This is a genomic window from Sphingomonas sp. KR3-1 (genome assembly GCF_040049295.1).
In the GTDB taxonomy this organism is placed as follows: Bacteria; Pseudomonadota; Alphaproteobacteria; order Sphingomonadales; family Sphingomonadaceae; genus Sphingomonas.
Genome location: NZ_JBDZDQ010000003.1, coordinates 336881 through 448662 on the forward strand (window position 1 = coordinate 336881; position 111782 = coordinate 448662).

Consider the following 111782-nt stretch of genomic DNA (forward strand, 5'->3'; position numbering starts at 1 on the left):
CTGCCGGTCTATGCCCGCGACATCCTCCAGGTCGGTTCCTCGGGTCTCGGCCATCTGCGCGCCGCACCCGCAGTCGGTGCGGTGGCGACGGCGATCTTCTTCTCCTGGCGGCCGCTCAAGAGCGATGTCGGGGTGAAGATGCTGGTCGCGGTCGGCCTGTTCGGCCTGGCGACGATCGTCTTCGGCCTCTCCGCGCCGCTGCTGTTGCCGGTGCTGGGCCCGGCGGCGGTAGGGCACGACACCGCGCCTGCGGTGCTTATCGCGCTCGCCGCGCTGTTCGTGCTGGGCGCGGCCGACATGGTCTCGGTCTATGTCCGCCAGTCGCTGATCCAGCTTTACACCCCTGACGACATGCGCGGCCGCGTCGGCGCTGTCTCGACGCTGTTCGTCTCGGGGTCGAACGAGCTGGGCGAGGCCGAGTCGGGCTTCCTCGCCGCACTGATCGGTCCGGTTGCCGCGGTTGTCGGCGGCGGCATCGGCGCAGTGCTTGTCACGCTGGCATGGGCCAAGCTATTCCCGGAGCTAAGGCGGGCTCGTACCTTCGATCCTCCGGCCAATCTCGAAATTCCTCCCAAGGAGATGACGACATGAAGGCCAACACGATCCTCGAGACGATCGGCAACACGCCGCACGTCCGCGTCAGCAAGCTGTTCCCGGACGCCGAAGTGTGGATCAAGTCCGAGCGGACCAATCCCGGCGGCTCGATCAAGGACCGGATCGCGCTGTCGATGATCGAGGCGGCGGAGCGCGACGGCAGCCTGAAGCCGGGCGGCACGATCGTCGAGCCGACCAGCGGCAACACCGGCGTCGGCCTGGCGATGGTCGCGGCGGTGAAGGGCTACAAGCTCGTCCTCGTCATGCCTGAGAGCATGAGCGTCGAGCGCCGCCGGCTGATGCTGGCCTATGGCGCCACCTTCGACCTCACCCCGCGTGAAAAGGGCATGAAGGGCGCGATCGAGCGGGCGATGGAGATCGTCGAGACGACGCCCGGCGCCTGGATGCCGCAGCAGTTCGAAAATCCCGCCAATATCGACGTGCACGTGAAGACCACGGCGCAGGAGATCCTCAACGACTTCGCCGACACGCCGATCGACGTGGTCGTCACCGGCGTCGGTACCGGCGGGCACATCACCGGTGTTGCCGAGACGCTCAAGAAGGCCTGGCCGAACGTCAAGGTCTATGCCGTCGAGCCCGAGCTTTCGCCGGTCATCTCGGGCGGCCAGCCCGGTCCGCACCCGATCCAGGGCATTGGCGCCGGCTTCGTGCCGCGCAACCTCCACACCGACGCGATCGACGGGGTGATCAAGGTCGATGCCGGTGTCGCCAAGGACATGGCCCGCCGCTCGGCTCGCGAGGAAGGCATGCTCGTCGGCATTTCCTCGGGGGCGACTCTGGCGGCGATTCTGCAGAAGCTGCCCGACCTGCCGGACGGCGTCCGCGTCCTGGGGTTCAATTATGATACAGGTGAGCGCTATCTGAGCGTTCCGGACTTCCTGCCAGAGAGTTGAGTCCTCTGGAATTAACCCCGGATTAACGCTAGCCTCCGATTCGGAGATAGCGGTTTCCGGGGGGAATCCAGTGCGCAATGCAATGATCTTGGTGAGCGTTCTGCTCGCCGTTTATCTGGGGTGGCCGCTCGCTTTCGGGGGGAAGCAGCGCGGGCTGGAAACGCCGGCCGAGGCACGCGGTGTCTCGGCCGCCCCGGTGTCCCACCCGGTCCGGGTGGCTGCGGTCCACAAGGCCGCCACGCCGATCAAGCCCGAGAGCTGCTACAAGCGCTACCAGCGCGAAGTGAAGCTGTGCACCGGCGGGACCGCCGCGGCGTGCAAGCTCGGCGCCGCCGATCATTGGGACATGTGCGAAGTCACCGGATTCTGGCCGAACTGAGCCGCATACGGGCAGGCTGACCGGGCCAGGCGGCGTTTCGGCGCCGCAATGGTTCCAACGGCGCGACTTCTGCGTTATGGGCGGCGACCCCATGCCGACCCTCCCTTCCCTTCGCATCTCCGGAACAGCCGGACGCACCGCGCCGGTGCTCGCCATCCTGCTCGGCCTGACCGCGCTCGCCGCGATCGCCTTGCCGCTCTGGCTGGTGACCCACACACCGCGGGTGGTGGTCCACCACCAGCGTGCACCGGTGAAGGTGTCGCACCGCGTGGTGCCGCAGACCGAGCTGCCGCCGGTCGAGCCCGTCGAGCTGCAGACCGTCGACCCCGACGACGCCCGCGCCTTCAACGCCACCATCCCCTTCTCCACCCTGCCCAACCCTGCGGCGCGGCCGTTCAACATCTATGGCGACGCCGCGAGCCGCGCCCGTGCCGTCGATTGCCTGGCCGCCGCGGTCTATTACGAAGCGGGCGACGATGCGGTGGGGCAGCAAGCGGTCGCGCAGGTGATCATCAACCGTACCCGCCACCCGGCCTTCCCCAAGACGATCTGTGGCGTCGTGTTCCAGGGTTCCGAGCGCTCGACCGGCTGCCAGTTCACCTTCAGCTGCGATGGCGCGATCCTGCGCTATTCGCCCACCGCCGCCGCCTGGGAGCGCGCCCGCTATGTCGCCCGCGCCGCGCTGACCGGCACCGTCTACAAGCCTGTGGGCCACGCCACCCACTATCACACCGACTGGGTCGTTCCCTATTGGAGCGCCAGCCTCGAGAAGATCACCGAGGTCCACACGCACCTGTTCTTCCGCTGGGCGGGCTGGTGGGGCACGCCGCCGGCGTTCAACCGCACCTATGCCGGCGTCGAGCCCAATATCGCGCTGATGGCGCGGCTCTCGCCAGGCAATTTCCAGGGCGACCCGGCAATGGAAGCGCTGCTCCCCGGCGCGGTGGGCACCGACGGGGCGTTCATCGACCCCGCGACAATCCCGCAAAGCGCCGTCCCTGCCCCGATGGCGGCCGAGGGCGGCGACGCCAACAACTTCATGCTCACGCTGCCCAAGGGTATGAACCCCGACGCCTTCGCCGCGCTGGCGATCAAGACGTGCGGCGAGCGGCCCTATTGCAAGTTCATGGCCTGGGCCGACGGCAAGCAGACCCCGGCCCGGTTGCCGCTCTCCGCGGCGCAGGTCTCGACGCTGTCGTTCAGCTATCTGCGCGACGAGAGCCAGGGCTTTGCCAAGGCGCTGTGGAACTGCCAGCAATTCCGCCGGCCGAGCCCGGTGCAGTGCATGCGCGTCCAGATCCCCGCCGAGGCGGCCGCGCCCGCACCGGTGCCGACGCCGGGCGCGACTCCGCCGGCAGGCCCCGCCTCGCTCACCGGCGTGCGGCGCAAGGCCGATGCGGTGACCCCGGCCGCCGCGCCGGCCAATGTGCCCGCTTCGGGCAAGAGCCAGGTAAGCTTCAGCATGCCCGTGCCCAAGCCCTCGCCGACACCGCGGCCGACGGCTGATGCGGTGCGCTGAGGGGCGAAGTTCACAAGGTTCACGCCCAGGGCGGGTTTGATCCGGCAATCTCAAAGAGCGGTCTTCTGAACTCTGGGCTCAGGCTTTCGCCGGGGAACTTATGAGAACACCAATCCTGTTCCCCGGCGAAAGCCGGGGTCCAGGTTACAAGGGGCCTAGGTCGGTGAAGAGATCGCGCCAGCGCGGATTCACCTCCTCGATCAGATCCAGCTTCCAGGCACGCTTCCATTTCTTGCTCTGCAACTCGCGCAGGCGGGCTGCATCGAGACTCTCTAGGCTCGCCGGTGCGATGTTCCCACGCGCGCTTTAGCAGATCGCAATGTCCTACAAACGAGATTGGAACATAAATAGAACATTCCAACATTGCAAGGGCGCCGCAGCTGGGTAGCTGCGGCGCCCTTGCGCGGTTTTCGCTTTCCGTCCCTGGGCCCCCGGCTTTCGCCGGGGAACAGTTTGGGGGCTCTGGCTTACGCCGCGCGGAACAGCTCCGGATCGAGTGCCATCACCGCTTCGCTGCCGGCCTCGATCTTGCGGCGCAGGCCGCTGGCGTCGGGGAGGAAGCGTTCGGCATAGAAGCGGGCGGTGACCAGCTTCGCCTCGTAGAACTTGGCGTCGCCCGAGCCCTGGGCCAGCGCTTCGTTCGCCGCCTTGGCCATGCGCAGCCACATCAGGCCGAGCGCCACCGTGCCGGTGAGCTGCATGTACGGATAGGCGCCGGCGCCGACGTCGTTGGGGTTCTTGAAGCCATTCTGGGCCAGCCACATCGTCGCGCCCTGGAGATGGCCGAGCGCCTTCTCCAGCCCTTCGGCCAGCACGGCGAGCTTCTCGTCGCCCTTGGCGGCAGCGGCTTCCTCGGCGACCAGCTTGAAGAAGGCCTGGACCGCGCGGCCACCGTTCATCGCGAGCTTGCGGCCGACCAGATCCATCGCCTGGACGCCGTTGGTGCCCTCATAGATCATCGAGATGCGGGCATCGCGAACATACTGCTCCATGCCCCATTCGGCGATGTAGCCATGGCCGCCATAAACCTGCTGGCTGTCGGTCGCGACCTTGTAGCCGATATCGGTGCCGACGCCCTTGATGACGGGGGTGAGCAGCCCGACCAGATCGGCAGCGAGCTGGCGCTCCTCCTCGGTCGCGGCGGCGTGCTCGAGATCGACCTGGAGCGCCCCCCACAGGCACAGCGCGCGCATGCCCTCGGTCTGCGCCTTGGCTTCCATCAGCATGCGGCGCACGTCCGGGTGGACGAACAGCGTATCGGCCTTTTCGTTCGGCTCCTGCGGGCCGGTGAGCGCGCGGCCCTGGCGGCGGTCATGCGCGTACTGGACGGCGTTCTGCAGCGCGACTTCGCCTATGCCGAGGCCCTGGAGGCCGACGCCGAGACGCGCCGCGTTCATCATGATGAACATCGCGGCGAGGCCCTTCATTTCCTCGCCGACGAGCCAGCCCTTGGCGCCGTCATAGTTCATCACGCAGGTCGAGTTGGCGTGGATGCCCATCTTGTGCTCGATCGAGCCGCACGAGACGGCATTGCGCTCGCCCAGCGTATCGTCGTCATTGACCAGGAACTTGGGCACCACGAACAGCGAGATGCCCTTGCTGCTCTCCGGCGCGCCCGGGGTCTTGGCGAGGACGAGGTGGATGATGTTCTCGGTCAGGTCATGCTCGCCCGACGAGATGAAGATCTTGGTGCCGGTGATCAGGAACGAGCCGTCCGCCTGGGGCTCCGCCTTGGTCTTGATCAGGCCGAGATCGGTGCCGCACTGCGGCTCGGTGAGGTTCATCGTGCCGCCCCACTGGCCGGCGACCATCTTGGGGACGTACTTGGCCTGCTGCTCGGGCGAACCCTTGACCATCAGCGCGGCGATCGCGCCGTGGGTGAGGCCGGGATACATGGCAAAGGCCATGTTCGAGGAGATCATGAACTCCTGGAACGCGGTGGAGACGACATGCGGCATGCCCTGGCCGCCGACCGCTTCGGGGAAGCTCAGCGTGCCCCAGCCGCTCTCGACGAACTGGTTGTACGCTTCCTTGAAGCCGGCGGGCGTGGTGACGCTGCCATCGTCATGGCGCTTGCAGCCTTCCTGGTCGCCCGAATGGTTGATCGGGAACAGCACTTCGGCGACGAACTGGCCGCCCTGCTCGAGCACGGCGTCGACCGTGTCAGGCGTCGCATTCTCGAAGCCCGGCAGATTGGCGTAGCGATCGAGGCAGATCACCTGCTCGAGGATGAAGCGCGTGTCGCGCACCGGCGGAGTATATTGGGGCATTTCAGGTTCCTCGGGGACTAGTCGCTGCTCTTGAGCAGGTCGACGAATTGGTGGAGCTCGGCGATGTGCGCGTCGATATCGCGCTTCTGGTTCTCGAGCAGGGCGATGCGATCGAGGCAGCGCTCGAGCGTGACTTGCTTCTGGGTGCTGCGGCCATCGCCGACATCGTAGAGATCGATCATCTCCTTGATCTCGCCGAGGCTGAACCCGACGCGCTTGCCGCGCAGGATCCAGGCGAGCCGGGCGCGGTCGCGGTGCGAATAGATGCGCGAGGTGCCGCGGCGTTCGGGGGCGATCAGACCCTCGTCCTCGTAGAAGCGGAGCGCCCGGGGCGTGACCGAGAATTCGGCACACAGGTCCGAGATGGTGAAGGCATCGCGGTCCGGGCGCGGCTCGATCGGCGCGAGGGCTTCGAGCGGAAAGGCTGGTGCGTTCATGGGCATGGAAAATACCTTCCCTTTACGTGAACGTCAACTCACTCAAATGGCGGAAAGTCACAAAAGCCGTGACATTCACGCGCGCGGGGCCGTGGCTTTCCCTCCGGAGCGCGCAGCGGCGCCCGCCGCCGGGCGGTGGCGGTACGGTCTCGCATCCTTCTGGTCGCGTATTGGCATGACGCGAGTGTTTCAGACGAAATCCAACATTGGAAGCGGCTTTAGTTGGCGCCGCAGAGCCTCTTGCCGTTCGCGTCGCGCATCGCGGCCGCCTCGGCGGCCGACTCGCTGAGCCGGGTCACTTCCAGCCCCGCATAGGACGCCCGCCTTGCGCAGAACTTGTTGCAACCATCGGGCAGCGCGCCCGGGAAGGCGATCTTGTCGCCGTCATATTTGGCATCGAACGAGCAGCTGCCGTCCTCTCCGAACTCGATATGAAGCGAGGCCCCTACCCGGCTCGCGCGGCCCGTGCCCGAGCAGGTGATGCGGTCGCCATAATCGACGAAGGCACCGATCCGGTAGCCGAGCTGCTCGTCGGGAACGATGCAGATGCGATCGGTGTCGCGGGCGTAGAGGCCGGCGATGTCGGTATCCGCCGGGTTGCGGACGAGGCCGCGCTCGATCGCGGCCTTCTCCAGGTCCTGGGGCTTTTCGGCCTTGTTCGTGGGGGCGTTGCCGCTGGAGCAGGCGGCGAGGAGCAGCATCGCGGTGAACGCGATGCGGTTCCCCGGGGTTTCGGGTGAGCGCCCTGCTCTCATCCGCGGACCAGCTTTCCGCCTTCGATCACGCGGTAGAAACAGCTCGGCGCGCCGGTGTGGCAGGCCGGGCCGTGCGGCTCGACCTTGAGCCAGACGGCGTCCTGGTCGCAGTCGATCCGGGCTTCGAGGACCTTGAGGACATGGCCCGAAGTCTCGCCCTTCTTCCAGAGCCTGCCGCGGCTGCGCGACCAGAAAGTCGCCTCGCCGGTGTCGAGCGTCGCCTGGAGCGCCTCGGCGTTCATGTGCGCGAGCATCAGTACCTCGCCTTGCGGATCGGTGCAGACCGCGGTGATCAGGCCGGCGGCGTCGTATTTCGGGTCGAGCGTGAGGCCCGTTTCGCGATTGGTATCCACAAAGAGCGATGTAGCGCGCCATAAACCCATCGTCATCCCCGCGAAGGCGGGGATCCAGGGCAACTAAGCGATGTCTTGTTTGGCTCTGGATCCCCACCTCCGCGGGGATGACGATCAATAGCGGATGACGGCTTGCTCAATGACCCCGGATCGCCTTCACCAGCTCGTCCTTGTCCATCTCCGAGCGGCCCTCAATGCCGATCTCCTTGGCTTCGTCGTAGAGCTGGTTCTTCGAGCGGCTCTCGAGCGTGCCGCCTGGATGGTCGAGCGTGCCGGCGGCCTTGGCGTTGGCGATTCGCGCGGACTTCTCCTTCGAGTTCCCCTCGGCGCGGAGTTTCTCGTAAAGCGCTTCGTCCTTGATCTGCGGGCTGGGCATGGGAACGTCTCCTTTCGCCCTGAAAAACCACCGAAAAACCCTGTAAGTTCATTTCTTTGTGACAGACGGGCGACAAACCGGGACGGAGCGCCTATATGCCGGCCCGACAGTTCCAACCCCACCGAGGGCTGATGCTTACCACGAACCCGTTCGACGACGACAAGCTGCGCGAGGAGTGCGGCATTTTCGGTGTTTCCGGCATGGACGGGGCTGCGGCCGCCGTCGCGCTCGGGCTGCACGCGCTCCAGCACCGTGGCCAGGAGGCGGCGGGCATCACCAGTTTCGACGGCCACCAGTTTCACATCCACCGGGCGATGGGCCATGTCGCGGGCAATTTCGACCGCGACGAAGTGATCCGTGCGCTGCACGGCGACACCGCCTGCGGCCATGTCCGCTACTCGACCACCGGCGAGACGTCGCTGCGCAACGTGCAGCCGCTCTATGCCGAGCTCTCGAGCGGCGGCTTCGCGATCGCGCACAACGGCAACATCTCGAACGCGATGCGCCTGCGCCGCGACCTGATCCGCCGCGGCGCGATCTTCCAGTCGACCTCGGACACCGAGGTGATCATCCACCTCGTCGCCACCTCGCAGTTCCGAACGCTGATCGACCGGTTCATCGACGCGCTCAAGCAGGTCGAGGGCGCCTATTCGCTGATCGTGATGACGCCCGAGGGCATGATCGCCTGCCGCGATCCGCTGGGCATCCGGCCGCTGGTGATGGGCAAGCTCGACGACACGATCGTCTTCGCCTCCGAGACGGTGGCGCTCGACGTGGTCGGCGCCGACTATGTCCGCGACGTCGAGCCGGGCGAGCTGGTGATCGTCAAGGGCGGCGAGATCTCGTCGCACAAGCCGTTCGCAGCGGTCGGGCCGCGGCCGTGCATCTTCGAATATGTCTATTTCTCGCGCCCCGATTCGATCAGCGACAACCGCTCGGTCTATTCGGTGCGCAAGGCGATCGGCGCGCAGCTGGCGATCGAGGCGCCGGTGGACGCCGATCTGGTCGTCCCCGTCCCCGATTCGGGCGTGCCCGCGGCGATCGGCTATGCCCAGCAGAGCGGCATCCCGTTCGAGCTCGGCATCATCCGCTCGCACTATGTCGGCCGTACCTTCATCCAGCCGGGCGACAAGGTCCGCCATCTGGGCGTGAAGCTGAAGCACAACGCTAATCGCGACCTGATCAAGGGCAAGCGGATCATCCTGATCGACGATTCGATCGTGCGCGGCACCACCAGCCTGAAGATCGTGCAGATGATGCACGAGGCCGGCGCGGCGGAGGTCCATATGCGGATCGCCAGCCCGCCGACGCGGCACAGCTGCTTCTACGGCGTCGACACGCCCGAGCGCGCCAAGCTGCTTGCGGCGAAGATGGATGTGGGCGGGATGACCGAGTTCATCCATGCCGACAGCCTCGCGTTCGTCAGCATCGACGGGCTCTACAAGGCGCTCGGCGAGGCGCATCGCGCGGATATCCACCCGAAATATTGCGATGCCTGCTTCACCGGCGAATATCCGACGACGCTGACCGATCAGGACGAAGGCGGCCCGCCGACCGACCAGTTCGCGCTGCTCCACGAGCGCGTGGGCTGATTCCCGCATGACCGAGGGGGCACTTTCCGGGCGCACGGCGCTCGTCACCGGTGCGAGCCGGGGCATCGGCGCGGCAACGGCGATCGAACTGGCGAAGCAGGGCGCGCATGTGATCCTCACCGCACGCACCGCGGGCGGGCTCGAGGAGATCGAGGAGGCGATCTTCGCCTCGGGCGGATCGGCGACGATCGCGCCGCTCGACCTGACCGAGAATGACAGCATCGCCCGGCTCGCCGAGGCGATCGGCGGGCGTTGGAAGGCGCTGGACGTGCTGGTGCTCAACGCCGCGACGCTCGGCACGCTGAGCGCGGTGCCGGCGATCGACTTCGAGGAATATGCCAAGGTGCTGACGCTCAACGTCACTGCCCAGGCGGCGCTGCTCGCGGCGTTCGACCCGATGCTCAAGGCGGCCGAGGCGGCGCGGGTGATCGGCGTGACCTCCAGCGTGGGGCGCACGGCGCGCGCCTATTGGGGCGTCTACGGCTCGTCCAAGGCGGCGTTCGACAACCTGCTGCTCACCTATGGCGAGGAAGTCGCGCACATCAGCAAGGTGCGCGTGTGCATCCTCGACCCCGGCGCGACCCGCACCAAGATGCGCGCGCGCGCCTTTCCTGGCGAGGATCCAGCGAGCGTGAAGGCGCCCGAGGTCGTGGCCGAGCGGATCGCGGCGCTGGCGGTGTCGGGCTTCGAGGCCGGGCATTTCGAGCGGGTCGCGGGCTAACATCTGCTGTTCCCCGACGAAAGCGGGGCCAGGCGTCACAAGCGACACGGCGGAGAATCCGGGCCCCGGCTTTCGTCGGGGCACAGCTGGGTTGCTTTACTTCGCTGCCGCCTCGAACAGCCGGTTGAGGAACGCCGTGCGCGCCATCCCGTATGCGTCGTCCGAGGCCTTGCGCGCAGCTGCCGACACCGCGATCACCACCTTCGACTTCGGGTCCACCCGGATCGTCTGGCCGAAGATGCCCTGGGCGCCGAAGCGGCCCTCGGGATAGGTCCACCATTGATAGCCATAGCCACGCCCCGGCACGCCGATATCGGCATGCGCGGCGGTCGACTCGCGGTACCAGCCGGGCGGAACGACGCCCGTGCCGCCTTCGAGCACGAACTGGCCCATCCGGGCATAGTCGCGCAGGCTCACCGACAGGCAGCAGCCGCTGACTTCGTGCCCGGACGGATCGACCATCCAGAACGCATCCTGCTCCATGCCATAGGGCTTCCAGATCTTGTCGCTCAGATAGGTGGCGAGCGGCTGCTTCGTCGCGCGCATCACCAGCACGCCGATCAGGTTGGTCTCGCCGGTCTTGTAGACCCATTTGCTGCCCGGCGCGGTCTCACGCGGGAGCTTCTTCATGTAGAAGACGGTGGGATCCTCCCCCGCCGGCACCGGCTCGAGGAACATGCGGGCGACGTCGGACTTGGGATCGGTGTAATCCTCGTTCCACTTCACGCCCGAGGTCATGGTGAGCAGCTGGGCGATCGTCACGCCGTCATAGCCGCTGCCTACGAGCTCGGGGATGTATTTGGTCACCGGCTCGGAGACGGACTTGATATAGTCGTCCTTGATCGCGGCGCCGACCAGCGACGAAGTGAACGACTTGGCGACCGAGAAGCTGGTCCAGCGGCCCTGCTGCGAATAGCCGCGGGCATAGCGCTCGAGCACGATCTTGCCCTCCTTGAGCACGATCAGCCCAGCGATGTTCTGCGCGGCGATGAAGGCGTCGAGATCGGCGTCGGGAAAGGCGAGCGGCGTGCCGGCGGGAAGCGGACGGACCTTGGCCCCCGCCTTGACGATATGGCCGGGGAACAGCTTTTCCATGTGCGGGAAATTCTGGTCGCGCTGGGCCTGGCTCCAGAACAGCACTTCGGCGCCGACCTTGCGCAGCCCCGAATTGTCGCCGGCCTGCATCTCGACGTCGGGCGAGCTCACCGCCTGGGCGACCGCCCCCTGCCCTGCCAATGCCGCCAGCGCGAGCGCGCCCGCCGCGATCCAGCGCCTCATGTCCCCGCCTCCTTGACCAAGGTGAGCTGGACAACGTCGATCCCGCCGCCTCTGAACCCACCTTCGCAATACATCAGATAATAGCGCCACAAGTCGATGAACTTGCGGTCGAATTGCGCGGGAAGCGTGCCTGAGGCCACCGCCGCGTCGAACCGTTCGCGCCACAGGCGCAGCGTCTCGGCATAGTCGAGGCCGAAGCCGGTGCGATCCTGGGTGGCGAGCCCGCGCGCCGCGGCCAGCGTGGCGAAGCGGGACTCCGAGAGCAGCAGCCCCCCGGGGAAGACATAGGCCTGGATGAAATCGACGTTCGCGGCGTAGGCATCGAAGAACGCATCGTCGAAGGTGATGATCTGGAGCGCTGCGCGGCCGCCGGGCTTGAGCGCGCCGGCGATCGCGTCGAGATAGGCGGGCCAATAGGCCTCCCCCACCGCCTCGGCCATCTCGATGCTGGCGATGGCGTCATAGCGGCCCGCCACGTCGCGATAATCGGTGAGGGTGAAACGGGCGTTCTCGGGCACGCGCGTCTCGGCCCAGGCCTTTTGCTCGGTGGACAGCGTGATGCCGTGGACCTTGCGCCCCTCGGCCACCGCCAGCTCGGCGAAGCTTCCCCAGCCGCAGCCGATCTCGAGGATCTCGTCGCCGGGCTTCGTGTTCGTGCGCCGGAGGATCGCGGCGAGCTTGGCGTGCTGGGCCTGCTCCAGCGACTGGCCGGGCGCGGTGAACAGCGCGCTCGAATAGGTCATGCCCGGATCGAGCCAGAGCCGGTAGAAGTCGTTGCCCAGGTCGTAATGGAACTGGATGTTGCGCCGCGACCCGCCGCGATGATTGCGGTTGCGCCAATGGAGCAGGCGCTTGGCAAGGCGCGACAGGCCCGAGGCGCGCGCCTGGCGGGCGAGCGCGGCGCGGTTGAGCCCGAACAGCGCGAAGATCTGGACTGGATCGGGGCTCGCCCATTCGCCGAGAGCCCAGGCCTGGTACCAACCGATCGAGCCGCCGATCGCGAGCCGGAGCAAAGCGCGCCAGCTGCGCAGGTCGACGACTGCTGCAGGCCCTTCCGCGCGGCCGCCGAGCAGGCGGGCGGTGCCGTCGGGCAGGCCGAGCGACAGGCTGCCCTGGGCGATGCCCGCATCGATCCTGTCGAGCTGACGGCGGAAGAAGCGGGCGAGCGCGCGCGCGGACCAGCTGACGCGGCGCGGGGTTTCCGGAACAGACTGACTTAGCGGTGCATGCATTTCGGGCGCACAATGCACGCGCGGGCGCGCCGAGCAAGCCTAGCGTTCGACACGCTTCTTCTTGCGCTCGCCATTGAACAGATAGCGCAGCGCCGGGCTCAGCTTGATCAGCTTCCAGATGCCGTAGGAGCCGAAGAACGCGACTAGGCACAGCAGGATGAACTTGGGCCAGACCGGGATCGGCAGCAGGTCCAGCCACGGCGTGGCGAGCACGATCAGCGGCTCGTGGAACAGGTAGATCACGAAGGAGGCCGAGACGAGCGCCTTCACCCAGCGCCGCTCGCCGTCGATGAAGTGCGCCAGCGCGCCGAGCGACGCCTGGGTGAGGCAGATCGCGGCGACGCCGGTGAGCACCGGGCGCCAGAGGAACGGCACCAGCCGCTCGCCGAACACCACCGCGATGCTCGCCACCAGCCCGGTGAGGAACAGGATCCAGGAGAAGCGCGCGAAGCGGCGATCGAGGGCGGGAATCCGCTGGAGAACGGCACCCAGCGCGAACCAGGGCAGGTAATCGAGCGCGTAGCGGGCCGAGAGGAAATTGACCGCGAAATTGTCGAGGTAGCGATAGCGCTCGAGCTGAAGCGAACCCAGGCCAAGCAGGCCGAGCAGCAGACCGACGGCAATCGTGATCGGCACGAACCCGCGCACCAGCCCGGGTCTCTCGCCGCCGAGCTCGGCACGGGCGAGCGCGGGAAACAGCCAGACCAGCCCGGCGAGGCCCGCTGTGTAGTAGAGCAGCACCTGGACGAACCAGAGATGCTCGAACGGATTGCGCTCCGCCCATGTCATGATCTCCCACCAGCGGCCGAGCGGATCGGGGTGGCCGGCCTCGAGCAGCAGCAGGAAGTGCATTGCGGGCACCAGCAGCAGCGTGCCGGCCAGGAAGGGCGGGACGAGCCGGTGGAGGCGCGACGGGAGATAGGTGGCAACCGGGCGGCGCTGGAGCAGCATCGCCGCGAAATAGCCGGCGATCATGTAGAAGCCCGGCATGCGGAACAGGTGGAGATAGTCGGCGAGCTGGATGAAATCGCGCGAGCGCTCGTGGAAATTGGCGATCCACGGCCCCGGCCGCGCCGTGAGCGAGGCGTGGTACGGGATGCCGAACAGCAGGAACACCGCACGCAGCGCATCAAGATCGTGGCGGCGGGCGCGCTCGGTCGGGGTACGGAAGCTGTTCGGCGTGCGCTCGGCGGAGGTCATTGCGGATAGACGCTTCGGGCCGGCGCAAGTTCACGCACAAGGGCGCCGGCGGGAGCGCGGGTCAGCATTCGCCGCGGATACGGCACCGGTGGATCAATGCAAGCCGATAGCGATGCGGATCACAGCTTGTGCGGTTCCTTGTCGACCATCCAGGTCTGGCCCTTGGCGACGAGCTTCTGCAGGTCGGTGGCCTTGCCCTCGCTGGCGGCCTTGTTCTGCGCGACGACGGCGCTCTCGAAGGTGGGCGCGGGATCGTCATAGAGCACGCCCAGCGCCATCGGAAACGGGCCGAAAGGCATTTCTGCGAGCATGTGCGCGACGGCGCGATTGGTGACGTTGTGGACGATGACCCCTGCCCCCTGCCAGTCGCCATCGGTGACGTCGACGATCTTGAGCGTGAGCCGCTCGATGTCGAGCGTCAGCCCCTTGGTGCCGCCGGCGAAGAGCAAAGGCTGGCCATGCTCGGCCCAGAGCTGGTTCGCCGCGGCATTGGGCTTGGCGGTGAAGGGTTCGAAGACGTCGTCGTTGTAGACGATGCAGTTCTGGAAGATCTCGACGAACGCCGCGCCCTGGTGCGCATGCGCGGCCTTGAGTACGCTAGGCAGGTTCTTGTGGACGTCGATCGCGCGGGCGACGAAGCGTGCCCCTGCCCCCAGCGCGAAGGCGCAAGGCTTGGCGGGGTGGTCGACCGAGCCGAAGGGTGTGGAAGGGCTGCGCGTGCCTTCGCGGCTGGTCGGCGAATATTGTCCCTTGGTGAGGCCGTAGATCTCGTTGTTGAACAGCAGGAACTGGCAGTTCAGGTTGCGCCGTAGCAGGTGCATCGTGTGGTTGCCGCCGATCGACAGCGCATCGCCGTCGCCGGTGATGATCCACACGTCGAGCTCGGGATTGGCGAGCTTGACCCCCGTCGCCACCGCAGGCGCGCGGCCATGGATGGTGTGGAAGCCATAAGTCTCCATGTAATAGGGGAAGCGCGACGAGCAGCCGATGCCGCTGACGAACACCGTGTTCTCCGGCGTGGCGCCAATCTCGGGCATCGTGCGCTGCACCGCCTTGAGGATCGCATAGTCGCCGCAGCCCGGGCACCAGCGGACCTCCTGGTCGGTCTCCCAGTCCTTGGGGGTGCTTGGGCGGATGGTGGTGATCTCGTTCATCGGCTCATACCTTCTTCCCCTCTCCCACCGGGAGAGGGAGGGGCCCATCGCGTCAGCGATGGGAGGGTGAGGGTCGAAGAGTTGAGGTCGCCCTCGCCCTTCCGCGCCTTCGGCGCTCCCGCCCTCTCCCGATGGGAGAGGGAATTCATGGATTCACAGCCTCCGGGCTGGGCAGCTGGCTATTGCTCGGCGGAAGTTCCTGGTCGAAGTCGGCGCCGATATGCTCGGCGATCGCGGCTTCGATCTCGGCGATGCGGAAGGGCTGGCCCGAGACCTTGGTGAGCGACTTGGCATCGACGAGATACTGGTCGCGCAGCACCGTCTTGAGCTGGCCGGTATTCATTTCCGGCACGAGGATATGCTCGTAACTCCCTAGCAATGCTCCTAGATTCTTGGGGAGCGGCCAGATGTGGCGGATATGGACATGGCTGACGTCATGCCCCTTTGACCGCGCCCGGCGCACCGCCTGGGCGATCGGGCCATAGGTCGAGCCCCAGCCGGCCACGACGAGCTTGCCGCCCGCCTGACCCTGCTCGACCGCCTGGTCCGGAATGTCGATGCCGAGCACCTTGTCGCGGCGGATGTCGGTCATCGCCTGGTGGTTGGCGGGGGAATAATCGATGTTGCCGGTGCCCTGCGCCTTCTCGATCCCGCCAATACGATGCAGCAGGCCCGGCGTGCCCGGCTTGACCCAGGGGCGCTTGAGCTTGGCGTCCCGGGCATAGGGCAGGAATTTCTCGCCCTCGGGCGGTACCTCGGTATGGAACACCACCGGGAAGGGCGCGTAGCCCGACATGTCCGGCACCTTCCAGGGTTCGGCGGCATTGGCGATATAGCCGTCGGTCAGCAGCATCACCGGAGTCATGTACTGGGTGGCGATGCGCACCGCCTCGATTGCGACGTCGAAGCAGTCGGCGGCCGATCGCGCCGCGAGTACGGGCATCGGCGCGTCACCATTTCTGCCGTAGACTGCCTGATATAGATCCGATTGCTCAGTTTTCGTGGGAAGTCCGGTCGAGGGACCGCCGCGCTGCGAATTGACGATGACCAGCGGCAGCTCGGTCATGATCGCCAGGCCCATCGCCTCGCCCTTGAGCGCGATGCCGGGTCCCGAAGAGGAGGTTACGCCTAAGCTGCCGGCATAGGCGGCTCCTAGCGCCGAGGCGATCGCGGCGATTTCGTCCTCTGCCTGGAAGGTTGTGACGCCATATTCCTTGTAACGGGCGAGCGCGTGGAGGATCGCGGAGGCAGGCGTGATCGGATAGCCGCCGAAGAACATCGGCAGGTTGGCGAGCTGCGCGCCGGCGACGAGCCCCAGCGAGATCGACTCCGCGCCGGTGACGGTGCGGTAGAGCCCCGGCTCGGCGGGCGCGGCGGCGACCTGGCGCTGCGAGATGCCCATCGCGCCGAGCTCGGCGGTCTCGCCATAGGCATGGCCGGCGTTCAGCGCGGCGATATTGGCCTCGGCCAGCTCGGGCGCCTTGGCGAACTTGGCCTTGAGCCAGTCCACGAGAGGCTGACGGTCGCGGTCGAACATCCACAGCGCCAGGCCGAGCGTCCACATGTTCTTGCAGCGCAGCGCCTCCTTGTTGCCGAGGCCGAAGGGCTTCACCGCATCGAGGGTGAGCTGCGAGATGTTGAGCTTGAGCAGCTGCCACTTGGCGAGGCTGCCGTCCTCGAGCGGATTGGCGGCATATTTCGCCTTGTCGAGGTTGCGCTGGCCGAACTCGCCTTCGTCGGCGATGATCAGCCCGCCGGGCTTGAGCGCCTCGACATTGGTCTTGAGCGCCGCCGGGTTCATCGCGACGAGCACGTCGGGCTGGTCGCCCGCGGTGTCGATCTGGGCCGAGCCAAAATTGATCTGGAAGGCGGAGACGCCGAACAGCGTGCCCTGGGGCGCGCGGATCTCGGCGGGGAAATCGGGGAAGGTGGCGAGGTCGTTGCCGGCTAGCGCGGTCGACAAGGTGAACTGGCCGCCGGTGAGCTGCATGCCATCGCCGGAATCGCCGGCGAAGCGAACCACGATCGCCTCGGGTGCGGGATGCGCCGACGCCTCCTCGGGCGTGAGCGTATGCGCGGCAGTCGCCATTGCCGGTCTCCTGCTTCTTTATATCGTTGCGCAGATGTCTACGCCCCAATTTCAAACCTGCAAAGCCCGGCCCGCAACTGCCTGTCCCAGCGCGAGGATCGAGGCGACGTGGCGGTGCGACACTTCGAGCGCGTCCTCGCCGTATCCGCCACCCAGCGCGCTGGCGAAGGGGATGCCGCGTGACGTCATGACGCCGGAAATCCAGCGGTCGCGGGTGACCAGCCCATCATAGCTGAGGGCGAGGCGGCCCAGCCGGTCGCCGGCAAGCGGGTCGACGCCGGCCTGGTAGAGGACGAGATCGGGCGCGAATCCCTCGAGCAGCGGGAGCAAGCTGCGCTCCAGCGTTTCCATATACTCGTCGTCGCCGACCCCGTCGGCCAGCGGCACATCGAGCGTGGAGCGCGCCTTGCGGACCGGGAAGTTCTTCTCGGCATGGATCGAATAGGTGGCGATCTCGGGCCGGCCCGCAGTGAGCGAGGCGGTGCCGTCGCCCTGGTGGACGTCGCAATCGACGATCAGGACGCGGTGGCCCTCCTCGACCAGCCGGTTCGCGGCGATGGCGAGATCGTTGAACACGCAGAAGCCCGCGCCGGTATCGGCGAGCGCGTGGTGGCTGCCGCCGGCGGTGTTGGCCGCGAAGCCGTGCTCGAGCGCGAGCTTGGCGGCGAGGTACGTGCCGCCGGGCACGGCCTGGGACCGCCTCGCGACCTCGGGGGTGACCGGGAAGCCGATGCGGCGCTCCTTCTCGGGCGGAACCGACGCCGTGAGGACCTGCTCGACATAGTCGGGATCGTGCACCGCCTCGAGCCAGGCGCGGGGCATCGGCTCGGGCTGGTGCCAGGCGAAGAGATCGCCCTCTTCGCGCAGCAGGTCGCGGACCAGGCCGTTCTTGTTCCACTGATACTGGCTGCGAGCCGGCGCCGGGGCGACATAATCGGGGTGATGGACGAGATGGATCACGCGACGAACGTAGGTCGCCCTCCCCCTTCCGTCATCCCCGCCTGCGCGGGGATGACGAGGGTGGCTTGGCGGGCGATCCCGCGCTACGAGCGCGCCATGACCGATATCGCTTCCCTTCCCTATCGCCCCTGCGCGGGCGTGATGCTGCTCAATCGCGACGGCCAGGTGTTCGTCGGCCAGCGGCTCGATTCGGTGGTCGAGGCCTGGCAGATGCCGCAGGGCGGGATCGATCCCGGCGAGGACCCGCTCGACGCGGCGTGGCGCGAGCTGTGGGAAGAGACCGGCGTCGAGCGCGAGCATGCCGAGCTGATCGCCACCGCGCCCGACGAGCTGTTCTACGACCTGCCCGAGGATCTGGTCGGACGGATCTGGAAGGGCAAGTGGCGCGGCCAGCGCCAGCGCTGGTTCCTGTTCCGCTTCCTCGGCGAGGACAGCGACGTCAACATCGAGACCGCCGAGCCCGAATTCCGCGCCTGGCGCTGGGCGGAGCCAAAAGATCTCCCCGACATCATCGTGCCGTTCAAGCGGGAGCTCTATAAGGAACTGTTGACCGTCTTTGGACAACATCTCGTCTGATCCTGCCCTAGTTTCGCTCCCATAACGGCGATACGGACCCGTTCATGCGCGCCTTGCTCCTTGCCCTGCCGCTGTTCCTCGCCGCCGCTCCGGCCATGGCGGACGACGATGACGGTGCTGCCGCCGCGCTGGCGGCCGCGAACGTGCCGCCGGCGCTCAAGCTGATGCTCGAGGCAGCGATGGAATCGGGCAACGAGAACGACGTCGCCGTCATCGTCAAATATGCGCGCAGCGCCGCGCCGGACAGCGCCGACCAGCTGGTGAAGATCGCCGCCGACTGGCGCGACTCCCGCCTGAAAAAGGCGCAGGCCAAGATCCGCAGCGCCGACTTCTTCGACCTGGTGAAGGGCCATGCCGAGCTGGGCGGCTATGTCACCACCGGCAATACCGAGAATGTGGGCATCACCGCCGCGTTCGAGATCAAGCGCGAGGCGCTGGAATGGCGCCACAAGCTGCGGGCGCAGGCCGATTACCAGGAGAGCCTGGGGGTCACCACGCGCGAGCGCTACCTCGTCGCCTACGAGCCCAACTGGAAGTTCGACGACCGCGCCTATCTCTACGGCGCGGCGCAATATGAAAGCGACCGCTTCTCGGGCTTCACCGACCGCGTGTCGCTGTCTACCGGCATCGGCTACAGCGCGATCAAGTCGCCCGCGGTGAAGCTCGACCTCGAAGTCGGTCCTGCCTATCGCTACACCCACTTCATCGACGCGACCCAGCAGGGCAATGCCGCGGCGCGCGGCAGCATCGATTTCGGCTGGAAGGTCGCCAAGGGCATTTCGGTGACGCAGGTCGCCTCCGCCTATGTGCAGGACGCCAACAGCACGGTCTCGTCCAAGTCGGCGCTGCTCACCAAGCTGATCGGGCCGCTCTCGGCGCAATTCAGCTATTCGATGCAGTTCGAAAGCGCGCCGCCGCTCGGGCGCAAGACCACCGACACGACCAGCCGCGCCGCGCTCGTCGTCGATTTCTGACGCGCCATACCCAAATTGCATGAGCCTCACCCCTCGCCGGGGCTGACGGCAATAATATTTCGCGCTACGCCCGCGGGATGACCGAGCTTTCCAAGACAGAATGCGCGGCAGTGGAGAGGGCCGCGGCGGCGCCGATGCTGGCGCGGACCGAGGCGTGGACGGCGATCAACAGCGGCACCCGCAACCTGGCGGGCCTTGTGCGGATGGCCGATGCGCTGGCGGATGCCTTCTCCGTACTGCCCGGACACCTCGCGCTGGTCGAGCCCGAGGCGGCCGACAGCGTCACCGCGGCAGGCGAGGTGCTGCCGCTGGCGCATGGCCGCCATTTGCATCTCGCGGTGCGCCCCGATGCGCCGGTGCAGATCCTGCTGACCGGGCATATGGACACGGTCTACGGCGCCGATCACCCCTTCCAGGCGAACCATTGGCTGCCGGATGGCAACCTCAACGCGCCGGGCGCCGCCGACATGAAGGGCGGCCTGGCGCTGATGCTGGCCGCGCTCGAGGCCGTGGAGGCGAGCCCGCTCGCCGGGCAGCTCGGCTATGAGGTGCTGATCAATTCCGACGAGGAGACCGGATCCTTCTCCTCCGCCGGGCTGATCGCCGGGGCGGCGCAGGGCAAGGTCGCGGCGCTCACCTATGAGCCTGCCCTGCCCGACGGCACGCTGGCCGGCGCGCGCGGGGGCACGGGCAATTTCTCGATCATGGTGCACGGCAAGTCCGCCCATGCCGGGCGCAACCCGGACGAGGGGCGCAACGCGCTGGTGGCCGCGGCGGATCTGGCGATGCGGCTGAATGACGCCAAGGCCCCCGGCCTGGCGGTGAACCCGGCCAAGATCGACGGCGGCGGGCCGAACAATGTCGTGCCCGATCTCGCCATCCTACGCGTGAACTTCCGCCCCAAGGATGCCGAGGCGATCACCAGGGCGCGCATCGCGATCGACCAGGCGGTGGCGATCGTCGCGGTGAAGCATGACGTGCGCGTGCACGTGCATGGCAATTTCAACCGCCCGCCCAAGCCGTTGGACGCCGGTGCCGAGAAATTGTTCGAACTGGTGAAGCGGTCCGGCGCCGACCTCGGCATTCCCGTCTCTTGGAAATTCTCGGGCGGCGTGTGCGACGGCAACAACATCGCCGCTGCAGGCGTGCCCGTGGTCGATACGATGGGCGCGCGCGGCGGGCTGATCCACAGTCCGGAAGAGTTCCTGATCCCGGAGAGCCTCGCCGAACGCGCCGCGCTCTCCGCCGTCACCATGTTGCGTATCGCCGAGAAGGGGAAGTTATGAGTTTCGTGATCCGGGCTGCCCGCGACGAGGATCTGCAGGCGCTCTACGAGATGGCGAAGCTCACCGGGGGCGGCTTCACCAACCTCCAGCCCGAAAAGGACGTGCTGCGCGCCAAGCTCGCCCGCAGCCATGTCGCGTTCGAGCGCGCCGAGGGTGAGACCGGCGACGACGTGTTCGTGCTGGTGCTCGAGAATGCCGATACCGGCGAAGTGCGCGGCACCTGCCAGATCTTCACCGCGGTCGGCCAGCGCTGGCCCTTCTATTCCTATCGCCTCGCCACCGAGACCAAGCATAGCGAGGAACTCGGCCGCACCTTTCGCGCCGAGACGCTGAGCCTGGTCAACGACCTGGAGGGGGCGAGCGAAGTCGGCGGACTGTTCCTCCACCCCGGCGAGCGCGCCGGCGGGCTGGGGATGCTGCTCGCGCGCAGCCGCTATTTGTTCATCGCCCGCCACCGCGCGCGCTTCGCCGAGAAGATCCTCGCCGAGCTGCGCGGGGTGATCGACGAGGCGGGCGGATCGCCCTTCTGGGACGGCATCGCCGGCCGCTTCTTCGGGATGAACTTCCAGGAGGCGGACAGCTTCAATGCGGTGCATGGCAACCAGTTCATCGCCGACCTGATGCCCAAATACCCGGTCTACACCGCGATGCTCCAGGACAGCGCCCGCAGCGTGATCGGCCTGCCCCACCCCTCGGGCCGGGCCGCGATGCGGATGCTCGAGAATGAGGGATTCGCCTGGGAGCGCTACGTCGACATCTTCGATGGCGGCCCGACGATGACGGCGCGCACCGACCAGGTGAACACCGTGCGTGACGCCAAGGCTGCGCCGGTGGCGGCGGTGGAGGGCGGCGGCGAGCCGGCGCTGGTCGCGACGGGCACGCTCAAGGACTTCCGGGTGACGCAGGGCCGCGTGGCGGCGCGCGAGGGCGGCGTGGCGATCGATCCGCGCGCCGCCGAGCTGCTCGGCGTCGGCGTGGGAGATGAGGTGCTGCATGTGGGCCGGTAATATTCCTCCCCGAGCTTGTCTCGGGGAGGGGGACCGCCGCGCGCAGCGCGGTGGTGGAGGGGCCGTCGCATCCGCGACGGTCTCCCGCGCGGCGGAGGCGCCCCGCGCCTATGGCGCGGCCCCTCCACCACGCCCTTCGGGCGCGGTCCCCCTCCCCCAGCAAGCTGGGGAAGGAATTTGATGCTCCTCGAGATCAACTTCGACGGGATCATCGGCCCGAGCCACAATTATGCCGGGCTCAGCCCCGGCAACCTGGCGGCGACGCGCAACCGGGGCGAGACCTCCTATCCGCGCGCCGCGGCGCTGCAGGGCATCGCCAAGATGCGCGCCAACATGGCGCTGGGGCTGACCCAGGGCATCCTGCTGCCCCATGCGCGGCCCGATCACCGCTGGCTCGCCAGCCTGGGCACTCGCTTCGAGGACGCGCCGCCCCATAGCCAGGCGCAGGCGCTGTCGGCCTCGCCGATGTGGGCGGCCAATGCGGCGACCGTCTCGCCCGCGCCCGATACCGGCGATGGGAAGTGCCATCTCAGCGTCGCCAACCTGGTGACGATGCCGCATCGCAGCCACGAATGGCCCGAGACGCTGGCGCAGCTCCGCCTCGCCTTCGCGAACCCCGCCTTCACCGTGCACGGCCCGGTGCCGGCGCCGTTCGGCGACGAAGGCGCGGCCAATCACATGCGCCTCGCCGCCGAGCACGGCGCGCCCGGCGTCGAAGTCTTCGTCTACGGCATCTCGGGCGGGCCCTTCCCGGCCCGCCAGCATCCCGACGCCAGCGCGGCAGTAGCGCGGCGGCACCGGCTCGAGCGCGTGCTGTTCGTCCAGCAGTCCGAGGCGGCGATCGCGGCGGGCGCCTTCCACAACGACGTGGTCGCGGTGGCGAACGGGCGCGTGCTGTTCGCCCATGAGCACGCCTTTGCCGACAAGGCGCGCTTCCATGCCGATCTGCGCGCGATGCTGCCCGAGGTCGAGATCGTCGAGGTGCCCGCCGCGCAGGTGAGCCTGGCCGATGCGATCAAGTCCTATCTGTTCAACGCCCAGCTGGTCACGCTCCCGTCCGGCGAAATGGCGCTGGTGCTGCCCGGCGAGGCGCGCGAGACGCCGAGCGTGTGGAACTGGCTGCAGGCGCATGTCGCCGGCAATGGCCCGATCCGCCGGCTCGAGGTGGTCGATGTGCGGCAATCGATGGCGAATGGCGGCGGCCCTGCCTGCCTGCGGCTGCGCGTCGTCTGCGATCCCGGAAAGGTCGACCCGCGCTTCCTGCTCGATCCTGCGAAGGCGGACCGGATAGAGGCGGTGATCGCGGCGCACTGGCCCGAGGCGATCCCCTTCGATTCGATCGCCGACCCCGCGCTGGTCGGCCGGATCGAGGCGGCGCGGCGGGCATTGCTCGAAGCGCTGGACCTGTCGGATTTACTTACAGGTAACCATTTAATTTAACGCGAAACTACGCGTTTTCGCGCTTGGCACGGCGCGTGCTTAACCCTTGGCATGTTGCATCGTCTCGGCCGCCTCTTCGTGATCAAGACCAAGTTCGAGGCGTTCCTCGTGATCTACGGGCTCGCCTGCGGTGCGACCGAGCGGGGGGTGCATTATCTCGGCCAGTTCCCGGGCTGGGGCGGCTGGATGATGTTCGCCGTCTGCCCGGTCGCCGTGTTCATGGCCGGGGCCAAGATACTGGACAGCTTCGATGTTCCGGAATGAACGTCGGATTGCGTCTGTAACAGGCGGGGGCTACGCCGGACGTAATCTGGGGAGATCGTAAGCGCGTGCGTTTGTTTCGGGGCATATTTTCCTCTTTGGCGGCGCAAGCGCTGCTCGCGGCGATCGTGCCGGGCGGCCTGATGGTCTTCGTGATGCACGAGGGCCAGCAGGCCGAGCTCGCGCAACGCGACGGCGAACGGCTCGACGCCTTTGTGCAGACCGCTGCCGAGGCATCGCGTGCGGGGCGGCCGCTCGATCAGGTGACGCAGCTCTCCGGGCCGCTGGCCGGGCGCGTGCTGCTCGTCGACCCGCAGGGCCAGGCGATCTCGGGGCCGACCAGCTCGCTGGCGCCGCGGGCCGAGCGCCCGGTGGTGGTCGATGGCCGCACCGTGGCGAGCGCCCGGATCGTCCGCGCGCCCGAGCTCAGCGACCAGGACCGGCGGGTGCTCGCCACGCAATATATCGGCGTCGCCGCGATCGTGGTGGTGCTGTTCGTGCTGCTGCTGGTGATGGCCTATGTCTTCGCGCGGCGCTGGTCCAGGCCGCAGCTCCAGCTCTACCGGATGAGCCGCGACGTCGTGAACGGCGATCTCGACCTCCATTTCGATGAGGATGGCCCCGCGGAGGTCGTGGCGACGATGCGCAACCTGCGCCGCATCGCCAGCCAGTTCAGCCGGCTTGAGACGGCGCGCCGCACCTGGCTCGTCTCGATCTCGGGCGAGCTCAAGGGCCCGACCGAGAATATGGGCGAGCATTTCATCAAGCTGTGCGAGGTGCAGCCACCCCTCGCCCCCGAGCTGATCGGCGCGATCGAGGAGGATACGCGTCGGCTGATCCACATGGCCGAGGACCTGAATGCCGTGGCGCTCGCCGATCTCGGCCGCCTGCCGGTCACCTTCGCGCCGGTGGACCCGCGCGCGCTGATCCACAACGCCATCTATGCCGACAAGAAGCGCGCCGAGGCGCAGGGCGTGCGGCTCGAGACCAGCACGCTGCCCGAATATACCGTGATCGTGAAATGGGACGGCGCGCGAATCGAGCAGCTGTTCGGCGCGCTGATCGACAATTCGCTGCGCTACACGCCGAAGAACGGGCGGATCGTGCTCGGCCTGGAAAGCTCGCGCGACGCCTGGCGGCTGATCATCGACGACAATGCCCCGGGCGTGGACGTGATGCTCGCCCAGCGCCTGTTCGAGCCATTCTACCGCTCGTCGGACCGCGCCGACGAATCCGCCGCCTCCGGCCTGGGCCTGGCGACCGCACGCGCGATCGTGGAAGCGCATCATGGCCGGATCGAAGCGAGCCGCTCGCCGATCGGCGGCCTGCGCGTAACGGTGATTCTGCCGAGCAACCCGCCGACCGCCTGAGCGACGGCCCGCTGAACCCCAAAACATAAAAACCCCGCTAAGCCATTGGCCTAGCGGGGTTTTTAGTGGCGCGCCCGGAACGATTCGAACGTCCGACCCTCAGATTCGTAGTCTGATGCTCTATCCAGCTGAGCTACGGGCGCGCATTGGAGGGGTGCCTTTAGAAGCGGTTTTCAGATCGCGCAAGCCGTTGCGTGCAGTTTTCCACAGGCATAAGGCACATTCATGCGATTTATTCTGCTGCTCAGCCTCACCGCCCTCGCCGGCTGCACCCAACCGGCGGGGCGCTACCCCTCTCTGCTGCCTCGTCCCATCGAGCAGACCAGCCTCGCCGAGCCTGATCGGCCCGTGCCGGTCGCCGCGCCGGATGCGGCGCTCGACCAGCAGATCGCGGATATCCGCGCGAGCCTGGACGCCGGCACCAAGGCGTTCAACGCCGGGGCGCAGGATGCCGAGGCCAAGATCGCGGTCGCGCGCGGCCTGCCCCAGGGATCGGAGCGCTGGCTCGACGCGCAGGTGGCGATGGGGCAGCTCGCCGAGCTGCGCCGCCCGGCCGCGGCAGCGCTGGCCGATCTGGAGGCGCTGGCGACCCAGCGCGGCGTGAACGGCCTGCCGCCCTACCCTGCGCTCGATTCGGCCTCTGCCGATGCCGAGAAGGCGGCGACCGCACAGCAGGCCCGGATCGATTCGCTCGAGGCGGCGCTGGGCGACACCGGCAATTGAGCTAGTCGTTCGCCAGCTCGGGATGGAGCAGGCGGAGGACCGGGATCACCGAGGCATAGTCGTCGGTCCAGGGCTGGAAGCCCGGCCAGGTGCCGAGCTGCCGCCAGCCGCCACCGCGGGCGACCAGCCGGTTGAGCAGCACGGGATCGTGGCTGAGCGCGATCCATTCGGATGCCGATTCGGCCTCTGTCTCGACCTGCTCGACCTTGGTGCCGCCGCTGGGCGTCTCTTCCGCGACGAAATTGGGCCCCGGTTCATAGGATAGCCGCACAGCGTGCCAGCCGCCGTCGCGCGCTGCCGCGGAGACCACCGGGGCCAGCGCCATGAAGCGGTTCGAGATATGGACGAGGAGCAGGCCATTGCGCGCCAGCACCCGGCCATAGGTGGCAAAGGCCTCGCGCGTGAGCAGGTGCATCGGCACCGTGTCCGACGAAAACGCATCGAGCGCGAGCAGGTCGAGGCTGGCGCTGGCCGATTCGGTGAGGCGCACACGCGCATCGCCGATCGAGATGCGCGTCTGCGGGGCGCATTGGCGCAGGAAGGTGAACTTGCCCGAATCGCGGGCGAGCTGGACGATCGCCGGATCGATCTCGAAGAAGCGCCAGCTCTGGCCGGGCCTGGCGTAACAGGCCAGCGTGCCGGTACCGAGGCCGACCACACCGACGCGCGCCGCCGGGCCATAGAGGTCGGGCAGCGCCTGCATCGCCTGGCCGACGCCCGATCCGGGGACATAATAGGTGGTCGGCTCGGTCGAGCGCGCGCCCTTCAGCTGGACGCCGTGGAGCGTGGTGCCGTGCGCGAGCTGGCGCTCGTCGGGATAGTCGGTGACGGTGTAGACGCCGAAATAGCTGCGGGTGCGCGCATCGGTGAGCGAAAGCTGGATCGATCGATAGCCGCCGAACAGGATCAGGCCGCCGGCAAGCGCCGCGAGATAGGCCGGGCGGCGGCCGATCGCGACCAGCCCGAGCGCGGCGACCAGGACGAAGGCGATCTGCTCGTGCATCTCGCCGAAGACGCCGCCGGGATTGGCGATGCCGAGCCAGACCAGCACGGCGACGACTGCGATCAGCGCCACCGTCTTCGCCGGCCTGTGGCGATCCCACAGGTCGCCGATCAGCGGCACCAGGAAGATTTGCGGGCACAGCGCGCCGGCGGCGAAGACCAGCAGCGGATATTCATAAGTCCAGTCGAACAGGATCGGCGCGATCAGCCCGGCGAATACCCCGCCCAGCGCCCCGCCGACCGACATGGCGAGATAGAAGCCGGTGAGATGATCGGGCGCCGGGCGCAGCGCGTACATGCGCGCGTGCAGCGTCACCGCGACGGTGAACAGCAGCAGCAGCCCGATGATCGCGTTGATATAGGCGAGCTTCTGGTGGCCGGCGATCAGCGTCGCGCCGAACATCAGGATGATCACCGGCGCGAACTTGGTGAGGATCTCTGGCAGCACCGCATCATCACGAAAGGCGACCGAGAAGCTGAGCAAGTAGAGCCCGAGCGGCAGCACCCAGAGCATCGGCACCGCGACGATATCGGTGGTGAGGAAGGTGGTGGTCGCCAGCATCAATCCCGAGGGGACGAGCGCGAGCACGATCCAGTGGAGGATCCGGCCCCATTCGGGCGCAGGCGTGTGCGTTGCGACGTGCGGCTCGCCCTCGGCCTGGCGCGGCAGCCGCGCGGCGCAGCCCGCCACCAGGATCAGGACAAGGACATAGCCGACGGTCCACAGCCAGCTCTGCGCCTTGAGCGCCAGGCCGGGCTCGACCAGCAGCGGATAGGCGAGCAGCCCGCCGAAGCTGCCGATATTGGAGGCGGCGTAGAGCGCATAGGGATCGCGGCCATGGCTGGCGATGCTGTACCAGCGTTGGAGCAGGGGCGCCTGGGCCGAGATGGCGAAGAAGAGCGGGCCGATCGAGGCGATGAGCAGCCAGGGCACCCATAGCGCGGGCTGGGCATCGGCGGGCAGCTCCATCGCGATCACGCCGATCGGCAGCCAGAGCGCGGCGCCGACCAGCACCGCAAGATGGATCGTCGCCTGCATCCGCGGCGGCACGCGGCCGAGCCAGTGCGCATAGGCATATCCGCCGAGCAGCAGCGCCTGATAGACCAGCATCGCGCTGTTCCACACCGCCGGCGCACCGCCGAGCTGGGGCAGCGCCATGCGCGCGACCATCGGCTGGACGAGGAAGAGCAGGAAGGAGCCGGCAAGGATCGCGGCGACGAACAGCCAGCGCGGCGCGCGCGCCAGGGCCTGCTCGTCGGTGTCGTCGTCCATCAGCATCCTCCCCCGACCCCGCTTAGCCCGCGGGGCTTGCGCGCAGATGAACGGCCGAAGCGCCAGGCCGGGCGATCCGATAGGTGATGTGCGGGTTCAGCCATTCGGGCGCCATCGGGTGGATGAAATCCTGTTCCGGAACGCGCACCATGCCGAGGCGCTCCATCAGCCCCCAGCTGCGCGTGTTGCCAGGCACGGTCATCGCCGCGACCGTGGCGGCGTCGAGCCGGGCCCAGGCCCAGTCGAGGCTCGCCTGCGCCGCTTCGCGCGCATAGCCCTTGCCCCAATATCCCGGGGCGAACCGCCAGCCGATCTCGGTCTCGCCGAACAGCGGCGTCCCCTCGGGGCCGGGCTTGAGCCCGCAAAAGCCGAGGAACGCGCCGTCTTCCCGGCGCTCGACCGCCCAGAAGGCGTGGCCGATGCTGTCGATCAGGGCGTTCTGGCGTTCCATCGCAGCATCGGCAGCTTCCGGGGTGAGCGGCGGGCCGAGGAATTCCATCACCGCGGGATCCCGGCCCATCGCATGCCAGGCCGGGCGGTCGCGCTCCTGCCAGCGGCGGAGGATCAGGCGTTCGGTCTCGATCATTGCGGGCGCTCCAGCGCGTACACGATCATCGCGCCAAGCGGGGCGCCGGGCGGATGATCCTGATGGTGGAAATCGAGATCCGGCCGACGCGCCATGCCCAGCCGCTCCATCAGGCGCCAGCTCGGGACGTTGAGCTGCGTCGTCCAGGCGCCGATCGCAGGCGCGTCGAGGTTCGTCCAGGCCCAGGCGATGCTCGCTTCGGCCGCTTCGCGCGCATAGCCCTTGCCCCAATGCGCCTCGGCGACGCGCCAGCCGATCTCGTGCATGCCGGCGACCGGCACCTCGGCTGGGTAGTTCGAAGCGATGCGGATGCCGCAGGTGGCGACCAGCGCTCCGGAATCCTTGTGTTCGACCGCCCAGTAGCAATGCCCGTCGCGGGCCTGGTCGGCGAGGCGCCGTTCGAACATCGCATCGACGCGTGCAGGCGCATGGACGCCGCCCAGATAGCGCATCATCGCCTCGGTATTGAACCGCTCGAACGCCGGACGGTCCTCGCGCTGCCAGGGGCGCAGGCGCAGGCGGGCGGTCTCGATCATGCCGGGCGGTCGATCGCGTAGACGATCATCGCGCCGACGGGGTCTTCGGGGGCATAGTCGGGGTGGCGGAAATCGAGATCGGCGCGCCGCCGCATGCCGAGCCGCTCCATCAGGCCCCAGCTGCGCGTGTTGCCGATCACCGTCCAGGCGGCGATGCGCGGGCGATCGGTGTTGGCCCAGCCCCAGGCGAGGCTCGCCTCCGCCGCCTCGCGCGCGATGCCCTGCCCCCAGAATTTCTCGCCGATCCGCCAGCCGATCTCGAGCTCCTCGGGCACCGGCGTGTCCGGATGGCCGCCGATGCGGACGCCGCAGACCCCGGCGAGCTCGCCGGTCTCGCGCAATTCGACCGCCCACATGCAATGGCCGTAGCGCTCCTGCTGGGCGATCTGCTTGTCGAGGATCGCGTCATGCCTGGCCTGCGGCACAGGCCCGCCGAAATGCGCCATCATCGCCGGCGTGTTGACCAGCGCGTGGAAGGCCGGCTTGTCCGCCTCGCGCCAGGGGCGGAGGAGCAGACGTGGTGTTTCGATCATGTTCTTGCCCCTCTCCCCGGCTCTCTCCCCGATGGGAGAGGAAGATCAGCCCAACAGCTTCGCCGCCAGCGGCGCATGATAGGTCAGCACGCCCGAGCAGCCGGCGCGGCGGAAGGCCATCAGCGTCTCGAGCACCAGCGCGTCGCGGTCCCCTGCCCCTGCCGCGGCGGCGGCCTCGATCATCGCATATTCGCCGCTCACCTGGTACGCGAACACGGGCACCTGGAACTCGCTTTTCACGCGCAGGATGATGTCGAGATAGGGAAGCCCGGGCTTGACCATCACGCTGTCGGCGCCCTCGGCGATGTCGAGCGCGACTTCGCGCAGCGCTTCCTCGGCATTGGCCGGGTCCATCTGATAGGTCTTCTTGTCGCCCTTGAGCAGCCCGCGCGAGCCGACCGCGTCGCGAAACGGGCCATAGAAGCCCGAGGCGTACTTCGCGGCATAGGCCATGATCTGGACGTTGACGTGGCCGTTCGCCTCGAGCGCGCCGCGGATCGCGCCGACGCGGCCGTCCATCATGTCCGACGGGGCGACGATGTCCGATCCCGCCTCGGCCTGGAGCAGTGCCTGGTCGACCAGCACCGCGCTGGTCTCGTCGTTGAGGACATAGCCCTGGGCATCGACGACGCCGTCATGGCCGTGCGCGGTATAGGGGTCGAGCGCGACGTCGGTGAGGATGCCGATATCGGGCACCGCATCCTTGATCGCTCGAATCGCGCGGCACATCAGATTGTCGGGGTTGAGCGCCTCACGGCCATCCTCGGTGCGCAGTTCGCGCGGGGTGTTGGGGAACAGCGCCAGGCACGGGATTCCGAGGTCGCGGGCCTCGCGGGCGCGGGCGACGATGCCGTTCAGCCCCCAGCGCGACACGCCGGGAAGCGCGGCGATCGGCTCCTCCGCCTCGCCTTCGGTGACGAACAGCGGCCAGATCAGGTTGGCGGGGGTGAGGACGGTCTCGGCATGCATCCGGCGGCTCCACTCGGAGGCACGGGTGCGGCGGAGGCGGAGGGCGGGATACTGGCTCATGGAGGCGCTGATGCGCCCTCAGCAATTGGGTTGCAAGCGCCCCGCGGGTTCGCTGGTGGCCTGCGCCTCTTCCTCCACCTCGGTCGGCTCGGGCGGCACCGCCAGCACCTGCTTGCGCCAATTGCCGTGGCGATAATAGAGCGCCGCCAGCGCGAGCGAGCAGGCGGATCCGATCGGGAAGGCGATCCACAGCGCGTCCGGGCCGAACCAGCGCTGGCCGAGCACCGCGAAGCCGAAGCGGATCGGGAAGAGCGTGATCGCCAGGATGACCAGCGGCGGGATCGTCGCGCCATTGGCGCGGACGGTGGAGAACAGCACCATCGTCGCGCCGAACATCACGAAGGTCCAGCTGGCGAGCAGCTGGATGTGGCGGGCGATCGGGATGGCGGGCGAATCGCCGCCGACGAACAGCGCCATCACCGGGCGGTCGAACAGGATGATCGCGCCGATCACGACCAGGGTGATCGCGGTGTTGTAGGTCAGGCCGGCACGGGTGATCGCCCCCACCCGCTCCCATTTGCCCGCGCCGATATTCTGCGCGGCCATGCTCGAGACGGCGACGCCTATCGCCATCGCCGGCATCTGGATATAGGTCCACAGCTGCTGCGAGACGGCATAGGCCGCGGCGGTATCGACGCCGAGCCGGTTGACCAGGCCGATCATCGTCAGGCCCGCGGTCGACATCACCAGCATCTGCGCGCCCATCGGCAGCCCCTTGGCGACGATCGTGCGGACCAGCGCCTTTTCGGGGAGCAGGTAGCGCAGCTCCGGGCCGCGCAGGCGGATCGGCAGGTCGCGCCAATAGACATAGATCAGCAGGCCGAGCGACGAGGTGATGCCGGCGAGCAGGGTCGCGGTCGCCGAGCCGGCGATGCCCATGCGCGGGAACGGGCCGATGCCTTCGATCAGCAGCGGGTTGAAGCTTGAATCGATCGCGACGCTCAGCACCATGAACCAAAGCGGGGTGATCGAATCGCCGGTGCCGCGCAGGCTCATCTGGATGAGCACGCCGAGCATCGAGAATGGCAGCCCTAGGAAGATGACACGCAGATAGTCGCGCGCCATGTCCTGCGCCTCGCCCGGCGTGGCGAGGAGGCGGAGGATCTGCGGGGCGAACAGCCAACCGAGGATCGCGATCACCACCGCGCCGCCCATCACCAGCCCGATCGCCGAGCCGAAGGCGCGGCGTGCGGCCTCGACATCGTGGCGGCCCATCGACTGACCGATCAGGATCGTCGCGGCCATGCCGAAGCCGAACACCGCCGAGAACATCAGGAACATGATGATGTTGGCGTTGCTGGTCGCCGCCAGCGCCTGCTCACCCAGGAAGCGGCCGACCCAGATCGAGTTGATCGACCCGTTCAGCGACTGGAGGATGTTCGAGCCCAGCGTGGGCAGCGCGAAGAGCAGCAGGGTGCGGCTGATCGGGCCCTGGGTGAGATCGTGACGCGGTGCTGGCATGGTGGCTTAGACCCCTCCCCCTACGGGTTTGTTCCCCGTTTCAGAAACCGTCATCCCCGCGAAGGCGGGGATCCAGGGTCACAAGCGCAACGCCCTTGGCTCTGGATCCCCGCCTGTGCGGGGATGACGAACTAAATCAACCCAGCCGCGCCAGCGCCGCGCTCAACCGCTCGGCCTCGGCCGCCTTTTCGGCATGATCGGCACGGGCCTTCTCGACCGCTTCCGGCTTGGCCCGCTCGACGAAGCTCGGATTATTGAGCCGCCCCGCGAGGCCGTCACGCTCCTTCTCCGCCGCGGCGATCGCCTTGGCGAGACGGGTCTTCTCGGCATCGATATCGACCACGTCGCCGAGCGGCACCACGAAGGTCGCCTTGTCGACGACGATCTGGAGCGAGCCGCCGGCGGGGACTTCGCCCGAGGCCTGATCGACGCGCGCCAGGCGGGCGAGCGCCGCCTGTTGGCGCTCCAGGCGCGCGCTGGTTTCCGCCGAGGCGTCGCGGACGAAGATCGGCAGGCGCGCGCCCGGGGGCACGTTGAGCTCGGTGCGCGCGGCGCGGATCTCGCTGACCAGCCGGATCAGCCAGTCGATCTCCTGCGCGGCCGAGGGATCGAGCGCGCGGGCATCGGCCATCGGCCACTTGGCGACGATCAGTTCATGCTCGCGCGGGCCCATCTTCGACCACAGCTCTTCGGTGATGAAGGGCATGAACGGGTGGAGCATCACCAGGATCTGGTCGAGCGCCCAGCCGGCGACCGCGCGGGTTTCCGGGATGGAGTTGCCGCCCTGATCGGCATCCGCGACTTCCGCGGTTTGAAGCGTCGGCTTGATCAGCTCGAGATACCAGTCGCAGAAGCGGCTCCAGACGAACTGGTAGATCGTGTTCGCCGCCTCGTCGAAGCGCAGGTCGGCCAGCGCCAGGTCGAGCGCCTGCACGGTAGCGACCGTCTCGGCGATGATCCAGCGGTTGACCGCCAGCTCGGCCGCGGGCGGCTCGAGCGTGGTCGAGGCGCCGATGCCGTTCGACTGGGCGAAGCGCGCGGCGTTCCACAGCTTGGTCGCGAAGTTGCGATAGCCCTCGATCCGGCGCTCATCCATCTTGATGTCGCGGCCCTGGCTTTCCATCGCCGCCATGAAGAAGCGCAGCGCATCGGCGCCGTAGCTGTCGATCAGCCCGAGCGGATTGACGACATTGCCCTTCGACTTGGACATCTTCTGCCCGTCCGCGGCGCGGACCAGGCCGTGGAGGTACAGCGTCTTGAACGGCACCGCCTTCATGAACTGCAGGCCCTGCATCATCATCCGGGCATCCCAGAAGAACAGGATGTCGAAGCCCGAGATCAGCACGTCGTTGGGGTAGCGCCCGCCGAGCGTGGGATCCGGGTTCTCCGGCCAACCCATCGTCGCGAAGGGCCAGAGCGCCGAGGAGAACCAGGTGTCGAGGACGTCGGGATCACGCCATAGCGGCACCCAACCGACACGTGGATTGCGAGCAAAGGCCTCCATAGCCTCTGAAAAATTGTCAAAAAGCTCGATGCTGTCTTCGCGAAAACCATACCGCGCGGCTGCCTCTCGGCGAATTTCGGCCTCCTCTTCGGCAACGAAGGTCCAATTGCCTTCCAACCGACCGGATGCGTCATTGAACGCAAGCGATTCACCATCCCACGACGGCCCGAACCACGCCGGAATCCGATGCCCCCACCACAACTGCCGGCTCACGCACCAGGGCTGGATGTTCTCCATCCAGTTGAAATAGGTCTTTTCCCAGCTCTTCGGCACGATCTTGGTCGCGCCCGAGCGGACCGCCTCGATCGCCGGCTTGGCCAGCGTCGCCGCGTCGACATACCATTGATCGGTCAGCCAGGGCTCGATCACGTCGCCCGAGCGATCGCCGAACGGAGTCGCGATCGTGCGCGGCTCGGCGTCGTGCTCCTCGCCGTCCTTATCGACATGCGGGATCAGGAAGCCCTCTTCCTTCAGCCGCGCGACCACGAGCTTGCGCGCCTCGAACCGGTCGAGCCCGAGCAGTTCGGCGGGGATCAGCCCGTCGCTGGTCTGGGCGATGCGCGCCTTGGCGTCGAGCATGTTGAGCATGTCGCGCGCCTCAATCCCGGCGCGGCGGCCGACCTCGAAGTCGTTAAAGTCATGCCCCGGCGTGATCTTGACCGCACCCGAGCCGAGCTCGGGATCGGCATGCTCGTCGGTGACGATCGGGATCAGCCGCCCGGTGATCGGCAGCTTGACCATCTTGCCGACCAGATCGGTGTAGCGCGTGTCCTCGGCATTCACCGCTACGGCCATGTCGGCGAGCATCGTCTCGGGGCGCGTGGTGGCGACCTCGATGAAGCCCGAGCCGTCGGCGAGCGGGTATTTCAGGTGCCAGAAGCTGCCCTTGACCTCCTTGGTCTCGACCTCGAGGTCGCTGATCGCGGTGCCGAGGCCCGGATCCCAGTTCACCAGGCGCTTGTCGCGGTAGAGCATTCGGGAGCCGTCAGGCTTCACCGTGTTGTAGAGTTCGACGAACACCTTGAGCACGGCCTTGGAGAAGCCCTCGTCCATGGTGAAGCGCTCTTCGGACCAGTCCATCGAGCAGCCGAGGCGGCGGAGCTGCTGCGTGATCTCGCCGCCGCTCTCTTCCTTCCACTCCCAGACCTTCGCGACGAACTCCTCGCGCGTGAAGTCGATGCGCTTCTGCTGCCTGGCGTTGAGCTGGCGCTCGACGACCATCTGCGTCGCGATGCCCGCATGATCGGTGCCGACCACCCAGCGCGCGTCCTTGCCCTTCAGGCGGGCGTGGCGGACCAGGATGTCCTGCAGCGTGTTGTCGAGCGCATGGCCGATATGCAGGCTGCCCGTCACGTTGGGCGGCGGGTTGACCAGCGTCCAGGGATCGGCGCCGTCACGCGCGGGACGGAACAGGCCGTTGCTTTCCCAATGCTGGTACCAGCGGGATTCGAGTTCGGCGGGGTCGAAGGTCTTGGGGAGTTCGCTCATGATCGAGCGGCTTTAGCGGCGAGCCGGGGCCCGGGTCGATACAAAAGTCGCGGAGGGCGATGGTTGTTGATACAAATGCGTAACGACCTGTCTGGGGAGATAGAGACATGATGCGGCTGGAAATCACCGTGCTCGTTTGGGGTTGCGTGCTGGCGCTCGTACACATCTTCGCGGCGGCGCATGTGAAGACGCGGCAATATGGCACCAAGTGGAATGTCGGCGCGCGCGACGAGAGCCTGCCCCCTGCCCAGCCGATCGTCGGCCGCCTGGTGCGCGCGCAGGCGAACTTCTTCGAGACCTTCCCGCTGGCGATCGTCGCGGTGGTGGCGCTGTGCTTCACGGGCAAGCAGACGATATGGACCGAGCTGGGCGCGCTGCTCTGGCTCGGCGGGCGGATCGTCTATCTGCCGCTCTATGCCGCCGGCGTGCCGGTGGTGCGCACGCTGGTATTCCTGGTCAGCCTGACCGGCATCCTGATGATGCTGTGGCCGTCGCTGGCGGCGGGGCTCGGCGCCTCGCTGCTGCTCGGCTGAGCCGGGCCGTCACTCCGCGCGCGCGGAGTGACGGCGACGGGCTTACCTGGCCGGCTTGGTGTACTGGTCGAGCCAGCCCAGCACGGTGCCGTACCACTGCATCGAGTTCTTCGGCTTGAGCACCCAGTGGTTCTCGTCCGGGAACACCAGCAGCTTGGACGGGATGTCCTTGCGCTGGAGCGCGGTGAACGCCGCCAGGCCCTGGGTATAGGGGATGCGGAAGTCCTTCTCGCTGGTGATCACCAGCTGCGGGGTCTTCCAGGCGGTGACGTGGTTGACCGGGTTCCACTTCTCGAACGCGGCGGGGTCCTCGAAATAGGCCTTGCCGCCATGTTCCCACTCGTCGAACCACAGCTCCTCGGTCTCATAGGCCATGGCGCGCGCGTCGAACACGCCGTCATGCTGGACGATGCACTTGAACCGGTCCGGCCAGTTCCCCTCGATCCAGTTCATCATGTAGCCGCCGTACGAGGCGCCGAGCGCGCAGGCATTGTCGGCATCGAGGTACGAGAATTTGTCGGTCGCGGCCTTGAGGCCCTTTTGCAGGTCCTCGAGCGGCCAGCCGCCCCAATTGTTGCGGATCGCATCGGTGAAGGCCTGGCCGTAGCCGGTCGAGCCGTGGAAATCGACGGCGACCACCGCATAGCCGGCGCCGGCGAACACCGCAGGGTTCCAGCGCCAGGACCAGCTGTTGTTGCTCGATCCCTGCGGTCCGCCATGGACGATGAAGGCGATCGGCGCCTTCTGGCCCTCGGCCAGCCCGGCGGGCTTCACGGAATAGCCCCAGACGGTGTCGTTGTTGGCGCCGGTGAAGCTGAAGCGCTCGACCTTGGGCATCGGGATGCCGGCCAGCTTCTCGGCGTTCACCGCGGTGAGCTGCGTGTTGGTCTTGCCCTTCAGCGCATAGAAATCGTCCGGCGCGGTGAGGCTGTTCATCGAATAGACGATGCCGCCCTTGGTCGGCACCACCGCCGAGACGTTGCCGATCTGGGTGAGCCGCGCGACCTTGCCGGTCTTCGGGTCGACCGACCAGATCGGAGTTTCCTGCGTGTCCTCGGCCGTGACGTAGATGGTCTTCGAATCGGGCGACCAGGCGATCGAGCCGACCGAGCGGTCCCAGGCCTGGGTCAGCGCCTTCACTTCGCCGGTGGCGAGGTTGCGCAGCTGGAGGACCTGGCGGTCGGCCTCATAGGTGGCGCGCGCCATCGAGAAATAGGCGAGCCACTTGCCGTCGGGCGAGACGGTGGGGAGATTGTCCATCCCCTCGTTCGCCTTGGTCAGGTTCACCGGCGCCGAGGAGCCGTCCGCGGGCGCGGCGAAGATGTCGAGATTGGTCGATTTGGGCTCGATCCGACCCGCTTCGCGCAGCGCGAAATAGACGGTCTTGCTGTCCGCGCTCCACGAAAGCTCCTCGCCGCCGCCGAACGGCTTGGACGGCGCATCGCCGATCAGGCCGCCTTCGATCGGCGTGCCGTTGCCGGTCGCGCCCTGCGGGCCGAAGGGCAGCACGAAGAGCTGCGAGCGCTCGCCGTTCGACCAGGTGTCCCAGTGGCGGATGAAGAGCTGGTCATAGGTGCGGCCCACCCCGGCGTTCGGGTCCTTCTTGACCATCGCCGGCTCGAGGCTGGGCGCGCCGGGCTTGCGATCGGCCCAGACGAGCAGCTTGGTACCGTCGGGCGAGACCTTGAAGCCGCTGAACCCGCCCGGGATATGGGTGAGCTGGACGGGGGCGCCGCCGGTGACGGCGACGCTCCATACGGCATCGTCGCCGCCCTTGTCCGACTGGAACCACACGGTCTTGCCGTCGGCGGAGAATTGCGGGGCCGTCTCGTTGACGTCGGCTTCCGCGACCAGCTTCTCGGGCTTGGCGCCCTTCACGGTCAGGTCGAGGCGCCAGAGGTCGTAGCGGCCCTTGTTGGCGGCGAGGTCGGTCTCGCGCTGCTGCCAGACGAGCCAGTGCCCGCCGGGCGACACCGAGGGAGCGCCGACGCGCGACAGGGTGGCGACGTCCTGGATGGTGAGGTCACGCGCGAAGGCAGGCGCGGCGGCGGAAGCGAGCGCGACGCCCGCGAGCAGGATGTGCTTCATGGGGGTGACGATAGCACCAACTGCCCTCCCTGCAAGGGAGGGGTGGGAGTGGGTTGCGCGCGTCAGCGAGCCCGGCCAGCCGGCCAGTGAAACAGAACCGGCAGTGAAACAGAAAAGGCCGGGCATCGAGCCCGACCTTTTCTATTTCACCCCTAGCCCCTCCCTTGCAGGGAGGGGAATTTCGTTACTGCCGGCCGGTGATCCGCGAGATTTCCTTGGCGACCATGTCTTCGACCAGCCGCGGCAGGTTGGCGTCGAGCCACTCGCTCAGCATCGGCTTGAGCATCGCGCGGACCAGGCCCTCGATCGTGTCGGTGCCGTGCACTGCCTCGGGCGCCTCGGCCGGCTTGACCATGCGCGACAGCGCCTCGAGCGGGCCGCGGGTGGCCTGGGCGGCGCTGTCCGACACGATCGGCTCTGCCGGGGCTGCAGCCGTTGCAGGTGCAACGGCAGGCGCCTTTTTCGCGGCTTCGGGCGGCGTGGGGGAACCCATCGACATCGGGGTCGGCGTCTCCAGTCTGTCGTTGTCGTCGACCGGTTGGCTCAGTTCGAGAATCTCGTCGATCGCGGCGGACTTCTCCGCCACCGTGGTCGCCGTCCGTCCGCCACGACGCGCACGCGTCGCAACGGCAGCATCGCCTTCCTCGGCGATGATGCGCTTGATGGAGGAGAGAATCTCTTCCATCGACGGCTCGCTACTGATGTCCCCCATCAACCGGCTACTCCAAAAAGCCCCGGAGGCGCGTAATCAGGGCTTTTTACGGTTAATGTCAACAGGCCGCGTGGCATCGTTGCGCTGAAGCACCGGATCGAGCGCGGTCGTCGAGACGTCCGGCGTCTGGGCCGGGGTCTGGTTGGTGCGCGTGCCGACCGCCTGGGGCTCGGGGTCGCTGCCCCAGTCCGACCAGCGATTCTTCACCCGCTTGTAGTTCAGACCCGGGTCGTAGAGCGGCCCGCCATCAAGGTTAAGATCATTGGCCTCGGCCCGGCCCATCGCCGCGAGCAGCGAGAAGCCGGCGACATAGGCATCGCGCTCGGCGGTGACATAGTTGACCTGGCTGTTGAGCAGTTCCTGCTCGGCATTCAGGATGTCGAGGATCGTGCGGGTGCCGACGCTGTTCTCGGCGCGGACGCCCTCGAGGCTCAGCTTGTTGGCATCGACCGCGATGCGCGACGATTCGATCACGCGCAGCGCCGACTGGTAGCTCGCATAGGCCGAGCGGACCTGGGCGATCACGCCGCGCTCGGTGAGCGTGACGGTCTCGATCGCGGAGGCTTCGCGCGCCTGGGCCTGGCGCACCTGCGCTGCCGGGCGACCGCCCTGGAAGATCGGCAGATTCACCTGGGCGCCGAGCGTGGTCGAGACGCCGTCCGGGCTGAGACCGGTGACCGAGCGCGCCTGGCTCGAGAGCGAGCCGAGATAATTGTAATAGTTGGTGCCGACGCCGACGCTGACCTGCGGCATGCGCGATGCCTTGGCCGAGTTCACGTCGAAGCGCGTGGCATCGCGCTGCTTCTGCGCGGCCTCGAGGTTCGGATTGTTGGCGAGCGCGATCTGCTCGGCGTCCTGCACGTCGACCGGGATGCCCGGCAGCGCCGGTGGCTGGGCGAGCACGCCCGGCGGTGCGCCGATGATGCGGATGTAATTCTCGCGCGCGCCGATCAGATTCGCCTCGGCGGTGCGCAGCTGGCTCTGGGCGAGCGCGAGGCGCGCTTCCGACTGGGCGACGTCGGTGCGAGTCAGGTCGCCCACCTCGAACCGGTCGCGCGTCGCCTGGAGGTTGACCTCGAGCACATGTGCGTTCTGCTGGTTGAGGCGGACGATCGCCTCGAAGCGGAGCACGTCGACATAGGCAGTGACGGCATCGGTGAAGATGTCCGCCTCCGAGCCGCGCAGGCTGGCGAGGCCGGCATCGACGCGGGTCTCGGCGGCGCGCACCGAATTGCGCACCGCGCCGCCGGTATAGATCGGCACCGACAGGTTGAGGCCCACCGTGCCGGTGCGCGTCGGGCTAACCTGCGAAGAATCGCTGTCATACGGGCTCGTGCTGGCCGAGGCCGTGCCGTTCAGGCCGGGGCGGCCCGCCGCCTTGGCGATCGGCACATTCTCGTCATTGGCGCGCTGGTTGGCGCGCTGGCCCTGCAGCTCCGGATTGGTGTTGTAGGCGAGCACGAGCGCGTCGCGCAGCGTGGTGGTCGGCTGCGCGGTCTGGGCCGGCGCAGTCGTGCCGACCTCGACCTGCACCGGCGTTTGCGTGCCGGCGCGCGTGGTCGTGGTCTGCGCCATCGCGGGCGCAGCAAGGGCAACAAGACTGGCGCCCAGGAACAGAGAGGAAATTCGCATGAGCCTCATCTTCAGATCAGAATTGAAAGGTTCGTAGGCGCTCGAAACCAGGAAGTACTGCACACTCGATGTCGAGGAAATCGGTCAGGCCGAAGCCGCCCTCGGTGACGCGGCCCGCGGCAAGCCGGGTGACGCCGCGATCGAGGACGCCGGTCACCACGCGGGCGCCGGGGGCAAGCTGGGCGAGCAGCGCGGCGGGGAGTTCCTCCACGGCACCGTCGATGACCAGCAGGTCATAGGGCGCTTCCGTGGCATGGCCGGCGGCGAACGGCCCCTCGACCGGCTCGACATTGGCATAGGCGGCCAGCGCGGTGCGGGCGAGCGCGGCAAGCGCGACGTCCTCCTCGACGGCGACCACCGACTTGGCGAGACCGGCGAGCAGCGCGGCGGCATAGCCGCCCGTCGCGCCGATCAGCAGGACCTTGTCGGTCGGGCGGACCTCGGCGGCGGTGAGCAGCCGGCCGGTGGCCAGCGGCGAATTGTGGCGGCGGCCGCCGGCGAGCGGCAGCAGCGTGTCGCGATAGGCGATCTCGCGGTGCGCCTCGGGCAGGAAGTCCTCACGCGGCAGCGCGGCCATCGCCTCGACGATGCGAACATCGTTCACGGCGTTGGTGCGCAGCTGGCTGGCAACCATAGCGTGGCGCATCACCTCGAAACGGGTAGTCTCGGCGGGCGCGGAATCGACCGAAAGAGCCATCATCACTCCGGATATCTGGCACAACCGTGTTAGTTGCGCAATACACTGAATATGTAGGGCGGCTTGTATCGCCTTCGCAACCCCCCGCCAAGCTCATGCGGGCAGCTATTTTTGCACTGCAATGTTGACAGCGCGCGAACAGCTGCGCATTGCCGCCGCTCGCTCCGAGGCCCGATGGCGGAGTGGTGACGCAGAGGACTGCAAATCCTTGCACGCCGGTTCGATTCCGGCTCGGGCCTCCACAGCAAAAAGCAAAGGGCGCCAGCGAGTTCGTCTCGCCGGCGCCCTTGCCGTTTCGGATCAAAAAGATTTAGCGGCGATAGCAGTTGTTGCCGCCCCGCTCGACTTCGCGGCCGAGCAGCGCACCGGCGCCCGCGCCGATGATCGTGCCGGTGCCGCTGCGGCCGCGCCACGAGCTGCCGCGGCCGATCTCGCCGCCGAGCAGCGCGCCGACCACGCCGCCCACCACCGCGCCAGTCGTGCCCGAGCTGCAGCGGCGATAGTCGCCGCGATAGCCGCGATAGTCTTCCCGGTAATAGTCGCCGCGCGGGCCATCGTAGCGGCCGCCATAATAAGGCGCGGGGGGCGGCGGGCCGCGGAAATCGCGGTCGCCACGGTAATCGCGGTCGCCGCGATAATCCCGGTCACCGCGATAGTCGCGGTCGTGATGCCCAGTGTCCTGCGCATAGCCGCCGCCATAGCCGTAGCGATCCTGCGCCGCGGCCGGAGTCGCGGCGATGCCGCCAAGGGTCACGCTGGCAGCCAGCACGGCGCCGATCAGGGTCTTCTTCATTGCCATTTCTCGCTCTCTGGCGGCGGCACCTCGCCACCGTTGCACCCCTTCTAGGCGCCGGGCGATGCAGCGATGCTGAACGCCCTCGTTAGCTGACATTCATGTAAGCTACGGAATTCTACGTAAGAACAGCAGCTTGCTACCGGTTTCGCAGCAGGATGCCGGTCCCCGCCAAGCCTCCCGCAAGTCATTTCCGCCCGGGCCAAGGTGTGGCTTTCGAGCCACTTATCTACGGATTTGCACGGACTATCGGGGGCGTTTCGACCCGATACCGGAACAAAGCGCGACTCGTTACCGTTGAGTTTCCGACTATCGGGAGACGAGACATGTACGATTTCGGCATCCGACACGCGCTCATGGGCTACCGCGTTGCGTATCGTAGCGAGCAGACCAACTATTGCCCGGGCTGCGGCGGATCGCATTGGGTGGTCGGCCGGCTGACCGCCGAATGCGCCTTTTGCGCGACGGCGCTGCCGCTCGTCGCGGGCGGCGCGAGCGGAGGCGGCCTGATCCGCCAGGCCGGCGTGGCGCTAGCCGCCTGAACCCTATCGCGATGACGCGCGTTTCGCGGGGGGAATCCGCAGGAGCGCTTATGACCGATGTTTCCGTGACTTCCCCCGTGGAGCGCATCGCGCGCGTCATCGCCGCCGAGATGGTGAGCCCCAATGGCGAGGCGGCCGAAGGGCCGGACGAGCCGGTGAGCATCATCGTCGAGCGGATCTGGCGCGCCGAGATCGAGCGCGCCGTGGCGATCCTGCACACGCTGCGCGAGCCGACTCGCCAGATGGCAGAGGCCGGGCGCGCCGCGGGCGACGACCCTGCCGCGATCTGGAACGCGATGGTCCGCGCGGCGCTGGAAGACACGGTGGAGCGGCTGGCCGAGCCGGCCTGAGGGTTGCAGCCCCGCCGCGAGGCGCTATGCCGCCCGGCATGACCGCGCAACTCACGCTCTACAATTCGCTGACCCGCAGCCTGGAAGCCTTCCATCCGCTCGACCCTGCCAAGGGCGTGCGCGTCTATTCGTGCGGGCCGACGGTCTACAACTATGCCCATCTCGGCAATCTGCGCGCCTATGTCTTCACCGACACGCTGAGCCGGGTGCTGAGCTGGAAGGGCTATCCCCTCACCCACGTCATCAACATCACCGATGTCGGCCATCTGACCAGCGATGCCGATGCCGGCGACGACAAGATGGAAGCGGCGGCCAGGGCCCAGGCGAAGAGCATCTGGGATATCGCCGCGCATTATACCGCGGCGTTCAAGGCCAACATCGCCGATCTCAACATCCGCCAGCCCACACGCTGGTCGGTCGCGACCGATCACATCGCCGAGATGATCGACTTTGCCGAGAAGATCGCGCCCGAGCATTGCTACCAGCTCGAAAGCGGCCTCTATTTCGACGTGAAGAGCGTGCCCGACTATGGCCGCCTCGCCGGCAACCAGGACGATGCGGCCGAGGGGCGGATCGATCCGGTGGCGGGCAAGCGCCATCCGCAGGACTTCGCGATCTGGCGCAAGTCGCCCGAGGGCGAGCAGCGCCAGATGGAATGGGACAGCCCCTGGGGCAACGGCGCGCCGGGCTGGCACCTGGAATGCTCGGTGATGAGCATCAAATATCTGGGCGCACCGTTCGACATCCATACCGGCGGCATCGATCACCGCGAGATTCACCATCCCAACGAGATCGCGCAGAACCAGGCCTTTTGCGGCTGCGCGGACACGGGCTCGCATTTCTGGATGCACAACAACTTCCTGGTCGATCGCCAGGGCAAGATGAGCAAGTCCAAGGGCGGCTTCACCACGCTCCAGTCGCTGATCGACGCCGGGGTGCACCCCCTCGCCTATCGACTGCTCTGCCTCCAGGCCCAGTATCGCAGCGAGCTGGAATTCTCGGCGGAGAACCTCGCCGCGGCGCTGACCCGGCTCAAGCGGCTGGTGATGACGGTGAATGCGCTCAAGGCGAAGGCCGCGGGCGAAGGCGTGGCGCCGGTCGCCTGGATCAAGCGGCTCGACGAGGCGGTCTCCGACGATCTCAACACGCCGCGCGCGCTGCCGGTGCTCGACGAGCTGCTCGCGGAGAAGTCGCTGTCGCCCGCGGATCGGCTTGCGGGCCTGGCCGAGTTCGACGCGGTGCTGGGCCTGAAGCTGCTCGAGCTGCGGCGCGAGGACCTGCGCATGCGCCCCGTCGCGGCAACCACCACCGTCGAGGAGATCGAAGCCCGCCTGGTCGAGCGCAAGGAAGCGCGCGCGGCCAAGGACTTTGCCCGTTCGGACGCGATCCGCGACGAGCTCGCCGCGGCCGGCGTCGAAGTGATGGACGGCGATCCGCTCGGCTGGGACTGGAAGCCGCTGCTCGGCGGATAAATCGGAGACCTGCGCGCGTTGCACCTCCGCTGCGCTCGCCGGGACGGTGGGCGACAACGGAGTAGGATGCGTATGTTGAAGTCCCTTCCCCTCACCGCGCTGGCCGCGGCGCTTGCGCTCGGCGCGTGCAACCAGGCGCCCAAGACCACCGACAACGCGTCGGTCGATGTCGAGAATGCCGTCGCGCCCGACGATTCGACGCTCAACGACACGCCGGTGGTCGAGGATGCCGATGACGCGACTGCGGTGACCGTCGCCGCGGTGCCCAAGCCCGCGCCCGGCATCGCCGCCGCCGATGCCGCGCCGCTCCATGACGCCAGCACGATCGAGGACGAGATCCGCGACGGCAAGAACGTCCAGCGCATCCGCTATGGCGAGGGCTGGGCCTGGACGCGCGGCGGCAAGATCGTCCGCACCGCCGACCGCGACGGCAAGGACGTCTCCTATTTCCGCCCCGGCGATAGCAAGCCGTTCTTCGTGCAGAAGGGCGACCGCAGCTATGCCTTCCAGGGCGGCAAGCCCAGCCGTGAGTTCGATCATGACGGCAAGGCGAAGGCGCCGGACGCCGATCGCGCCCGTGAGGCCAGCGAGGCGGCCGACAAGGCGCATGAGCAGCACCAGCAGGCCGACCAGGCGCGCGACCATGCCCGCGACACTCCGCGCGGGGATCGCGCCGACCATCGCGGCCCGGGCATGAAGCCCTCCCCCACCCCGTCGCCGACCGCCACGCCCGACGATCATGGGCGAGATCGTGATCAGGGTCGCGATCGCCACTAGCATCCAGGCATTCGTCACCCCGGGCTTGACCCGGGGGTCCCGCTGCCTTTGGTCCAGATCGCGAATGGTGCCAGAAGCGGGACCCCGGCTCGAAGGCCGGGGTGACGGCAAAGGGTGCGGGTTCGGATTTGAAACCGACCCGTACGCACGCTAGCCTCCCGCCCATGAAGGCCGTCCTCCCTGCCCTCGCCCGCCCGCTGGTGGAGCCGCAGCTCCCGTCGGGGCTCGATGTCCACTGGTTCGCCAGCACCGACGAGGCGGTGGCGATGGCCGCCGACGCCGATATCGGCTGGCTCGACAGCAACAACCCGCGCGAATGGGCGCGGACCGTCGCGGCGGCGGGCAAGCTGCAATGGCTCTCGACCATCTACGCCGGGCTCGACGCGCTCGACACTGGGCTACTGCGCGAGCGCGGCACCCGGGTGACCAATGGCAGCGGCGTCAACGCCCATGCCGTCGCCGAATATGCAGTGATGGGCGCGCTGGTGGCGGCCAAGCGCTTCGACCAGGTCGTGCGCGCCGCGGATCGCCACCAATGGCCGACCGATTCGCCGGGCAAGCTCGAGCTGTTCGAAAGCAAGGCGCTCGTGATCGGCTATGGCACGATCGGGCGGCTGATCGGCGAGCGGCTGAAGGGCTTTGGCGTCGACGTGACCGGGGTCACGCGTTCGGGCGCCGAAGGCACGGTGGGCCCCGATGCCTGGCGCGCGCTGCTGCCGGAGACCGACTGGGTGTTCCTCGCCGCGCCCTCCACCGCCGAAAGCCATGCGATGATCGGCGCCGGGGAGCTGGCGGCGATGAAGCCGAGCGCCTGGATCGTCAATGTCGGCCGCGGCGACCTGATCGACCAGGAGGCGCTGATCGAGGCGTGCACGAAGCGGCGGATCGCCGGCGCCTTCCTCGACACTGTCACGCCCGAGCCGCTGCCGCCCGAGCATCCGCTGTGGACCACGCCCAATGTGATCCACTCGATGCACCTGTCCGGCCGCAGCCAGACGCGGATGTTCCTGCGCGCCGCTTCGCTGTTCGTCGAGAATGTGCAGGCGTTCGTGGAGGGGCGGCCGCTGCGCAACGAAGTCGATCTCGCGGCGGGATATTAGTCCGCCTTCCGGTCTTGCAATGTAGGATTTCGCATGGTTGCGTCGAAGCGCCGCGGCACGCCGCGGCCGCTCTTTGAACCGTAGGAAATATAGGACCGGTCCTTCCGCCCGCAGCGCAACAATGCTGCGAAGGTCACAGGCCTGCGCACTCCCCTGGGTGTAGCGGCTTTCGTGACTTTCCGCGTCGAGTCGAAGCCGCCGCTGTTGGACGGGCGCAGGCCGATAAAATCCGCTGTCGACGCGTACTTCATGAACATTGGCTGGAAATGGTTCTGCCGGAGCCTAAGTTTCCGCTTGCAGCCCGCCGTGCCTCGGCATTACTTAGTTTCATGCCTAACCAAATCGACGCCGCCTTCGCCGCGCTTGCCGATCCCACCCGCCGCGCGGTGGTCGAGCGGCTCGGCGACGGGCCGGCCAGCGTCAGCGCCCTCGCCGGCGGCTTCACCATGGCGATGCCGAGCTTCCTCCAGCATATCCGCCTGCTCGAAGGCGCCGGGCTGGTGCGCACCGAGAAGCAGGGCCGCGTGCGCACCTGCACGCTCGAGCCGCTGGCGCTCGCCGCGGTCGAGCAATGGATCGTCGAGCGGCGCCGCACGACCGAGGCGCGCTACGATCGCCTCGCCAAATTCCTCGACGCCCAGGACCAGGAGAGCGACCATGGCTGAAGCAGTCCACGACACGTTCGTCATCGAGCGCCGCTTCCGGCAGAGCCCGGCCAAGGTGTTCGCCGCCTTCTCGACCGAGGAAGGCAAGGCGCGCTGGTTCTCCGGGCCGAACGACCAATGGGATGCGACCGACCGCCATTTCGACTTCCGCATCGGCGGCGCAGAGCATCTCGAGGGGCGCTGGAAGAGCGGCATGGTGACCCGCTTCGACTGCACCTATCACGACATCGTGCCCGATGGCCGCATCGTCTACGCCTATCGCATGAAGATCGGTGGCAAGCCGATCTCGGTGAACCTCTGCTCGATCGAGCTGCTGCCGGACGGCGACGGCACTCGCCTGCTCCACACCGAGCACGGCATCTATCTCGACGGCTATGCGGACGACGGCGCGCGGCATCACGGGATCGGGCTGCAATATGACAAGCTGGCCGAGACCTTGCCCGATTGATTTACCCCGGCGGGGAAATTTTCGCTTGCTTGCTTTTACCCAGCGGGGGTAAGCCGCCCGCATCATGACGACACTGGCAGGCACCAAGATCCACCGTTTCCGCGAGGAACGCTCTCTCACCCGAGCCGCGTTCGGCGCTTGGTTCGACATCCCCGGCTCGACCGTGCAGGGCTGGGAGAAGGACGGCAAGCGCGCGAGCGCGAAGGTCGCGAGCCTGATCGCGGCGCATGGCATCGCCGATCATGGCGACTGGAACGTCACGGTACGCGACGCGGAGAATGACATGAGTGCGAGCTGGAGCCCTTCGAGCTGGACCGCGGCCGAGGCGCGGCAGCTGCCCAAATATCCCGATCAGGGTGCGCTCGACGCCGCGACCACCCAGCTCGCCTCCTATCCGCCGCTCGTCTTCGCCGGCGAGGCGCGCGAGCTGACCAGCGAGCTGGCCAAGGTCTCGCGCGGCGAGGCGTTCCTGCTCCAGGGCGGCGATTGCGCGGAGAGCTTCGCCGAGTTCCATCCGAACAACATCCGCGACACCTTCCGTGTGCTGCTCCAGATGGCGGTGGTGCTCACCTTCGCCTCGAAGCTGCCGACGGTGAAGCTCGGGCGGATGGCGGGCCAGTTCGCCAAGCCGCGCTCGGCCGATACCGAGACGATCGATGGCGTCGAGCTGCCCTCGTACCGCGGCGACAATGTCAACGACATCGCCTTCACGCCCGAGGCGCGGATCCCCGATCCGCAGCGCATGGTGCAGGGTTATTCGCAGTCGGCCGCGACGCTCAACCTGCTGCGCGCCTTCGCGCAGGGCGGCTATGCCAATCTCCACCAGGTCCACAAATGGACGCACGACTTCATGGGCCGCAGCCCCTGGGCGAAGAAATATGCCGATGTCGCCGACCGGATCGGCGAAGCGCTGGACTTCATGGCCGCCTGCGGCATCGATGCGGACAGCGTGCCGCAACTGAAGGCGACCAGCTTCTACACCAGCCACGAGGCGCTGCTGCTGCCCTTCGAGCAGGCGATGACCCGCCAGGATTCGCTGACCGGCGACTGGTACGACACCAGCGCGCACATGCTGTGGATCGGCGACCGCACGCGGTTCGAGGGCTCGGCGCATGTCGAGTTCCTGCGCGGCATCGGCAATCCGATCGGGATGAAGTGCGGCCCGACGCTGGAGCCCGACGCGCTGCTGCGCCTGCTCGACACGCTCAACCCGAGCCGCACGCCGGGCCGGATGACGCTGATCACCCGCTATGGCCATGACAAGATCGAGGCCGGGCTGCCCAAGCTCGTCCGCGCAGTGAAGCGCGAGGGGCATCCGGTGGTGTGGAGCTGCGATCCGATGCACGGCAACGTCATCAAGGCGGCCAATGGCTACAAGACCCGGCCGTTCGATCGCATCCTGGCCGAGGTGCGCGGCTTCTTCGCCGTCCACCGTGCCGAGGGCACGTTCGCCGGCGGCATCCATGCCGAGATGACCGGCCAGAATGTCACCGAATGCACCGGCGGCGCTATCGACATCACCGAGCAGGGACTGGCCGATCGCTACCACACGCATTGCGACCCGCGGCTCAATGCGGGGCAGAGCCTGGAGCTCGCTTTTCTGCTGGCCGAAATGCTCAACGAGGAAATGTCGGAACGCCGCAAGGCCGCCGCTTGATAAATTGTTGCGGAACCGATCCGTATTTTAGCGGATTTACATCGCTGTCAGCATCCACGAAGGGGCTTCGCTTTACGCGGAGTTAAGGTTGGCGACGGTGGAGGAACGCTTGCCGAAGGGGCTATTTGCGTCGGTGCGACCGGCGCTGTTCGTCTTTCTCGGTGCCTTCGCCGCCTGCGTGAGCTGGGCCCTGTGGTATCGCCACACCGGCCGAAATCCGCCCATTGGCATCGCTATCGGCGTGTCCGTCGGCGGGCTGATCCTTGCGGGTACCCGGCTATGGCCGCTGCCTGCGCTTGCGGTGTTTCTTTCCTATCTGCTGCTGGCGCCGCACTATCCGCTGGTCGGCAAGCTTGCCGGCGCCCTGGGCCTGGGGCTCGGGGCGCTGCTCACGGCCTCGATGATCAACCGTCGCGGCATCCGCCCGACCGAAGTGCTCGACCCGCGCTCATTGCTCTGGGTATTCCTGTCCGCCATCGCGGGATCGGCGCTCGCCGCCGGCACCTTCATGCTCGGCCAGACGCTGACCGGCGGCAAGATCGCGTTCGTCGATGTCTTCTCCCAGCAGGGCCTTGGCATGATCCTGGCGGCGCCGCTGGTGCTCGTCTGGGCCACGCCACCGCGGCACCGCTGGTCGCCCCTGCGCTGGGCAGGCTTCGTGGCGGCAATGCTGCTTTGCGCCGTCGTCGCAGCTCTGGTGTTCCTCACGCCGGATAGCGGACCGATCGGCGGCGCGATCTTCCCGCCGCTCGTCCTTGCGGCATTAGGCTGGCACCTGCGCGGCGCAACCACGGCGACGGCGATCAGCGCGGTGATCATGCTGTGGAGCACCGAGATTGGCACCGGCCCCTTCTCGCTCGCCGCGTCGGGGCAGCAAGTGCTGATCGGGCAGATGTTCGTTGCGGTGACCGCCGCGACGATCTTCCTGCTCGCTGCCTATGCCGATGAGCGCCACGCCGAAGACAAGCTGCGCCTCGCCGCCAAGCGGCTCGAAGTGTCGCGCCGCAACCTGGCCAACATGGCGCGGGATTCTTCCACCGCGGTTGCCATTCTCGATCGCGACATGCGCTATATCGCCGCCTCCCAGCGCTATATCAGCGACTATCGTCTGCCCGAGGGCGTTCCGCTCGAAGGGCGCAGCCATTTCGAAGTGTTCCCGGGCATCCCGCCCGAGCGGCACGCAATGTACCAGCGGGTGTTCGACGGCGAACAGCTCTCCGGCAATGACGAGGCGGTGCGGCACGGCGACGGCACGGTCGACTATGTCCGCTGGAGCCAGCGGCCCTGGTATGACGAGGACGACCGCATCGCCGGCATCGTCATGTCGAGCGAGATCGTCACCGCCGAGCGCGAGGCGCGCCGCAAGCTGGAGGAGGCCGAGCGCCGGTACCGCGCGGTGTTCGAGCAGGCCGGCGTGGGCGTGGGCCGGCTGTCACTGCAGGGCGAGATCCTGGAAATCAACGACCGCGGCTGCGAGATCAGCGGCTATCCGCGCGAGGCGTTGATCGGGCGCAACCTCAGCGAGTTCGGCGTCGAGGAGGAAACGCAATCGACCGTGAAGGCGATCGCCGCGCTGGTCCGCGGCGAAGAGACCTTCTTCTCGGGAGACCGGATGCTCCATACCGGCGGCGGCTTTGTGCGGCCGATCCATTGCACGGCGAACATCGTGCGCTCCGAGGATGGCACCGGCGACTATATCGCCATCGTGCTCCAGGACATCTCCGAGCGCATCGCCACGCAGAGCGCGCTCGAGGAGAGCGAGAAGATGCTCCGCCTGGCGCAGGAGGCCGCGGGCGTGGGCGTGTGGCAGATCGACCTGATCCATGGCGGCTCGCGCCAGTCTCCCGAGACGGCGCGGATGCTCGGTCTCGAGTGGCGCGAGGGCGAATATCGCATGGCCGATGTCGCGGCCCAGATCGGCGAGGCCCAAGTGCTTGAGCTGCGCAAGGCCATCGGCCAGGCACGCCATAGCCAGGGGCCGCTCGAGATGACGCTCGAGCTGCACCTCGCCAATGGCGAGACGCGCTGGGTCACGTTGCAGGGTCGCTATGACGCGCATGACGGCCATCCGCGGCTGATCGGCCTCGCCATCGACATCACGCACGACATGGAGGCCGATGCCCAGCTGCGCGAAGTGCATGAGAAACTGCTGCGCCTCGCCCGCCTGAACGCGATGGGCGCGATGGCCTCGACACTGGCGCATGAGCTCAACCAGCCGCTGGCCGCGATCACCAACTATCTGGAGGCCTGCCGCTACCTCACCCGCTCACGCGGCGATCCCGATCATTCGATCCTCGATGCGCTCGATCGCGCGCGGGTGCAGGCGCTGCGGGCCGGCGACATCATCCGCAAGATCCGATCGTTCACGGTGACGGGGGAGATCGCCAAGGCCCGGCTTGATATCGGCGAGGCGATCCGCGCCTCGGTCGGGGCGGTACGCCAGCTCAAGGTTTCCGGCGGGGTGAAGATCGACTGCAGCTTCGATCCGCAGCCTGCCTTCGTGATCGGCGATGCGCTGCAGATCGAACAGGTGGTGAGCAACCTGATCCGCAACGCCGTTGAGGCAACGGCGGGGCAGGAACGCCGCGAAGTGATGATCACCACTCGGGTCGAGACCGAGGAAGTGTGCGTGGAGGTCGCCGATAGCGGCCCGGGGCTCAGCGAAGCGATGCTCGAGAATCTGTTTGAGCCCTTCCGCACCACCAAGGAGAGCGGCACCGGGCTTGGCCTGCCGATCTGCCGCACGATCGTGGAGGCGCATGGCGGACGGCTCTGGGCCGCGAACGCACCTGAGGGCGGTGCCGTGTTCAGCTTCACGCTGCCGACGGTTTCGGAAGCCGACGAGGCCGCCTGACCCATAGCGCAACAAACTGAAACACCGGCGCAAGGCGCGCCCGCCAGAGGGGAGCGGGCCGGCACCTTGCCCCTCTGTGTTGCCGGCCCCCTGAACTACCGGGGTGGCCGAATTCCCCTATTGCGGCCACCCCGGCCTTTCAGCCGGTTCTCACGCGAACAGATCGACCACCTCGGCGCCCTCGCCTTCCGCGGCGAGCAACAGCGTGCGGTGGCAATGCTCGGGATTGCGCTCGAAGCATAGCAGCGCGCTGGGCTTCTCCTCCGCCAGCGCCCGCATCATCGCCGCCTCGGCCTGCGCCTCGGGCAGGTGAAGCTGGCCCTCATAGACCGCGCGCAGCGTCTTCACATCGCCCTTCTTGGCGGCGTCGCGGCCGAGCTTGGGTGTGCCGAGGTTCTTGAGCAGCACATAATCGATCCCCGCTTGCTTCAGGCTGGCGGCGAGGATGTTCTTCGAAAACCCCGGACGGCGCGACAACGGTACTGCGCGCACGTCGATAACCCGCTCCACCCCGGCCTTGCGCAGCGCGGCGATGAACTCGTCCATCGTCGTCGCCTCATAACCGATGGTGAAGATCTTCATGCTGGCGCCTTATTTCCGCGAAGCGCGTGGACCGCACCCCAGGCGATCAACGCCTGGCCGGCGAAATAGGTCGGCCACACGAGGAATTGCGCGATCTCGGGCAGGATCAAGCGACCTTCGCGCAGGAAGAGCAGCCAGTCGGAGACGAAGAACAGCAGCGCGCCCGCGGCGACCAGCGTGCCGAGCCGGCTGAGCATTGCCGACGCGGTCATCAGCGCCAGGCCGAATATGTAGAAGGCGAGGAGCTCTACCTGGTAAGCGCCGCGGAATATCCACCAAGCGAACAGCGCCACCCCCATTGCGACAGGCGGCGCGATCCACTGCGCAGCGGGAACGCGGCTGTTGCGCAGATAGAGATAGCTCGCGAGGAAATGGCCGGCCAGGAAAGCGAGTCCGCCGGCGGCCATGCCCTGCAGCTCGAGCAGCGCGTCGCCGAGCGCGCCGAGCGCCAGCACCGCGCCGATCATCCTGCCATAGCCATCCACCGCCTTGCTGCGCGCCCAGAGCGCGAGCAGCGCCACGCCGGCCGCCTTCCACACGGTGGCGGCGATTCCGCCGGCCTCCACCCAGCTATTTGCATAGAAGCTGATGCCGGCGACCAGCGCGGCGGCGAAGAGCGGTTCGGTACGGATACGGTTCATCAGCCCTTGATGCCGTGTGGCTGGCGCTCTGCCAAGCTTGGCTCTATCGGAGCCCCATGCACGACATTCATATCATCGGCGGCGGCTTGGCCGGCTCGGAAGCCGCATGGCAGCTCGCAAACCAGGGCTTCAAGGTTCGCCTCTCCGAAATGCGCGGTAGTGGCACCATGACGCCGGCGCACCAGACCGAAGGGCTGGCCGAGCTGGTCTGCTCGAACAGCTTCCGCTCCGACGACGCGCAGAACAACGCCGTTGGCCTGTTGCATCAGGAGATGCGTGATCTCGGCTCGCTGATCATGGCGCAGGGCGATATCCACAAGGTGCCCGCCGGATCGGCGCTGGCAGTGGACCGGGACGGCTTTTCCGACGGCGTGACCGCGGCGCTGGCGGCGCATCCGAACATCGAGATCGTCCGCGAGCGGGTCGACCAGCTGCCGGATAGCGGCCTCACCATCGTCGCCACCGGGCCGCTGACTGCGCCGGGCCTGGCCGAAAGCATCGGAACCGCGACGGGCAAGGACCAGCTCGCCTTTTTCGATGCGATCGCGCCGATCGTCCACCGCGAGAGCATCGATATGGAGACGGCCTGGTTCCAGTCGCGATGGAACAAGGGTGAAGGCAAGGACTATATCAACTGCCCAATGACCAAGGAGCAGTATTACGCCTTCCACGCCGCCCTGCTCGCCGGCGAGAAGACCGAGTTCCGGGAGTGGGAGAACGTCCCCTATTTCGAAGGTTGCATGCCGATCGAAGTGATGGCCGAGCGCGGTGTGGAAACGCTGCGCTTCGGGCCGATGAAGGGCGTGGGGCTCGACGATCCCAAGACCGGGCGCTGGCCCTATGCGGTGGTCCAGCTGCGCCAGGACAATGCCAGCGCGACGCTATGGAACATCGTCGGCTTCCAGACGAAGCTCAAATATGCGGAGCAAGTTGCTCTGTTCAGGACGATTCCTGGACTTGAGAATGCAGAGTTCGCCCGGCTGGGCGGGCTGCATCGCAACACCTTCATCAAGTCGCCCGAGCTGCTCGATGGCGAACTGCGCTTGAAGAGCGCGCCGCATATCCGCTTTGCCGGGCAGATCACCGGCTGCGAGGGCTATGTCGAGAGCTCGGCGATCGGGCTGCTCGCGGGCCGCTTCGCCGCCGCCGAGCTCGCCGGCGAGACGCTCGCCCCGCCGCCGCGCGAGATGGCGCTGGGCGCACTGCTCTCGCACATCACCGGCGAGGCCGAGGCCGAGACCTACCAGCCGATGAACGTCAATTTCGGGCTGTTTCCGCCGATCGAGGGTCGCACCAAGAAGGCCGAGCGCAAGCAGATGTATACCGGCCGCGCCCGCGAGGCGATGCGAGGCTGGATGGCTCAGTCGTCGCTGTCGTCGGCCGGTTCCTGACGCGCTGCAGGCGCCTGCGCCTTTGCTGGGGCGCAGGCGCAGCGCGGCTTGGCCTTGCGGACCACGGCAGTGGTGGCGAATTCGGCGCGACTGAGCGTGCCTGACTTGTCCTTGTCGGCTCCCTGGAAGCGGTCGACTGCCTTTACCGACCATTCCTCGAAGCTCAGCTTGCCGTCATGATCGGTGTCGAGCCGCGCGAAGAACTTGCGGCGCAGCGCGAAATACTCGTCCTTGGTGATCGTGTCGTTCTTGTCCTTGTCGATCCGGTCAAAGCGCTTCTGCTCGCGGGTCTTGGCGGAGGCGCTGGGCGGTTCGCCGGGAACATCTTGCTCCGCTTCGGATGCAGTTGACGCCGAAGGGGCCGGCGGAAGCCGGTTTTCGGTGCTCGCACTGCCGCGAAACAGGAACAGGCCGGCCACGACCAGCAGCAACGTCGCCCCCGCCCCCACCAAATAGCGCCACATCGTCTCTCTCCCCGTGTTGCCGGGAGGCTAACCCGGCCGGACGGTCAGCGTCCAGTCAGCCGGTGCCAGAGCAGCCGGCCCACGCGCCCGGGCGCACCCGCGGGCTGGGGCGCTTCGGCAAGGTCGAGCCGCGCGCGGTGCGCCAGCGCGCCGAGCGCACGGCCCTGGCGGCTCCATTTGGCCTTGGCGGCGGCAGCAAGCAGCGGCCTGGCAAGGTCACGCGCAGTGGCACGCTCCCCCTCCGCCTCGAGGTTGCGTGCAAGATCTGCAATCGCCCAGCCCTGCCCCGCCTCCGCAAGCGGATCGCCCCGGCTGCCGAGCAGCGTGCCCGCAGCGGTGAACAAGTGTCCGCGCCCTTCGCCGAACCGGCGCATCGCGTCCTCGTTCATCAGCTCCTCCTCGATAAGCACTTCCCAGCCATGGACGATCGGCACCAGCGAAGCGCCGGTGACGCCATGACGCAGCACGTCGGCCTCGAGCGCCTTGAGCACCGGCTCGGCAGGCGCCGGTGCGCGATCGAGCTTCTCCAGCGCCTCGCGCCACCAGGCGAGCCGCATCTGGCCGAGCGCAGGTTCGCGGGTGGTGCGCAATAATTTTCCGAGGGCATCATCGAGCGCGAGCAGCGCCGCCAGCCCGGCCCGGCCGGCGGGCTGGGCATAGGTAAGTATCAGATCTCGTTCCGGATCCTCCACGATGCCCGTCACGCTGCGCCCTCCAGGCATAAGGGGCGCGTTAACCACCCGGATTTATACGTACTTAGCGACAATCGGTCCAAGGTGCCTCGTTCATCGGGGATGAGGGGCCCTTCTATGCGTGAAGGACGGGGTAAAGTGGTGGCTGCGCGCGCCTTTCTGAGCAAGCTTGCGCGCGACACGCGCGCCAACACGCTCGCCATCATGGGCATGGCCTTGATTCCCCTCGCGGGCATGGTTGGCGGTGGCATCGACATCAGCCGCATGTACATCGTCAAGACGCGGCTGCAACATGCCTGCGACGCCGGCGCGCTGGCGGGGCGCAAGTCGATGGGCGGCGGCACCTGGACGCAGACCCTGAACGGGGTGGCCAACTATCCCCAGGTCACCGCGGCGCAGTTCTTCGAATCGAACTACAACAGCGCCGCCTATGGGGCGAGCAACGTCACCAAGAGCTTCACCGAGAGCGCGGGCAAAGTGAGCGGCACCGCGTCGGCTACGCTGCCGATGACGCTGATGCGACTGTTCGGCAAGACCACCGAGACGCTTACCGTGACGTGCGACGCCGAAATGCGCCTTCCGAACACCGACGTGATGTTCGTGCTCGACAATACCGGATCGATGGACTGGTGCCCGAACGGCGACACTTCCACCTGCAGCGGCAAGACCACATCGCGTATTGGCCAGCTGCGTATCGCAGTGAAGTGCTTCTACCAGATCGTGGCGCGGCTCGACATTCCCGACGTCGATTGCGATGGCGACGAGCCGAGCGGCGGTACCGGTGACCAGGTGCAGATCCGCTTCGGGTTCGTGCCTTACTCGGTGAACGTCAACGTCGGCCGCCTGTTGCCGGCCAGCTATATGCCGAGCACCTGGCAGTACCAGACGCGACAGCTGGTCTCGGTCGCCTATCCCAGCAACGGCAACGCCAGCCAGACCTCGTCGAACACGACGAGCGATGTGGGCGCCTGGATCCCCAAGAACTATACGGTAACCCGCAGCAGCAGCAACGCGAGCGACAGCTGGTGCAAGAGCAATGCTCCGTCCAGCACCACGACGAACGGTACCACCACCCAGACGACGTTGAGCACAACGGAATATCCGGGCTACCGCACCGTCACCTACAAGACCGATGCTCCGTCGACGAAGCGCGAATATCAGTACAACAGCTTCAGCGGGAAGGTCTGCTATTTCGACACGCGCGATACCGTCACCACGACGACCAAGACCTACACACGCAACGATACCGCGCAGGCAACCTGGAAATATGGGCCGATGGATGTCGACATTTCGGCATTCAAGACCGGCGCCAGCTCGATCCAGATGCGGATCGGCAACAATGGCGCGATGAAGACGGTGACGTGGAATGGCTGCATCGAGGAGCGCCGCACGATCACGGGCACCAGCTTCGATCCGATCCCGACGGGCGCGACCGATCTCGACATCGCCACCGCTCCGACCGGCGACAGCCAGACGCAGTGGAAGCCTTCGCTCGGCGACGTCGAATATATGCGCCGCAACAGCAGCAACAACTACACCCGCGACCCCATCCCGTCGTCGACGACCAACTTCGCCCAGCCGGACGATTACTGCCCAAGCGAGGCGCACAAGATGGAAGCCTGGACCCCGCAGGCATTCGACGACTATGTCGATGGACTGACGCCGGTGGGCAATACCTATCACGATATCGGCCTGCTCTGGGGAGCGCGCCTCATGTGGCCGACGGGCATCTTCCGCTCGGAGAACGAGTTCACCCCCAAGGGCGGCGAGATCCAGCGCCACATCATCTTCATGACCGATGGTGACACGCAGACCAGCTCGGCGAACTACGCCGCCTATGGCCTGCCCTGGTACGACCTGCGCAACGTCGCCTCCGGTGACCTGGGCACTTCGCCGGCGACTTTCGATCTCGACGACGAGGTCAATGCGCGCTTCCTGGCGCTGTGCAAGACGATCAGCAGCAACAATATCACGCTGTGGGTGATCGCCTTCGGCACCAGCACGTCGCAGGCGACGAAAGACCGTCTGACGAAATGTGCCAGCTTCGGCGGCGGCCACTATTTCACGGCAGACGACGGCCCGAAGCTGCAACAGACGTTCAAATCGATCGCGGACCAGATCTCCCAGCTGAGGCTCACCAAATGATCCGGCGGCGCTTCCCCAGCCTGGCCCGCGACGCGCGCGGCGCGACGGTCGTCGAATTTGCGATGATCGCGCCGGTAATGGGCATATTGCTGCTCGGCGCCTTCGATGTCGCGCACACGCTCTACATGCGCGCGGTGCTGCAGGGCATCGTCCAGAAGGTGGGCCGCGATTCGACGCTGGAGAGCGGGCTGGACGCCGCCAACCAGGCCATCCTGGACGCCAAGGTCACCGCGCAGGCCAAGGCCCTGTCGAACAACGCCACAGTGACGATCACCCGCAAATGGTATCGCACCTTCAGCGATGCCGCGGTCGCCAAGTTCGAGCCATTCACCGATACCAATGGCAACGGCACCTGCGACGGGCCGCAGGGCCTGACGCCCGGCGAGCCCTATCAGGACAATAATGGCAACGGCCATTGGGACGCGACCGGCGGCAACGAGAGCCAGGGCGGCGCCAAGGATGCCGTGGTCTACACGGTGAACGTCACCTACCCGCGCATGTTTCCGGTCTACCGGATCATCGGCGGCGGCACGACCACCACGGTCATCGCCTCCACCGTGCTGCGCAACCAGCCCTATGGCGATCAGGGCTCCGCCACCGTGAGGAATTGCCCGTGATGCGCACGCCCCGCCTCCTCCGCCGCCTGCGCCGCGATCGAAGCGGCCTGGCGATGCTCGAATTCGCGATGATGCTGCCGATCTTCGCGACGATGTGCCTCGGCGGCGCCGAGCTGACCAACTACATCATCACCAAGATGCGACTGAGCCAGATCGCGCTGCAGCTGGCTGACAACGCCGCGCGTATCGGCTCGGGCACGCAGCTCGAGGCGAAGACGATCAGCGAACTGGACATCAACGACCTGCTGACCGGCGCCGATCTGCAAGCGGGCGAGCTCAAGCTGTTCACCAACGGCCATGTGATCATCTCGAGCGTCGAGCCCGACACGGCCACGGGGCATGATGGCAAGTCGCTGATTCGCTGGCAGCGCTGCAAGGGCGACAAGACCAATCTCACCTCGAAATACACGCCCGGCCAGAACAATCTGGTGGGTGTGGGCGACGACACGCGTCTGGTCGGTGCGCCGTCCGGCGGCGTGACGATGTTCGTCGAGCTGCGCTACATCTACACGCCACTGATCAAGACCGCGCTGTCACCGACCACCGAATTCCGGGAAATCGCGTCGATGATGGTGCGCGATCGCCGCGACACCAGCGACGACAGCAAGAAGTCGGACGGCACGAACAACCCGGACTCGGTGCACCCCAACGGGGTCTACAAGGTTACCGGCGTGACCGCGGCGCAATCGGCCAACTGCTGAGCCTTCCGGGCCGGGAAAAGAAAAGGCCGGGGGCGACCCCGGCCTTTTCCATGTTCGCTCCTGGGCGAAGATCAGCCCTTGTAGGTGACCTTCTTGACCGCCGCGACCACCTTGTCCGCGGTGATCAGCGCCAGCTTCTCCAGGTTCGCGGCATAGGGCAGCGGCACGTCCTCGTTGGTGACGCGCAGCACCGGCGCGTCGAGGTCGTCAAAGCCCTGCTCCATCGCCACCGCGACGATCTCCGACGAGATCGAGCATGCCGGCCAGCCTTCCTCGACGACGACCATGCGGTTCGTCTTCTTCAGGCTTTCGAGCACGGTCGCGGTGTCGAGCGGGCGCAGCGTGCGCAGGTCGACGATCTCTGCCTCGATGCCCTCGGCAGCGAGCTTGTCGGCAGCCTCGAGCGCGACGCCGACGCCGATCGAATAGCTGACGATCGTCACGTCCTTGCCCTCGCGGACGATACGCGCCTTGCCGATCGGCAGCACATAGTCGTCGAGCTTCGGCACTTCGAAGTGGCGGCCGTACATCAGCTCGTTCTCGAGGAACACGACCGGGTCCTCGCTGCGGATCGCTGCCTTGAGCAGGCCCTTGGCATCCTGCGCGTCATAGGGCGCGATCACGATCAGGCCCGGGACGCTGGCATACCAGGGACCGTAGTTCTGCGAGTGCTGCGCGCCGACGCGCGAAGCCGCCCCGTTGGGGCCGCGGAACACGATCGGGCAGCGCATCTGGCCGCCGGACATATAGTTGGTCTTGGCCGCCGAGTTCACGATGTGGTCGATCGCCTGCATCGCGAAGTTGAAGGTCATGAACTCGACGATCGGCTTGAGGCCGCCCATCGCCGCGCCCGAGCCGAGGCCGGCAAAGCCATATTCGGTGATCGGGGTGTCGATCACGCGCTTCGGCCCGAACTCCTCGAGCAGGCCCTGGGTGACCTTGTAGGCGCCCTGATATTCGGCGACTTCCTCGCCCATCACGAAGACGCGCGGATCCTTGCGCATCTCTTCGGCCATCGCGTCGCGCAGCGCCTCTCGGACGGTCGTCTTGACCATCTCGGTGCCCTCGGGGATCGCGGGATCCTTGACGGTGGCGGCCTTCTCGCTGGCGAGCTGCTTGGTGCCGCTGTCGGCCTTCTTCGGGCCGCCATCCTCGCCCGCGGCGGGCTCGGCTTCCTTGGCCGCCGGAGCGGGCGTCGGCGCAGGCGCAGCGGCGGGCGGCGGGGCCGGAGTAGCCGAAGCGTCCTCGCCTTCTGCCGCGATCGTCGCGATCACGGTGCCGACCTTGACGTTGTCGGTGCCCTCGGCGACCAGGATCTTGGCGATCGTGCCCTCATCGACGGCCTCGAACTCCATCGTCGCCTTGTCGGTCTCGATCTCGGCCAGGATGTCGCCGGACTTGACCGTGTCGCCTTCCTTGACGAGCCACTTGGCGAGCGTGCCCTCTTCCATGGTGGGCGACAGCGCCGGCATCTTCAGTTCGATCGCCATCTCAGTAGGACTCCACCAGCACGTCGGTATACAGTTCAGCGGGATCGGGCTCGGGCGTCTGCTCGGAGAAGTCCGCGGCCTCGTTGACGATCTTGCGGATCTCCTGCTCGATCGTCTTCAACTCGGCCTCGGTGACCTTCAACTCCTCGAGCTCGCGCTTGACCTGCTCGATCGGATCGGACTTGTCGCGGACCGACTGGACCTCCTCGCGGCTGCGATACTTGGCCGGATCGGACATCGAGTGGCCGCGATAGCGATAGGTCTTCATCTCGAGGATGATCGGGCCCTTGCCCGCGCGGACCCAGGCCAGCGCCTCCTCGGCGGCACCGCGGCAGGCGAGCACGTCCATGCCGTCCACCTGGATGCCGGGGATGCGGAAGCTCTCGCCGCGGCGATAAAGCTGGTCTTCGGACGACGAGCGGTTGACCGAGGTGCCCATGGCGTACTGGTTGTTCTCGATCACATAGATGATCGGGAGCTTCCACAGCTCGGCCATGTTGAAGCTCTCATACACCTGGCCCTGGTTCGACGCGCCGTCGCCGAAATAGGCCATGGCGACGCCGCCATCCTCGTTATACTTGTGCGCGAACGCCAGGCCGGTGCCGAGCGACACCTGCGCGCCGACGATGCCATGGCCGCCATAGAACTTCTTCTCGGTCGAGAACATGTGCATCGAGCCGCCCTTGCCGCGGCTGATGCCGGCGGCACGGCCCGTGAGCTCGGCCATGATCACCTTGGGATCGATGCCGTAGGCGAGCATGTGGCCATGATCGCGATACCCCGTGATCACCGAGTCCTTCTCGCCGTCGAGCGCGGACTGCAGGCCGACCGCAACGGCTTCCTGGCCGATATAGAGGTGGCAGAAGCCGCCGATGAAGCCGAGGCCATAGAGCTGGCCGGCCTTTTCCTCGAAACGGCGGATCAGCAGCATCTGCTTGTAGAATTCGAGCAGCTGCTCCTTGGAAGCCTCGAACCGCTTCGGCTCTTCGGGCCGCTCGCGGTTGGTCTTTGCGGGTTCAGTCGTTTTGCGTGCCGGTGCTTTGGCCACAGGAAATCCTCGTCCGGGGAGGGGAAGGCGGGTGCCTATAAGCGCGTTTTCGCCCGCCGTGCAACTAACGCGCGGATTGCGGTGCCGTTCACCTGACGCAAGGGCAATTGCAGTTTATGCAATCAAGAATGACACTGGCGCACGTTGCAGTGCACCTAACTCCGTGAGCGCGAAAATCAGCGCCCGGCGGGGGTCGGTGCGTGCTTGTCGAGGGGGATGACGACTTCGTCCGGACGCACGACATTAAGCTGCTTGCGGGCGAGCTCGTCGGCCAGATCGGGATCGACGCCGCGCTTCTGGTCGAGCAGATCGACGCGGTTCTTCAGTGCAGCGCGCTTCTTGTCGAGCGTGGCATATTCGGCGCTCTTCTGGTCGTACTCGGCCTTGATTTCTTTCGAGGCCATGATGCCGGTGGGACCGAGCACGGCATTGTAGCCGAAAAAGCCCATGGCGATCAGCACCGCGGCGGGCAGGCCCGCACGGCGAAGCAGCGACTGGATCGGAGAGGCGTTACGCGAGCGCATGCTGGTGATTCTCGCTTAACCATGCGCCCCGCGCAAGGCCCGTATTGCTGCGTAAGGGGCGAGCTCGCTGCCCGCCCCTAGCGCTTTTGCTTACTTCCGGATCACCGAGCGCCCGGCATAGACCGCGACGTCGCCCAGCTCTTCCTCGATGCGGATCAACTGATTGTACTTGGCGAGCCGATCCGAACGGGCGAGCGAGCCGGTCTTGATCTGCCCGCAATTGGTGGCGACCGCGAGATCGGCGATCGTCGCGTCCTCGGTCTCGCCCGAGCGGTGCGACATCACCGCGGTGTAGGACGAGCGCTGGGCCAGGCTGACAGCCTCGAGCGTCTCGGTGAGCGTGCCGATCTGGTTGACCTTCACCAGCAGCGAATTGGCATAGCCGCCGTCGATGCCGCGCTGCAGGCGCTTGGGATTGGTAACGAACAGATCGTCGCCGACCAGCTGGACCTTGCTGCCGAGCAGGTCGGTCAGCGCCTTCCAGCCTTCCCAATCGTCCTCGGCCATGCCGTCCTCGATCGAGAAGATCGGGTATTTCGCCGCCAGGTCGGCGAGGAAGGCGGCATTCTCCTGGCTGGAGAGCGTCTTGCCTTCGCCCACCATCTTGTAGAGGCCGTCCTTGTAATATTCGGTGGCGGCGCAATCGAGCGCGAGCATCACGTCGTCGCCCGGCTTGTAGCCGGCGGCCTCGATGCTGCTCATGATGAAGTCGAGCGCCTCGGTGGTGCTGGCGATGTTCGGGGCGAAGCCGCCCTCGTCGCCCACGCCGGTGGCCAGGCCCTTCTCGTGCAGCTTCTTCTTCAGCGTGTGGAAGATCTCCGAGCCGCAGCGCACCGCCTCGACGATGTTCTCCGCGCCGACCGGCACGATCATGAACTCCTGGAAGTCGATCGGATTGTCGGCATGCTCGCCGCCATTGATGATGTTCATCATCGGCACCGGCAGGACGTGCGCGTTGACGCCGCCGACATAACGATAGAGCGGCAGCCCGCGCGCATCGGCGGCGGCCTTGGCAGCGGCCAGACTCACGCCCAGGATCGCATTGGCGCCCAGGCGGCCCTTGTTCTCGGTGCCGTCGAGCTCGATCATCGCGAAGTCGAGATCGGCCTGGTCCTCGGCTTCCATGCCGACGACTTCCTCGAAAATCTCGCTGTTGACGGCCTCGACCGCCTTGTCGACACCCTTGCCGAGCCAGCGCGCCTTGTCGCCGTCGCGCATCTCGACCGCTTCATGCGCGCCGGTGGAGGCGCCCGAGGGCACCGCGGCGCGGCCGAAGCTGCCGTCCTCGAGCATCACGTCGACCTCAACGGTGGGGTTACCACGGCTGTCGAGAATTTGGCGAGCATGGACGTCGATGATTGCGGTCACGAAACGGTCTCCCTAGGTATGGGGTATTGAGGGCGCGTCGCGGCCTCTAACGGCAACCGATGGAACTCGCAAACGTGGCCGTGGTTGTTTCGCAAAAGGCATGGAGGGTTTTTGGCATGGCTGACGAAACGACGGGCGAGACGATCGACGCGACCGCCGAGGAAGTGAAGCGGACCGCTTCGGACACGATCCGCGAAAAGGCTGGCGAGATCGGCAGCCAGGCAGCCGAGCGTGCGCGCGCCTTTGCCGGCGAAGGCAAGGAACGAGCAACCGGAGCGCTCGATGAAGTCGCCAAGATGATGCAGTCCGCGGCGCTCGACGTCGATGCGCGGCTCGGCGAGCAATATGGCAAATATGCCCGCACGGCGGCAGACGGGATCTCGAGCTTCGCCGACAATCTGCGCGGCAAGGAAGTCGACGACCTGATCGAGGACGTCTCGGCGTTCGTGCGCAAGAGCCCGGCGGTGGCGATCGGCGTCGCCGCGGGCTTGGGCTTCGTGCTGGCGCGCCTGATCAAGTCCGGGGTCGATGCGGCGTCCGACGCTGCCGACAACGACAAGGCATAGGGGCAAAACGGGGGGTGGAAGCACCGGAGCCTGACGAGAAGAGCATCGGCGACCTGTTCCAGCAGCTCGTCGAGGATGGCCGCGGCTATGCCGAAGCCGAGATCGGCTATTACCGCACCCTGTTCCGCTCGAAGCTGCGCGACGCGCGGACGATGCTCTGGATGGGCGGCGTTGCGCTCGCCCTCGCTTTTTCCGCTGCGGTCGCGCTGGTCGTGGGGCTCGTGCTCACGCTAGCCCCGGTCGTCGGCCCCGGTTTCGCCACGCTCATCGTTGTTGTCGCGTTCCTCGCGATCTCCGGGCTGATGGGCTGGCTCGCCTGGACGCATGTGAAGCGCATCTTCAAGGAAAAGCCGTGAGCGAAAATCCGCATGACGTCGACGCTGCCAAGGCAAGGATCGACGCCGCGCGCGCCCAGCTGTTCGGCACGCTCGGCCAGGTGCAGGAGCGGCTGCGGCCTTCCAACCTAGCCCAGGACGCCGTGGAGACCGCGGCGCACGGCGTTGCTACTGTCGCGCGCAGGGGAGCCGAAGCGGTGCGCAGCCGCCCCCTCGCCGCTGCCGGCATCGCCGCTACCGTGGGCCTAGTGATGGCACGGGGCTGGATCGGCGACATCCTGGGCAAACGGCATGAAACTCGCGACCCGGCTACGGGTTTGAAGCCCAAAGGCAAGAAAGGATCCTCGTGATGAGCACCAACCCCGCAAACAGCCAGAAGACCGGGCAGAGCGAGAGCCTGACCGAGAACCCCTATGCGCTGGTCGCCGGCGGCGTCGCGCTGGGCGTGCTCATCGGCATGCTGATCCCGCGCAGCCAGAAGGAGCGCGAACTGCTCGAGCCCGCCGGCCGCCAGATCGCCGACCGGGTCACTGGTACCGTCCAGGCCGTGAAGGACGCCGGCAAAGCGGAGATCGATTCGCTGCTGCCGAGCAAGGAAGCGGCGCAGGACCGCGTGGGTGCGCTGTTCGGCAATCTGGTCGATGCGGCCAAGGGTGCAGCGCAAAAGGCTTGAGAAGCGGGCGCCGGCATCGCTAAGGCCTCTATAAAACCAGAAAACGTTTTCGGAGGCTATTTTGAGCAAGCTGCACCTCGTCTTCGGCGGTCGCGTGACCGATCCGCAGACGCTTGATTTCGTCGATCCCTCGAAGCTCGACATCGTCGGCATCTATCCGGACTTCGCCGAGGCGGAGAAGGCCTGGCGCGGCGCCGCCCAGCGCACGGTGGACGATGCCGAGATGCGCTATGTGGTGGTGCATCTGCACCGGCTGCTCGAGCCCGATCTCGAAGCCTGACTTATTCTGGTCCCCGGCTACGGCCGGGGGCCGGTCAGGCCTTGCGCCAGTGCCACATGAACAGCGGTCGGGCGACGCCCAGCCCGGCGAGGAAACCGCCGATCGAGGGCGCCGCGCCCCAGGCGAGCAGCTCCGTAATCGCAACCCCCTGCCCCGGCGCCTGTAGCAGCCCGGAAAGAACACTGATCGCCGTCCAAGCGGCAGCGAGCCACGCGACGTGCACCGTGCGCGCCGAAAACGGCCCGATCGGCGGATTGCGCGGCCTGCCGTACAGCAGCGAATAGGCGCCGATCACCGCGGAAAGCGCCCCGTTCATGCCGAGCAGCGGCAACACCGCTGCTCGGGCTACCAGCACATAGGCGGCAGACGACGCAAAGGCGCCGACAGCATAGAGCAGCAGGAATTGCGGCCAGCCGATCGCATGCTCGGTCTTCTGGCCGGTGATAACCAGCATCAGCACGTTGAAGAATATCTGCAGCGCGCTGACATGCACGAAGGTCGTCGTCAGCGGGGTCAGCCAGGCCGGCACCGCCCACACCTCCGGCGCGAGCAGCTCCTGCTGTATGCGCGCTGGAATGAAGCCGGCGAGCACCGCGGCTTCGGGCAGGTAGCCGGTGATCAGGATCAGGGCGCTGACCAGCGCCGTGACCGCCGAGATCGTGATCGTCGCGGGAAAGTCGCGAAAGTTCACGCTCAGATGAATTCGATCTGCGACACCAGATAATAGCGGTCACCGGCGGGCACCGAGACCTCGACCTCTTCGTCTACCTTGCGGCCGATCAGCGCGCGGCCGATCGGCGAGTTGTAGGAGATGCGGCCCTTGCTCACATCCGCCTCGGTCTCGCCGACGATCTGGTACTTGATCGGCTTGTCGTCCTCGTCGAGCAGCGTCACGGTAGCGCCGAACACGACGCGGTCGCCCGAAAGCTCGCGCGGATCGATAATCTGGGCGCGGCTGAGCTTGCCCTCGATATCGGCGATCGTGGCTTCGTTCTGGCCCTGCTGCTCCTTGGCAGCATGATATTCGGCGTTTTCCGAAAGATCGCCGTGCGCGCGTGCTTCCTCGATCGCATCGACGATCAGCGGACGCTCGATTTTCAGGCGCTTCAGCTCTGCAGTGAGCTTGTCATAGCCTTCCTGAAGCATCGGCATCTTATCGACGGTCGCCATCCAACAAGTCCTTCAAAACGCCCCGTCCACCAAGCGCTTCCGGGGAAACGCCCGCACATGGATGCTGATGGGGGAAATCAATCGTGCGAACAGGAATAATAAGACGGCCAATGCCGCACTGCAAGGCTAGGAAAGATATGTCCCCGCCGAAGCTGGATTAATCCGCCCGGTTTCCGGCAAAAAAGCCGGGAAACCGGGCGGCGGATCAGCGCCGCGAGGCGTAGAACGCCTGGAGCGGCTTCACGTCGAGACTGTGCTTCGACAGCGCCTCGATCGCGCGTGCCGCCGCCACGCTCGCCTGCGCGGTGGTGAAATATGGGATCTTGAGGTTGAGCGCCGAGCGACGGATGTCCGACGAATCCTTCAGCGACTGCCAGCCTTCGGTGGTGTTGAAGATCAGCGCGATATCGCCGTCGAGGATGCGATCGACGATGTGCGGGCGGCCCTGCGCCACCTTGTTGACGCGCTCGACCTTGATCCCCTCGGCCTCGAGATAGTCCGCCGTGCCGCCGGTCGCGACAATGATGAAGCCGAGGCCCGCGAGCAGCTGCACGCCCGGCAGCACCACCGGCTTGTCGGTATCCTTGACGCTGACGAACAGGCGGCCGCTGCTCGGCAGCACAGTACCCGCCCCCAGCTGCGCCTTGGCGAAGCTGGTCGCGAAGTCGCTGTCGATGCCCATCACTTCGCCGGTCGACTTCATCTCAGGGCTGAGCACCGGATCGACGCCGGGGAACTTGTTGAACGGGAAGACGGCTTCCTTGACCGCGATATAGTCTATGTCGCGGTCGATCTTGGGCAGGTCGGCCAGCTTCTCGCCTGCCATCACCCGGCTGGCGATCTTGGCGACGGGGATGCCGATCGCCTTGGCGACGAAGGGCACGGTGCGCGAGGCGCGCGGGTTGACTTCGATGAGGTAGACCTCGCCGTCCTTCACCGCGAACTGGATGTTCATCAGGCCCTTGACCATCAGCGCGCGCGCCAGCGCATCGGTCTGGCGCTCGATCTCGGCGACGATCTCCGCCGGCAGGCTGTAGGGCGGGATCGAGCAGGCGCTGTCGCCCGAATGGACGCCGGCTTCCTCGATATGCTGGAGCACGCCGGCGACCACGACATCGGTGCCGTCGGCGATCGCGTCGACGTCCACTTCGACGGCGTCGCGCAGATACTGATCGATCAGCACCGGCGAGTCGCCCGAGACCTGCACCGCGGTCTGGATGTAATCGTCGAGCTGCTGGGTGGAGTCGACGATCTCCATCGCGCGGCCGCCGAGCACATAGCTGGGGCGCATCAGCACCGGATAGCCGATCCGCTCGGCGATCTTCACCGCTTCGTCACGAGTGCGGGCCAGGCCGTTGGCGGGTTGCTTGAGGCCAAGCTTCTCGACCAGGTCGGCGAAGCGCTCGCGGTCCTCGGCCAGGTCGATCGCATCGGGGCTGGTGCCGAGGATCGGGATACCCGCATCCTCCAGCGCCTTGGCGAGGTTGAGCGGGGTCTGGCCGCCGAACTGGACGATCACGCCGACCAGCTCGCCCTTCGACTGCTCGACGTGCAGGATCTCCAGCACGTCCTCGGCGGTCAGCGGCTCGAAATAGAGGCGGTCCGAGGTGTCGTAGTCGGTGCTCACCGTCTCCGGGTTGCAGTTGACCATGATCGTCTCATAACCCGCGTCCGCCAGCGCGAAGCAGGCGTGGCAGCAGCAATAGTCGAACTCGATGCCCTGGCCGATGCGGTTGGGACCGCCGCCCAGGATGACGATCTTGCGGCGATCGCTCGGCATCGCCTCGTTCTCGGGCTCGCCGAAGCTCGGCGCCTCGTAGGACGAGTACATGTACGGCGTCTTCGCGTCGAACTCGGCGGCACAGGTGTCGATCCGCTTGAACACCGGGCGCACGCCCAGCTTGTGGCGATGCGCACGCACATCGGCTTCGTTCACGCCACCGGTCATCGCCTTGACGACTTCGCCGATCAGGCCGGAGCTCTTCGCCATGGCATCGGTGCCCTGGCGCAGGTTTGCCGACTTGAGTGCCAGGAAGGCCAGGCGCTTGTCGCTGAAGCCCATTGCCTTCAGGCGGCGCATGCCCTGCGCATCCTGCGGCAGGCCCTGCTCCATCACCTGCGTCTCGGCCGCCAAGATCTCGGCGATGCGCTCGATGAACCAGGGGTCGTACTGGGCGAAGGTGCAGACCTCGGCGACGGTGAAGCCCTCGCGCAGCGCCTGGGCGGCGATCAGCAGCCGGTCGGGCGAGCGGATGGCCAGCGCCGCCTCGATCTCGGCGCGCGGCGCGCCGGCGAGCTTGTCGACATTGTTGAAGCCCGAAAGGCCCGTCTCCAGGCCGCGCAGCGCCTTCTGCATCGATTCGTGGATGTTGCGGCCGATCGCCATGACCTCGCCGACCGATTTCATCGCCGTGCCGAGCGTGGCCTCGGCGCCCTTGAACTTCTCGAAGGCGAAGCGCGGGATCTTGGTGACGACATAGTCGATCGTCGGCTCGAAGCTCGCCGGCGTCGCGCCCGTGATATCGTTGGTGATCTCGTCGAGCGTGTAGCCCACCGCCAGCTTGGCCGCGACCTTGGCGATCGGGAAGCCGGTTGCCTTGGAGGCCAGCGCCGAGGAGCGGCTGACGCGCGGGTTCATCTCGATGACGATCAGGCGACCGTCCTTCGGATTCACTGCGAACTGCACGTTCGAACCGCCTGTTTCGACGCCGATTTCCCGGAGCACCGCGATCGATGCATTGCGCATGATCTGGTATTCCTTGTCGGTCAGCGTCAGCGCTGGGGCGACGGTGATCGAATCGCCGGTGTGCGTGCCCATCGCATCGATATTCTCGATCGAGCAGATGATGATGGCGTTGTCGTTGCGATCGCGCACGACTTCCATCTCATATTCCTTCCAACCGAGAAGTGACTCCTCGATCAGCACCTCGGTGGTCGGCGAGAGGTCGAGGCCCGTGCGCACGATCGCGATGAATTCCTCGCGGTTGTAGGCGATGCCGCCGCCCGAGCCGCCCATGGTGAAGCTGGGGCGGATGATCGCCGGCAACCCGACATGCTCGAGCGCGGCGAGCGCCTCGGCCTCCGAATGCGCGATCGCCGAGCGGGCGCTTTCGAGCCCGATCTTGGTCATCGCGTCCTTGAACTTCAGCCGGTCCTCGGCCTTGTCGATCGCCTCGGCATCGGCGCCGATCATGATGCAGCCGAACTTCTCCAGCGTGCCGTCATTCGCCAGCGCCAGCGCAGTGTTGAGCGCGGTCTGCCCGCCCATCGTCGGCAGCACCGCATCGGGGCGCTCCTTCTCGATGATCTTGGCGACGATCGCCGGGGTGATCGGCTCGACATAGGTCGCATCGGCCAGCTCTGGATCGGTCATGATCGTCGCCGGGTTCGAATTGACCAGGACGATGCGATAGCCCTCTTCCTTGAGCGCCTTGATCGCCTGCGTGCCCGAATAGTCAAACTCGCAGGCCTGGCCGATCACGATCGGGCCGGCGCCAATGACGAGGATGGAGGAGATGTCAGTGCGTTTGGGCATTAAAAAGAGATTCCGAGCCAAGATTTCAGAGCTTCGAGAAGCGCGGTTGCTAGTTGCCCGATCGCCTCGTCTCCGAACTTGAGGGCGAGATAGGTCAACACTGGCAAAATCAGTCCCGCGACAGCGCGGGTGCTGATCCTATCCAATCGCAATAGATCGCCAGCAGCCTTGAGTTGCTCGACAAAGCGAGGGCGATCAGCGGGATTTCCGATACGATCCGAATTGTCTTTACGGATCAGTTCTTGCAGTTCCGGCAACCCATCACTGATAATCTGCGCCTCTGGCGCGTTATGATCTACCGAGACAATACGATCAGATGCCGGAACGAGCACAGCATTGTCGGCAATGTCTTGTTCCGCTTCGTCAGCAATAAGGTTGCGCTGTTTCAGTGCCTCAATGGCGCGATTTAGCCAAGCATCTCCACCGAAGTAGAAAGTTCGGAAAATCTCATTCGCCTGAGCTGCATGCCACCTACGATCCCATTCTGTCGTAGTGTGCTCACTAGGCTCCGCGTCAGCTTCGTAAAATTGCAAAGCATTCTTCGGATCAACTTGGAACAAATCTCCGGTCAAAGGGCTTACCAGTTTCGTAGCAGCGCCGCTAACGAGCAATCTCTCCGCGACCGCGTCGGAAATAGATGTCGGAATTACTATGCCGAAGGTATCGGATATGATGCCTTGAAGATCGGACGCAAAGTAACTGTATCTGCCATTGTTCCGATTGGCGATTTCCATCATCAAGACGGCGATATGATCAGCAACGATGCTCACCGCATCATCCCCACGAACCGCTCGAACAGATACAGGCTGTCCTGCGGCCCTGGGCTGGCCTCGGGGTGATATTGCACTGAAAACGCCGGCCGATCGGTCAGCTCGATACCCGCATTGCTCCCGTCGAACAGCGACACATGCGTCTCGCGGGCATTCTCTGGAAGCGTCTCGCGTTCCACCGCGAAGCCGTGGTTCATGCTGGTGATCTCCACCGCACCGTCTTCCAGCCGCTTTACGGGATGGTTGGCGCCGCGATGGCCCTGGAACATCTTGGTGGTCTCTGCGCCCACGGCGAGGCCGAGCAGCTGATGGCCGAGGCAGATGCCGAACAACGGCTTGCCGGTCTCTAGCAGCTGGCGGATCACCGGCACGGCATATTCGCCGGTTGCGGCGGGATCGCCTGGGCCGTTCGACAGGAAGAAGCCGTCCGGGTTGAACGCCATGACCTGCTCATAGGTCGCCGCCGCCGGCAGCACGGTCACCTTGGCGCCGGCCCGGACCAGGTTGCGGAAGATGTTGCGCTTCGAGCCATAGTCGAGCGCGACGACATGCGGGCGGTCGTCCTCGGCACCTTCCGGGCCATAGCCGAAGCCGAGGCGCCACACGCCGCCTTCCCAGCCGAAATGCGTCTCGGTGGTCACGGTGATCGCGAGGTCCATGCCTTCCAGGCCCGGCCAGCCGCGCGCCATCTCGAGCAGCAGCGGAATGTCGAACTTGCCCTCGGCCGAATGCGCGATCACGCCGTTGGGCGCGCCGGCAAGGCGGATGCGGCGGGTCAGCGCGCGGGTGTCGATGCCCGACAGGCCGATGCGCGCATGCTTCTTCATCCAGGCATCGAGATGCTCGGTCGCGCGGAAGTTGCTCGGCTCGGTCACATCCTCGCGCACGATCATGCCCAGTGCGTGGGGATCGTCGGCCTCGATATCGTCCGGGTTCGCACCGACATTGCCGATGTGCGGAAAGGTGAAGTTGATGATCTGCCCGGCGAAGCTCGGGTCGGTCATGATTTCCTGATAGCCGGTCATCGCGGTGTGGAAGCACACCTCGCCGACTGCCTGCCCCTCGGCCCCGAAGCCACGGCCCCAAATCACGTCCCCCGACGCCAAAACCAGTACGCCGGTGGCTCCGGCAGGCATAGGCGTAGGCGTGGCATCGGCCATTTGTGGGTGGCTCTCCATTTGAGGTGCAGCAATGTCGCTAAGTGCCGCCCGCTAGACCCCTACCCCCCTCGCGTCAACCGGTTCCCGGGTCTATTGCGGGGTCAATTCCCGATTCACGAGAGATGAAATGATCCGAGACGATATCAAGGCAGCCCAGATCGCAGCGATGAAGGCCGGCGACAAGGAAACCCGCGGCGCGATCAGCCTGATCCAGAGCGCGATCAAGAACCGCGACATCGAGGAACGGGTGAAGGCGGTCCAGGCCGACGACGACGCGTTGGTGATCGAAGTGCTGCAGAAGATGGTCAAGCAGCGCCGCGAATCGATCGAGATGTTCGAGAAGGGCGGCCGCCAGGAGCTCGCCGACAACGAGAAGGCCGAAGTCGCCGTGATCGAGCGCTTCCTGCCGGCCCAGATGAGCGACGAAGAGACCAGCGCGGCGATCGAGGCGATCAAGGCCGAGCTGGGCGCCAGCGGCATGAAGGACATGGGCAAGGTGATGGCCGAGCTGAAGGCCCGTCACGCGACGACGCTCGACATGAGCAAGGCGAGCGGCCTGGTGAAGGCGGCGCTGAGCTAAGCTGAGAGCAGCCCACGTTATCCACACCCCGGCTTGCTTGCCGGGCGGGCCCGGCGCGGGCATGGGAAGGCGGTGTCGCTCACCCCTGCCTTTCTCGACGAACTTCGCGCCCGCACGCTGCTGTCCGGGCTGATCGCCAAGACGACCAAGCTGCAAAAGGCGGGGCGGGAGTTTCGTGCCTGCTGTCCGTTCCACAACGAGAAGACCCCGAGCTTCTACGTAAACGACGACAAGGGCTTCTATCACTGCTTCGGCTGCGGCGCGCATGGCGATGCGATCCGCTGGATGACCGATCAGCGCGGCCTGCCCTTTATCGATGCGGTGAAGGAGCTGGTCCAGGCCGCCGGCATGGAGATGCCCGAGCAGGACCGACGCGGCGCCGAGAAGGCCGAGCGCGCCAAGGGCCTCCATGAAGCGATGGAGGACGCCGCGAAGTTCTTCGTCGAGCGGCTCCACGGCATCGAAGGCGCCGAGGCGCGGGCAGTGATCAAGAAGCGCGGGATCAACGACGAGACCGCCAAGACCTTCGGCCTGGGCTATTCCCCCGATTCGCGCGGGAAGCTCAAGGAGGCGCTGAAGAGTTACGGCGATCCTATGCTGGTCGAGGCCGGGCTGCTGATCTCGGTCGAAAAGAAGGACCCATACGACCGCTTCCGTGGTCGCCTGATGATCCCGATCCGCGATGTGCGCGGCCGCGCCATTGCCTTTGGCGGGCGCATCATCGGCGACGGCGAGCCCAAATATCTCAACTCCCCCGAGACGCCGCTCTTCGACAAGGGGCGGACGCTCTACAATCTCGATCGCGCCCAGGCAGCGGCGCGCAAGTCTGGCCGGATCATCGCGGTCGAGGGCTATATGGACGTGATCGCGCTCGCCCAGGCCGGGTTCGGCGAGGCGGTGGCGCCACTCGGCACGGCGATGACTGAACATCAGCTCGAGCGGCTGTGGCGGATCGCCGACGTGCCCTTGCTCTGCTTCGACGGCGACTCGGCGGGGCAGAAGGCGGCGCTCAGGGCAGCACACCGCGCCCTCCCGATGCTCCAGCCGGGTCGCAGCCTCGCCTTCGTCACGCTGGCCGACGGGCTCGATCCCGACGATCTCGTGCGCACCAAGGGCCCGCAGGCGTTCGAGGCGCTGCTCAAGGCGCCGCAGCCGCTGGTCGATCTGCTCTGGCAGAGCGAAGTCGCCGCCGAGCCGCTCGACACGCCCGAGCAGCGCGCCGGGCTCAAGCGGCGCCTGAACGAGCTGGCGGACGGGATCGGCGACCCCAATGTGAAGCACGAATATGTCGCCGAGTTCCGCGAGCGCATCGATGCGCATTTCGGCCGCGGCCCGCGCGCCTTCGAGGCGCGGGGGCCGCGCGGTTCGAGCGCGCCGGCACGCGGCAAGCGCGACAAGCGCGGCAACTGGCAGCCGCCCGAGGCTATGCCGGGCGCCACGATGCGCAGCATGGGCGCCGCCGGGCTAGACCCGATCCTCGCCCGCGCGGTGCTCGCCGGGCTGATCCGCCACCCGGCCGAGATCGCCCGCCACATGGAGGTGCTGGGCTCGCTGCGCGGCGCCTCGGGCGCGCTCGGCAGGCTGTTCGAGGCGGTGGTCGATGTCGCGCTGGAAGACCGGCAGCTTGATCAGGGCAAAGTGCTCACCATATTGGCGCGGTCCGGTTTCGATCAGATGGCGAGCGAGCTGCTCCGGGCCGATACCCTGCCCTTTTCCTTTACCCGGCCCAAGGCCGAGGAAAAGAAGGCGCGCGAAGACCTGAACGAGGCGATCGCAGTGATGGTGGCGCGTCCCGCGGTGGATGCGGCGCTGGCAGAGGCAACGGCAGCGATGCTCGAGCGTTTCGATGATGAGTCGTTCGCCCGGCAAACGGCCCTGCTCCGGCAGCGCCAGGAGCTAGAAACGCGCCTCGCGAATCTGATGCTTGCGGATGACGAGAATTTAGAAGATTAGGGCGGCGTATAATGCCGCCATCCAAGTTTCGAGGATTTGAATGGCCAAGGCGAACATGGCAGACGTCACTGAGACCGGCGAGGCGGGTGACGCGCCCCTGATCGATCTGAACGAGGGTTCGATCAAGAAGCTCGTCGCGCGAGCCAAAAAGCGCGGTTACATCACTGTCGACCAGCTCAACGAGATGCTGCCGCAGGACCAGATGTCCTCGGAGCAGATCGAAGACGTGATGGCGGCGCTCAACGACATGGGCGTCAACGTCGTCGAGAACGAGGAAGCCGGCGAGGACGCCGAACCCGAGGACGACAGTCAGGACGAAGCCGAGTCGAACGACAGCGGCGACGATTCGGCCCCCGCCTTCGAGACCAAGAAGAAGGAAACCGTCGACCGGACCGACGATCCGGTGCGCATGTACCTGCGCGAGATGGGCGCCGTCGAGCTGCTCAGCCGCGAGGGCGAGATCGCGATCGCGAAGCGTATCGAGGCCGGCCGCGACACGATGATCCTCGGCCTGTGCGAATCGCCGATCACCTTCAACGCGATCATCGGTTGGTCGAACGCACTCAACGAAGGCACGATGCAGTTGCGCGAGATCCTCGATCTGGACGCAATGCTCTCCAAGGGGCCGTCGGCCGAGCAGGTCGAAGGCGCCGAGGAAGACGACAACGGCGAGATCAGCGAGAAGACCGCCGGCACTTCCTTCAAGGAGGAAGAGGAAGTCGAGGAAGTCCAGGACGAAGAGGACGAGGACTCGATGACCGAGCGCCGCACGCCGCGGCAGTCGGACGACGAGGAGGAGGACAACACCCTCAGCCTCGCGCAGATGGAAGAGACGCTCAAGCCGCAGGCGCTCGAGAAGTTCGCCAACATCACGTCGATCTACAAGAAATTCTCCAAGATGCAGCTCCAGCGCCTTGATGCGATGGCTGGCGGCGGCGAGCTCGCCGCGTCGGAGGAGAAGAAGTATCAGAAGCTGCGCGAGGAGCTGACCGCCGAAGTCGAGTCGGTCCAGTTCCACCAGCAGAAGATCGAATATCTCGTCGACCAGCTCTACAGCTTCAACCGGCGCCTGACCGCGCTGGGCGGCCAGATGCTGCGCCTTGCCGAGCGCCACAAGGTGAGCCGCAAGGACTTCCTCGATCGCTATGTCGATCACGAGCTCGACGAGGGCTTCATCGCTTCTGTCGAGAAGCTCGACAAGAAGTGGGCGGCGTTTGCGCTCAACGAAGTCGCCGCGGTCGATCGCATCCGCGTCGAGATCGCGGAGATCTCGCAGTCGACGGGCATGGCGCTCGCCGAGTTCCGCCGCATCGTCAACATGGTGCAGAAGGGCGAGCGCGAGGCACGCATCGCGAAGAAGGAGATGGTCGAGGCCAATCTCCGCCTCGTGATTTCGATCGCCAAGAAGTACACCAATCGCGGCCTGCAGTTCCTGGATCTTATCCAGGAGGGCAATATCGGCCTGATGAAGGCGGTCGATAAGTTCGAATATCGCCGCGGCTACAAGTTCAGCACCTATGCGACCTGGTGGATCCGCCAGGCGATCACCCGCTCGATCGCCGACCAGGCGCGCACGATCCGCATCCCGGTCCACATGATCGAGACGATCAACAAGCTGGTCCGCACCAGCCGCCAGTTCCTCCACGAGCAGGGCCGCGAGCCCACGCCCGAGGAAATGGCCGAGCGCTTGAGCATGCCGCTCGAGAAGGTGCGCAAGGTGATGAAGATCGCCAAGGAGCCGATCAGCCTCGAAACGCCGATCGGCGACGAGGAAGATTCGCACCTCGGTGACTTCATCGAGGACAAGAACGCGATCATCCCGGTGGACGCGGCGATCCAGGCGAACCTCAAGGAAACGGTCACCCGCGTCCTCGCCAGTCTCACGCCCCGCGAGGAGCGCGTGCTGCGCATGCGCTTCGGCATAGGCATGAACACCGATCACACGCTCGAGGAAGTCGGCCAGCAGTTCTCGGTCACCCGCGAGCGTATCCGCCAGATCGAGGCGAAGGCGCTGCGCAAGCTCAAGCATCCGAGCCGCAGCCGCAAGATGCGGTCATTCCTCGACCAGTAAGTCGGGCTGCACCGCGTTTTGGAATAGAAGGGGTCGCTCCGTTGGGGCGGCCCCTTTCTTTTCGTCCCTCCAAACGCATGCGAGTCGCCGTTGCGGCTCTGTCGGTCAAATCGCCGATGCACAGCGGCTTTCGCCGATGTCAGGAACTATCGGTATAGTTACGGATACTGGCGAGTCGGCGGAGAATTTGCTTGCCGGGCACGCTTGTGTTTTGCCTGCAACGATGCAGCGATGGACGCTTTATCCACAGTAAATTCGTGATTTACCTTGTCTTTACGTGCTTCGGTATATCCCCGAGTTGCAAAACACTGCCCGTCGGCATGGGGCCGGCTGGAAGATGTGGGGGCTTATGCCGTTTGATTCCGTACAGGTTGTGCGATTGGGCGGTGCCTGGGGCTCGATGGGTCAGCTCATCGCGTCCGACGGCAGCGCCAACCACCCCTATCTCCGGCGCCTGGCCCGCAACGAGGAGCCGCTGCGCGACCTCTCCGACGCGGCGCATCATATCTGCCTGCTGCACGGCCGCCACCCCGGCGTGATCGACCATGCGCTCGGCCATGCCCGGCTCGGCATCGAGCGCGACTGGCTGGAGGCCGCGGCCGACGCCTTCGTGATCGAGCGTGCCTATCTCGTCCGCATCGTCGCCGCTGCCGGGCCGCTGCCCAGCACCCCCGGCCATGCCGAGACCGAAGCCGCCACCGCGGCGCAGCGCCATGCGCTCGACATGCTTGCCCAATCGGACCGCGCCGGCTGCGCGACCGGCGCAGCGATCGCGATGGCGATGGACTGGGCGGTGATCCGCGAGGGGCTCGACGCCGCCGCGGAGCGCCTGGGCCTCGCCATCCCCGTCTCGCAGCTGCCGCTCGCCGAGGAGACGGTGACCGTGGTCGACACGCTGGTCCGCGAAGGCCATCTCGAGCGCGCCGTGCTGTTCGGCGCCCAGCAGCTCTTCGCCCAGCATCGCGGCCTGTGGGACCTGCTCGAGGCCCGCGCCTCGGCCCGCGACAAGCACTAAGTTCCCGGCACCAGCTTGCACTCCCCCGCCCCGGCCCTCTAAGCCGTGGCGATGCGCTTCCAAGGCACCCAGAGCTATGTCGCCACCGACGACCTGAAGGTCGCGGTCAACGCCGCCGTCACGCTGCGGCGCCCCCTGCTCGTCAAGGGCGAGCCCGGCACCGGCAAGACCGTGCTGGCCTACGAGATCGCCAAGGCGGTCGATGCACCGCTGATCGAGTGGAACGTCAAGTCGACCACCAAGGCGCAGCAGGGCCTGTACGAATATGACGCGGTGGCGCGCCTGCGCGACGGCCAGCTCGGCGATCCGCGGGTCCACGAGATCGGCAACTATATCCGCAAGGGCAAATTGTGGGAGGCGTTCACCGCCCCCAAGCTGCCCGTGCTGCTGATCGACGAGATCGACAAGGCCGATATCGAGTTCCCGAACGACCTGCTCCAGGAGCTCGATCGGATGGAATTCCATGTCTACGAGACGCAGGAGACCGTCCGCGCCGCCGAGCGGCCGATCGTGGTGATCACTTCGAACAACGAGAAGGACCTGCCCGACGCGTTCCTGCGCCGCTGCTTCTTCCACTATATCAAGTTCCCCGACCGCGAGACGATGCAGGCGATCGTCGACGTCCATTTCCCCGGCATCCAGAAGCTGCTGGTAAGCAAGGCGATGGATATCTTCTACGAGATCCGCGAGGTGCCGGGCCTGAAGAAGAAGCCGAGCACCAGCGAGCTGCTCGACTGGCTCAAGCTGCTGCTCCACGAGGACATACCGCTCGAGGTGCTGCAGAACAAGGACCCGACCAAGGCGATCCCGCCGCTCCACGGCGCGCTGCTCAAGAACGAGCAGGACGTGATGCTGTTCGAGCGACTCGCCTTCATGGCCAGGCGCCAGCAGGGCAAGTGAAGTCCTGATTTACCCGAATTGGGTACGAAAAGTCACCAAAGCCACTACACGCACGGAGCGTCGGGGGCATGACTTTCCGGCGGGCAAGTTTATCCCGGAAGGGCGCCCGCCATGCGCCATCGCCTCCGCGTGCATGATCTCGCGATGAGAAAGAGCGCGGCGAGTATCTCAGGCGAAATCCTACATTGGAAGAGGCCCAATTCCCTCGCTCTTCGGGAGAGGGAAAACACAGTTAACCACTCTTAAACCAGTCCGGGTTACGGTCCGCTTGGGGGGGACTCAGTATGAGTGCCCGAGTATGCGTAAGCGTGTTGCGTTTCCTGTGCTGCTTGCCGCCGCGCTGTGTGCCGCGGTGCCTGCCGGCGCATCTTCCCTTCTCGAATATGTCGGCGAGTGCGTGCCCTTTGCGCGCGCGGCGTCCGGCATCCAGATCTATGGCGACGCCTGGACCTGGTGGAGCCAGGCCGAGGGCCGCTACCAGCGCGGCCATGTGCCCAAGGTCGGTGCCGTCCTCGCCTTTTCGAAGAGCGCGCGGCTGCCGCTCGGCCATGTCGCCGTGGTCAGCCGGATCGTCGAGAAGCGCGTGCTGATGATCACCCATGCCAATTGGTCGCGCCTCAACGGCGAGCGCGGGCATGCCGAGCAGGACGTCACCCTGTTCGACGTCTCGGCGCGCGGCGACTGGAGCCTGGTCAAGGTCTGGTACCGCGACCGGAACGGCCTGGGCAGCTCGATCTACCCGGCCAACGGCTTCATCTATGGCACGCCCGACCGCGATGCGCCGACCACGGTGCGCAAGGCCCGCCCCGCCCCCGAGCTGACCTCGCGCCAGCCCGACTATGTCGGCTCGCTGATCGACGCCTACGCATCGCGTTGAGCTTGCCCGGGGGCGAACGGCAAGGCACTAACGCTGCATGACGGGGGTGGATCAGGGCGCGAATCGGCGCTGGTGGTGGGCGGTCTTTGCGATCGCCGTGGCAGGCTTCGCACTGCGCTTCGTCTGCTCGCTGGGCGACTTGTGGTTCGACGAGGCCTGGTCGGCGGTGCAGGCGCGCGACGCGCTGACCCCGATCGGCGTGTTCACCGGCATCAACCACGACAACAACCACCATTTCAATTCGGTCTGGATGCAGACGGTCGGCTTTGGCGGCTGGCCGCCGCTCATCCGCATGCTCTCGATCCTGAGCAGCACCGCGGCCATCCTGGTCGCCGCCCGCATCGCCGAGCCGCGCGGGCGGATCACCATGGTGATCACGGCCCTGCTCTTCGCGATCTCCCCGCTGCTGGTGACGATGGGATCCGAAGCGCGCGGCTATGCCAGCATGACGCTGGCGATGCTGGTGGCGATCCTGTTCATCGATCGCTGGCTCGCTGGCGACATGGCCTATCGCCGGCCGACCACGCTGGCGCTGTGCTTCTTCCTCGGCGCCTTCTCGCAGCTCACGATGATCTTTGCCGCCGTGGCGCTGGTCGGCTGGCCCTTCTTCGTGCTGTGGAAGCGCGATGGCTTCCAGGCCGCGGTGATCGAGACGTTCAAGCTGTTCTGGCTGCCCATGCTCGCGCTGGTCAGCGTGCTCGGTTTCGTGCTGCTGGCCGGGCAGCTCGCCGGCACCGGCTTCCGCTTCGGGCGCTACGATCCGTTCGAACTGTTCCAGTATCTCCACGGCATCACCACGATGATCGGCTACACGGTCGGCTTCCCGTGGAAGGATGTCTGGCCGATCGCCTATGTGCTGGTGCTGCTCGTGCTGGCGCCAAGCTGGGGCGCCTCGCGCATGGCGCTGTACCGGATCGCGATCTTCGGCTTCCCCTTCCTGCTCGGCGTGCTCCATGCCGGCAATGTCGCGCATGCCCGCTATTACCTCACCGCCGGCGTGCCGCTGCTGCTGATGCTCGCCGAGATGATTGGCCATGGCCTTGCCCAGACGAACTGGAAGCGCGTCGCCGCCGTAATCGGCCTCGCGGCGATGGCCGGGGGCAGCCTCTATTGCGACATGGTGCTCGCCATCGACCAGCGCGGCGATCCGGGCGGCGCGGTGCGCACGATGCAGGCACGTGCGCCCGGGGGCACGACGATGCTGCTCGACCGCGATACAGGCCTGGCGATGACCGAGGTCGCCGCCGCGCGCTGGGGCTACAAGGTCAAGATCGCCCTCGGCCGCTGCGATCCACAGGCGCACTTCCTGCTGGTCGATCGCTTCCAGGGCGAGTTCTTCCCTACCAAGGTCGATCGCTGCGGCATGCATTTCGTGCCGATCGCACAGCATCGGATGCGCAGCCTCTCGGGCACCGAGTGGACGCTGTTCGAGCGCCAGCCCTGAGGGCGGGGTGGACCGCGACGTGAATCGGCGCTGGTGGTGGGCGGTCTGCGCCATCGCCGCCGCGGGATTGGCGCTGCGCTTCGTCTGCTCGCTCGGCGATCTTTGGTTCGACGAAGCCTGGTCGGCCGCGCAGGCGCGTGACGCGCTGACGCCGATCGGCGTGTTCACCGGCATCAACCAGGACAACAACCACCATCTCAACTCGCTGTGGATGCAGATGGTGGGTTTCGGCGCCTGGCCGCCCCTGGTGCGCCTGCTCTCGATCCTGAGCAGCAGCGCGGGGATCCTGGTGGCAGCGAAGATCGCCGAGCCGCGCGGGCGGATGACGATGCTGGTCACCGCCCTGCTCTTCGCCTTCTCGCCGATGCTGGTGACGATGGGATCGGAGGCACGCGGCTATGCCAGTATGACGCTGGCGATGCTGGTGGCGATCCTGTTCATCGATCGCTGGCTCGCGGGCGACATGGCCTGGCGCCGCCCGACCACCGTGGCTTTGTGCTTCTTCCTCGGCGCCTTCTCGCAGCTCACCATGGTCTTCGCCGCACTCGCGCTGGCCGGCTGGCCCTTCTTCGTGCTGTGGAAGCGCAGCGGCTTCCAGACGGCGGTGATCGAGACGTTCAAGGTCTTCTGGCTGCCGATGTTGACGCTGGCGGGCGTGCTCGGCTTCGTGCTGCTGGCGGGCCGGCTCGCCGGCACGGGCTTCCGCTTCGGAAGCTATGACCCCTTCGCGCTGGACCAGTATCTGCGCGGCGTGACTACCGCGATCGGCTATACGGTCGGCATCCCCTGGCAGGCGATCTGGCCGATCGGCTATGTGCTCCTGCTGCTCGCCGCCGCGCCCTTCTGGGGCGCCTCGCGCATGGCGCTGTACCGGATCGCGATCTTCGGATTCCCGTTCCTGCTCGCCGTGCTCCATGCCGGCAATGTCGGGCACGCGCGCTACTATATGCCGGCGCTGGTGCCGTTGCTGCTGATGCTGGGCGAGATGGTCGGCTTCGGGCTGGAGAAGGCCGATTGGAAGCGCATCGCCGCGGGTATCGGCCTCGCCGTGATGCTCGCCGGCAGCCTCTACTGCGACTATGTGCTCGCGATCGACCAGCGCGGCGATCCGGGCGGCCCGGTGCGCGAGATGATGGCGCGGGCGCCCGACGGCGCCAAGATGCTGCTCGACCGCGACACGGGTGCGGCCGCCACCGAAGTCGCCGCCGCGCGCCGCCGCTACAAGCTCCAGATCATCCTCGGCCGTTGCGACCCCGAAGCGCGCTTCCTGCTGATCGACCGCTTCCAGGGCGAGGCGCTTCCCTCCAGCCCCGATCGCTGCACCGCGCATTTCGTGCTGATCGCGCAGCACCGGATGCGCAGCCTGTCGGGAAGCAACTGGAATTTGTACGAGCGCCGGCAGTAGAAGCGAGGGATGTTCCTCTCCTTCCTCGACGAGCTCCGCGCCGCCGGCATCCCCGCCAGCCTGAAGGAGCACCTGATCCTCCTCGAGGCGCTCGACCGCGACGTGATCGAGCATACGCCCGAAGCCTTCTACTACCTCGCCCGCGCGACCTATGTGAAGGACGAGGGGCTGCTCGACCGGTTCGACCAGGTCTTCGCCCGCGTCTTCAAGGGCATCGCCAGCAGCTATGGCGTGGCGCCGGCGGAGATCCCCGAGGAATGGCTGCGAGCCATCGCCGAGAAGTTCCTGACTCCCGAGGAGATGGCGAAGATCGAGTCGCTCGGCTCCTGGGACGAGATCATGGAGACGCTGAAGAAGCGGCTCGAGGAGCAGCATGAGCGCCACCAGGGCGGCAGCAAGTGGATCGGCACCGGCGGCACCTCCCCGTTCGGCAATGGCGGCTACAATCCCGAGGGCGTGCGCATCGGCGGCGAGAGCCGGCACAAGCGCGCGATCAAGGTGTGGGAGGGGCGCGAATTCCGCAACCTCGACAGCACCAAGGAGCTCGGCACCCGCAACATCAAGGTGGCGCTGCGCCGCCTGCGCCGCTTCGCCCGCGAAGGCGCGGCGGACGAGCTCGATATCGACGCGACGATCGACGGCACCGCGCGCCAGGGCTGGCTCGACGTGCGCATGCGGCCCGAGCGGCACAATGCGGTCAAGCTGCTGCTCTTCCTCGATGTCGGCGGGTCGATGGATCCGTTCATCAAGCTGTGCGAGGAGCTGTTCTCCGCGGCCACCGCCGAGTTCAAGAACCTGGAGTTCTTCTATTTCCACAACTGCCTGTACGAAGGCGTGTGGAAAGACAATCGCCGGCGCTTCCAGGAGCGCACCCCGACCTGGGACATCCTCCACAAATACGGCCACGATTATAAGCTTATCTTCGTCGGCGATGCCTCGATGAGCGCGTACGAGGTCAGCCATCCGGGCGGCTCGGTCGAGCATTTCAACGAGGAAGCGGGCGCAGTGTGGATGCAGCGCGCGCTCAACACCTATCCAGCCGCGGTGTGGATCAATCCGATCCCGCGCGAGCAATGGGGCTATACCCAGTCGGTCCGCCTCATCCGCGAGCTGATGGGCGACCGGATGTATCCGCTGAGCCTCGCCGGGCTCGACGAGGCGATGCGCGAGCTGAGCCGCAAGCGCTAGGGCTTGGCGTTGCTCTTCGAATTGTTGACGATCCGCCGCGCGATCGTGCCCGACTGCTTGATCGAATTGACGTCGTCGCGGCTCGCATAGAGCCCCTGCAGGAAGCCCTGGTCGAGCGCGGTCAGCTCGGGATCGGTGAAGGTCGACCCCTTGTCGAACAGCGTGATGATCGAATCGACATTGCTCCCGTCCTTCGGCGGGCGGGCGCCGGCCAGCGTGCGCATCGCGACATAATCGGCGATCTGGACCACCGATTTGCCGACCACCGCCTTGTCGTCGATCACCACGATCGACTTCACCGTCACCTGCCGCGTCGGCAGCGTGATCCGCGAGGCCTGGCTTACGCCGACATATTGGATGCCGTCATCGTCGCTGTCGGCGCCGTTGCCGAGCTCGTCGCGCACTTCGATCGTGCTCCAGGCGTGCACCGGGCCTTCGCGCAGCGCCTTGCGCAGATCGGCCGTGTTGAGGTTTCCGAAAAAGCCCGGGAAGCGGGTGCGCAGCGCCTTGACGAAATTGTCCGCATCGTGGGCGACCATCAGCGCGATGTTGGGGTGGCAGCCGGGCTCGCCGACCTTGGCGCCGGCATCGCGCGCGACGGCGCGCAGCCGCGCCTCGATCGCCCGCGCCGCATCGGGGCCGAGCCCGGCGACCAGCGGGCAGACCGGCTCGGCGAAGCGGGCGAGCTGCCCGTCCACGCTCGAGCTGATCTGGCGGACGAAGCGCTTCGCCGTCGCCGGCGGCACTTCCCTGGCGCCGACGACGACGATGTTGCTGTCGTCCTGCGGCTTTTCCGGCGGCCTGGTCTGGGCCAGGGCGGGGCTGGCGGCGAGCAGGAGCGCCAGCGCGGAGAGAAGGATGCGCATCGGCCTAGCGCTGCTTGCCGGTGACCATCGCGTGCGAGATCCGCCACGCCTGGTCCTGGCCCTGCTCATAGGGATTGCGCATCTTGTAGAGCCCGGCGAGCAGGCCCAGGTCCATGTCGGTGATCTCGGCGGGCGGCGGCGCGACATTGGGGTCGAACAACGACAGGATCGACGCGGAGGCGATCGAGCCCTTGGCGGGCGGCCTGGCGCCGACCAGCGTGCGCATCACGACATAATCGCCGAGCTGGCGCACCGATTTGCCGAGCGTGACCTTGCGGTCCATCACGACCACCGCGTTGACGGTGATCGCCTGGGTATCGCCTTCGGCGACCGAGGGATTGTCGGGATCCTGGTCCGAGTTGGCGGTGGTCATGTTGCCGACCTCGTCGCGGATCGCCACCAGGCGCCAGGCGTGGATCGGGCCGGATTGATAGGCGTCGCGCAGCGCGCCGTCGTCAAGATTGGCGAAGGCCGGGTTGCGGCGCTTGCGCATCATCTCGATAAGCGAGTCGGCATTGTCGGCGAACACGATCATCAGATTGGGCTCGCACTTGTCCTTCGCCAGGCGGACCGAGGCGGCCGAGGCGACGAGGCGGATGCGGTCCTCGATCGGCGTCTTGAAGCGCTCGGGCATGCCGACGACGAGCGGGCAGACGGGATCGATGAAGCGGGCGAGCTGGCCGTCGGCCACGTCGAGCACCTGGTGGATATAGCGCTGGGCCTTCTTGATCGGCTTCTGCGCCTGGCCGGTGACGACGATGGCGCCTTCCTGCGCCGGCGGTGCGGCGGGCTTGGCGGCGTCCTGCGCGTGCGCGATCGGCACGGCGGCAAAAGTCAGAAGAGCAAGTGAAGTCAGCCTCAAGCGCATGCGCATATGGTTCGATCCCTCTCGTGCTCGGGACCCCGCATGCGCCGTCTTCTCAGAGTCGGTCGACTGCCCGATGGAGACGACGGAGTATCGCGCCGTCATGCGCCTGTCCATTGGCTGCTTCGGTGGCGAGCGCCATCAGGCGGACCGCGCCGAAGCTGGCGGCCAGGCCCTTGAGGCGCAGCGCCGCGGACGCCCAGGCATCGGGGCTGTCGGCGGACTTCATCGTCTCGAGGCAGCGCTGCACCCCGTCGAGGAACGCCTCGCGCAGCTCGGCGATCAGCGCGGGCTCGTCGCCCACCGCCGCCGCCAGCGTCGCATCGATTGCACCGGGATCATAGGCCATGGCGCAACCCTAGCGCCGACACCGTTAACGCCGCGTTTCCATCGCCAGTCGGGTCGAGTGTTGGTGCGGCGGCGAAATGTGGTAAATGCAGGTCATGATTGGGGGAAAACACGCCGAGCCGCTGCCCGCGAACGAAGACGCGGAAGAGCTGGTCCTGTCCGAAACCGTGCCGGCGCAAGCCGTGGCCGCGGCGCCGATCGTCTATGACGAGGCCGACGAGGACGAGGCACCGCGCCGCGGCGCGGGCTGGATCGCGCCTGCGCTCGCCATCGTCGCGGTGTTGGGCTGGTTCGGCGGGATGGGCTGGCTGCTGCGCACCTCCCTCGCCACGCCGATGGCGCCGGTGCAGCTGGTCGAGCTGATCGCCGCTTTGTGCGTGCCCCCTGCCCTGATCGGCATCCTCTATCTGCTGGCGCTGCGGACGAGCCGGGCCGAGGCGCAGCGCTTCGGCGCCAGCGCCCGGGCGATGCGGGCCGAGGCCGCCAGCCTCGAGCGCGTCGTCGCCACCTTGTCGCGCAAGATCGACGAGAACCGCGCCGCGCTTGCCGAGCAGACCAACATCCTGATCGCGATGGGCGAGCGCGCCTCCGAGAAGCTCGAAAGCGCCGCCGGCAATGCCGCGAACCAGGCGCGCTCGATCGACGCGAGCACGCGCCACCTGGGCGAAGCCGCGGCCGATGCCGAGCGCCGGGTCGAGATCATCCTGTCCTCGCTGCCCAAGGCACATGAGGAGATGCGCGGGCTTTCCGACCGCGTCGACGCCGCGGGCCTGCTCGCCGGCGAGCGCGCCGCCGCGCTCGATACCCAACTCTCCGCCCTGTCGGAGCGTGGCCGCGAGGCCGACCAGATCGCCGGCGGCGCCGCCGACCGGCTCGCCGCGCATATCGCCCGGATGGAAGCGACCAGCGAGACCGCCAGCGCGCGGCTCGAAGCGGTCACCGGCGAGATGTCGACCCAGGTCGATGCCGTGCTCGACCGCGCTGCCAATGCGGTGGACGAGGCACGCAAGGGCATCGCCACCCAGGGCGAGGCGATCCTGGCGATGCTCTCCGCCAACCAGGCCGCGCTCGACCGCGCAGGCCGCGACAGCGCCGAGGCGCTGGGCGAACGGATGGCGACGATCGAGGACTCGATCGGCCGCATCGGCAACCGCCTGGCCGAGGAACAGGGCCGCGGCGACGCGCTGTTCGAGAAGCTGGCCGTCGGCATCGACCGGCTCGATCGCACGATGGACGACCTCCATGTCGCCGGCACCGAGCGCACCGAGCGCCTCGCCGCCTCGCTGAGTGCGCTGCACGGCTCGACCGAGGCGATGACGGTGGCGCTCAACACCGGCGACGAGACCGCGCGCCGGGTGATCGCCACGTCGGAGGAGTTGCTCACCGCGCTCGACGCCTCCGCCCGCGAAATCGACGAGACGCTGCCCGAGGCGCTGGCCCGGCTCGACGACCGGATCAATGCGAGCCGCCAGGTGGTGGCCGCCTCCAAGCCCGAGCTGCTCGCGCTCGTCACAGCCGCCGAGAGCACGCACGACGCGATCGAAGCGATTGCAGACGTGGTCAGCCAGCAGCGCGACACGCTCGCCAAGACCCAGGCCTCGCTGCTCGAGACGCTGCAGACCGGCGGCGACCAGGCCGAGCAGCTGGGCGCGATCGTCGACGAGACCATCGCCACCACCCGCCGCTTCGCCGAGAGCGCCGCGCCGCAGCTGCTCGAGGCGCTGGTCAGCGTGCGCGAGACCTCGAACGCTGCCGCCAACCATGCGCGCGAGACGCTCGCCGCGATCGTCCCGCATGCCGAGCGGGCGCTGGAGGAAGCCAGCAATGACGCGCTGCGCCGCGCTGTCGACAATTCGATCCGCCGACAGCTCACCGAGCTCGCCCAGACCACCGAGGCCGCGGTCAGCGCCGCGACGCGCGCCTCCGAGCGGCTGACCCAGCAGATGGTGTCGCTCGCCGACACCACCGCGCAGGTCGAGGCGCGGATCGACGAGGGCCGCAAGCAGCGCGAGGATTCGGACAGCGACAATTTCGCCCGCAGGGTCTCGTTGCTTATCGAAGCGCTCAATTCGGCCTCGATCGACATCACCAAGGCCTTCTCGGCCGAAGTGACCGACAGCGCCTGGGCCGCCTATCTGAAGGGCGACCGCGGCGTGTTCACGCGGCGCGCGGTGCGCCTGCTCGACCCGTCCGACACGCGCGAGATCCACCGGCTCTATGAGGGCGACGAGGGCTTCCGCGACAACGTCAATCGCTACATCCACGATTTCGAGGCGATGCTCCGCCAGATCCTGGCGCTGCGCGATGGATCGCCGATGGGCGTGACACTGCTCTCGTCGGACATGGGCAAGCTCTATGTCGCGCTGGCCCAGGCGATCGAGCGGCTGCGGACCTAAGGTCGTGGCGGCGAGCCTGCTGCCGCTCTCGACCGGCCACCTTTCGCTCGAGTTCGACGTGGTGGACCTGCCCGCGGTCTCGGCGGCGAGAGCTAGCTCCGCCACAGGCAGACGCGGACCGCCTTGCCGACGAAGCAGGCGCCGTCGCGGCGGAGCGTGCCCCACTCCCCCTCTCCGGCGTGGACGTCGCGGATACCGCTGTTGCCGTAACCGGTCCAATGCCCGTCTTCCGGGAAGACATCGGCCCAATAGTCGGTGGACATCCGGTCGGCCATGCCCCGCGCTTTAGGGTAATCGATCCCGTCGAAAACCTGGTGCGGGCCGTCGATGTGAAATGCGCCGCCCTTGTAGATGCGATAGCTGCATTTTCCGGAGATGCGGGTCTGGCCGTCCACCACCAGCAGGCATCGGCCCCACCGCGTGCCTGCCGGCAGGCGGTGCTGTGGTGTGCCGGCGGCGACAGGAGCGGCCAGCACGGCCAGCGTGGCGGCCAGGGCCAGCCCCAGCGCGCCCAGGCGCCTCACCGCGTTTCCGCGGGCAGATGGGCGTACCAGTCGAGCATGTCGGTGGTGACCCATCCAAAGATGTAGTTGAGGTAGAACAGCGCGAACAGGATCGTCGCCACCACCGTGGTGCGCCTGGCGACCCGTTTGATGTCGAACTCGTGCGGCGCGCTCGGCGCCTGGCCGGGGATCATCGCCACGCCCGCCTCCTCGCTCGTCTTCACGCCGAAGGGCAGGACGAGGAAGACCGAGAAGGCCCAGAACAGGAAATAGATGGCGAGCGCGGACTTCCAGGGCATGGCGCGGTGATAGGACGGGCGGGCGCGGAACGGAAGCCGCATCCTGAGCTTATCGCCTCGCTGATCCCCGGCGAAAGCCGGGGATCAGTTCGGGCCGGGACGGCTATTGCTCGATGATCAGCACATCGACCACCGGCTTCTTGCCGGTGTAGCGCACCGCGGCGCGGCGCACGCCGAGACGGAGCGTCTCGCGCAGCTTCTCGATATCGCCCTTGCCGTCCTTCTTCACCGCCTCGCGGGCCGCATCGACGGCCTCGGCGATGAAGTCGTCGCGGTCTTCCTCCACCGGGATGCCCTGGAGCCGGATCTGCGGCTCGCCTGCCAGCTTGCCGTTGCGGATCGCCACCGCGACGCTGATCTGGCCGTAGAGCGCCACCCGGCGCCGCTCGTTGATCGTGGTGCCGTCGGCGGGGAGGATGATGTCGCCGTCGAGGACGAGCCGGCCGACCGGCGCTTCGCCGATCTTGTGCGGCTTGCCCGGCGCGAGGCGGATGATGTCGCCATTCACCTGGCGGATCGACTGGGGCACGCCCTGCTCGAGCGCGAAACGCGCCTGCTCGTACATGTGGCGCACCTCGCCGTGCACCGGCACGACGATCTCGGGGCGGATCCACTTGTACATCTCGGCCAGCTCGGGGCGGCCGGGGTGCCCGGACACGTGGATGAAGGCCTGGCGATCGGTGATCAGCTCGACGCCTTTCGACGCCAGCGTGTTCATGATCCGCCCGATCGCGATCTCGTTGCCCGGAATCTGGCGCGACGAGAACACTACCGTGTCGCCCTCATGCACCTTGAGGACGTGGCTGCCCTCGGCGATGCGGTTGAGCGCGGCGCGCGGCTCGCCCTGGCCTCCGGTAGCGACGATCAGCACCTTGTGCGGCGGCATCGACATGGCGAGATCGAAGTCGATCGTCTCGGGGAAATCGCGCAGATAGCCGGTCTGCTTGGCGACGCGGATGATCCGGTCGAGCGAGCGCCCGGCGACGCAGAGCTCGCGCCCCGTGTCGCGCGCGACTTCGCCCAGCGTCTGCAGGCGCGCGGCGTTGGAGGCGAAGGTGGTGACGAGGACGCGGCCCTTGGCGGCGCCGATGACCTGGTCGAGACCCTCACGCACCGCACCTTCGGAGCCCGAGGCCTCGGGGTTGAACACGTTGGTGCTGTCGCAGACCAGCGCGAGCACGCCCTTGTCACCGATCGCGGTCAGCTCGGCCGCGGTCGACGCGCCGCCCAGCGCGGGGCTGTCGTCGAGCTTCCAGTCGCCGGTGTGGAAGATGTTGCCATAGGGCGTCTCGATCAGGACGGCGTTGCCCTCCGGGATCGAATGGGCGAGCGGCGTGTAGGTGATGCGGAACGGGCCGAGGTTGAACGGCCCCTCCTCGTCGACGACGTTGAGCTCGACCTTCTCCTCGATGCCTTCCTCTTCCAGCTTGCCGCGGATCAGCCCCGCGGTGAACGGCGTGGCATAGAGCGGCACGTCCAGCTCGCCGGCGAGATAGGGCAGCGCGCCGATATGGTCTTCATGACCATGGGTGAGGACGATGCCGATCAGGTCGTCGAGCCGCTCCTCGATGAACTGGAGGTCGGGCAGGATCACGTCGATGCCGGGATAGTTCGCATCGCCGAAGGTGATGCCGCAATCGACCATCAGCCACTTGCCCTGGCAGCCATAGAGATTGACGTTCATGCCGATCTCGCCCGAGCCGCCGAGCGCGAGGAAGAGGAGTTCTTTTTCGGGTTTCACTTGGTTTCCTCGGTCAACGGCTGCGTTCCCACAGCATCGCCAACCCTTGAATGGTCAGATCGGGTTCAATGACGTCGAATACGTCGGTTTGCTTTTCGAACAGCACGGCGAGGCCGCCGGTGGCGATCACTTTGACGGGGCGGCCGATCTCGGCCTTCATCCGCGCGACCAGCCCCTCGATCATGGCGATATAGCCCCAATAGATGCCGATGTGCATCTGGTCGACCGTGTTGCGGCCGATCACGCTGGTGGTGGCGGGCGCGGTGATCGCGATGCGCGGCAGCTTGGCGGCGGCGGTGACCAGCGCATCCAGGGACAGGTTGATGCCGGGGGCGATGATCCCGCCCTTGTAGGCGCCGCGATAGTCGACCAGCTCGAAGGTGGTGGCGGTACCGAAATCGATGATGATCAGATCGCCCGAATGGCGGGCATGGCCGGCGATCATGTTGAGCGCGCGGTCGGCGCCCAGCCCCTGCGGCTCCTCGACATCGAGCGGGAAGCCCCATTCGGCCCTGCCTTGGCCGGCGATCACTGCATCGGTCTTGAAATATTTGCTGCTCAGCACCTGGAGATTGTGGAGCGCACGCGGCACCACCGTGCCGATGATCACGCCGGTCACGTCGGCGCGGTCATAGCCCTCGAGGCTGAGCAGCTGGCTGAGCCACACGGCATATTCGTCTGCCGTGCGCCGCGGATCGGTGGCGATGCGCCAGCGCGCGCGGATCTCGCCGCTGTCGAGCAGGGCGAAGACGACATTGGTGTTGCCGGCATCGATCGCGAGCAGCATTTCCGGGCCTCTCAGAGCAGGAACACGTCGGCGGCGTGAATGACATGGCTGGTGCCATCGGCCAAGCGAAGGATGAGCGCGCCCTCGCTGTCGAGCCCGCCGAACAGCCCGTCGAGGCTGGTGCCGTCCGCCAGGCGGGCGGTGAGCGCGGTGTCTACGGGGTGCGCCCGGGCGAGCCAGCGCTCGCGGACCGGGGCGATGCCGTCGCGCCAGCGCGAGACCCAGCGGGCGAAGCTCTCGGCCAGGGTCTCGGCGAAGAGCTGGGGATCGGGGGTTACACCGTAAGCGGCCAAGCTGGTCGCCAGGCGATCCAGATCTTCGGGATGATGGGCCAGATTGACGCCGAAACCGAGGATGACGGCGCCCTCTACCCGCTCGAGCAGGATTCCAGACAGTTTCGCGCCGTCGATCAAAACATCGTTGGGCCATTTCAGCATGGGTTCTCCCCGGCGAAGGCCGGGGCCCAGACTTGCAGTCTGGGAAGCTGAGGCTGGGCCCCGGCCTTGGCCGGGGAAAAGGAAGGTCGAGACCGTCTCTTCCAGCGCCACCGCGGCGACCAGCGCCAGCGTAGCGGGAGAAGGCTCCCCTGCCCGCGTCCGCACCAGCGTCGAGACGTAGAGATTGCCGGGTGGCGACTGCCAGGCGCGGCCCTGGCGGCCCTTGCCCGCGGTCTGGCGCTCGGCTCTCAGCCAGATGCCCTCGCCCGCCCCGTTACGGGCGAGCTCGGCCATGTCCGCATTGGTGGATCCCGTCTCGGCGACGGTCCGGACCGTGGCGGTCAGAACAGCGCCTTCGCGGCGGCTGCGGTCCAGACTTCGAGATAGCCCAGCAGCGGCCAGCCCAGCGGTGAGATCGCCACCGCGGCCACCGTCAGCAGCACGCCTTCGACCGGATCGATCCGGCCCGGGAACGCCGGCGCAGGCTCGTCGAAATACATCACCTTGATGATGCGCAGATAATAGAAGGCGCCGATCGTCGAGGCAGCGGCGGCAACCGCGGCGAAGATGTACAGGCCGGCATGCACTGCCGCCAGGAACACCTGCAGCTTGGCGAAGAAGCCGAGCAGCGGCGGGATGCCGGCGAGGCTGAACATGAAGATCGCCAGCGCCACCGCCAGGCCCGGCCGCGTGCGCGACATGCCGGCCAGGCTGTCGATCGTCTCGACCGGGCGGCCCTCGTCGTCGCGCATCTGGAGCACGACCAGGAAGCTGCCCAACGTCATCACCACATAGATCGCGATGTAGTACATCACGCTCGACACGCCCGCCTCGCCTCCGGCGGCGAGGCCGACCAGCGCGAAGCCGACATTGGCGATCGACGAGTAAGCGAGCAGCCGCTTGATGTTGCTCTGGCGGACCGCTGCGACCGAGCCGAAGACGATCGAGGCGAGCGAGGCGAAGATCACGATCTGGCGCCAGTCGGCGATCGCCGGACCCATCGCGTCGATCGCGACGCGGGTGGCGAGCGCGACCGCGGCGACCTTGGGCGCCGAGGCGAAGAAGGCGGTGACCGGAGTCGGCGCGCCCTCGTAGACGTCCGGCGTCCACATGTGGAACGGCACGGCCGACATCTTGAAGGCGAGGCCGGCGAAGACGAACACCAGGCCGAACAGCAGCCCGGTCTTCTGGTCGCCCGACGCATAGGCGTCGGCAATGCCCGAGAACAGCGTGGTGCCCGAGAAGCCGTACACCAGGCTGATGCCGTAGAGCAGGATGCCCGAGGCGAGCGCGCCGAGGACGAAGTATTTCAGGCCTGCCTCCGCCGAGCGCGCGTCACGCCGCATGAAGCTGGCGAGGATGTACGCCGAGAGGCTCTGCAGCTCGAGGCCGACATAGAGGCTCATCATGTCGCCCGCCGAGACCATCATGCCCATGCCGGCTGCCGAGAGCAGGATCAGCACCGGGTATTCCGGGCGCAGGTCGTCGCCGGAGGTCTGCTGGAAGAAGCGCGGCGCGATCAGGATCGAGACGCCGGCGGCGAGGAAGATCAGCGCCTTGGCGAAGGCGGCGAACATGTCGGGCTTGTAGAGCCCGCCGAACGCCTCGCCACCCGCCGATGCCGGGCCGGCCAGCGCGATGCCCGCGCCGATCAGCACCGCCACCGCGGTCCAGCTCACCAGCCGGGTCGACTGGGCACCGCCCCAGGCGGCGACGAGCATGAGGAGGATGGCACCGACCGCGAGGATCACCTCGGGAAGCGACATCATCAATTGGAGCGAATAGTTCATCAGTGCGCCTCCCCGTGCGCAACAGGGGCAGCGGCGTGTTCGCCATTAGCAACAGGCGCGGGCTTGCCGAGGGTCGGCAGCGAGTCACCGGCAGGGGCGGCACGCTCGAGGCGCGCGACCAGCCGCTCCACGTCGCCGCGCATCGGCTTCATGAAGCTCTCCGGATAGACGCCCATCCACAAAGTGACCGCGGCAAGAGCGCCCAGCATCGCGAACTCGCGCAGGTCGAGATCGGGCATCGCCTTCACATCGTCCTTGGTGAGATCGCCGAAGGCGACGCGGCGATAGAGGTACAGCATGTACGCGGCGCCCAGAATGATGCCGGTGGTGCCGAGCAGCGCGTAGAGCGTCGAGACCTGGTACAGGCCAGCAAGGCTCAGAAACTCGCCGATGAAGTTGCTGGTGCCCGGCAGGCCGACCGAGGCCATGGTGAACAGCAGGAACAGCACGGCGTAGCGCGGCATGTTGATCGCGAGGCCGCCATAACGGTCGATCTCGCGGGTGTGCAGGCGGTCATAGATCACGCCGACGCACAAGAAGAGCGCGCCCGAGACCAGGCCGTGGCCCAGCATCACCATCATCGAGCCCTCGATGCCCTGCGCGTTGAACGCGAACAGGCCGAAGGTGACGATCGCCATGTGCGCGACCGACGAATAGGCGATGAGCTTCTTCATGTCGCTCTGCACGAGCGCGACCAGCGAAGTGTAGACCACCGCGACCGCCGACAGGCCGAACACCAGCCAGATGAACTGGGCCGAGGCTTCGGGGAACATCGGCAGCGAGAAGCGCAGGAAGCCATAGCCGCCGAGCTTCAGCAGCACGCCCGCCAGGATCACCGAACCTGCGGTGGGCGCCTGCACGTGCGCATCGGGAAGCCAGGTGTGGACCGGCCACATCGGCATCTTCACCGCGAACGAGGCGAAGAAGGCCAGCCATAGCCATGTCTGGACATGCGCCGGGAAGTCGTGCGCCATCAGCGCCGGGATCGACGTCGTGCCGGTGGTCAGGATCATGTAGATGATCGCGATCAGCATCAGCAGCGAGCCGAGCAGCGTGTACAGGAAGAACTTGTACGACGCGTAGATGCGGTTGGCGCCGCCCCAGATGCCGATGATCAGGAACATCGGGATCAGGCCGCCTTCGAAGAAGACGTAGAACAGCATCAGGTCCTGCGCCGCGAAGGTGCCGATCATCAGCACTTCGGTGGCGAGGAACGCGGCCATGTACTCGGGCACGCGCTTGGTGATCGAGAGCCAGCTCGCCCCGATGCAGATCGGCATCAGGAAGACCGAGAGCAGGATCAGCAGCAGCGCGAAGCCGTCGATGCCCAGCGCCCAGGCGAACTCGGCGCTGCCGATGCCGAACAGGCGGACATGCTCGACGAACTGCCATTGCTGGGCAGCGTCGCCGGTCTGGAAGTTCGCCCAGAGCAGCATGCCCAGCGCGAAATCGACCAGGGTGGCGAGCAGCGCGACCCAGCGGGCCGCCTGCGCGTTCAGGAACAGGCAGGCGACCGCGGCAATCGCGGGCACCGCCAGCATGACGGTGAGGATCGGGAAGCCGCTCATCGCGCGATCACCCAGGTCAGTGCGGCAGTGAGGCCGATCAGCATGATGAAGGCATAGGCGTAGACATATCCGGATTGCAGCCTGGCGGCGCCGACGCTGCCGAGCTGGACGACCTTGGCGACACCATTGGGGCCGAACCGGTCGATCGTGGCTTCGTCACCCTTCTTCCAGAACAGGCGGCCGATCGCGAAGGCGGGGCGCACGAACAGGAAGTTGTAGAGCTCGTCGAAATACCACTTGTTGAGCGAGAAGAGGTAGAGCGGGCGGAACGCCTCGGCGAACTTCGCGGGGAAGTCCGGCGACACGATGTACGCGCCGTATGCAATCGCCAGGCCGCTCAGCATCGCGATCGTCGCGCTGAGCTTCACCCACACCGGCACCAGGTGCATGTTGTGCATCAGGTGTTCGTTGAAGGCGACGGCGCCGTGCCAATAGCTCTCGCCTGCCGTCGGCTCGATAAAGAAGCCGTGGAAGACGAAGCCGGCGGCAACCGCGCCGACCGAGAGGATCAGCAGCGGGATCAGCATTACCCACGGGCTCTCGTGCGGATGATAGCCCGCAGTGCCCTCATGGCCATGATCGTGCAGGATCTCGTCGGCGGTCGGCGTGTGGCCGGCATCCTCTGCGGCGGGTGCATCGTCATGGGTATGACCGTGATCGTCATGGCCGTGGCCATGCGCATCGTGGACGGCATGCTGGATATGCTCCGAGCCTGCCCAGCGCGGCTTGCCGTGGAAGGTCAGGAACACCACGCGCCAGCTGTAGAAGCTGGTAAGCAGCGCGACGAACACGCCGACCCAGAAGGCGCTGGTCTGGCCAGCAGCCCAGCTCGCTTCGATGATCGCGTCCTTCGAGTGGAAGCCGGCGAAACCGAAAGCGGTGTTGCCGAAGATGCCGGGGATGCCGACGCCGGTGATCGCGAGCGTGCCCGCCATCATCGTCCAGTAGGTCACCGGGATCTTCTTCCACAGGCCGCCATAGTAGCGCATGTCCTGCTCGTGGTGCATCGCATGGATCACCGAGCCGGCACCGAGGAACAGCAGCGCCTTGAAGAAGGCGTGCGTGAACAGGTGGAACATCGCCGCGCCGTACGCGCCGACGCCGGCGGCGAAGAACATGTAGCCGAGCTGCGAGCAGGTCGAATAGGCGATGACGCGCTTGATGTCGGTCTGCGTCGTGCCGACCGTTGCGGCGAAGAAGCAGGTCGCGGCGCCGACGAAGGTCACCACGCCGAGCGCGACCTGGCTCTGCTCGAACATCGGCGACATGCGGCAGACCATGAACACGCCGGCGGTCACCATGGTCGCGGCGTGGATCAGCGCCGACACCGGGGTCGGGCCTTCCATCGCGTCCGGAAGCCAGGTGTGCAGACCGAGCTGCGCCGACTTGCCCATCGCACCGACGAACAGCAGCAGGCAGAGCACCGTCATCGTGTCGAAGCGGTGGCCGAGGAAGCCGATGGTCGAGCCGTGCATGCCGGGCGCGGCGGAGAGGATCGTCGGGATGTCGATCGTGCCGAACACCAGATAGGTGCCGAAGATGCCGAGCATGAAGCCGAGGTCACCGACGCGGTTGACCACGAAGGCCTTGATCGCGGCGGCATTGGCACTCGGCTTGCGGAACCAGAAGCCGATCAGGAGGTAGGACGCGAGGCCCACGCCCTCCCAGCCGAAGAACATCTGGACCAGGTTGTTCGCGGTCACGAGCATCAGCATCGCGAAGGTGAACAGCGAGAGATAGGCGAAGAAGCGCGGCTGATCCGGCTCCTCGCTCATATAGCCCCAGCTATAGAGGTGGACGAGCGCCGAGACGCTGGTCACCACCACGAGCATCACCGCGGTCAGGCTGTCGACGCGCAGAGCCCAGTCGACCTGCATCGAGCCGCTCAGCATCCAGGTGAACACCGGCGAGATCGTCGGCTCGGCATGGCCGCCGAGATAGCTCAGGAAGATCGGCCAGCTCAGCGCGCAGGCGAGGAACAGCGACCCCGTGGTGATCACCTTGGGGAAGGTCTTGCCGAACGCCTTGTTCGAAAGCCCGGCTACCGCCGCCGCGAGCAGCGGCAGGCCTACGATGAAATAGATCGCCGACATCAGCCCTTCATCCGATTGACGTCTTCGACCGAGATCGTGCCGCGGCCGCGGAAGTAGATAACGAGAATGGCGAGGCCGATCGCGGCCTCACCGGCAGCGACGGTGAGCACGAACATCGCGAAGACCTGGCCGACCAGGTCGTGCAGCGCGTTCGAGAACGCCACGAGGTTCAGGTTCACGCTCAGCAGGATCAGCTCGATCGCCATCAGGATGACAATGAGGTTCTTGCGGTTCATGAAGATGCCGAGCACGCCCAGCGTGAACAGGATCGCCGAGACGACGAGATAGTGCGTGAGGGTGATCACAGCTCGACCCCCTGCCCGACCGGATGGTTCACGTTGCGGGTAGCGTCCTTGGCGCGGCGTTGGACCTGGCGGCTGATGTTCTGCGGCTTGACATCGGTGCGCGGGCGCAGCGTCAGAACGATCGCGCCGATCATCGCGACGAGCAGCACCAGGCCGGCGCCCTCGAACACGAACAAATAGCGCGAATAGAGCAGATGGCCGATCGCTTCGATGTTGGGCACGGCGGCATCGACGGGGGCGATGCGCCGGCCGAGCTGCAGCGTGCCGGCGCTATAGGCGCCCGCCGCGACGATGATCTCGGCAGCCAGCGCGATCGCCAGCGCGAAGCCCACCGCGGCATAGCGCATCACGCCGGCACGCAGCTCCGCGAAGTCGATGTTGAGCATCATCACCACGAACAGGAACAGCACGGCGACCGCGCCGACATAGACGATGACGAGGAGCATCGCGATGAACTCGGCATTGGCGAGCACCATCAGCCCGGCGGCGTTGAAGAACGCCAGGATGAGCCACAGCACGCTGTGCACCGGGTTGCGCGACAGGATCGTCATGAGCCCGGAGGCACACACGACGATCGCGAACAGGAAAAAGGCGAGGATCTGGATCACGGAATCGGACAGCCCCTGTAAGTTGGCGTGCGCTTAACGGTACGGTGCATCGGCGGCAAGGTTCGCGGCGATGGCGCGCTCCCAGCGGTCACCGTTCTCGAGCAGCTTCTCCTTCTGGTAGATCAGCTCCTCGCGGGTCTCGGTGGCGAACTCGAAGTTCGGGCCCTCGACGATCGCATCGACCGGGCAGGCCTCCTGGCACAGGCCGCAATAGATGCACTTGGTCATGTCGATGTCGTAGCGCGTGGTGCGGCGGCTACCGTCCTCGCGCGGCTCGGCCTCGATCGTGATCGCCAGCGCCGGGCAGACCGCCTCGCACAGCTTGCACGCGATGCAGCGCTCTTCGCCGTTCGGATAGCGGCGCAACGCGTGCTCGCCGCGGAAACGGGGCGAGATCGGGTTCTTCTCGTAGGGATAGTTGATCGTCGCCTTGGGCTTGAAGAAATACTTCAAGGTCAGCGCGTGCGCCTTGATGAACTCCCAGAGGGTCCAGGTGCGGATGAAATGGGCGACGTTCACAGCGGTGCTCCGACCCGGGTCAGCATGAGATACCCGGACACGAGGAAAACGAAGAGAAGCGACAGCGGCAGGAAGATCTTCCAGCCCAGGCGCATCAGCTGGTCATAGCGGTACCTGGGCACCGTGGCCTTCACCCAGCTGAAGCAGAAGAAGAAGAAGCACATCTTGAGCAGCAGCCAGATGATGCCCGGGATGACGTAGAGCGGCGCCCAGTCGAGCGGCGGCAGGTATCCGCCCCAGAACAAAGTGGCGTTCAGCGCGCACATTAGGATGACGTTGGCATATTCGCCCAGCCAGTATAACGCGAAGGCCATCGACGAATATTCGGTCTGATAGCCCGCGACGAGCTCGCTCTCGGCCTCGGCCAGGTCGAACGGCGCGCGCTGCGTCTCGGCGAGCGACGAGATGAAGAACACGATCGCCATCGGGAAGAGCAGCGGGTTGGCGAAATAGCCGTTCACCCAGCCGAAGATCGCCCCGCCCTTCTGCTGCTCGACGATTGTGCCCAGGTTGAAGCTGCCGGCCCAGAGCACGACCGCGATCAGCACGAAGCCGATCGAGACTTCGTAGCTCACCATCTGCGCCGCGGCGCGGATCGCCGAGTAGAACGGGTATTTGGAGTTCGAAGCCCAGCCGGCCAGGATGACGCCATAGACGCCGAGCGACGAGGCAGCGAGCACGTAGAGCAGGCCGACATTGATGTTCGACAGCGCCACGCCCAGCTGGAACGGGATCACTGCCCATACGATCAGCGCCACCGTGAAGGTGATGATCGGCGCGAGCAGGAACAGCACCTTGTTGGCGCCCGACGGGATGATCGTTTCCTGCAGGAAGACCTTGAGGCCGTCCGCGAACGACTGGAGCAGGCCGAGCGGGCCGACCACGTTCGGGCCGCGGCGCAGCGCCATCGCCGCCCAGATCTTGCGGTCGACATAGATGATCATCGCCACGGCGAGCATCAGCGGCAGCGCGATGACCAGGATGTCGATCAGCGTGGCGATGAACCACGCCAGCTCGAACGGCATGAACCAAGAGAACCAGGTCGTCATTCTGCGGCCTCTGCGAAGTCTTCGCCGTGGATCAGTTCGGCCGAGCAGCGCTGCATGGTCGGCGACGCACGGCAGATGGCGTTGGTGAGATAGAAATCGGCGACGGCATAGCCGACCGGGCCCGAAGCCGAAGCCGGAAGGCTCGGCGGCGCCCAGTCATAACCGGCCAGGCCTTCGCGGCCCAGCGCCGGCACTTCGTTCGCCATCTCGGCGCGCAGCTGCTCGAAGCTGTCGAACGGCAGCGTGTGGCCGAGGCGATCGGAGAGCGCGCGCAGGATCGTCCAGTCCTCACGCGCGTCGCCGGGGGCGAACACCGCGCGGTCGGCGCGCTGCACGCGGCCTTCCAGGTTCACATAGGTGCCCGGCTTCTCGGCATAGGTCGCGCCCGGCAGGATCACGTCGGCATGGTGCGCGCCCATGTCGCCGTGATGGCCGACATAGACCTTGAAGCTGTCGGCGAAGTCCTCGAACGCGACTTCGTCGGCGCCGAGGAAGAAGGCGAGCTTGGGCTTGGCGGCGACGATATCGGCGATGCCGCCCTTCTGGGCATACCCGAGCATCAGTCCGCCCATGCGCGCCGCGGCGGTGTGGACGACGTTGAAGCCGTTCCACGCGCCTTCGGTCTCGGTGGCGGGGCGCTGGAAGGCCGAGGCCATCGCCAGCGTGGCGCCCTGCCCTGCCTTGAGCGCGCCCGGGCCGACGATCAGCACCGGCTTCTTCGCCGCGTCGATCGCCTCAGCCGCACGATCCGGCAGCTTGCCGAGGATCGACAGGTCGTTGCCGAGCCACTCGACCTTGTAGGTCAGGTCGGTCTCTTCGCCGATCGCGAAGACCTTGGCGCCCTTCTTGATCGCCTTGCGCACGCGCGTGTTGATCAACGGCGCCTCGAAGCGCAGGTTCGAGCCGACGAGCAGGATCGCGTCGGCATCCTCGATCCCGGCGATCGTGGTGTTGAACGCCACCGAGCCGAGGTTCGACACGTCATAGGCGAGGCCGGTCTGGCGCCCTTCGAGCAGATCCGACCCAAGCGCCTTCACCAGCACCTTGGCCGCGTACATCGTCTCGCAATCGAGCAGGTCGCCGGCGATCGCCGCGACGCTCGCGCCTGCGGTCTTCGCGGCGGCGGCGATCGCGTCGAACGCCTCGTCCCAGCTCGCTTCGACCAGCTTGCCGCCCTTGCGGACATAGGGCTTGTCGAGGCGGCGGCGGACCAGCGCGTCGACATGGTAGCGGGTCTTGTCGTGCGCCCACTCTTCGTTGACGTCTTCGTTGATCCGCGGGAGCACGCGCATCACCTGGCGGCCACGGCTGTCGAGGCGGATGTTGGTGCCGACGGCGTCCATCACGTCGATCGACAGGTTCTTCTTCAGCTCCCACGAGCGATACTCGAAGGCGACCGGCTTGTGGGTCAGCGCGCCCACCGGGCAAAGGTCGACGGCGTTGCCCGAAAGCTCGCTCTTGAACGCCTTTTCCAGATAGGTGGTGATCTGCATGTTCTCGCCGCGATAGATCGCGCCGATATCCTCCACGCCGGCCACTTCCTCGCCGAAGCGGACGCAGCGGGTGCACTGGATGCAGCGGGTCATGATCGTCTTGATGATCGGACCCATATACTTCTCGGTCACCGCGCGCTTGTTCTCGGTGTAGCGCGAGTGGCCGCGGCCATAGGCGACCGACTGGTCCTGCAGGTCGCACTCGCCGCCCTGATCGCAGATCGGGCAGTCGAGCGGATGGTTGATCAGCAGGAATTCCATCACGCCTTCGCGCGCGGCCTTCACCATCGGCGTATCGGTGCGGATTTCCTGGTTGTCGGCGGCGGGCAGCGCGCAGCTCGCCTGGGGCTTGGGCGGCCCCGGCTTCACTTCGACCAGGCACATCCGGCAATTGCCGGCGATCGACAGGCGCTCATGATAGCAGAAGCGCGGAATTTCCTTGCCCGCGGCCTCGCAGGCCTGGAGCACGGTGGCGCCCGCAGGCACCTCCACTTCAATTCCGTCTACGGTTAGCTTCGGCATGCCTTAGTGCCCCTTCGTCGCGTCGGGGCGACCTTGCTTGTACAGGGCTTCGGCAGCCCAACCATGGATCGCCGTGCCGCTGATATCGACTCGTCCCTTGCCCCGCGCACAGCCATTGAGTGCAGGCGAAAGCGCGCGCGCAGCCTCCCGCTCGGTCGACGACAGCCGCTTGGCGCGCACCAGGCGATCGGCCGAAGCCGGATCCTGCGCCACAGCGCAACGCACCACCGCATAGCCGGCAGGCTCGGTGTCGGACGCCGTGAAGGTCGAGCGCATCAGCGGCCTCCCGGCCGTATCGAGATAGGCCCGCTCCGCGATCGCGCCGCGCACCGCCCGATAGGGAAAGGTCATCTGCCGCTGCGTGCCGGACAGCTCGCTGACCGCCTGCGTCAGGCTCGTCTGGCCGAGGCTGACCTGAGCCGCCAGCTGCCGCCCCTCGAGCGAGGCGCCGAAGTTGACGCACTTGCCCTGCTTCCGAAGCAGCAGCTCGATCTGGCTCCGCTCGCCATCGCCGTCGGGCGCGGTGTCGAGCACCATCAGCGTCTCGCGCGGCGCCGCTCGCATGGCGCAGCGCGCGAAATCGGCCAGGATCTTTTCGCCGTCCAGATTGGGCTTCTTCTGCGCCAGTGCCGGCGTTGCGCAGCACAGCGCCAGGCTGGCCGATAGCAGCAGCCGCTTCATTCCGCCGCCTCCTGCATACCGTTGCCGGTCTGGCGCTCGTTGATGCGGCGCTCGAGCTCAGGGCGGAAATGGCGGATCAGGCCCTGGATCGGCCATGCCGCGGCATCGCCGAGCGCGCAGATCGTGTGGCCTTCGACCTGCTTGGTGAGCTGCTGGAGCGTGTCGATCTCGCTGATGTCGGCGTCGCCGGTGCGCAGCCGCTCCATCACGCGCCACATCCAGCCGGTGCCCTCGCGGCACGGCGTGCACTGGCCGCAGCTCTCATGCTTGTAGAAGTAGGACAGGCGCGAGATCGCGCGGACGACGTCGGTCGACTTGTCCATCACGATCACCGCGGCGGTGCCCAGGCCCGAACCGACGGCGCGCAGGCCGTCAAAGTCCATCGCCACGTCCATGATCTGCGCCGCCGGCACCAGCGGCACCGAGGAGCCGCCCGGGATCACCGCAAGCAGATTGTCCCAGCCGCCGCGGATGCCACCGCAATGCTTTTCGATCAGCTCGCGGAACGGGATCGACATGGCCTCTTCGACCACGCACGGCTTGTTCACATGGCCCGAGATCTGGAAGAGCTTGGTGCCGCGGTTGTTCTCGTTGCCGAAGCTGGCGAACCATTCGGGCGAGCGGCGCAGGATCGTCGGGACGACCGCGATCGACTCGACATTGTTCACCGTGGTCGGGCAGCCATAGAGGCCCGCGCCCGCCGGGAATGGCGGCTTCAGGCGAGGCTGGCCCTTCTTGCCTTCGAGGCTCTCGAGCATCGCGGTCTCTTCGCCGCAAATGTATGCGCCCGCACCGCGGTGGACGAAGACGTCGAAGTCATAGCCCGAATTGCAGGCGTTCTTGCCGAGCAGGCCGGCGTCATACGCCTCCTTCACGGCGGCGAAGAGCGTCTCCGCCTCGCGGATATATTCGCCGCGGATGTAGATGTACGCCGCGCGCGCGCGCATCGCGAAGCCGGCGATCAGTGCGCCTTCGATCAGCTTGTGCGGATCGTGGCGGATGATCTCGCGGTCCTTGCACGAGCCGGGCTCGGACTCGTCGGCGTTGATCACCAGGAAGTTCGGGCGATCCGGACGCGGCTCCTTGGGCATGAAGCTCCACTTGGTGCCGGTCGGGAAACCGGCGCCGCCACGGCCGCGCAGGCCGGAGGCCTTGATCTTGTCGATGATGACGTCCTGGCCGAGCGTCATCAGCTCCTTGGTCTTGTCCCAATCGCCGCGCTTCTGGGCAGCCGGCAGGTTCCACGGCTGGAAGCCGTAGACATTGGTGAAGATGCGGTCCTTATCCGCGAGCATCTATCGGCCCTTCCCGACCATGTTCTGGATCAGAATGTACGCGAGCACGGCGATGCCGAGCACGATCGCGATACCGACCAGCTTGAAAGCGATCTTGAGCACCCAGCCGAGCACGACGATGCCGCCGATGATCGCTAGGATGACGAAGACGAGGTTCTTGGTCTCCGGCTTCATCACCATTCCCCCCGGTAATCGTGATTTTCGGTTTCCATCGCCGCCAGGTTGGTCGGCTCTCCGACCGGCTCGACCGTGTGGCGGCCGGGCTCCTGCGTGCCGGTCTTGGGGCTCTCGCCCTTGGCCAGCGCGTCGAGGATCGTCAGCGTGCGATCGAAGTCGAGGTCCTCGTAATTGTCGTCGTTGATCTGCACCATCGGCGCAGACGAGCAATTGCCCATGCACTCGACCTCGGTCAGCGTGAACAGCCCGTCCTCGGTGGTGTGACCCTTCTTGAGCCCACGCGACTTGCACGCGGCCATCACGTCGTCCGAGCCGCGCAGCATGCACGGCGTCGTGCCGCAGACCTGCACGTGATAGCGGCCGACCGGCACCAGGTTGAACATGGTGTAGAAGGTCGCGACCTCGAAGATGCGGATGTACGGCACGCCAAGCTCGCGCGCGACGAACTCGATCACCGGGATCGGCAGCCAGCCCTGCGTGTTGGTCTCCGCGCCGACCTGGCGCTGGGCCAGGTCGAGATAGGGGATGCTGCACGAGAGCTGCCGGCCCGCCGGGTAGCGGCCCATGATCTCCTGCGCCTTCACGGCATTTTCCGCCGTCCAGGCGAAATTGCCCCAGCGCGCGCGGGTTTCCGCTTCGTTGGGAAGTTCGGGTGCGTCAGCCATTCTTCTTCTCGTTTGCGCAGGCGCTGTTGCGGCGGCGGCTTGCGATGAAGATCGGGATCATCGCGGTGTAGATCGGGATAAACGCCAGGAAGCCGGCATTGCCTTGATGCGGGTGCGCGCCCGGGAACCGGACGATCAGCACCAGGATCAGGCCGGCGGTCATCACGGTGAAGGCGATCGCGAGCAGGGTCAGGGCACGCCGGTTCATCGGATGAACTCCACACGATCGACCAGGCCATCCGCGAAGGAGTAGACCGACATCACCTCGAACGGATCGCTCTCGGGCGAGCGGGCGACCTTCTCGTGGAGGACCACGGTCTCGCCCAGCGCATAGCTGCCCAGGATGTCGGCGCGGTTCTGCGGGAACTCGGCGAACATCGCCTTCAGCCCCGAGCGCACGCCTTCCTTGCCCTCGCGCATCACCGCGCCGCGATAGCCCGCCTCGCAGGCTCCGTCGGTCATCAGCGACACGTACGCGTCGGCATCCTGCGCGTTGTAATGCGCGATCATCTCGTGCGCGATCGCGATGCGGGCCTCGCTCACCGGTCGCACTCGCCGAACACGATGTCGAGCGCGCCCAGGATTGCTGTGATGTCGGCGAGCATATGGCCGCGCGACATGAAGTCCATCGCCTGGAGGTGGCTGAACGCGGTCGGGCGGATCTTGCAGCGATACGGCTTGTTGCTGCCGTCCGAGACCAGATAGACGCCGAACTCGCCCTTCGGGCTCTCGGTGGCGACATACACTTCGCCGGCGGGCACGTGATAGCCTTCGCTGAACAGCTTGAAGTGGTGGATCAGCGCTTCCATCGACTGCTTCATCTCGCCGCGGCGCGGCGGCGCGACCTTGCGGTCGAGCGTGAGCACCGGACCCTCCGGCATCTGCTGGAGGCACTGCTTCATGATGCGCGCGGACTGGTAGACTTCCTCGACGCGGACCATGAACCGGTCATAGCAGTCGCCGCGGGTGCCGACGGGGATGTCGAACTCGACCCGGTCGTACACGTCGTAGGGCTGCGACTTGCGGATATCCCAGGGGATGCCCGCGCCGCGGATCATCGGGCCGGAGAAGCCCCAGGCCACGGCGTCCTCGCGACTGACGATCGCGATGTCGACGTTGCGCTGCTTGAAGATGCGGTTCTCGGCGACCAGGCTGATCGCGTCACCGAACAGGCGCGGCAGGCGCGTGTCGAGCCATTCCGCGATGTCGGTCAGCAGCTTGAGCGGCACGTCCTGGCGGACGCCGCCGACGCGGAACCAGTTCGAGTGCATGCGGGCGCCCGACGCGCGCTCCAGGAAGTTCATGCAGTCTTCGCGGATTTCGAACATCCACAGGTTCGGCGTCATCGCGCCGACGTCCATCACGTGCGAACCGAGGTTCAGCATGTGATTGCAGATGCGAGTCAGCTCGGCAAAGAACACTCGCAGATACTGGCCGCGCAGCGGAACCTCGAGGTCGAGCAGCTTCTCGACCGCCAGCACATAGCTGTATTCCATGCCGAGCGGCGAGCAATAGTCGAGCCGGTCGAAATAGGGCAGCGCCTGGGTGTAGGTCTTGTACTCGATCAGCTTCTCGGTGCCGCGGTGGAGCAGGCCGACATGCGGATCGATGCGCTCGATGATCTCGCCGTCCAGCTCGGTCACCAGGCGCAGCACGCCGTGCGCCGCCGGGTGCTGCGGGCCGAAGTTGATCGTGTAGTTCGCGATCTCGGTGTCACCCTTGGTCGGCTTGCCGCCGTCGGTGACGCCTTCGATCTCGTCGAGATATTCAGCCATTACGCTTCACCCTCCGGCGCCTTCTTGACGCGCGGCTTGCGGGGTTTCTTGACCAGGTCCGGATTGGCCGGCGCAGGGCCGTCGTCCGGGCCCGCCTTGCCGGCGCCGGTGTCGGCGGTGCCGTCGCTGGTCTTGGGCTTGGTCACCTTCGCCCTGGTCGGCTTGGCTGCCGGGGCCGGCTTGGCGATCTCGTCCGCGGTCAGCGGCGTCGGCGCGCCCTTGGCCTCGGGCTGCGGTGCAGCGGCGGGGGCCGGTGCGGGCGCAGGCGTCGGAGCGGGAGCCGGTGCCGCCGGAGCAGCCGCCTTCTCGTCGCCCGGCAGCACGTATTTCGCACCTTCCCAGGGGCTCATGAAGTCGAAGTTGCGGAAGTCCTGCGCCAGCGTGACCGGCTCATAGACCACGCGCTTCGCTTCTTCCGAGTAACGCAGCTCGACGAACCCGGTGAGCGGGAAGTCCTTGCGCTGCGGGTGCCCGACAAAGCCATAGTCGGTCAGGATGCGGCGCAGGTCGGTGTTGCCCGAGAACAGCACGCCGTACATGTCGTACACTTCGCGCTCGAGCCAGCCCGCGACCGGCCACACGCCGGTGACCGAGGGAACCGGCTTTTCCTCGTCGGTGACCGCCTTGACCTTGATGCGGTGGTTCCGCGTCAGGCTGAGCAGGCAATAGACCACCTCGAACCGCTCCGCGCGGTCCGGATAGTCGACGCCGGCGATCTCCATCAGCTGCTGGAACTCGAGGCCGGGCGTGTCGCGCAGCAGCTTCATCCCCTCGACCACGCGGGCGCGGTCGAGCGTCAGGTTGACTTCGCCGACCTTGTCCTCGGCATGGACCAGGATGTCACCGAGCGCGGCCGTAGCCGCCTCGATCACGCCGTCGTTCGAGGCATAGCGCGGCGCGGAGGTCTTCACGACGCTCATCGCTCGATCGTCCCGACGCGGCGGATCTTACGCTGGAGCTGCATGATCCCGTAGAGCAGCGCCTCGGCGGTCGGCGGGCAGCCCGGGACATAGATGTCCACCGGCACGATCCGGTCGCAGCCGCGCACGACGCTGTAGCTGTAGTGGTAATAGCCGCCGCCATTGGCGCAGCTGCCCATCGAGATGACGTATTTCGGCTCCGACATCTGGTCATAGACCTTGCGTAGCGCCGGGGCCATCTTGTTGCACAGCGTGCCCGCAACGATCATCACGTCGGACTGGCGCGGCGATGCGCGCGGCGCGGCGCCGAAGCGCTCCATGTCGTAGCGCGGCATGTTGACGTGGATCATCTCGACCGCGCAGCACGCCAGGCCGAAGGTCATCCACCACAGCGAACCGGTGCGGGCCCACTGGAAAAGCTCCTCGGTCGACGTGACCAGGAAGCCCTTGTCGCCGATCTCGGCATTGATGTCGTTGAGGAAGCCGACGTCCGGCAGCGTGCCGGGAGGCGGTGCGCCGATCAGGCCGCTGCCAGGCAGGGGCGACGACGACGGGCTGAGTTCTACTCCCATTCGAGCGCTCCCTTCTTCCAGGCGTAGACGAGGCCGAGCAGCAGCTCGGCGATGAAGACCATCATCGAGATCCAGGCAGTCCAGCTGGCGGCCACGGTGCCCATTTTGAACACCGAGACAGCCCAGGGATACAGGAACGCCGCTTCGAGGTCGAAGACGATGAACAGGATCGCGACGAGGTAGAAGCGCACGTCGAACTGACTGCGCGAATCCTCGAATGCCGGGAAGCCGCACTCATACTCGCTGAGCTTGGCCTCGGTCGGCTTGTGCGATCCGGTCAGGCGGCTGACCAGCATCGGCAGGAAAACGAACGCGCTGGAAAGCGCGAGGGCGACCCCGAGGAACAACAGGATCGGCAGATATTGTGACAGATCGACCAAGGGCCTTCTCTTCTCGCGGATGCGGAATCTGAGGGTGGCTTTAGGACGATGAACCGAGTGCGGCAAGGCCCGTAACCCCTGAGAATCACTCGCAATAACGGGGTGACACGCGCGCGACGGAAAACCCCGCAAAGCTGCAGGGGAAACCGTTGGAAAACCGCAATTTAATGCCTCAGGCGCGCCTTAGCGCAGCGAATTGGCGACCAGCTTGTGCAGCTTGGAATGCAGCACGTCGTTCGCCGCCAGATACTGGTTGCGCTCGCGCGACATGTCCTGGCCGCGATAATCGGTCACGAAGCCGCCGGCCTCACGGATCAGCAGCATGCCCGCCGCCACGTCCCAGGGCTTGAGGTTCGATTCCCAGAACCCGTCGAAGCGGCCTGCAGCGACCCAGGCGAGATCGAGCGCGGCCGAGCCGAGGCGACGAATGCCGGCAACCTCCGGCGCCACGGCGCCGAAGATCCGGCTCCACTCGGCGAAGTCGCCATGACCCATGAACGGAATTCCAGTGGCGATCAGCGCCTCGTCGAGGTCGCGGCGCGCCGAGACTCGCAGGCGCTGGCCCTGCAGCCAGGCGCCGCGGCCCTTCTCGGCCCAGAAGCTCTCGTCGGTGAGCGGCTGGTAGATATAGCCGTGCGTCACCTCGGGCTTGCCCTGGCTACCGCGCGGATCCTCGACGGCGATCGAGATGCAGAAATGCGGGACGCCGTGGAGGAAGTTGGTGGTGCCGTCGAGCGGATCGATGATCCAGCGCGGCTTGTCCGGATCGCCCGCGATCTCGCCGCGCTCCTCGACCAGGAAGCCCCAGTCCGGGCGCGCCTTCTGGAGCTCCTCGATCAGCGTGTCCTCGGCGCGCTTGTCGGCGAGGCTGACGAAGTCCGCCGGACCCTTGCGGCTGACCTGGAGGTGCTGGACCTCGTTGAAGTCGCGGCGCAGGCGCGGGCCGGCCTTGCGGCAGGCGCGCTCCAGAACGGTGATGAGGCCGGAATGCGAAACCATTAAACAACTCCAGCCCCTCCCCTTCCGGGGAGGAGTTAGGGGTGGGGTAGCGGCGGCGGGGCCCGATGCCCCGGCGCTGCTATTCGGGGTGAACGCGTGACGCTCGCTGCGCTCGCGATCCACCCCAACCCCTCCCTTGAAAGGGAGGGGCTAAGTGAAATCAATCTGCGCGGCGGACGTAGGTCTGCTCGTACACGTCGACCACGATGCGCGTGCCCGAGGCGATGTGCGGCGGCACGAGGATGCGCACGCCATTGTCGAGCACCGCCGGCTTGTACGAAGACGAGGCCGTCTGGCCCTTAACCACGGCATCAGCCTCGACGATCGTCGCTTCGATCGTGTCGGGCAGCTGCACGCTGATCGGCTCTTCGTCGTAGAGCTCCATCACCACGTCCATGCCGTCCTGCAGGAAGGCAGCCGCGTCGCCGAGCAGGTCGCGCGGCAGCGTGGTCTGGTCGTAGGTTTCCTTGTCCATGAAGGTCAGGATGTCGCCGTCGGCGAACAGGAACTGGAAGTCCTTGGTGTCGAGGCGCACGCGCTCCACGGTTTCCGCCGAGCGGAAGCGGACGTTGTTCTTGCGGCCGTCGCGCAGGTTCTTCATCTCGACCTGCATGTACGCACCGCCCTTGCCGGGCTGCGTATGCTGGATCTTCACGGCACGCCAGATGCCGCCTTCATATTCGATGATATTGCCGGGACGGATGTCCACGCCGCTGATCTTCATGGTCGAGACCCTGGAACTTGAGAAAGAGCTGAACGCGCGCCTTTAGCCGCGCGTCGCCGGTTCGGCAAGCGTCGCGTCGAGACGCCCTTGCCCCGCCGCTCTCGTCACTTCAGGTCCTTCAGCAGCGGATAGGGATTGACGTTCTGCCCCTGCCACCAGCCTTCGCCCGGCTGCATGAGCTTGATCTCGAAATGGAGATGCGGCGCCGCGCCCGCCGCGCTGCCGGTGTTGCCGACGGTGGCGATCCGCTCACCCTGACGCACCGCCTGTTTCTCGACGACCAGATAGGTGTCGAGATGCGCGTAATAGTGGATCGTTCCGCCATCGCGGGTGCGGACATAGATGGTGTGGCCGCCATTCACGCTCTCGAAGATCTTCTCGACCGTACCCGAGGCGGCGGCGAGCACCGGCGTGCCCCTGGCGGCCATGATGTCGATCGCGTGGTGTTCGCGCGCGCCATTGCCGCGACTCTGACCCCAGGTGTCGCTGAGCTGGCGCGCGGTCACTCCTTCGACCGGAATGATCAGCTGCACGCTGTCGTTGGTCGCAGCGGACGGCACGGCGTGCGCCTGGAGTACTGCCGGCGCCTGGCTGGCCGCCGCGGGAACCTCGCTGACCGGCGCAGGCGCCGTTGCCGGGCCGTTCACCGTGACCCGCACCAGCGACAGGAACCCCGCGACCAGCAGCGCCAGCAGCACCGCCATCCCCCAGCCGAGCCGTTTCGCCCAGAGGACCATCGCGCCTACTCCTGGAAGACCGCCTGGGTGCCCGGCTTCACCATCAGCGCGAGCCGGGCCGCGTCCCAGTTGGTGAGGCGTATGCAGCCATGGCTCTCGGTCCGGCCGATCAGCTGCGGCTCGGGCGTGCCGTGAATACCGTAATGCTCCTTCGACAGGTCGAGCCACACCACCCCCACCGGACCGTTCGGTCCCGGCGGCAGCATCGCCGGGTCGCTGTCCTTCTTGGCATCCCAGAACAGCTTGGGGTTGTAGTGGAACTTGGGATTGGTGTCCGCACCGTTGATCTTCCAGGTACCGATCGGCAGCGGATCATGCTCGCTGCCCATCGTCGCGCTGAACTGGGCGACCAGGCGGTCCTGCTTGTCGAACACCTTGAGCACCTTCTCGCTCTTGTCGACGACGATGTGATCGGCCTCGGGCACCTTGGCCTCGACGTTCAGGTCGTTGAGCGTCTGGCGCCATTCGGGCTTGATGCTGGCGGGATAGTCGCGCGAGGCGGGCAGCGCGTTGGGGAAGACGAACTCCGCCCCCGCCCTGATCGCGCCGCCGCCCGGATTGAGCTCCACCAGCACTTCCGGCGTGGTGTGGAACATCTCGGCCAGCTTCTCGAGCGGGCGGGTATAGGCGAGCGAAGGCAGCTTGGCCTGCAGCTCGGGATCCTTGGGTATCGGATTGACGTACGGCCCCTTGAGCGTGCCCGCGTCGAGCGTGAGCTTGCGCACCGGGCGCAGCGAGGCATAGGGCGAAAGCGCCCGCAACGTCGCACGATCGAGCTTGCCGCTGGTCTCCAGCCCCTGCGAGGTCTGGAAGCCCTTCAGCGCCGCGGTGAGCGACTGCCCCTCGCGCCCGTCGAGAATGCCCGGCGAGAAGCCGAGATGATCGAGGATCACCTGCGCGTGGAGGATCGTATAGTCGATCGGCGGCTTGCCGGAAGTTCCCGGCTGTGCGCCGGCAATGGGACCGAACGAGGCACAAGCGAGGCAGGCTGCAAATCCGAGAAATTTCCGCACCAAATCAAGCTCCTGCAGACTATGTTCCGCAAGAACAACGGCTGGAACTCGGTGTTGGTTGCCTTAGGCGAGCACTGCGGCGAAGGCCTTCACCGCAGCTTCCTCGTCCCCGCCCCACACGGCGTTCGAGACCGTGAGGAAGTCGGCGCCCGCCTTCACCAGCGGTGCGGCATTGGCCGGCGTGATCCCGCCGATCGCAACGCAGGGAATCTCGAACAGCGCCGACCACCAGCTGAGGATCACCGGCTCGGGGCGAAATTCGGTGTCCTTGGTGCTGGTCGGGTAGAAGGCGCCGAACGCGACATAGTCGGCCCCGGCCTCGCCCGCTTCCATCGCCAGATGGCGGCTGTTATGGCAGGTCACGCCGATCTGGGCCTGGGGGCCGAGCTCGGAGCGGGCTTCGCGCGGGTCGCCATCGCCCTGCCCCAGATGCACGCCGTCCGCGCCCAGGCGCTTGGCCAGGCTGACGCTGTCATTGACCAGGAACGCCACATCGGCGTCGGCGCAGATCTTCTGCAGCGGCTCGGCCAGCCGCGCCGCCTCGTGCTGGTCGACGCCCTTCACGCGGAACTGGAACGCCGCCACCGGTCCGGCGCCGAGCGCGCGCTTCAGCCGCTCGGGGAACGCGCCGGTCACATCGAGCGGCGAGATCAGGTAGAGCTGGCACGGCGGACGGCGCAGGTCGCGCACGAACTGGTCGGCGAAATTGGGGTCGAGCGGCGGCAGGCCATCATCATCGAAGTCGGTCATCCTGGCTGCCTTAGCGGCATCCGCGCGAACGCACCATAACGGCGATGCGATACTGGCGCGAAAGGCGATGCTCGGGCATTATCGCAGCGAATGGCGGAGGGGGGACGCATGTTCGGAATGTTCAAATG

Annotated in this window: 111 protein-coding genes, 2 tRNA genes and 1 pseudogene (2 of these 114 running past the window's edge); 45 read left to right on the forward strand and 69 right to left on the reverse strand. The window is 66.7% G+C overall.

The features are described 5' to 3' along the window. The 4 genes from ABLE38_RS17520 to ABLE38_RS17535 form a co-directional block, all read left to right on the forward strand. Nucleotides 1–591 carry the 3' end of an MFS transporter gene (locus ABLE38_RS17520; protein WP_348975536.1) on the forward strand. The gene continues 738 nt to the left of window position 1, outside the view, so the window shows 591 of its 1329 coding nt (coding positions 739–1329); the start codon falls outside the window, past its left edge; the stop codon is at nt 589–591. Then, nucleotides 588–1508: a cysteine synthase A gene (cysK, locus tag ABLE38_RS17525; RefSeq protein ID WP_348975537.1), complete on the forward strand. Its 921-nt coding sequence runs from the start codon at nt 588–590 to the stop codon at nt 1506–1508. Before ABLE38_RS17520 ends, cysK begins: the two co-directional genes overlap by 4 nt. A gap of 91 nt (nt 1509–1599) precedes the next feature. After that, on the forward strand, nt 1600–1887 hold the full coding sequence (locus tag ABLE38_RS17530; protein WP_348975538.1) for a hypothetical protein: 288 nt from the start codon (nt 1600–1602) through the stop codon (nt 1885–1887). Nucleotides 1888–1978: 91 nt separating this feature from the next. Beyond that, nucleotides 1979–3406 carry a cell wall hydrolase gene (locus ABLE38_RS17535; protein ID WP_348975539.1) on the forward strand — a complete coding sequence of 476 codons (1428 nt, stop codon included), beginning with the start codon at nt 1979–1981 and terminating at the stop codon, nt 3404–3406. Between the two features lie 144 nt (nt 3407–3550). Here ABLE38_RS17535 and ABLE38_RS17540 read toward each other — a convergent pair. From ABLE38_RS17540 to ABLE38_RS17565, 6 genes and pseudogenes are all read right to left on the reverse strand, one after another. Continuing rightward, nucleotides 3551–3770: pseudogene (locus tag ABLE38_RS17540) on the reverse strand (hypothetical protein). Between the two features lie 103 nt (nt 3771–3873). Beyond that, nucleotides 3874–5676 carry an acyl-CoA dehydrogenase C-terminal domain-containing protein gene (locus tag ABLE38_RS17545; protein ID WP_348975540.1) on the reverse strand — a complete coding sequence of 601 codons (1803 nt, stop codon included), beginning with the start codon at nt 5674–5676 and terminating at the stop codon, nt 3874–3876. A 17-nt stretch (nt 5677–5693) separates the two neighbouring features. Next, nucleotides 5694–6113: a MerR family DNA-binding transcriptional regulator gene (locus ABLE38_RS17550; protein WP_348975541.1), complete on the reverse strand. Its 420-nt coding sequence runs from the start codon at nt 6111–6113 to the stop codon at nt 5694–5696. A gap of 218 nt (nt 6114–6331) precedes the next feature. Further along, nucleotides 6332–6814, reverse strand: coding sequence for a hypothetical protein (locus tag ABLE38_RS17555; RefSeq protein WP_348975542.1), 483 nt, complete (start codon nt 6812–6814; stop codon nt 6332–6334). A gap of 50 nt (nt 6815–6864) precedes the next feature. Continuing rightward, a complete protein-coding gene (gene hisI / locus ABLE38_RS17560; protein WP_348975543.1) occupies nt 6865–7221 on the reverse strand; it encodes a phosphoribosyl-AMP cyclohydrolase in 357 nt (118 codons plus the stop codon). A gap of 136 nt (nt 7222–7357) precedes the next feature. Beyond that, nucleotides 7358–7597 (reverse strand): Rho termination factor N-terminal domain-containing protein, encoded by a 240-nt coding sequence (locus ABLE38_RS17565; protein WP_348975544.1) that lies wholly within the window; start codon nt 7595–7597, stop codon nt 7358–7360. 131 nt (nt 7598–7728) lie between these two features. Here ABLE38_RS17565 and purF point away from each other — a divergent pair, with 131 nt between their 5' ends. Together purF and ABLE38_RS17575 are read left to right on the forward strand one after the other, a co-directional pair. Further along, on the forward strand, nt 7729–9189 hold the full coding sequence (gene purF, locus ABLE38_RS17570) for an amidophosphoribosyltransferase (RefSeq protein WP_348975545.1): 1461 nt from the start codon (nt 7729–7731) through the stop codon (nt 9187–9189). A 7-nt stretch (nt 9190–9196) separates the two neighbouring features. After that, the gene (locus ABLE38_RS17575; RefSeq protein WP_348975546.1) at nt 9197–9910 is read left to right on the forward strand and encodes an SDR family NAD(P)-dependent oxidoreductase; all 714 of its coding nucleotides are present in this window, start codon (nt 9197–9199) and stop codon (nt 9908–9910) included. Between the two features lie 96 nt (nt 9911–10006). Here ABLE38_RS17575 and ABLE38_RS17580 read toward each other — a convergent pair whose 3' ends face one another. From ABLE38_RS17580 to ABLE38_RS17605, 6 genes are all read right to left on the reverse strand, one after another. Then, a complete protein-coding gene (locus ABLE38_RS17580; RefSeq protein WP_348975547.1) occupies nt 10007–11188 on the reverse strand; it encodes a serine hydrolase domain-containing protein in 1182 nt (393 codons plus the stop codon). Next, entirely contained in the window at nt 11185–12420 is a 1236-nt protein-coding gene (locus ABLE38_RS17585) for a cyclopropane-fatty-acyl-phospholipid synthase family protein (protein WP_348975548.1), read from the reverse strand. The genes ABLE38_RS17580 and ABLE38_RS17585 overlap by 4 nt, the downstream gene beginning before the upstream one ends. Before the next feature lie 39 nt (nt 12421–12459). After that, nucleotides 12460–13620, reverse strand: a complete 1161-nt coding sequence (locus ABLE38_RS17590; RefSeq protein WP_348975549.1) for an acyltransferase family protein — start codon at nt 13618–13620, stop codon at nt 12460–12462. A gap of 119 nt (nt 13621–13739) precedes the next feature. Next, nucleotides 13740–14774, reverse strand: a complete 1035-nt coding sequence (locus tag ABLE38_RS17595) for a 2-oxoacid:ferredoxin oxidoreductase subunit beta (protein WP_348975550.1) — start codon at nt 14772–14774, stop codon at nt 13740–13742. A gap of 145 nt (nt 14775–14919) precedes the next feature. Continuing rightward, the gene (locus tag ABLE38_RS17600; protein ID WP_348975551.1) at nt 14920–16863 is read right to left on the reverse strand and encodes a 2-oxoacid:acceptor oxidoreductase subunit alpha; all 1944 of its coding nucleotides are present in this window, start codon (nt 16861–16863) and stop codon (nt 14920–14922) included. A gap of 51 nt (nt 16864–16914) precedes the next feature. Next, nucleotides 16915–17823: a histone deacetylase gene (locus ABLE38_RS17605; RefSeq protein WP_348975552.1), complete on the reverse strand. Its 909-nt coding sequence runs from the start codon at nt 17821–17823 to the stop codon at nt 16915–16917. 96 nt (nt 17824–17919) lie between these two features. Between ABLE38_RS17605 and ABLE38_RS17610 the strand changes: the two genes are divergently transcribed. The 7 genes from ABLE38_RS17610 to ABLE38_RS17640 all read left to right on the forward strand — a co-directional run bounded on the left by ABLE38_RS17610 (nt 17920) and on the right by ABLE38_RS17640 (nt 24737). Then, a complete protein-coding gene (locus ABLE38_RS17610) occupies nt 17920–18399 on the forward strand; it encodes an RNA pyrophosphohydrolase (protein ID WP_348975553.1) in 480 nt (159 codons plus the stop codon). A gap of 44 nt (nt 18400–18443) precedes the next feature. Beyond that, nucleotides 18444–19373 carry a DUF481 domain-containing protein gene (locus tag ABLE38_RS17615; protein ID WP_348975554.1) on the forward strand — a complete coding sequence of 310 codons (930 nt, stop codon included), beginning with the start codon at nt 18444–18446 and terminating at the stop codon, nt 19371–19373. A gap of 77 nt (nt 19374–19450) precedes the next feature. Next, nucleotides 19451–20659 (forward strand): hydrolase, encoded by a 1209-nt coding sequence (locus ABLE38_RS17620; protein WP_348975555.1) that lies wholly within the window; start codon nt 19451–19453, stop codon nt 20657–20659. Continuing rightward, entirely contained in the window at nt 20656–21666 is a 1011-nt protein-coding gene (locus tag ABLE38_RS17625) for an arginine N-succinyltransferase (protein ID WP_348975556.1), read from the forward strand. The genes ABLE38_RS17620 and ABLE38_RS17625 overlap by 4 nt, the downstream gene beginning before the upstream one ends. Nucleotides 21667–21846: 180 nt before the next feature. Then, nucleotides 21847–23106: an N-succinylarginine dihydrolase gene (locus ABLE38_RS17630; protein ID WP_348975557.1), complete on the forward strand. Its 1260-nt coding sequence runs from the start codon at nt 21847–21849 to the stop codon at nt 23104–23106. A gap of 51 nt (nt 23107–23157) precedes the next feature. Then, nucleotides 23158–23370 carry a hypothetical protein gene (locus ABLE38_RS17635; protein WP_348975558.1) on the forward strand — a complete coding sequence of 71 codons (213 nt, stop codon included), beginning with the start codon at nt 23158–23160 and terminating at the stop codon, nt 23368–23370. A 95-nt stretch (nt 23371–23465) separates the two neighbouring features. Then, complete coding sequence (locus ABLE38_RS17640) at nt 23466–24737, forward strand: ATP-binding protein (RefSeq protein ID WP_348975559.1); 1272 nt, start codon at nt 23466–23468, stop codon at nt 24735–24737. Nucleotides 24738–24803: 66 nt separating this feature from the next. Here the strand turns inward: ABLE38_RS17640 and ABLE38_RS17645 are convergent. Further along, a tRNA-Arg gene (locus ABLE38_RS17645) sits at nt 24804–24880 on the reverse strand. Nucleotides 24881–24962: 82 nt separating this feature from the next. Here ABLE38_RS17645 and ABLE38_RS17650 point away from each other — a divergent pair. Then, nucleotides 24963–25460 carry a hypothetical protein gene (locus ABLE38_RS17650; protein ID WP_348975560.1) on the forward strand — a complete coding sequence of 166 codons (498 nt, stop codon included), beginning with the start codon at nt 24963–24965 and terminating at the stop codon, nt 25458–25460. 1 nt (nt 25461) lies between these two features. On the opposite strand, the gene ABLE38_RS17655 is transcribed toward ABLE38_RS17650, so the two are convergent. From ABLE38_RS17655 to ABLE38_RS17685, 7 genes are all read right to left on the reverse strand, one after another. Continuing rightward, the gene (locus ABLE38_RS17655) at nt 25462–27735 is read right to left on the reverse strand and encodes a fused MFS/spermidine synthase (protein ID WP_348975561.1); all 2274 of its coding nucleotides are present in this window, start codon (nt 27733–27735) and stop codon (nt 25462–25464) included. Between the two features lie 22 nt (nt 27736–27757). Then, entirely contained in the window at nt 27758–28321 is a 564-nt protein-coding gene (locus ABLE38_RS17660) for a GNAT family N-acetyltransferase (protein WP_348975562.1), read from the reverse strand. After that, nucleotides 28318–28857, reverse strand: a complete 540-nt coding sequence (locus tag ABLE38_RS17665; protein ID WP_348975563.1) for a GNAT family N-acetyltransferase — start codon at nt 28855–28857, stop codon at nt 28318–28320. Before ABLE38_RS17665 ends, ABLE38_RS17660 begins: the two co-directional genes overlap by 4 nt. Continuing rightward, nucleotides 28854–29390, reverse strand: a complete 537-nt coding sequence (locus tag ABLE38_RS17670; protein WP_348975564.1) for a GNAT family N-acetyltransferase — start codon at nt 29388–29390, stop codon at nt 28854–28856. The genes ABLE38_RS17665 and ABLE38_RS17670 overlap by 4 nt, the downstream gene beginning before the upstream one ends. Nucleotides 29391–29435: 45 nt before the next feature. Next, the gene (gene hemB / locus ABLE38_RS17675) at nt 29436–30419 is read right to left on the reverse strand and encodes a porphobilinogen synthase (protein WP_348975565.1); all 984 of its coding nucleotides are present in this window, start codon (nt 30417–30419) and stop codon (nt 29436–29438) included. An 18-nt stretch (nt 30420–30437) separates the two neighbouring features. Further along, nucleotides 30438–31880 (reverse strand): MATE family efflux transporter, encoded by a 1443-nt coding sequence (locus ABLE38_RS17680; RefSeq protein ID WP_348975566.1) that lies wholly within the window; start codon nt 31878–31880, stop codon nt 30438–30440. A gap of 136 nt (nt 31881–32016) precedes the next feature. Further along, nucleotides 32017–34872, reverse strand: coding sequence for a valine--tRNA ligase (locus ABLE38_RS17685; protein ID WP_348975567.1), 2856 nt, complete (start codon nt 34870–34872; stop codon nt 32017–32019). A 110-nt stretch (nt 34873–34982) separates the two neighbouring features. Between ABLE38_RS17685 and ABLE38_RS17690 the strand changes: the two genes are divergently transcribed. Then, nucleotides 34983–35405: an MAPEG family protein gene (locus ABLE38_RS17690; RefSeq protein WP_348975844.1), complete on the forward strand. Its 423-nt coding sequence runs from the start codon at nt 34983–34985 to the stop codon at nt 35403–35405. Nucleotides 35406–35447: 42 nt separating this feature from the next. Here ABLE38_RS17690 and ABLE38_RS17695 read toward each other — a convergent pair whose 3' ends face one another. The 4 genes from ABLE38_RS17695 to ABLE38_RS17710 all read right to left on the reverse strand — a co-directional run bounded on the left by ABLE38_RS17695 (nt 35448) and on the right by ABLE38_RS17710 (nt 40537). Then, complete coding sequence (locus tag ABLE38_RS17695; RefSeq protein ID WP_348975568.1) at nt 35448–37493, reverse strand: S9 family peptidase; 2046 nt, start codon at nt 37491–37493, stop codon at nt 35448–35450. Between the two features lie 184 nt (nt 37494–37677). Beyond that, nucleotides 37678–38205, reverse strand: coding sequence for a DUF2497 domain-containing protein (locus tag ABLE38_RS17700; RefSeq protein WP_348975569.1), 528 nt, complete (start codon nt 38203–38205; stop codon nt 37678–37680). A 36-nt stretch (nt 38206–38241) separates the two neighbouring features. After that, nucleotides 38242–39780, reverse strand: a complete 1539-nt coding sequence (locus ABLE38_RS17705; RefSeq protein WP_348975570.1) for a TolC family outer membrane protein — start codon at nt 39778–39780, stop codon at nt 38242–38244. Between the two features lie 73 nt (nt 39781–39853). Beyond that, nucleotides 39854–40537 (reverse strand): protein-L-isoaspartate O-methyltransferase, encoded by a 684-nt coding sequence (locus ABLE38_RS17710; RefSeq protein WP_348975571.1) that lies wholly within the window; start codon nt 40535–40537, stop codon nt 39854–39856. Nucleotides 40538–40702: 165 nt separating this feature from the next. Here ABLE38_RS17710 and ABLE38_RS17715 point away from each other — a divergent pair. After that, nucleotides 40703–40776, forward strand: a tRNA-Cys gene (locus ABLE38_RS17715). 68 nt (nt 40777–40844) lie between these two features. On the opposite strand, the gene ABLE38_RS17720 is transcribed toward ABLE38_RS17715, so the two are convergent. Beyond that, the gene (locus ABLE38_RS17720; RefSeq protein WP_348975572.1) at nt 40845–41327 is read right to left on the reverse strand and encodes a glycine zipper 2TM domain-containing protein; all 483 of its coding nucleotides are present in this window, start codon (nt 41325–41327) and stop codon (nt 40845–40847) included. A gap of 326 nt (nt 41328–41653) precedes the next feature. Between ABLE38_RS17720 and ABLE38_RS17725 the strand changes: the two genes are divergently transcribed. From ABLE38_RS17725 to ABLE38_RS17765, 9 genes are all read left to right on the forward strand, one after another. Next, nucleotides 41654–41869 carry a hypothetical protein gene (locus ABLE38_RS17725; protein WP_348975573.1) on the forward strand — a complete coding sequence of 72 codons (216 nt, stop codon included), beginning with the start codon at nt 41654–41656 and terminating at the stop codon, nt 41867–41869. A gap of 50 nt (nt 41870–41919) precedes the next feature. Continuing rightward, nucleotides 41920–42219 carry a hypothetical protein gene (locus ABLE38_RS17730; protein WP_348975574.1) on the forward strand — a complete coding sequence of 100 codons (300 nt, stop codon included), beginning with the start codon at nt 41920–41922 and terminating at the stop codon, nt 42217–42219. Between the two features lie 38 nt (nt 42220–42257). Continuing rightward, nucleotides 42258–43691, forward strand: a complete 1434-nt coding sequence (gene cysS / locus ABLE38_RS17735) for a cysteine--tRNA ligase (RefSeq protein WP_348975575.1) — start codon at nt 42258–42260, stop codon at nt 43689–43691. Nucleotides 43692–43766: 75 nt separating this feature from the next. Beyond that, entirely contained in the window at nt 43767–44468 is a 702-nt protein-coding gene (locus tag ABLE38_RS17740) for a hypothetical protein (protein ID WP_348975576.1), read from the forward strand. A 164-nt stretch (nt 44469–44632) separates the two neighbouring features. Beyond that, nucleotides 44633–45568: an NAD(P)-dependent oxidoreductase gene (locus ABLE38_RS17745; protein WP_348975577.1), complete on the forward strand. Its 936-nt coding sequence runs from the start codon at nt 44633–44635 to the stop codon at nt 45566–45568. A gap of 329 nt (nt 45569–45897) precedes the next feature. Next, entirely contained in the window at nt 45898–46233 is a 336-nt protein-coding gene (locus ABLE38_RS17750) for a metalloregulator ArsR/SmtB family transcription factor (protein ID WP_348975578.1), read from the forward strand. Further along, nucleotides 46226–46681 (forward strand): SRPBCC family protein, encoded by a 456-nt coding sequence (locus ABLE38_RS17755; protein WP_348975579.1) that lies wholly within the window; start codon nt 46226–46228, stop codon nt 46679–46681. Before ABLE38_RS17750 ends, ABLE38_RS17755 begins: the two co-directional genes overlap by 8 nt. Nucleotides 46682–46964: 283 nt before the next feature. Continuing rightward, complete coding sequence (locus tag ABLE38_RS17760; RefSeq protein WP_348975845.1) at nt 46965–48338, forward strand: 3-deoxy-7-phosphoheptulonate synthase class II; 1374 nt, start codon at nt 46965–46967, stop codon at nt 48336–48338. A gap of 133 nt (nt 48339–48471) precedes the next feature. Continuing rightward, nucleotides 48472–51192, forward strand: coding sequence for a PAS domain S-box protein (locus ABLE38_RS17765; RefSeq protein WP_348975580.1), 2721 nt, complete (start codon nt 48472–48474; stop codon nt 51190–51192). A 150-nt stretch (nt 51193–51342) separates the two neighbouring features. On the opposite strand, the gene ABLE38_RS17770 is transcribed toward ABLE38_RS17765, so the two are convergent. Together ABLE38_RS17770 and ABLE38_RS17775 are read right to left on the reverse strand one after the other, a co-directional pair. Beyond that, nucleotides 51343–51774 (reverse strand): DUF488 domain-containing protein, encoded by a 432-nt coding sequence (locus tag ABLE38_RS17770; RefSeq protein WP_348975581.1) that lies wholly within the window; start codon nt 51772–51774, stop codon nt 51343–51345. Beyond that, complete coding sequence (locus ABLE38_RS17775) at nt 51771–52415, reverse strand: lysoplasmalogenase family protein (protein ID WP_348975582.1); 645 nt, start codon at nt 52413–52415, stop codon at nt 51771–51773. Before ABLE38_RS17775 ends, ABLE38_RS17770 begins: the two co-directional genes overlap by 4 nt. A gap of 56 nt (nt 52416–52471) precedes the next feature. Here ABLE38_RS17775 and trmFO point away from each other — a divergent pair, with 56 nt between their 5' ends. Next, nucleotides 52472–53806: a methylenetetrahydrofolate--tRNA-(uracil(54)-C(5))-methyltransferase (FADH(2)-oxidizing) TrmFO gene (gene trmFO, locus ABLE38_RS17780; RefSeq protein ID WP_348975583.1), complete on the forward strand. Its 1335-nt coding sequence runs from the start codon at nt 52472–52474 to the stop codon at nt 53804–53806. On the opposite strand, the gene ABLE38_RS17785 is transcribed toward trmFO, so the two are convergent. Continuing rightward, complete coding sequence (locus tag ABLE38_RS17785) at nt 53776–54270, reverse strand: EF-hand domain-containing protein (RefSeq protein ID WP_348975584.1); 495 nt, start codon at nt 54268–54270, stop codon at nt 53776–53778. The genes trmFO and ABLE38_RS17785 overlap by 31 nt on opposite strands. Before the next feature lie 44 nt (nt 54271–54314). Next, on the reverse strand, nt 54315–54974 hold the full coding sequence (locus ABLE38_RS17790; RefSeq protein WP_348975585.1) for a hypothetical protein: 660 nt from the start codon (nt 54972–54974) through the stop codon (nt 54315–54317). A gap of 105 nt (nt 54975–55079) precedes the next feature. Between ABLE38_RS17790 and ABLE38_RS17795 the strand changes: the two genes are divergently transcribed. The 3 genes from ABLE38_RS17795 to ABLE38_RS17805 are packed head-to-tail and all read left to right on the forward strand — an operon-like array spanning nt 55080 to nt 58425. After that, complete coding sequence (locus ABLE38_RS17795; protein ID WP_348975586.1) at nt 55080–57107, forward strand: TadE/TadG family type IV pilus assembly protein; 2028 nt, start codon at nt 55080–55082, stop codon at nt 57105–57107. After that, a complete protein-coding gene (locus ABLE38_RS17800) occupies nt 57104–57724 on the forward strand; it encodes a TadE/TadG family type IV pilus assembly protein (RefSeq protein WP_348975587.1) in 621 nt (206 codons plus the stop codon). Before ABLE38_RS17795 ends, ABLE38_RS17800 begins: the two co-directional genes overlap by 4 nt. Further along, nucleotides 57724–58425 (forward strand): TadE family protein, encoded by a 702-nt coding sequence (locus ABLE38_RS17805; protein WP_348975588.1) that lies wholly within the window; start codon nt 57724–57726, stop codon nt 58423–58425. Before ABLE38_RS17800 ends, ABLE38_RS17805 begins: the two co-directional genes overlap by 1 nt. 71 nt (nt 58426–58496) lie before the next feature. Here ABLE38_RS17805 and ABLE38_RS17810 read toward each other — a convergent pair whose 3' ends face one another. The 4 genes from ABLE38_RS17810 to eno form a co-directional block, all read right to left on the reverse strand. Further along, the gene (locus tag ABLE38_RS17810) at nt 58497–59915 is read right to left on the reverse strand and encodes a pyruvate dehydrogenase complex E1 component subunit beta (protein ID WP_348975589.1); all 1419 of its coding nucleotides are present in this window, start codon (nt 59913–59915) and stop codon (nt 58497–58499) included. Between the two features lies 1 nt (nt 59916). Then, nucleotides 59917–60963 (reverse strand): pyruvate dehydrogenase (acetyl-transferring) E1 component subunit alpha, encoded by a 1047-nt coding sequence (pdhA, locus tag ABLE38_RS17815; protein ID WP_348975590.1) that lies wholly within the window; start codon nt 60961–60963, stop codon nt 59917–59919. A gap of 176 nt (nt 60964–61139) precedes the next feature. Then, complete coding sequence (locus ABLE38_RS17820) at nt 61140–61487, reverse strand: septum formation initiator family protein (RefSeq protein ID WP_348975591.1); 348 nt, start codon at nt 61485–61487, stop codon at nt 61140–61142. A 90-nt stretch (nt 61488–61577) separates the two neighbouring features. After that, nucleotides 61578–62855, reverse strand: coding sequence for a phosphopyruvate hydratase (eno, locus tag ABLE38_RS17825; protein WP_348975592.1), 1278 nt, complete (start codon nt 62853–62855; stop codon nt 61578–61580). Nucleotides 62856–62971: 116 nt separating this feature from the next. On the opposite strand from eno, the gene ABLE38_RS17830 reads away from it, so the two are divergent. From ABLE38_RS17830 to ABLE38_RS17850, 5 genes are all read left to right on the forward strand, one after another. Next, the gene (locus ABLE38_RS17830) at nt 62972–63421 is read left to right on the forward strand and encodes a hypothetical protein (protein ID WP_348975593.1); all 450 of its coding nucleotides are present in this window, start codon (nt 62972–62974) and stop codon (nt 63419–63421) included. Nucleotides 63422–63435: 14 nt separating this feature from the next. Next, on the forward strand, nt 63436–63777 hold the full coding sequence (locus tag ABLE38_RS17835) for a phage holin family protein (protein ID WP_348975594.1): 342 nt from the start codon (nt 63436–63438) through the stop codon (nt 63775–63777). Beyond that, nucleotides 63774–64106, forward strand: a complete 333-nt coding sequence (locus tag ABLE38_RS17840; RefSeq protein WP_348975595.1) for a DUF3618 domain-containing protein — start codon at nt 63774–63776, stop codon at nt 64104–64106. The genes ABLE38_RS17835 and ABLE38_RS17840 overlap by 4 nt, the downstream gene beginning before the upstream one ends. After that, a complete protein-coding gene (locus ABLE38_RS17845) occupies nt 64106–64429 on the forward strand; it encodes a hypothetical protein (RefSeq protein ID WP_348975596.1) in 324 nt (107 codons plus the stop codon). The genes ABLE38_RS17840 and ABLE38_RS17845 overlap by 1 nt, the downstream gene beginning before the upstream one ends. 61 nt (nt 64430–64490) lie before the next feature. Then, a complete protein-coding gene (locus tag ABLE38_RS17850) occupies nt 64491–64709 on the forward strand; it encodes a DUF4170 domain-containing protein (protein ID WP_348975597.1) in 219 nt (72 codons plus the stop codon). Between the two features lie 34 nt (nt 64710–64743). On the opposite strand, the gene ABLE38_RS17855 is transcribed toward ABLE38_RS17850, so the two are convergent. From ABLE38_RS17855 to carA, 5 genes are all read right to left on the reverse strand, one after another. Then, nucleotides 64744–65400 (reverse strand): rhomboid family intramembrane serine protease, encoded by a 657-nt coding sequence (locus ABLE38_RS17855; protein WP_348975598.1) that lies wholly within the window; start codon nt 65398–65400, stop codon nt 64744–64746. 2 nt (nt 65401–65402) lie between these two features. Further along, entirely contained in the window at nt 65403–65879 is a 477-nt protein-coding gene (gene greA / locus ABLE38_RS17860) for a transcription elongation factor GreA (protein WP_348975599.1), read from the reverse strand. A gap of 205 nt (nt 65880–66084) precedes the next feature. Then, the gene (gene carB / locus ABLE38_RS17865) at nt 66085–69414 is read right to left on the reverse strand and encodes a carbamoyl-phosphate synthase large subunit (RefSeq protein WP_348975600.1); all 3330 of its coding nucleotides are present in this window, start codon (nt 69412–69414) and stop codon (nt 66085–66087) included. Beyond that, nucleotides 69414–70184 (reverse strand): hypothetical protein, encoded by a 771-nt coding sequence (locus ABLE38_RS17870; RefSeq protein WP_348975601.1) that lies wholly within the window; start codon nt 70182–70184, stop codon nt 69414–69416. The genes carB and ABLE38_RS17870 overlap by 1 nt, the downstream gene beginning before the upstream one ends. Next, nucleotides 70181–71344 carry a glutamine-hydrolyzing carbamoyl-phosphate synthase small subunit gene (gene carA, locus ABLE38_RS17875; protein ID WP_348975602.1) on the reverse strand — a complete coding sequence of 388 codons (1164 nt, stop codon included), beginning with the start codon at nt 71342–71344 and terminating at the stop codon, nt 70181–70183. The genes ABLE38_RS17870 and carA overlap by 4 nt, the downstream gene beginning before the upstream one ends. A gap of 127 nt (nt 71345–71471) precedes the next feature. Between carA and ABLE38_RS17880 the strand changes: the two genes are divergently transcribed. From ABLE38_RS17880 to ABLE38_RS17920, 9 genes are all read left to right on the forward strand, one after another. Further along, nucleotides 71472–71924, forward strand: coding sequence for a GatB/YqeY domain-containing protein (locus ABLE38_RS17880; RefSeq protein ID WP_348975603.1), 453 nt, complete (start codon nt 71472–71474; stop codon nt 71922–71924). Between the two features lie 72 nt (nt 71925–71996). Further along, nucleotides 71997–73877 (forward strand): DNA primase, encoded by a 1881-nt coding sequence (gene dnaG, locus ABLE38_RS17885; RefSeq protein WP_348975604.1) that lies wholly within the window; start codon nt 71997–71999, stop codon nt 73875–73877. Nucleotides 73878–73917: 40 nt separating this feature from the next. Continuing rightward, the gene (gene rpoD / locus ABLE38_RS17890; RefSeq protein WP_348975605.1) at nt 73918–75948 is read left to right on the forward strand and encodes an RNA polymerase sigma factor RpoD; all 2031 of its coding nucleotides are present in this window, start codon (nt 73918–73920) and stop codon (nt 75946–75948) included. A 400-nt stretch (nt 75949–76348) separates the two neighbouring features. Continuing rightward, the gene (locus ABLE38_RS17895; RefSeq protein WP_348975606.1) at nt 76349–76963 is read left to right on the forward strand and encodes a hypothetical protein; all 615 of its coding nucleotides are present in this window, start codon (nt 76349–76351) and stop codon (nt 76961–76963) included. Nucleotides 76964–77014: 51 nt separating this feature from the next. Continuing rightward, complete coding sequence (locus ABLE38_RS17900) at nt 77015–77863, forward strand: MoxR family ATPase (RefSeq protein WP_348975607.1); 849 nt, start codon at nt 77015–77017, stop codon at nt 77861–77863. Nucleotides 77864–78161: 298 nt separating this feature from the next. Continuing rightward, nucleotides 78162–78740: a CHAP domain-containing protein gene (locus ABLE38_RS17905; RefSeq protein ID WP_348975608.1), complete on the forward strand. Its 579-nt coding sequence runs from the start codon at nt 78162–78164 to the stop codon at nt 78738–78740. 37 nt (nt 78741–78777) lie between these two features. Beyond that, a complete protein-coding gene (locus ABLE38_RS17910; RefSeq protein ID WP_348975609.1) occupies nt 78778–80184 on the forward strand; it encodes a hypothetical protein in 1407 nt (468 codons plus the stop codon). Nucleotides 80185–80191: 7 nt separating this feature from the next. After that, complete coding sequence (locus tag ABLE38_RS17915) at nt 80192–81589, forward strand: hypothetical protein (RefSeq protein ID WP_348975610.1); 1398 nt, start codon at nt 80192–80194, stop codon at nt 81587–81589. Between the two features lie 9 nt (nt 81590–81598). Then, nucleotides 81599–82777: a VWA domain-containing protein gene (locus ABLE38_RS17920; protein ID WP_348975611.1), complete on the forward strand. Its 1179-nt coding sequence runs from the start codon at nt 81599–81601 to the stop codon at nt 82775–82777. On the opposite strand, the gene ABLE38_RS17925 is transcribed toward ABLE38_RS17920, so the two are convergent. The 3 genes from ABLE38_RS17925 to ABLE38_RS17935 form a co-directional block, all read right to left on the reverse strand. Beyond that, nucleotides 82774–83643 (reverse strand): hypothetical protein, encoded by an 870-nt coding sequence (locus ABLE38_RS17925; RefSeq protein ID WP_348975612.1) that lies wholly within the window; start codon nt 83641–83643, stop codon nt 82774–82776. The genes ABLE38_RS17920 and ABLE38_RS17925 overlap by 4 nt on opposite strands. A gap of 4 nt (nt 83644–83647) precedes the next feature. Further along, complete coding sequence (locus ABLE38_RS17930) at nt 83648–84466, reverse strand: hypothetical protein (protein WP_348975613.1); 819 nt, start codon at nt 84464–84466, stop codon at nt 83648–83650. A gap of 97 nt (nt 84467–84563) precedes the next feature. Beyond that, nucleotides 84564–84857 carry an Hpt domain-containing protein gene (locus ABLE38_RS17935; RefSeq protein WP_277766410.1) on the reverse strand — a complete coding sequence of 98 codons (294 nt, stop codon included), beginning with the start codon at nt 84855–84857 and terminating at the stop codon, nt 84564–84566. An 85-nt stretch (nt 84858–84942) separates the two neighbouring features. On the opposite strand from ABLE38_RS17935, the gene ABLE38_RS17940 reads away from it, so the two are divergent. After that, nucleotides 84943–87252 (forward strand): hypothetical protein, encoded by a 2310-nt coding sequence (locus ABLE38_RS17940; protein ID WP_348975614.1) that lies wholly within the window; start codon nt 84943–84945, stop codon nt 87250–87252. A 92-nt stretch (nt 87253–87344) separates the two neighbouring features. Here ABLE38_RS17940 and ABLE38_RS17945 read toward each other — a convergent pair whose 3' ends face one another. From ABLE38_RS17945 to thiE, 28 genes are all read right to left on the reverse strand, one after another. After that, entirely contained in the window at nt 87345–87776 is a 432-nt protein-coding gene (locus tag ABLE38_RS17945; RefSeq protein ID WP_348975615.1) for a hypothetical protein, read from the reverse strand. After that, nucleotides 87773–88054, reverse strand: coding sequence for a DUF1467 family protein (locus tag ABLE38_RS17950; RefSeq protein WP_348975846.1), 282 nt, complete (start codon nt 88052–88054; stop codon nt 87773–87775). The genes ABLE38_RS17945 and ABLE38_RS17950 overlap by 4 nt, the downstream gene beginning before the upstream one ends. Nucleotides 88055–88157: 103 nt before the next feature. Further along, nucleotides 88158–89795, reverse strand: a complete 1638-nt coding sequence (locus ABLE38_RS17955) for a ribonuclease J (RefSeq protein WP_348975616.1) — start codon at nt 89793–89795, stop codon at nt 88158–88160. A 13-nt stretch (nt 89796–89808) separates the two neighbouring features. Further along, the gene (locus ABLE38_RS17960) at nt 89809–90582 is read right to left on the reverse strand and encodes a type III pantothenate kinase (RefSeq protein ID WP_348975617.1); all 774 of its coding nucleotides are present in this window, start codon (nt 90580–90582) and stop codon (nt 89809–89811) included. Between the two features lie 11 nt (nt 90583–90593). Continuing rightward, the gene (locus ABLE38_RS17965) at nt 90594–91313 is read right to left on the reverse strand and encodes a biotin--[acetyl-CoA-carboxylase] ligase (RefSeq protein ID WP_348975618.1); all 720 of its coding nucleotides are present in this window, start codon (nt 91311–91313) and stop codon (nt 90594–90596) included. A gap of 47 nt (nt 91314–91360) precedes the next feature. Continuing rightward, complete coding sequence (nuoN, locus tag ABLE38_RS17970; RefSeq protein ID WP_348975619.1) at nt 91361–92809, reverse strand: NADH-quinone oxidoreductase subunit NuoN; 1449 nt, start codon at nt 92807–92809, stop codon at nt 91361–91363. After that, complete coding sequence (locus tag ABLE38_RS17975; RefSeq protein ID WP_348975620.1) at nt 92809–94377, reverse strand: NADH-quinone oxidoreductase subunit M; 1569 nt, start codon at nt 94375–94377, stop codon at nt 92809–92811. The genes nuoN and ABLE38_RS17975 overlap by 1 nt, the downstream gene beginning before the upstream one ends. Beyond that, nucleotides 94374–96470 carry an NADH-quinone oxidoreductase subunit L gene (nuoL, locus tag ABLE38_RS17980; protein WP_348975621.1) on the reverse strand — a complete coding sequence of 699 codons (2097 nt, stop codon included), beginning with the start codon at nt 96468–96470 and terminating at the stop codon, nt 94374–94376. Before nuoL ends, ABLE38_RS17975 begins: the two co-directional genes overlap by 4 nt. Then, nucleotides 96470–96775: an NADH-quinone oxidoreductase subunit NuoK gene (gene nuoK, locus ABLE38_RS17985; RefSeq protein ID WP_307119274.1), complete on the reverse strand. Its 306-nt coding sequence runs from the start codon at nt 96773–96775 to the stop codon at nt 96470–96472. Before nuoK ends, nuoL begins: the two co-directional genes overlap by 1 nt. Then, nucleotides 96772–97383: an NADH-quinone oxidoreductase subunit J gene (locus ABLE38_RS17990; protein ID WP_348975622.1), complete on the reverse strand. Its 612-nt coding sequence runs from the start codon at nt 97381–97383 to the stop codon at nt 96772–96774. Before ABLE38_RS17990 ends, nuoK begins: the two co-directional genes overlap by 4 nt. A gap of 33 nt (nt 97384–97416) precedes the next feature. Continuing rightward, nucleotides 97417–97902, reverse strand: a complete 486-nt coding sequence (gene nuoI / locus ABLE38_RS17995) for an NADH-quinone oxidoreductase subunit NuoI (RefSeq protein ID WP_180140834.1) — start codon at nt 97900–97902, stop codon at nt 97417–97419. Next, nucleotides 97899–98951 carry an NADH-quinone oxidoreductase subunit NuoH gene (gene nuoH, locus ABLE38_RS18000; RefSeq protein ID WP_348975623.1) on the reverse strand — a complete coding sequence of 351 codons (1053 nt, stop codon included), beginning with the start codon at nt 98949–98951 and terminating at the stop codon, nt 97899–97901. The genes nuoI and nuoH overlap by 4 nt, the downstream gene beginning before the upstream one ends. Then, complete coding sequence (nuoG, locus tag ABLE38_RS18005; RefSeq protein ID WP_348975624.1) at nt 98948–100966, reverse strand: NADH-quinone oxidoreductase subunit NuoG; 2019 nt, start codon at nt 100964–100966, stop codon at nt 98948–98950. The genes nuoH and nuoG overlap by 4 nt, the downstream gene beginning before the upstream one ends. Before the next feature lie 3 nt (nt 100967–100969). Then, complete coding sequence (locus tag ABLE38_RS18010) at nt 100970–101647, reverse strand: hypothetical protein (protein ID WP_348975625.1); 678 nt, start codon at nt 101645–101647, stop codon at nt 100970–100972. Further along, complete coding sequence (gene nuoF, locus ABLE38_RS18015; RefSeq protein WP_348975626.1) at nt 101644–102942, reverse strand: NADH-quinone oxidoreductase subunit NuoF; 1299 nt, start codon at nt 102940–102942, stop codon at nt 101644–101646. The genes ABLE38_RS18010 and nuoF overlap by 4 nt, the downstream gene beginning before the upstream one ends. Then, a complete protein-coding gene (locus tag ABLE38_RS18020) occupies nt 102943–103116 on the reverse strand; it encodes a hypothetical protein (protein WP_348975627.1) in 174 nt (57 codons plus the stop codon). Then, complete coding sequence (locus ABLE38_RS18025) at nt 103116–103784, reverse strand: NAD(P)H-dependent oxidoreductase subunit E (RefSeq protein ID WP_348975628.1); 669 nt, start codon at nt 103782–103784, stop codon at nt 103116–103118. The genes ABLE38_RS18020 and ABLE38_RS18025 overlap by 1 nt, the downstream gene beginning before the upstream one ends. Beyond that, nucleotides 103777–103992: a hypothetical protein gene (locus ABLE38_RS18030; protein WP_348975629.1), complete on the reverse strand. Its 216-nt coding sequence runs from the start codon at nt 103990–103992 to the stop codon at nt 103777–103779. The genes ABLE38_RS18025 and ABLE38_RS18030 overlap by 8 nt, the downstream gene beginning before the upstream one ends. Beyond that, nucleotides 103989–104327 carry a nuclear transport factor 2 family protein gene (locus ABLE38_RS18035; protein WP_348975630.1) on the reverse strand — a complete coding sequence of 113 codons (339 nt, stop codon included), beginning with the start codon at nt 104325–104327 and terminating at the stop codon, nt 103989–103991. Before ABLE38_RS18035 ends, ABLE38_RS18030 begins: the two co-directional genes overlap by 4 nt. Beyond that, the gene (locus ABLE38_RS18040) at nt 104324–105559 is read right to left on the reverse strand and encodes an NADH-quinone oxidoreductase subunit D (RefSeq protein ID WP_348975631.1); all 1236 of its coding nucleotides are present in this window, start codon (nt 105557–105559) and stop codon (nt 104324–104326) included. The genes ABLE38_RS18035 and ABLE38_RS18040 overlap by 4 nt, the downstream gene beginning before the upstream one ends. After that, entirely contained in the window at nt 105559–106470 is a 912-nt protein-coding gene (locus ABLE38_RS18045) for an NADH-quinone oxidoreductase subunit C (RefSeq protein ID WP_348975847.1), read from the reverse strand. Before ABLE38_RS18045 ends, ABLE38_RS18040 begins: the two co-directional genes overlap by 1 nt. Before the next feature lie 5 nt (nt 106471–106475). Then, nucleotides 106476–107051, reverse strand: coding sequence for an NADH-quinone oxidoreductase subunit B (locus ABLE38_RS18050; protein ID WP_180140815.1), 576 nt, complete (start codon nt 107049–107051; stop codon nt 106476–106478). Then, complete coding sequence (gene ndhC, locus ABLE38_RS18055; protein ID WP_348975632.1) at nt 107042–107431, reverse strand: NADH-quinone oxidoreductase subunit A; 390 nt, start codon at nt 107429–107431, stop codon at nt 107042–107044. The genes ABLE38_RS18050 and ndhC overlap by 10 nt, the downstream gene beginning before the upstream one ends. Nucleotides 107432–107614: 183 nt before the next feature. Then, nucleotides 107615–108430: an inositol monophosphatase family protein gene (locus tag ABLE38_RS18060; protein ID WP_348975633.1), complete on the reverse strand. Its 816-nt coding sequence runs from the start codon at nt 108428–108430 to the stop codon at nt 107615–107617. A 160-nt stretch (nt 108431–108590) separates the two neighbouring features. Further along, nucleotides 108591–109154: an elongation factor P gene (gene efp, locus ABLE38_RS18065; RefSeq protein ID WP_348975634.1), complete on the reverse strand. Its 564-nt coding sequence runs from the start codon at nt 109152–109154 to the stop codon at nt 108591–108593. A gap of 104 nt (nt 109155–109258) precedes the next feature. Then, nucleotides 109259–109891: a M23 family metallopeptidase gene (locus tag ABLE38_RS18070; protein WP_348975635.1), complete on the reverse strand. Its 633-nt coding sequence runs from the start codon at nt 109889–109891 to the stop codon at nt 109259–109261. 5 nt (nt 109892–109896) lie between these two features. After that, the gene (locus ABLE38_RS18075) at nt 109897–110850 is read right to left on the reverse strand and encodes a L,D-transpeptidase (protein ID WP_348975848.1); all 954 of its coding nucleotides are present in this window, start codon (nt 110848–110850) and stop codon (nt 109897–109899) included. Nucleotides 110851–110967: 117 nt separating this feature from the next. Continuing rightward, nucleotides 110968–111654 carry a thiamine phosphate synthase gene (gene thiE / locus ABLE38_RS18080; RefSeq protein WP_348975636.1) on the reverse strand — a complete coding sequence of 229 codons (687 nt, stop codon included), beginning with the start codon at nt 111652–111654 and terminating at the stop codon, nt 110968–110970. Nucleotides 111655–111762: 108 nt separating this feature from the next. On the opposite strand from thiE, the gene ABLE38_RS18085 reads away from it, so the two are divergent. After that, a protein-coding gene (locus ABLE38_RS18085; protein WP_348975637.1) for a DUF805 domain-containing protein crosses the window boundary here: on the forward strand, nt 111763–111782 show its beginning. The gene runs 469 nt beyond the window's last position; the window shows 20 of its 489 coding nt (coding positions 1–20); it begins with the start codon at nt 111763–111765; its stop codon lies beyond the right edge, outside the window.

Bases quoted from the DNA above. Each gene is read 5' to 3' on its own strand.
- cysK (WP_348975537.1), top strand. From the start codon at position 588: ATGAAGGCCAACACGATCCTCGAGACGATCGGCAACACGCCGCACGTC.
- ABLE38_RS17535 (WP_348975539.1), top strand. From the start codon at position 1,979: ATGCCGACCCTCCCTTCCCTTCGCATCTCCGGAACAGCCGGACGCACC.
- ABLE38_RS17545 (WP_348975540.1), bottom strand. From the start codon at position 5,676: ATGCCCCAATATACTCCGCCGGTGCGCGACACGCGCTTCATCCTCGAG.
- ABLE38_RS17550 (WP_348975541.1), bottom strand. From the start codon at position 6,113: ATGAACGCACCAGCCTTTCCGCTCGAAGCCCTCGCGCCGATCGAGCCG.
- ABLE38_RS17555 (WP_348975542.1), bottom strand. From the start codon at position 6,814: ATGCTGCTCCTCGCCGCCTGCTCCAGCGGCAACGCCCCCACGAACAAG.
- ABLE38_RS17565 (WP_348975544.1), bottom strand. From the start codon at position 7,597: ATGCCCAGCCCGCAGATCAAGGACGAAGCGCTTTACGAGAAACTCCGC.
- purF (WP_348975545.1), top strand. From the start codon at position 7,729: ATGCTTACCACGAACCCGTTCGACGACGACAAGCTGCGCGAGGAGTGC.
- ABLE38_RS17575 (WP_348975546.1), top strand. From the start codon at position 9,197: ATGACCGAGGGGGCACTTTCCGGGCGCACGGCGCTCGTCACCGGTGCG.
- ABLE38_RS17580 (WP_348975547.1), bottom strand. From the start codon at position 11,188: ATGAGGCGCTGGATCGCGGCGGGCGCGCTCGCGCTGGCGGCATTGGCA.
- ABLE38_RS17585 (WP_348975548.1), bottom strand. From the start codon at position 12,420: ATGCATGCACCGCTAAGTCAGTCTGTTCCGGAAACCCCGCGCCGCGTC.
- ABLE38_RS17590 (WP_348975549.1), bottom strand. From the start codon at position 13,620: ATGACCTCCGCCGAGCGCACGCCGAACAGCTTCCGTACCCCGACCGAG.
- ABLE38_RS17595 (WP_348975550.1), bottom strand. From the start codon at position 14,774: ATGAACGAGATCACCACCATCCGCCCAAGCACCCCCAAGGACTGGGAG.
- ABLE38_RS17600 (WP_348975551.1), bottom strand. From the start codon at position 16,863: ATGGCGACTGCCGCGCATACGCTCACGCCCGAGGAGGCGTCGGCGCAT.
- ABLE38_RS17610 (WP_348975553.1), top strand. From the start codon at position 17,920: ATGACCGATATCGCTTCCCTTCCCTATCGCCCCTGCGCGGGCGTGATG.
- ABLE38_RS17615 (WP_348975554.1), top strand. From the start codon at position 18,444: ATGCGCGCCTTGCTCCTTGCCCTGCCGCTGTTCCTCGCCGCCGCTCCG.
- ABLE38_RS17620 (WP_348975555.1), top strand. From the start codon at position 19,451: ATGACCGAGCTTTCCAAGACAGAATGCGCGGCAGTGGAGAGGGCCGCG.
- ABLE38_RS17625 (WP_348975556.1), top strand. From the start codon at position 20,656: ATGAGTTTCGTGATCCGGGCTGCCCGCGACGAGGATCTGCAGGCGCTC.
- ABLE38_RS17630 (WP_348975557.1), top strand. From the start codon at position 21,847: ATGCTCCTCGAGATCAACTTCGACGGGATCATCGGCCCGAGCCACAAT.
- ABLE38_RS17635 (WP_348975558.1), top strand. From the start codon at position 23,158: ATGTTGCATCGTCTCGGCCGCCTCTTCGTGATCAAGACCAAGTTCGAG.
- ABLE38_RS17650 (WP_348975560.1), top strand. From the start codon at position 24,963: ATGCGATTTATTCTGCTGCTCAGCCTCACCGCCCTCGCCGGCTGCACC.
- ABLE38_RS17655 (WP_348975561.1), bottom strand. From the start codon at position 27,735: ATGGACGACGACACCGACGAGCAGGCCCTGGCGCGCGCGCCGCGCTGG.
- ABLE38_RS17660 (WP_348975562.1), bottom strand. From the start codon at position 28,321: ATGATCGAGACCGAACGCCTGATCCTCCGCCGCTGGCAGGAGCGCGAC.
- ABLE38_RS17665 (WP_348975563.1), bottom strand. From the start codon at position 28,857: ATGATCGAGACCGCCCGCCTGCGCCTGCGCCCCTGGCAGCGCGAGGAC.
- ABLE38_RS17670 (WP_348975564.1), bottom strand. From the start codon at position 29,390: ATGATCGAAACACCACGTCTGCTCCTCCGCCCCTGGCGCGAGGCGGAC.
- hemB (WP_348975565.1), bottom strand. From the start codon at position 30,419: ATGAGCCAGTATCCCGCCCTCCGCCTCCGCCGCACCCGTGCCTCCGAG.
- ABLE38_RS17680 (WP_348975566.1), bottom strand. From the start codon at position 31,880: ATGCCAGCACCGCGTCACGATCTCACCCAGGGCCCGATCAGCCGCACC.
- ABLE38_RS17685 (WP_348975567.1), bottom strand. From the start codon at position 34,872: ATGAGCGAACTCCCCAAGACCTTCGACCCCGCCGAACTCGAATCCCGC.
- ABLE38_RS17690 (WP_348975844.1), top strand. From the start codon at position 34,983: ATGCGGCTGGAAATCACCGTGCTCGTTTGGGGTTGCGTGCTGGCGCTC.
- ABLE38_RS17695 (WP_348975568.1), bottom strand. From the start codon at position 37,493: ATGAAGCACATCCTGCTCGCGGGCGTCGCGCTCGCTTCCGCCGCCGCG.
- ABLE38_RS17700 (WP_348975569.1), bottom strand. From the start codon at position 38,205: ATGGGGGACATCAGTAGCGAGCCGTCGATGGAAGAGATTCTCTCCTCC.
- ABLE38_RS17705 (WP_348975570.1), bottom strand. From the start codon at position 39,780: ATGGCGCAGACCACGACCACGCGCGCCGGCACGCAAACGCCGGTGCAG.
- ABLE38_RS17710 (WP_348975571.1), bottom strand. From the start codon at position 40,537: ATGATGGCTCTTTCGGTCGATTCCGCGCCCGCCGAGACTACCCGTTTC.
- ABLE38_RS17720 (WP_348975572.1), bottom strand. From the start codon at position 41,327: ATGAAGAAGACCCTGATCGGCGCCGTGCTGGCTGCCAGCGTGACCCTT.
- ABLE38_RS17725 (WP_348975573.1), top strand. From the start codon at position 41,654: ATGTACGATTTCGGCATCCGACACGCGCTCATGGGCTACCGCGTTGCG.
- ABLE38_RS17730 (WP_348975574.1), top strand. From the start codon at position 41,920: ATGACCGATGTTTCCGTGACTTCCCCCGTGGAGCGCATCGCGCGCGTC.
- cysS (WP_348975575.1), top strand. From the start codon at position 42,258: ATGACCGCGCAACTCACGCTCTACAATTCGCTGACCCGCAGCCTGGAA.
- ABLE38_RS17745 (WP_348975577.1), top strand. From the start codon at position 44,633: ATGAAGGCCGTCCTCCCTGCCCTCGCCCGCCCGCTGGTGGAGCCGCAG.
- ABLE38_RS17750 (WP_348975578.1), top strand. From the start codon at position 45,898: ATGCCTAACCAAATCGACGCCGCCTTCGCCGCGCTTGCCGATCCCACC.
- ABLE38_RS17755 (WP_348975579.1), top strand. From the start codon at position 46,226: ATGGCTGAAGCAGTCCACGACACGTTCGTCATCGAGCGCCGCTTCCGG.
- ABLE38_RS17760 (WP_348975845.1), top strand. From the start codon at position 46,965: ATGAGTGCGAGCTGGAGCCCTTCGAGCTGGACCGCGGCCGAGGCGCGG.
- ABLE38_RS17770 (WP_348975581.1), bottom strand. From the start codon at position 51,774: ATGAAGATCTTCACCATCGGTTATGAGGCGACGACGATGGACGAGTTC.
- ABLE38_RS17775 (WP_348975582.1), bottom strand. From the start codon at position 52,415: ATGAACCGTATCCGTACCGAACCGCTCTTCGCCGCCGCGCTGGTCGCC.
- trmFO (WP_348975583.1), top strand. From the start codon at position 52,472: ATGCACGACATTCATATCATCGGCGGCGGCTTGGCCGGCTCGGAAGCC.
- ABLE38_RS17785 (WP_348975584.1), bottom strand. From the start codon at position 54,270: ATGTGGCGCTATTTGGTGGGGGCGGGGGCGACGTTGCTGCTGGTCGTG.
- ABLE38_RS17795 (WP_348975586.1), top strand. From the start codon at position 55,080: ATGCGTGAAGGACGGGGTAAAGTGGTGGCTGCGCGCGCCTTTCTGAGC.
- ABLE38_RS17800 (WP_348975587.1), top strand. From the start codon at position 57,104: ATGATCCGGCGGCGCTTCCCCAGCCTGGCCCGCGACGCGCGCGGCGCG.
- ABLE38_RS17805 (WP_348975588.1), top strand. From the start codon at position 57,724: ATGCGCACGCCCCGCCTCCTCCGCCGCCTGCGCCGCGATCGAAGCGGC.
- ABLE38_RS17810 (WP_348975589.1), bottom strand. From the start codon at position 59,915: ATGGCGATCGAACTGAAGATGCCGGCGCTGTCGCCCACCATGGAAGAG.
- ABLE38_RS17820 (WP_348975591.1), bottom strand. From the start codon at position 61,487: ATGCGCTCGCGTAACGCCTCTCCGATCCAGTCGCTGCTTCGCCGTGCG.
- ABLE38_RS17830 (WP_348975593.1), top strand. From the start codon at position 62,972: ATGGCTGACGAAACGACGGGCGAGACGATCGACGCGACCGCCGAGGAA.
- ABLE38_RS17845 (WP_348975596.1), top strand. From the start codon at position 64,106: ATGAGCACCAACCCCGCAAACAGCCAGAAGACCGGGCAGAGCGAGAGC.
- greA (WP_348975599.1), bottom strand. From the start codon at position 65,879: ATGGCGACCGTCGATAAGATGCCGATGCTTCAGGAAGGCTATGACAAG.
- carB (WP_348975600.1), bottom strand. From the start codon at position 69,414: ATGCCCAAACGCACTGACATCTCCTCCATCCTCGTCATTGGCGCCGGC.
- carA (WP_348975602.1), bottom strand. From the start codon at position 71,344: ATGGCCGATGCCACGCCTACGCCTATGCCTGCCGGAGCCACCGGCGTA.
- ABLE38_RS17880 (WP_348975603.1), top strand. From the start codon at position 71,472: ATGATCCGAGACGATATCAAGGCAGCCCAGATCGCAGCGATGAAGGCC.
- rpoD (WP_348975605.1), top strand. From the start codon at position 73,918: ATGGCCAAGGCGAACATGGCAGACGTCACTGAGACCGGCGAGGCGGGT.
- ABLE38_RS17895 (WP_348975606.1), top strand. From the start codon at position 76,349: ATGGGTCAGCTCATCGCGTCCGACGGCAGCGCCAACCACCCCTATCTC.
- ABLE38_RS17900 (WP_348975607.1), top strand. From the start codon at position 77,015: ATGCGCTTCCAAGGCACCCAGAGCTATGTCGCCACCGACGACCTGAAG.
- ABLE38_RS17905 (WP_348975608.1), top strand. From the start codon at position 78,162: ATGCGTAAGCGTGTTGCGTTTCCTGTGCTGCTTGCCGCCGCGCTGTGT.
- ABLE38_RS17910 (WP_348975609.1), top strand. From the start codon at position 78,778: ATGACGGGGGTGGATCAGGGCGCGAATCGGCGCTGGTGGTGGGCGGTC.
- ABLE38_RS17920 (WP_348975611.1), top strand. From the start codon at position 81,599: ATGTTCCTCTCCTTCCTCGACGAGCTCCGCGCCGCCGGCATCCCCGCC.
- ABLE38_RS17925 (WP_348975612.1), bottom strand. From the start codon at position 83,643: ATGCGCATCCTTCTCTCCGCGCTGGCGCTCCTGCTCGCCGCCAGCCCC.
- ABLE38_RS17935 (WP_277766410.1), bottom strand. From the start codon at position 84,857: ATGGCCTATGATCCCGGTGCAATCGATGCGACGCTGGCGGCGGCGGTG.
- ABLE38_RS17940 (WP_348975614.1), top strand. From the start codon at position 84,943: ATGCAGGTCATGATTGGGGGAAAACACGCCGAGCCGCTGCCCGCGAAC.
- ABLE38_RS17950 (WP_348975846.1), bottom strand. From the start codon at position 88,054: ATGCCCTGGAAGTCCGCGCTCGCCATCTATTTCCTGTTCTGGGCCTTC.
- ABLE38_RS17960 (WP_348975617.1), bottom strand. From the start codon at position 90,582: ATGCTGCTCGCGATCGATGCCGGCAACACCAATGTCGTCTTCGCCCTG.
- ABLE38_RS17965 (WP_348975618.1), bottom strand. From the start codon at position 91,313: ATGGCCGAGCTCGCCCGTAACGGGGCGGGCGAGGGCATCTGGCTGAGA.
- nuoN (WP_348975619.1), bottom strand. From the start codon at position 92,809: ATGAACTATTCGCTCCAATTGATGATGTCGCTTCCCGAGGTGATCCTC.
- ABLE38_RS17975 (WP_348975620.1), bottom strand. From the start codon at position 94,377: ATGAGCGGCTTCCCGATCCTCACCGTCATGCTGGCGGTGCCCGCGATT.
- nuoL (WP_348975621.1), bottom strand. From the start codon at position 96,470: ATGTCGGCGATCTATTTCATCGTAGGCCTGCCGCTGCTCGCGGCGGCG.
- nuoH (WP_348975623.1), bottom strand. From the start codon at position 98,951: ATGACGACCTGGTTCTCTTGGTTCATGCCGTTCGAGCTGGCGTGGTTC.
- nuoG (WP_348975624.1), bottom strand. From the start codon at position 100,966: ATGCCGAAGCTAACCGTAGACGGAATTGAAGTGGAGGTGCCTGCGGGC.
- ABLE38_RS18010 (WP_348975625.1), bottom strand. From the start codon at position 101,647: ATGAAGCGGCTGCTGCTATCGGCCAGCCTGGCGCTGTGCTGCGCAACG.
- nuoF (WP_348975626.1), bottom strand. From the start codon at position 102,942: ATGCTCGCGGATAAGGACCGCATCTTCACCAATGTCTACGGCTTCCAG.
- ABLE38_RS18020 (WP_348975627.1), bottom strand. From the start codon at position 103,116: ATGAAGCCGGAGACCAAGAACCTCGTCTTCGTCATCCTAGCGATCATC.
- ABLE38_RS18025 (WP_348975628.1), bottom strand. From the start codon at position 103,784: ATGGCTGACGCACCCGAACTTCCCAACGAAGCGGAAACCCGCGCGCGC.
- ABLE38_RS18030 (WP_348975629.1), bottom strand. From the start codon at position 103,992: ATGAACCGGCGTGCCCTGACCCTGCTCGCGATCGCCTTCACCGTGATG.
- ABLE38_RS18040 (WP_348975631.1), bottom strand. From the start codon at position 105,559: ATGGCTGAATATCTCGACGAGATCGAAGGCGTCACCGACGGCGGCAAG.
- ABLE38_RS18050 (WP_180140815.1), bottom strand. From the start codon at position 107,051: ATGGGAGTAGAACTCAGCCCGTCGTCGTCGCCCCTGCCTGGCAGCGGC.
- ABLE38_RS18060 (WP_348975633.1), bottom strand. From the start codon at position 108,430: ATGGTTTCGCATTCCGGCCTCATCACCGTTCTGGAGCGCGCCTGCCGC.
- efp (WP_348975634.1), bottom strand. From the start codon at position 109,154: ATGAAGATCAGCGGCGTGGACATCCGTCCCGGCAATATCATCGAATAT.
- ABLE38_RS18070 (WP_348975635.1), bottom strand. From the start codon at position 109,891: ATGGTCCTCTGGGCGAAACGGCTCGGCTGGGGGATGGCGGTGCTGCTG.
- thiE (WP_348975636.1), bottom strand. From the start codon at position 111,654: ATGACCGACTTCGATGATGATGGCCTGCCGCCGCTCGACCCCAATTTC.